A 115,343-nucleotide genomic window follows, 5' to 3' on the forward strand; every position below is an offset into this window, starting at 1 on the left:
TCAACCTGGGTACAGGTAACGATACACTGGTCACTTACGGTGCGATCAATCTGGCTGGTGCAACTTTGTCTGGTATTGAAAACATTGTCAGCAATTCTGCAGTCGTCATTACTGCGAGCCAGTATGCTGCTTTGATCGCTGCGCGTGCTGCATTGAATCTGTCTGGTCCGGTACTGACCTTTGCTGGCGTTGGTCCGCATCAATTGACGATTGTGGATGATGTGGCGGGTGTGAATAATATTGATCTGTCCTACATCTCCATTACCGGTGGCATATTGGTCTACGACGTGACATCAGCTTCCAACGCGACGGGTGGTGGTATCAATAACACGACGACTTCCGGTGCGGTGACGGTAACTGGCAGCGGTGCAGCCATTGCCGGCACCATAGGCACCAGCCCATCGAATGGCGGTGGTCAGGCCGCCAATGGTACTGCCCTGACTGCAGGCGGTACATTCAATGGCGCAGCTGGCCTCAATGAAAATTTCACCGGCAATGTCGCGTCTCTGGTCGGCACTACCGTCAATGGTAACAGCGGTGACTCTGACACTATCACCATCTCTGGTGGTGGCACGGTGAATATTGGTAGTGGCAATACCATCACCAATATCAAGACACTGACGATGGACAGTAGCGCTGCCAATGTTGTTTTCTTCACGGTTGCAAATTCTGGCATTACCACCGTCAATGGCGGCTCAGGCAATGATTATGTTGATCTGGCGAATAGTGGCAACTCCATGCTCGCTGGCAATATCAATCTGGGGACAGGCACCAATACCCTGGTCATGGAAGGCAAGACTTATACAGGCACCTTTGTGGCTGGTTCGGGGACGTCGGATACCTTGTACCTGTTCAATGGCAGCAATATCAGCGCGGCCAATGTCAGTGGTTTTGAAACCGTCAATATTAACAATAACGCGTCTGTCACCATGACAGCGGCACAATTTGCCGGTTTTACCACCTTCACTGCCGCAGGGACAGAAACAGTCAACATCACGACTGCCGGCAGTATTACTGGCAATAGCAATGTAGAAAATTATGTACTGGCAAATGGCGGCAATACCTTTACCGCGGCGACAGGCCTGGTTTCTGTAACGGGTGGCACGGGTAATGACACCATCACTGCGAGCTCAGCCATTATCGCTGCTGCCGCAACCATCAATGGCGGTGCTGGTACAGATACCCTCAATGTTGGTGCTGTGGCAGCGGCTCTTGACCTGTCTGCCAAAGTCAGCAATGTAGAAGTCATCAATGTCACTGGCGGTACTACGCCAACCTGGACAGTGACAAACGAGAATGGCGCAGGCGTGACCCTGAACTTCACCAAGTCTGCTGCTACTGCCATCAATAACATCACGCTCGGTTCTGGTGGCCAGACCCTCAATATTCTGGGCACAGGAACAGGTGCAAGCACTATCACTGGCGGTTCTGGTGCGGATACCATCAATTTGTCTACCACTGCAACTGGTGCAGATGTCATCGCGCTTGGCTCAAACATCGCTGCCATTGATACAGTTAATAATTTCAAGGCGGCAGGTGCAGACATTTTTGCTACCGGTGTTTTGCCAACTTCATTGTTTAATCTGACTATTGCCAATGCTGACAGCAGCAGCCTGGCCGCAGCCATCGCAACAGCGGCAACTGCAGCGGGCTCCAGCCTGGCAATTACAGGTCAGGCTTATACCATCACCGTTAACAGCGGTACTGCGGCGGGCGTTTATGCCTTCCAGAATATTGGCGGCAGTGTCGGGACAGTTGATGCCAGCGATTTCATCGTCAAACTGGGTGGCACAACAGGTACTATCTTTGTCAGTGATTTTGGCATTGCCAATGCGGTTTCAGTTACTACGGGCGGTACTTACAACGGTACGGCGACGACCAACGACATCTTCATGTCTACCATCCCTGGTCTCAATGGTACGACCATCGCCGGTAATGCTGCAGACACTGACATACTGACCCTGACCACGGCAGGCACAGTCAGCATCAACAATGGCAGCACGGGCGGCACGCTCAGCAACCTCAAGGTATTGAATCTGGCGAATGGTACCAATACCATCACCTACAATACGTCTGCTGGCTTCACTACCATCAACGGTGGCTCAGGCAATGACACCTTCATCCCTAACACTGCCTTGTTGCCTATCGTGATCAATGGCGGCCTGGGTACTGACACCATCGTGCTGTCAGCAGCCTATGCTGCTGTTGCCTCTGGTTCGGGTACTTTCGCCGGCAATGTGACAGGTTTTGAAAAATTGCGTCTGACCAGCGGCACCACCCAGACCGTTGATGTACAAACCCTGGGTAACTATACCGACATCACTCTGGGCGCTGGTGCCAACGGGCTGACCTTGAGCAACCTGGCCAGCAATAGCACGGTGACACTGACGGGTTCCAGTACCGCCATGACCTTTTCCAATGCGGCATTTGCCGGTGGTGTTAACGATATCGTCAACCTGGTACTGACAGATGCCAGTACTACTGCCGTTGCCTTTGCCACCACGGGTATTACGGCATCCGGCGTCGAGACTTTCAACATCACCACCGTCGATGGCCAGGCCACACCGACAGGTCTTTTCAATGACACGCTGACCATACTCGGTAGCTCGGTCAAGAACATCTATGTCAGCGGTAATGCAGGCCTGACCATGCCAGCCACCAGCACCTCGCTGATTAATGTCGATGCCAGCGGCATTACCCTCGGTGGCTTTACCTGGACAGCCAATGCCCTGACAAGTACTGCAACTGTCAAAGGCAGCGCCACCGGTACCAATACCGTCAACATGAACTCTGCCACTGCGGGCGTTGACTATACGGGCGGTACAGGTAACGACAATATCACGATCAATGCCACGGTTTCCAGCACAGCGGCATTGGGCAATGGTAACAATAGCCTGGCCCTGAATGGCGTGACCATCCTCGGTACTTATACCGCTGGGAATACTGGTACAGACAGTCTGGCGTTCTTCTCGTCCATACCAGATATCAGCAATGCCACTGTCACGGGCTTTGAAAACCTGACCGTGACCAATAATGCCAACATCACCATGACCGCAGCGCAGATGGCGCAATTTACCGGCACCGTCAATGCTTCAGGAACCGAGACCATCAACCTGACGACTGCTGGTACGGTTAACGCCTTTAGCAGCGTAGAAAAGTACAACCTGGCCAACGGCACCAATAACTTCACCTCAGCCAACGTGGCTGTCAGTGTCATTGGCGGTACCGGTACGGATGTGTTTAATTTCACTGCCAACCAGGTCATCAACTTCCTGACCACGATAGATGGCGGCAATGGTATAGACATTCTCAATGTCGGCACCACCAACACCCAGAACCTGGACTTCACCACCAAGATCGCAGGTATCGAAACCATCAGCGTGGCGGGCAGTACAGGTACAAGCAGCATCACCAACCAGGATGGTGCGGGCGTGACCCTGAACTATACGAAGAGCACAGGCGATAACACCATTATCCTGGGTACTGGCGGCCAGACCCTGAACCTGCTGGGTTCCAGCTCCTCTTCCACGACCATCACAGGTGGTGCGGCGGTGGATACCATCAACCTGCAGTTCTCCGGCGCAGGTTCTGAAACGCTGATAGAAACCGGTGCCAATATGTCGAACAGGACACAGGTAGACATCGTCGGCAACTTCAACTCGACAGGCACTGACTACTTCAAGACTGGTGTCAATGCGTCGATTGTGGGTTCCTACATCATTGGTAATGCCGATACGGGCAACTACCTGACCACGATTGCCGCAGGTCTTGCTGTCGTTTTTAACAGTACTAGCCAGGCTTACCTGATCACGATACAAACAGGTACAGCAGCGGGTACTTATCTGGTCCAGAACACTGGTACAGATGTCACCCATTTTGATGATACTGACTTCTTTGTGCAATTGACGGGTACGATAGGTACTATCTCGACTGGCAATCTGATTGCATAAAGAAAAACATCATCAGGGCGGGCATCAATTCTGATTCCTGCCCGCAGCATCGCAGTATTTGGACAACTTGACTATTAAGACGCCAGCTTTGCTGGCGTTTTTTTTGCGCCTGTTTTTTGCCGCGGCGTGCTTGTCATTACTATTTCCCCCTTCATTCCATTTCAAAAAAAACGCTTGAAATTAAAAAACCACTGTATTACTATATTAATACACGTGGTGATGCTGTATTAGTCGGTAATAGATAAGAAATATGGCTACGTCAATTGAATGTAATGAAAGCCAGACAATGAAAGGCTAGACCATGGAACATGCATCATGAGTGCGCCAGCCAGCCCGCGCCAGTTGGGGGCAGAGATATTCCAGGTGGTGACAGGGAGTAGTGAACCTATCTATCGCCAGTTGATAGAGCAATTGCGACGCCTGCAGGCGGGTGGGCAAATTGCTGCGGGTGATGCCATGCCCTCGGTGCGTGATGTCGCCACCGGGCTTGGTGTCAATCCCATGACGGTATCCAAGGCTTACAGCATGCTCGAAGCAGAAGGTTTGCTGGTACGCCGCCGTGGGCTGGGCATGGAAGTCGCGGCACAGGCCAGCGGCCATTCTGATCTTGCATCGAGGCTGGAATTATTGCGCCCCAGCCTTGAGCGTATCGCACTTGAAGCCAGCCAGCTCGAACTTGACTCCAGCGCAGTCATCACACTCTTGACCAGTATTCTTAAAGGAAAATAAGCATGCAAGCTCAGTTAATTGCACCCGTGCATATCCAGCGTCTGAATAAATCCTTCAGCGGGCAAGCTGTGTTGAAAAATCTCGACTGGCAGATTACACCCGGTAGTATTGTCGGCCTGCTGGGCCGCAATGGTGCAGGCAAATCGACATTGATAGAATGTCTGCTGGGTTTGCGTGATATCGATGGCGGCAAGTCCAGTCTGTATGGTGAAGCAGCAGGGCAACTCAGTGCAGAGACCAGGGCCAGGATAGCCTATGTACCACAGCGCAGTGACCTGTTTGAATGGCTGACGGCAAGGCAGATGCTGGCCTACTTCCAGCTGCTATACCCACGCTGGAACGACAACAAGGTTCAGTCACTGATGCAAGCCTGGGAGCTGCCTTATGACAAGGCCATCAACAAACTCTCGGTAGGTCAAAAGCAGCGCCTGTCCATCATCCGCGCACTGGCCCATGATCCTGAGTTGCTTATCCTGGATGAGCCAGTGTCCAGCCTTGACCCGGCAGGCCGCCGTGAATTTTTGCGCGAACTCATAGACCGCGTCATTGAAAAGCAGACCACCATCGTGTTCTCTACCCATATTCTTTCTGATCTTGAAAGGGTGGCGATGGATGTCGCTTTTCTCAGCGACGGGCAAATTGTTCATCAACAATCACTTGATGACATGATGGACAATACAGTGCGTATCAATGGGCCATCTAACGTATTGCGGCAACTGCAGCCTGTAAAAGTATTGCGTCAGACTGGAAATGCAAGCGGTGAGGGCAAGCTGCTGGCGCAATTCAGCCATGAACAATTGCATGCACTGGAAGCACGTCAGGATGTCCGTATCGATAAGCTCAGCCTGGAAGACTTGTTCATAGAAATGACATGCTGAAATTCTCGGTGAATAAGCGCCTGTACCACCATGCCTGGCACATTCCCATTCACTGGTTGATGAGAACTGAGAAAGAATAATATGAAGGCCATTATTTCAATATGGATGCAACCCGTCTATGGACGCATCAATGCAGGCAGTCTTAAATCTGCCTACTTCATCCTGGCATTGATTTGTTTGATTCCATTCGTTGAGCTGCTTTCTGTCACCGGATACGAACCCAGTGCGACGGCCATCATAAAGACATGCGTCAACGGACTAGGGTCAGTGTTGCTGACGATTTTATTTTTTTGGTTTATTTTCCTGATACCCAGTATCGCCACGCAATATACGCCCACTTGCGCCAACTTGGTTCCGCACATGAAACGGCGTATGCAGACTGCGCTTGCACTGCCTATTTTACTCATTCCATTGTTGTTTCCTTGGGTATTGCGCATGCATGGGAAGTTTTTCCAGGGATGGTTCTTTGGCGTTATCGCCATGCTGGTGTACGTTGCTACTCTTCGCAATAAGCTGGTAATCATACTGCTCATAGTGCTTACACAGCTTCCAGCTTGGTTATTTCGAAATAGCAGTACCTTGCCCATGCAGCTAGACTGGAATCAGCCTGTGTTGCTGGTGATCGCTGGATTTTCGCTGACCGCGCTGATTCTACGCTGGGTGTTTTCTGTGCGTGGTGATGAGCTTTTCAAAGTAGCCGATAGCATTCCTACGATGATAATGTACATGCGTGGTGAAGAAGCAGGCATGAGTGCGTATTCCTTGAAGTTCCTCAATCCCTATCACTTCTTCTTACGCCGAAGTATGGAGAAGGTGCGTGCTGCACCAGAAAAAGTCGGGCAATTGATAGCATTCTCCATTGGTTCACAGGCTTTTTGGTTGAGCAGTTTTATCCCGGTAGTAGTAATGAGTGCAGGTTTGAGCATCTACTTCGTGTTTTACTTTCACGATGCCTCGAAGAATCAAGCGCTTGATCATTCGGTGGCATATTTGGCTGCCTTGGTCTCTTTTATCATGCTACCGCCTATCTACGCCGCTGTTGTGCGCAGCTGCGTTTCTCAACGCCGGGAAGAGCAAGGTTTGCTATTACTAGCACCAAATTTACCCAACCAGCGCGGGCAGGGCAAGACGATACTAGGTTTTATATTGGGCCAATATTTGGGTCTTTGGTTGGTGTCAACTGTATTTGCCTTGAGTGCGGCCTATTTATGCTCGACCTCAGACTATATGCACGAAGTAATCTGGCTAATTTCATTCAGCCTGTTGCCGGTGAGTTTCTTGAGCCTGACCAATTATGCGCATATCCCATCCAGCTATCAATCTTCATTGCTGGCAGCATTGACTATACTGATTTTCCTAGGCCTCGCCGTGCTTGGTCTGCATGAGCTTGTTCCTCGCTTGCCGGTTTGGCTGATCTGCAGCCTGATTGCAGGTGCTACTGCTGCAATATTACGTCGGCGTTGGCAGACGCTGATGCAGGCTGAGGCTTTGTTTCCGGTTTGCCGTGCTGTATGAAGGGTACATCATGCGTATCCTGATCATCATAGGCGTACTTGCTTTGCTCTTCTTTATCTTGCTGGCACCGCCAGAACTGACACAGCCAGCCGGGCGGGTCGCCTTGTTGTCTTGCAAGCAAGATCAAACAGGGGAAGATATCTGGGAATGCCTCGGTATCAAGCTAGGGAAAATCGCCCTGGAAGCGCTGTATTCATACTTTAGTATAGGGCACATAAAGCTGTAAATCGCCTATATTCACTGCATCTCTTCGTTGAATAGTCAACATTAAGGATCTCAGTATGAATATGCCACTGCCCATGCAAGTATTTGCACCTGCCGCCAAAAAAGAAGATGCCAGAAGTCTGAGTGCGCTGGAGCAATATGAACGACGCCGCCAGGTCATACGCGCCCATCAGCGCGGCGCGAGAAAAGTCCAGATCGCACGTGAACTGGGGCTTAGCTATACTGCAGTCTGCCTGATTATTGCCCGTTACCAGGAGCAGGGTGCCGATGCCATTCTGCCGCACCGCCGTGGCCGCCGTTCAGGCGAAGGCCGTGCCATGAGTACCGAGCAAGAAGAGCAAGTACAACAACTGATACGTGACAACAAGCCACGTCAGTTGCAGATGGACTTTGCTGAATGGACACGTCCTGCCGTTGCTGAGCTCATCAGCAAACATCTGGGCGTCAAAATTCATATACGCTCAGTGACCAACTATCTGAAGCGCTGGAACATCGTAGTAGAAAGGGCAGTACCCAGCCCTTACCTGCGCACGCAAAAGCTGATGATGCTTGACATAGCAGAACAGGTGAAGTCACCAGTTCCATCCATGCCTATGATGCCGTCCATTTATGACCCGCTGACCCAGGCTGTATCCCATTCGTATTGATGGAAGGAATGGGATAGAAGAGCTGGAGCTGGAGCCAAGGCTTAGCCCAGCCATTTCAGCAAATCGAGCAGGCGCTGTTCATTATTGCCGGTATCAAACTCCTTGATACCGATTTGCTTCAGCGTGGGTTTGCCTGCTTCGGTATCATCGAGCAGCCCCAGTTCTTTTTTCAAGGCCTGGATTTGCGCTGCCGTGATCTTGGGGTGGGCAATCAGAGGCTGGTAAGGTTGTGGCTGGCTGGTATGGATGACGCGGTGGCCGGTTTTTTCCAGGTTCTTGGCTACACCTGAGTAAGAGGCAATGCCACCGACATCGGCCAGCAGATTGTCCAGGTAAAACAGCACGGCTCCCTGTTCTTTTGCATACTGGATTTTTTCTGTCGCCAGGTTGAAACCATTGTGCGTCAATTCCGCCGAACAGAATTTCGACATATAAGAAATCTTCTCAGGCAAGGCTATGCGTTTGCCTTTCACATCAGCGATACTCTTCAATGGTGATGCCTTGGGTACGATGAGCAGACATTGGCCATCAGGCTTGGACGTTGAGACCAGTTGATATTTGTAGTCACGTATGCCACGCGCCGGATAATCACTGGGCCGGGCAATCACAAAATCCATCTTGCCGGCTTTCATACCTTCCTCAAGCTGAGAGAATTCACGTGCCACCACCACCGTCACTTTTTTACCCAGAGCCTTGCCCATGACTTCTGCCAGGCCGGTATATTTTTCTATGACCTGGGCCGCATCAAGCCCGCCAGATGTACCTTCACTGACGTACAGACTATAGTTGTTTTGCGCTTGTACCTGAGTAGTAAACCCAGCCAGACAGCAAGCCGCAATCGAGAGAACTTTTTTCATATCCGTCATCCTGGAAAACTGTTAATCATTCAGGCCTTGTATTCCAGCCTAAGACGCATGCACCAGATAGGTAGCTGATAGGTGGCTGATTACGCCGACACAATTGCGGAAAGACCAACTTTAATCCAGATAAGCTTATGCAAGCAATCATTTTTAACATTTTCGTTTTGATAAAATGCTTTTTTGCAACCTGTTAAACTGGAAAGTAATTGCCAAATTAGTCATGCATCAAGTCAGAAAATTTCATGATCAGTTTGCCTATAAATCTGCTATTGTTGCTTCAGTAGCTGCTTAAAGCGGCACTCGTTCAAATAGCGGAGTGAATATGAGACAGTTTTCCCACTATGCCTGTACTTTGGGTGCAGCTCTAAGCCTGTTAATCAGCGGCCTGGGCCCGGCCAGCGTCATGGCGCAAACATCAGCGCCTGCCAAAGCGCAGGCAACACAAAAATCCAAAGTGGTTTTTCAGGTCAGTGATGGTGAAAGCCGCAAGTGGGAACTGGCATTGAATAACGTGAAGAATGTCATCAAAGACCTGGGCAAAGATAATGTTGAGGTAGAAATCGTCGCCTATGGCCCCGGCATAGACATGTTCAAGTTTGAGACACCCGTTGCCAGCCGCATTGATGAAGTCATGAAGCTCGGTGCCCATGTCGTGATCTGCGAGAACACCATGCGCGCACAAAAAATCAGCAAGTCAGACATGCTCGACAATCTCGATTATGTTGAGGCAGGTGTGTCGCAACTGATCAAGCGGCAACAGCAAGGTTATGCTTACATCAGGCCGTGATGTGCAACAGGGCGGTAGCTAAGCTATAATTTGCACCTGGCATCATTGGGCTAAGCCGCCCATTCAAGCGAATCCACACGGATTCCATCAGGAGGAACGACCTTCCCCAGTTTGGGAATGAATGTCCGGGACGGCCCGGCTCTTTGAAAGGAGAGCTGTCATGGCTTGGATATTATTGATACTGGCTGGTCTGTTTGAAGTAGTTTGGGCTTTCGCCATGAAGCAGTCTGAAGGTTTCACGAAAGTTGTCCCCTCTGTAGTCACCATCGCAGGCATGATAGTCAGCTTTGCCTTGCTGGCCTTATCCATGCGTACCCTGCCATTAGGCACAGCCTATACCATGTGGACAGGCATAGGTGCCGTTGGTGCCTTTATTCTGGGCATCGTCTTCTTTGGTGAGCAACTGAATTTCATGCGTATCTGTGCATTGCTGCTCATCATCTGTGGCCTGGTCTTCATGAAAATGTCTTCACCGCACTAGATCGTAATTTATGTGGCAAAGCCCTTGATCTGGCTTGGTATGCCAAGGGCTTTGAAGACTAAATGCTCAAGCCAGCTTCAAGGCTTCCAGCGTGCTTTGCGTCGCCTTGCAATCAAAATCAATAATCTGGTAATCCGCGACATCTGCCTGTACATAAGAATCTTCCGCCATTATTTGCAAGAGCTTTTCCTTGCTGATGCTCTGTACGGCGATGATGCCGCCGAGGCCACTTTTTTTGGGGCCAGCGAACAGGAATATACCTTCCTTCAGGTAGCGGCTTACCCATTCGCCATGGGCTTTGATTTGCGGTTCTACTTCAGCAGGGTTTTTACTATAGCTGGCAATGAGTATGAACATGGTGTTTTCCTGAGTTTTTCTTGAATGTAAAGTGAGAGGCAAAAACTTGAATAGCTGCTGATTGCTGTTCAATGTTTTTATTTCTGTTCCAAACCAGCCGGACAGCTGATGCCAGTATATTTAGTGGTAATACTTTGATAAAGTAGCAACAGGTTTGTAGATAGCTAAGCGCTGGTGTTGAATCCGGCAGGTGCTTCGATTAGACCGCGAGTACTCTTCAATTCGAAAGTCCACATTCATTCGAAAGTTCACGTCATGATGTTAAGCCTGATCAGGAAAATTTCTTCGCTTCTTTTATTGCTTTGTTTTGTATTGCCCCTGTCTACATGCGAATCCAAAATGAAGCCGCAACAGGAGGCGAAACCGCAGTCTCAATCTCAATCGGCAAACAGCCAGCCGAATCAACAAGAGGCAGTGAAAGCGAATGTGGAAAAGAACGTGGAAGAGCGCGCGGTAAATGCAGCGAAAGACAATTCCCTGTATGGCTATGCCTTATTAATGGATGGCTGGGAGGACGTGCGCAAAAACAAAACGATGGCAAGCAGCTTGACCATGCTCGCAGTATTTGCCGTCTTTTTTCTGCCCTGCGGACTGCTGGTTTTGAAGGAAAAGCTGCAAGTTATTATTATCTTGCTGGCCAGTGTGCTTGCTGGTCCTGCCTTGTTCTTTTGGGTGCTTGTGTGGGGTAAGCCTCAAGTCGGCGGCGTGCTGGCGATTCTCTGCTGGATCAGTTTATTGCTAGTCAGCCTGATCTATTGCTGGCGCTGGGCTTTGCATTGGTGGCGGCAAAGAAAAGTACAGGGATGAATAATCCCGTTGAACCAGAATTTGGAAAGAATGCACTGTGATCAAAAGTGTAAGCACTGGTGACAAAGTTAAATGACAGACACTGTGAGCGATATTTTTTCATCGTGAATTGCTTACAAACATTTAGCCGCATGTTGTCCTTGAAACTTAGAATGCAAAACTCTTCAAGACATTCCAGGTTTTAATCTCACAAGGACATAAGGACATAAGCATGAAAATTTCCAGACTCGCCGCCATCTCCAGCATCGCCTTGCTTTTGCCACTGACTGCATTTGCAGGCAAGGCAGAACGCGACTTCATGAGTAATGAAGTTGAGCCTGCAGTCAAGGCCGCCACCAGCAGCCTGAAAACATCCTGCGGTTGCGACGTCAAATTCGACATCAAGGCCGACAGTTTTCAAAGCACTGACGACATGTTCAAGATCAAGTATTTTGCCGCTACCATCAAGGACAATGTTGCTTCCTATTGCGCTGATGCCGCGACAAAAAAAGCCATGTGCAAGATGAAGTCCATAGAATTCAGCAAGGCTGCGACGACTTACCTCAAGTTTGCTGGCGGTAAAGTCTCGGCAACGACTGATGGCACTTCCCAGCCTTCATGGGAAATGCTGACGAGGGAAGTAGATAAATAAAACGACAGCGGCATGTGCAGGTAAGGGCCGCGACCGAACAGGATCGCTTTATCTGCGCACAGATCTGCGCTAAACTGCTTTGCTTTAAACAAGCTTGCGCACAACCTGTATGAGCGAACAACAACCTGATAGTGACGATGTAATTAATTTTGCCAGCGAGTCTGTGCCTGGTATCCAAGGTAACGCAAAGGGGCTGGAGGACTCAGCGCCGGTAGTGTTGATGTTCATACTCGCACATCTCGTGCTGACAGGGATTAACTTGCCCTATTATTTCGAGCTGTTGCGCACAGGTGTTGTGGCGATGACGACGGTAGTGCTGACCTTGCTGGGCTGGATATTTTTGTATCTGGGCGGCATACAGAATGCCAGGAAATCAAAAAGCAGTGGCACTTTATGGATGAGCGCTACTGTCTTTCTTGCACTGTCTTTACCAGGCTGGCGCATGATGTACATTCCAGGTGGCCTGGTTCTGTTTGGCTGTTTGATGGCATTGGCTGGCTGGTGGTCAGTGCGGCAGTCCAAAAAATCAGACTAGCTGACTGACAAGTCAGACATATTGCAGGACATTTGCCCGGTTGCTGACCGGGCATGCAAAAAACAGGGATAGACCAAATGGGCTATCCCTGTTTTTTATTGCCTGCATTTTCTGCTGTATTAAAAATTTCCTGCACATTTCCCGATTATGTACTATCATAAGTTACATGAGACAAGACAGCAAACTTTCCTCCATCCTCCACGTGCTATTGCACATGGCGCATGGTCAACGGGCCATGACTTCTGAAGAACTGGCGCAATACCTGACCACCAATCCGGTGCTGGTCAGACGCGTGCTGGCGGGCTTGCGCAGCCGTGGTTATGTAAGTTCAGACAAGGGCCATGGCGGCGGCTGGGTGATTTCTTGCGATTTGCAAACGGTGACCTTGCGTGACATCTATGATGCCCTCGGCGCACCTACCGTCTTTGCCATGGGCAACCGCAATGACAATCCAGAGTGCCTGGTCGAGCAAGTCGTCAACGAAGCACTCGCAACTGCCTTTGATGAAGCAGAGGCCTTGCTCATCGCCCGTCTGGGTGACGTGACACTGGCTGACCTGGCGAAAGAATTCAGCCGCAAATTTAATGCACACAGCAAGAACAAGGGAAAAAGCCATGACCACCATGACAACCATCACTAAGGGCATGATGTTTGATGCCATCATCATCGGTGGCAGCTATGCAGGTCTCTCTGCCGCCATGCAATTGGCACGCGCCAGGCGGCAGGTGCTGGTCATCGATGGCGGCCAGCGCCGTAACCGCTTTGTTGAATACTCACACGGCTTTCTGGGGCAAGATGGCAAGAAAGCCAGCGCCATTGCCAGTGAAGGCAAGGCACAGTTGATGGCCTATAAAACCGTTACCTGGGTAGAAGGGCAGGCCACCTCGGCCAATCGTTTGGACGATGGTTTTGTCGTAACCGTTGAGGTGCAGGGCAATTACCAGGCACGCAGGCTGATACTCGCCACCGGCGTCACCGATGACTTGCCCGCAATAGTAGGTCTGGCAGAACGCTGGGGCCGCAGCATCTTCCACTGCCCATATTGTCACGGCTATGAAATTGATAATGGCCGCATTGGCGTACTGGCTACCAGCCCGCTGTCGTATCACCATGCGATGATGCTGCCAGACTGGGGTCAAGTCACGCTGTTCACCAATCTATGCTTTGAGCCAGATGCTGAGCAATTGGCGGCTTTGCAAAAACGTGGCGTCACAATAGAAGCTGCGCCTGTAAGCAAGATCAGCGGCCTTGCCACGGTAGAACTGCAAAACGGCCAGCAACATGATATGGATGGCCTGTTCACCATGGGCACGATCCGCATCAACAGTCCTTTCGCCACACAGTTGGCTTGTGAAATGACAGAAGGCCCCATGGGCACGGTTATCCGTACCAACGAGATCAAAGCCACCAGTGTACCCGGCGTATTTGCCTGCGGTGACGCCGCACGCATGGCAGGTAATGTGGCAATGGCCGTGGCTGACGGCGCAATGGCAGGAGTGGCAGCTCACCAGTCCATGATCTTTGAGGCCAAGGCTGCCTGATAGCTTGACGGTTTCACGGAGAGAGTGGAGGGACGGCGAAGTATATTCTGGTCATGTTCATGACATAAATCTGGAATAAATTTCTGTCTGCTGTTTTGACAGAAATTTCCTCCACCTGACCTGATCATTGATGCCATGAACCCATCTGAAAACCGTCGCCACCAACGCGTGCAATTCTTCTTAGTTCCTCTGGGCACCCACGAGATACGCCCGGTCTGGGTATTCAACTCCCCCGAGCATGCCGATGCCCTGCCAGCCCTGCTGGTCAACCTCAGCACAGGCGGCCTGCAGGTGCTGACCGAACTCGAATCCGAAATGCCATCCGGCCAGTACCAGCTCAGTTTTTTACCAGATGAAGCGCAACCCGACATGACACTGGGCGATTGCCACATACAATTGCTTTGGTCAGAGCGTGAAGCGGGAATGCATACCAGATCAGGCTTTGCCTTTACCGGACAGATACCAGCAGACTTGCAGAATTTACTCACGCATGAAGATGCCGCGAAGCTGTTTTTGCGGTGCGTGATTATGCCGGTGAGTGAGGTCGTGAACAGGGATCTGGAAACGGCCTGATTATGCCGGTGAGTGAGGTCGTGAACAGGGATCTGGAAACGGCCTGATTTCAGTAGCTATCCGTTGTGATGTCAGTCCGGTGGATAGCTGCAAAAAATCAAGCGGCTTCATCTTTCAAAACCTCTTCCCGCTTTTTCTTTGTCAAGCCCGACAAAGCCTTTTGATAAGAATACTCCAGCAATTCCCGCAAATAGTCTTCAGGAAATTGCTCGACAGCGACGATGGTCACCCAATGAAAGCGTCCCATATACCGTGCCGGTTTTACGCCCGGCATATCAGTCAGTTCAAGAAAGCGTGCAGGTGTTACCCGTATGCTGAAACGCCAGCGCTCAGGTTCGCTGGTCTTGAAGTAGGCAAAGGATTTTTCTCCTACGCTATAGGCCAGCACATTGCTGGGAGCTGCGTATAGTCTTTCGCGGGCACCAGCATAACTGGCACATAGTTTTTTGAGAATAGCTAGTTTCATTGCAGGCTTAAGGTCAATAGCAAAATGGAATACGTAAGTATTTCAGTGTATTGCAATTCCGGCAATCTTGCTTGAGCAGTAAGAGGCAAGCCAGGCTTGCCCCTCAGTACCAAGCACGAGGGCCTTAATTGCGTAGCCCACGATATTCCAGCACACTGAAAGCCAGTACCACCAGTGCCTGTACGCTGACAAAAACAAATCCCAATATACTGGGTTCAAACCAGACTTCCATCGTCAATATGCTGGCGATGACCCAGCCTAGATTGCCGAGTATGACGATCCATACCAGTGGTGCAGGCTGCTTTGTTTCGCCACCAGCACGACTGGTAAAACCCACCAGCGCAGCAACAGGGAACAGGCTGGCACCTGCCATGAACAAAAAATCCTTGGGCAAGCCCAGCAAGCCAGACAAAAGGCCAGACGCGGCAACCAGCAGCAAGCCCATGGCAAGACCGGTCAACGCATCCAGTGCGAGAATGGTGCGCAGGGACAGGGCAGGGGCATGCAATTTGACTGCGGCAGATGTATTAGAAGCTGTGGACATGATGTATCTCCAAAAACAGTTGAGGGGATTGCAGTTTCGCTCTACATTTGCAGCGAGTCGATTACCTGACAGGTAATGGCGCTTATGCAACAGGGCAGAGATAATGCATCAGGTATCCATATTTCTTAAGGGAAGCGCAATGGCTCATCTCACATTGGCGACAGCGGAACAGGCAGAGGCACCAGTCGGTACCCTGATACGTGAATGGCGCACGCAACGCAAAATAAGCCAGATGGAACTGGCGCTGGACATCGATATTTCGCCACGTCACCTGAGCTTTGTAGAAACTGGACGCTCCCGCCCCAGCGCAGAACTCTTGATGAGCATCGCCAGCCAGCTCGATGTGCCCCTGCGCGCCCGCAATACCTGGCTGCTGGCGGCAGGCTATGCGCCACGCTATAGCGAACAGGGCCTCGATACTGCCCGCATGGCGCAGGCCAAAGCCGCAGTGCAGCGCCTGCTCGATACCCATTACCCTTATCCCGGTGTCGCGCTGGACAGGCACTGGAATGTGGTCTTGCATAACAGTGCGGCTGCCAAACTCATGAGCCTGTTGCCGCCAGAATTGCTGACACCAGAAATCAATATCTTCAGAGCCAGTCTGCATCCGCAAGGATTTGCGGCTTTTACCAAAAACTTTGCAGAATGGGGCAGCTATCTTTTGCAAGTCCTGCAAAGGCTGATGCTGAGTGCCCGTGATGAGGCCATCATCGCGCTGGTAGAAGAAGTGCATGCCTATCCCAATGTAATCGCCCTCAAACAGCAAACACCCGTCACGCAAGCGACAGAACCCTCTTTGCTGATACCCTGCATCATGGAGTTGCATGGTCATGAACTTTCGCTCTTCACGACCCTGACCACCTTTGGCAGCCCGCGCGACATCACCCTGCATGAGTTGTGCGTGGAATTGTTTTATCCGGCAGATACACCAACCGAAGTCTTTTTGAAGGCTATGGCAGGGTGACCGTGGTGATTATGCACAATCGATAAATCTTGGTAAGATGCCTGTTCACTTTCCACCCAAGGACAAGCATCATGTACAAACTGCATAGCCTCTGCCAGTCAGGTAACTCTTTTAAGGTCGCTTTCCTGCTGCGCGCACTGAACCAGCCTTTCGAGAACGCTTTTGTCGATATGTTCACGGGCATGACGCGTGACAATGACTGGCGCGAACAAGCCAACCAGATGGGGGAAGTGCCTATTCTCGAAGATGGCGATCGCAGGTTGACACAATCAGGCGTTATCCTTACCTACCTCGCCAACAAGCATGGCGCTTTTGGTGGCAAGAATGAAGATGAAAAACTCGAAGTCTTGCGCTGGCTTTTATTTGATAACCACAAATTCACCAGCTATTTTGCCAGCTACCGCTTCAATAAATCCTTTGGCCCTGCGGCACCTGACCCTGCCGTGCAAGCCTGGTTGCTGGGTCGCATAGACAATGCCTTCACCATCGTCAACAAGCATCTGGCCAATCGTGAATACCTGGTCGGTGATGCACCGACGATTGCCGATTTTTCTCTCAGTGCCTACCTGTTTTATCCTGAAGAAGAGAGTGGTTACAAGCTGACAGACCGCTACCCGCACATCGTCGCCTGGCTCGACCGCCTGCGTGCCTTGCCGGGCTGGGCCCATCCTTATGAAGTCTTGCCAGGTGAGCGGATTACGCCTAAGTGGTGACTCAGTTTTGGTAAAGACTATATTGGAAACAGCATGAAATCAGCATGGAAGCAGCATGACAGTCAAAGTAAAGCACAGCATCAATATTGCAGAATTACGCAGTATCATTAACTCCATATTGTCGCATGTGGAAGATGATCTGCAGTTGAAAGAGGTTGAACTGACCGAAGACTACTACTGGGCCATGCCGGATGATTCTTTACACGCAATACTTGAAGACGCTAAGGAACCGAATATAGGCAGCCTGTGTGAAGATCTGGAATTCAGCAAACACATACTAAATGACAAGACACATGCATTTCCATTGATGCTGACTCATGTCGCACCTTTACTGCAATATCTGGCATTGAATATAAAAAAAGTTTAAGGCTGCCCTGTAATGTTAAACAAGACCTTCGCTTTCGTAGTTTTCTGCGTGACCAGTTTATTTTTGAATTTATTATTGGTGGGTGACGCCCATGCAGATTCTCCTTTGCAGCCACCGCATAAAATCACACGTACCAACCAGAATCAACAATATCAGATCATTTCTGATCCACTCCTTGGTACGCAAGTTCTGGATAAGAATAACAAGTTGCTCTGGAAAATGTCTGGCTGGTTTCGTGCGCCCTCTATCAGCAATGATGGCGAATATTGTGTGACTGAGTATGATGGCCTGAACCTGATTCCCCAGGATTATAGTCACGACATGGTTATGCTGACCTTCTGGAAGCATGGCAAGGTATTGCGCAAGGTGAGATTGAAGGAGATCATTCCCGACAAGCGCATCTTGAAAGAAACTGTTTCGCATTATTACTGGGGTTATGGGGCGGGCATAGATGAGCATGGAAAATTCATAGTCCAGACAGCTGACGAAAAGCGCCTGTTTTTTGATATACGCACAGGCAAGCTTGCCACACCCTGAACGGCTCGCGTGAAATGTGGCTGCGGCGGACGGGGTGGCGTTGTTGATGGCAGGGAAATCTGTTACTTGAATGCTTGCTAATTTGCATGCTAAATTAGCAGCATGTCCAGATAATCAAGCCAGCTTTTTCATGGAGACAATATGAACCCCAAAGTCGATGCCTACGTCAGCAAAGCCAAGACCTGGAAAGAAGAAATCGGGCAATTGCGCAGCATAGTCCTGGAATGCCCGTTGACTGAAGAATTCAAGTGGGGCAACCCCTGCTATACGCATGAGGATACAAATATCGTCCTCATTCACGTCTTCAAGGAATATGCCGCCCTGCTGTTTTTCAAGGGAGCACTGCTAAAAGACAGCAAGGGTTTGCTGGTACAGCAGACCGAGAATACCCAGGCGGCGAGGCAACTCCGTTTCACCAGCGTTGAAGAAATCAGCAAGAAAAAAACTGCGATCAAAGCTTATATCAAGGATGCGATTGCGGTAGAAAAAGCCGGTTTGAAGGTGGAATTCAAAAAGACGACGGAATTCAATTTGCCTGATGAATTCCAGATCAAGCTTGACAGCATGCCCGCTTTGAAAAAAGCGTTTGAAGCCCTGACCCCTGGGCGACAAAGAGCATACCTGCTGCATTTCTCTGCCGCCAAGCAATCCAAGACCCGCGAATCAAGAGTGGAAAAAGCGATTCCGCAGATCCTGGATGGCAAGGGGCTGGATGATGAATGAACCCTTTTCAGCTGTCAGCGCACGCTCAACTGAGCAGATCGCTGGCAGCCAAATTGCCTGTGATGGCTGCAGGTTTCAGGGCAAAGATGGCACTGCCTTCGGGCAAGGGCAGGTCACCTTCATACAGGGCGGCAAAAATGCTGCGTTCAAAGTGCAATGCATCTGCTGGTAAATGCTGACCAGAATCACGTCGCAAGCGCGCCAGAAATGCCGCATTGGTTTCATTCTCTGCACGCATAAAACGCTGCAAGTCCTTGCCGCGCAACAGCACTTCCTGGCCACGCGCGGCAGCATGCAGAAGACATAGTTCATACATCGATGGACGCGTGCCGCTGGCAAAGTAGGCGATCAATTCGGGGCAAATGGTGGTGATGGCATTGTTTGAGCTGGCGACATTATTCATGGCGAACATGCCTGTGGAATACATGTCCAGCCAGTGCAGGCGTGCATCCTGCAGGTCGATGACCATGGGCAGGAAGATACCGTTGCCACCTTGCAGATTGAACCTGAGCTCGACAGTACGCGGGTCAAAATGATGTCCTTGAACATCGTCCCTGAACATGATGCCAGCATAGGCACGTTCCAGGTCTTCAAAGGCCATACCTGAATAATTATTCAGGACCACCACTGCATAGCGTATACCTTGCAGTTGGGCTGCTTCAAGATCAATATCGACAAATTCACTGGCGCCATCAGGGAAGGGGGCACTGGTGATATCGCCAGAACTGCTGGCGATATGCTGACCATTTTTGCTATGCAACTGCAATTGGTAATAGGAGCAAACTCCCTGATACTGCCAGTCGGTGTCATAAAAGCCGACTGACAAATCCAGGTCAGTACGGCTGGCATTGTTCTCAGGCTGACACCAGTGTAAAAACAGGCGTGCTGTTTTTTCTGGTGTGACAGCAATGCTGGAGCCGCGCGGCAGGCTGATCGCCGATTTGCTCGCAGTTCTCTCATTGAACGGCACGATAATGTCTTGTAATGCACGGTCTATGATGAATTGATCATAGAGGGGTTTTGCAGCAAAGCGCTGCATGAGTTGTTCTTCCAACGCGGCGACTATTTCTACTATGGTATTTGCGTCCAGGTTTGCTCTGGTCTCAGGTGCAAACACAGCTTTGGCAACCTGGCCCTTGGGCCAATATATCCTGGTTTTGACAGCCTGCGTCCTGACTGGCAGGTGAGCCAGTAAAGTGAGTAGCACTGGTGTGGCAAATTGCGGCAGTGCCTTCTGAAAAGCAGACTTGACCTGGGCAAGTGCTGTTTCATCGGTACCCGCAGTTCGCAATAATAAATCCAGGCGACGTGCCAGTTCCCCCGGCCTTTGCGCCAACAAGCCAGCCATGGCACCCGCATCGCCCAGGCGCAGGCTGGCTTCAAGCTTGCCATAATAAGTCTGGAAGGCAGGCGCTGGCGTGCCATCAGCAGATTTTTTGCGGATGATGGTAAACGCGGCTGCTACCTGAGGGTAACGGTTTTTGTATTCATGAGGATGCAGGAATTCGCCCATCCACACCCAATACGACCTGTGCCTGAGCATGTCTTCAGTCAGCAAATCAGGACGCAGGCTTTCCATGAAGCCTAGAAGCGACTTACGTAGTGGGCGGCTCAGTTTGGCAACTTTAAAGCGTTTGACCAGTCTGGTGACTTGCGTATGGGTGTGGCGTTTGGCCCAGGCGAGCCAGTGGCTGGATTCAAACCATGGCCGGTATTTTTTGACGCCACGCATTTCTGCAATGGCGAGTTGCCGGTAAACAGTCTGGCCCTGCAAGGCGGGGTCAGCGCCCGAATAGGCTGCGATCAGGCGCAGCACATCAGTGGCAGTGCCGATATACGATTTTGCCGCATCCATGACCAGGGCCGGCTCACATTGCTTCAACAAGTTGCCAAACAAAAGGGCAATGTTTTCACGCACGGGGATAACTTGCGGCAACCATGGTATGACTGCCATCCCATACTCTTGCACGATGGCGATGAAGTCGTCCTTGTCCACGGGTGACATGGCTTGCTTGCGTTCGCACAGGTTGTGCAAGAGTTCTTTTGCTACGGCATCTACATCCTGGCCCAGATCCAGCAACTTGAAAATAATGTTTTCTTTTGGTTGTTGGCGTACTTGGGCTGGCTTGAAGAATGCTGATGACTCTGTTTGCTGGCCGCAGACCGGGCAAGCAGAATAATTGCTGCCGTCATAGCAATGACTGCAGACCACATGCTCACATGGCGCCAATACATGTGTGCTGCCAGTTCGTGAACAGAACAGACAGGGTTGATCAGCTAGTTGCAGGAAGTGACTGAGCACACGCTGACGCCACAGTGCATGCGTATCTGCGGGCACATCTTCAGGGAAACGACGAAATTGCGGCATCAACTGCTGGTTGCCGCCGACCTTGCCCAGTAAAACTTTCCATACATGTTTTTGGGTTTGCGTCAGCGCATTTGCACTCTGACCTTGCAAGGCCAGACGCAGACGGGTGGAGATGGCATAACCCAGTTTCGCCAGATTGATTTCAAAAGCTTGCAGATGGGACTCTGGCAGCAGGCCGGCGCCTGTGCCTGCTTCTACAAAAACCAGATGTTTTCTTCTGAGCAGTAAAGCCTGTGTCGCAGAAAATGGCAAAGTCATGCACGCTTCCAACAAAAAACGGAAGAGGGCCCGAGCCAACTTCCGCTGATGATCAAAGTATCCCTGATATAAAATCAGGTGAAGAAATAAGTTGCGAAGGAAATCGACCGGGCTGTTTCAGGTTGTAGAAGGAAGCCCAGTCTGAGCCTTCGCAATACAGATGCTAGCGCAAATACTGTCAGAAGATCAAGGATTTTGGAAAAGTATAAGTGTGAAAGCGATGCGCTAAAACCCCGGCTCTTCATACCGCATTTCACGCGATACGATGAGGCCGATGTCATCACTCAGTAAGTCTGTTGCCAGGGTAAGGGTGTTTGCTGGGGTGCTGTTCTTCATGGTAATTCGGCGCACGGGTTTGCATGGTGAGGTCGTTGCCCAGCACCGTGGTCGTTATCAGTGCTGCCTTGTCGCTACCCCAGCAAGCGAGGGCAGAATTGCGGTTGCCGTGCAGGTCTATGATGATGCGCCTCGCCTGTTCTTCTGACAGTTGCCCTTCGGGTGGCGCTGGCCTGGTCTTGGGCGGCAGGACGATGGCATCACCCGGTGCCACCCACAAGTCTGCGAGCGAGATTTCTTGCACATAGGGGCGCCACCGTGCCACGCTGATGACCAGCGGCAAGTCATCCTGCGAAAAGAAAATGTGAGGAAAGTCGTGGAACTCGAGGTCGGTGGGATTATGGGTCAGCAACTCGCGCCGTCGGCGGCCACCTATGTAGGGCGACTGATGACCGGCCCATTTGCCATACGTGTATTGGGCCATGATCATGCCCTCATATTCAAAGCGCAGGCATTCACCGCTTTTGAGTAGCGTCATGCCAAAGGCCTGCACGCTTTCTCTGGTGGCGGTGATGGCTTCGTAATGGACTTCTGCCACCTTGAAATTGAACTCTGTAATCTGGTAAGGGTGACCATCATTCGGTATGGTCTTGGGCTGGTGGCTGATGCCCTTGTATTTTGTGCCCAGCTCAAGATCGGGATTAGCTTTGGCGATGCTGATCTCGGTGCCAAAAGCCTGGCGCAATTGCCTGCAATGACCGCGCTCGTTATACAGATAGGGATATACGCCGGGCAGCAAGTCTATGTAGGGGCCATCTTCTATGAAGATAGGGGCATCAAAGTTTTCATTACTCAAGGTAGCACTCCCGGTCGCATGGATGATGGCCGCTGGCAGGCTTTGCTGCCAGCGGCATTGCAGATCCATGCTAACTGGTAATCGCTGTTTTGTGCTATTTTTTTGATAAGTCCTGCCTGCCCAATGCACGGCATAAACCTGCCTAGCGCACAGCGTAAACCTGCCCGGTTTGCGCGCCTTCCACGCTCCTCGCATAAGCCAGACCCACGCGTTTTGCGGATACTGCTTCAAAGCCAGGGAAGAAACTGCCCAGTGCCGCGACCGAGGCTTCCAGCAAGCCGGGGCTGACAACATTGATGCGCAAGCCGCGTGGTAATTCTATCGCTGCGCCACGCACAAAACCTTCGATAGCACCATTGACCATGGCGGCGCTCGCGCCAGCACGTATTTGTATGTCGCCGACGAAGCCGCTAGTCAGCGTGATAGAACCGCCATCGTGCAGATAGTCCTGGGCAATGCGCGCAACATTCACCTGGCCCATGAGCTTATTGTTGAGGCCTATATGGTAATGCTGCTCTTCGATTTCACCCAGAGGGGCAAAATGCACATGGCCTGCCGCAACCACTACGCCATCGACCTTGCCAGTGCGGGCAAACAGTGCCTGTATCTGTTCGCTATTGCTGATGTCCAGCTGTATCTCACCGCTGCTCTTGCCGACGCGGATAAGTTCATGACGGGCACCGAGTTCATTGCTGATGGCGCTGCCTACTGTGCCGTTGGCACCGATGATGATGAGTTTCATGATTTGTTCCTCTCGTTGGTGATTGCATTCGTTTTGAATAATCCTGAAGCTTTGAAGCTCAGGATTAAGTATCTTCCAATTTTTAATGTAGATAAATGTCACAGAAACGCATATATTACTAACCATTGGTTAGTAATTGAGGTGAGTAATGGATAAGTTGCGCAGCATGGAAGTATTCGTTGCCGTTGTCGATGCAGGCAGTTTTACGGCTGCGGCTGTTCAGTGCGAAATCTCACCTGTCATGGTCGGCAAGCACATACAGTTTTTGGAAGAACTGCTCGCTGCACGCCTGCTGACACGCACTACGCGCCGCCAGAGCCTGACCGAGCTGGGTTTGCAATACGCTGAGCAATGCCGGGCCATACTGGCGCAGATCAGCGAGGCAGAGTCGGGTGCCGCCAGGATGCGCGGCGGTGCCCGTGGCGTGTTGAAGATCACTTCACCCGTGACCTTTGGCAGTGAGTTGCTGGCCCCGGCCATGGTTGATTACCTCGCACAGTATCCAGAGATGCGCGCCGACCTGCACATGAATGACAGACTGGTGGATGTGGTCGAAGATGGCTATGATGCCGCCATACGCATAGGCAGGCTGGAAGACTCCACCCTGATTGCCCGTCCGCTGCGGCCTTACCGCATGATGATCTGCGCCGCGCCTGCCTACCTGCAACGCAAGGGCACGCCTTTGACTCCTGCCGATCTGGTCACGCATGAATGCCTGGATTTTTTACATTGGAACAAGCATGTGCGCTGGCGCCTGAGCGAAGAGGTCACCGACATCCCCGTCAGCCGCCTGCGCTCGAATAATGGCCAGGCCTTGAAGAGTGCTGCCGTGGCTGGCTTTGGCATTGTCATGCAATCGGAGCTGCTGCTCGCCAGTGAGGTTGCCGCAGGCAGACTGGTGCCCCTGATGGAAGATTACCTGCCTGCATCACGCCCCATGCATCTGCTGTATCCACGTGACAGGCAGCCTACGCCAAAGCTTTCTACGTTTATAGAATTTATGGTGGGCAGGTTTGGTTTGCCAGCAAAGACACATGCGGCCTCATCATAAAGCTGCCTTCTCTTTTGCAAGCTGATTTTTTTGTCGCAGCGCAATCAGCATACTGACCAATAATCCTGCGATAAATCCAAACAGATGCCCGGCCTTGATAGCTGCTATCGCATGCACATCCAGCGCTATCTGTATGCGACTACCAGGCCAGCAAACCAGGTCACTTTGCTGCGTGGCTGCAAGACCAGCATGCCGGCACACAAGGCCATCAGTGCCTGTGAGGCACCGTCGGTGACGAGTGCAGGGTAGTACCAGACACTGGCGATCTGTCCGGTTGTTCCGCCAATGAAATAAATCGCCAGCAGGACCAGCCAGCCCCTTGCCTTTTCCAGGCTGCTGGCAATGATGAGTATGGACAAGGCATTGAACAGCATGTGCAGGAAATGCACATGCAGGAATTGCGAGACCAGCAGACGCCACCATTCATGGCTTTCCCACAGTGCACCTGTTGCTGCCCCTAGTTCTGGCAGGCACAGGGATTTATTGGATGCAACAAGAGAATGGCCGAAATACAGCGCAGAGCAAGTCCAGCCCGCCAATATCAGGACAAAGAGAAGAATTGCCGCTGGCGATACAGGTAAAAGTTTTTTCAGGTTCATCTTGCTGATTTTGCATGTTTATGCGAGACAAGAATTTATCACAAATGCAGTTTGCCTGACCCAAAGCATCGATATTTTGTGCATTGCATCAAAGAAAGTATTTGCTTATTACATTTTCTTATTTAATTATATGCGCAAATAGTATAATTTGAGCTTGATCAAAAACAGATCGTGAAAACTGTGCTTGGAGCATAAACTACTCGGCTAATGATGGTGGTAGCTTAAAGGTGCAGTTTGAACCAGTATCTCATTGGAAAGTTTCAGTCTCATGTCTATCCAGATAAAAAAGTCCGGCCTTTTACGCAAAGCACCCGAGAATTTTTTGGATGCTCCTTTGCGCCAGGCCATTACTGAGCAAGGCCTGAATGATGAGCGGCGAGGCTTCTTGCGCAAGAGCTTTGCTGCGGCCACTGCGGCATTGGCGTCAGGCGCTGTGCTTGCCAAACCCTCCGCACCGGTGGAAGGTGATGGCGACCCGCTGATATTGAATCTGCAAGATCATGCCAAAAGCCTGGGCAACCCGGTTGTCATGCAAGGTTATGGCCAGCCATCCAAGTTTGAAAGTAACCTGCAACGCCGCCAGTCACCAGGTCTCACACGGGTGCCTCAGGCATCGGTGTCGTTCGCACCCCTGCAGGGCTTCTTTGGCATCATTACACCGAATGGCCTGCATTTTGAACGTCACCATCAGGGCTGGATAGATATAGACCCGGCACAGCATCGCTTCATGATCAACGGCCTGGTGCGCGAAGCCAAGGTGTATACCATGGACGACCTCATGCGCCTGCCATCGGTCTCGCGCATGCATTTCATCGAATGCGGCGCGAATAGCGCAACTGAATGGGGCAATGTCGCCGTACCTACCGTGCAATACACCCATGGCATGCTGAGTTGCTGTGAATACACAGGCGTGCCCTTGTCCGTCCTGCTTGATGATTGCGGCATAGACCGCAAGAAAGCCAAATTTGTGCTGGCCGAAGGTGGTGATGGCTCTGCCATGACGCGCACCATCGACATCGCCCGCGCCATGGATGACGTCATCGTTGCCTATGCCATGAATGGCGAAATGCTGCGGCCAGAAAACGGTTACCCGCTGCGTCTGGTCGTACCTGGCGTGCAGGGCGTGTCCTGGGTCAAGTGGTTGCGCCGTATCGAAGTCGGTGACCAGCCATGGGCCACCAAGGACGAAGCCGTTCACTATATAGACCTGCAACCCAGCGGCCTGCACAGGCAATACACCTCGGTGCAAGAATGCAAGTCCGTCATCACCACACCTTCTGGCGGGCAGATGTTGCTGGAAAAAGGTTTTCACAATGTCACTGGCCTTGCCTGGTCTGGCCGTGGCAAGGTCAAGCGCGTGGATGTGTCTGCCGACGGTGGCCGCAGCTGGCGCACCGCCAGGCTTGAAGGGCCAGTACTCGGCAAATGCCTGACCCGCTTCAACATAGACTGGAGCTGGGATGGCGGACCAGCGATTTTGCAATCACGGGCGATCGATGAAACCGGCTATGTGCAACCCAAAATCAACCAGTTGCGCGAAGTGCGCGGCACCAAATCGATTTATCATAATAATGCTATCCAGTCCTGGAAAATCAATGAAGATGGTGAGGTCAGCAATGTACAAGTGGCCTGAGTTACGCAAGTCTTTATCTGTTCTTGTGCTGGCTGGTTTCAGTCTTGCCGCCAGTGCTGCAGACTATAGCAATATAGGCCGCGCTGCGACCCCCAAGGAAGTTGCAGCTTGGGACATCGATGTGCGTCCCGACTTCAGGGGGTTGCCAAAAGGGCGCGGCAGTGTCGATCAGGGTCAGCAGGTGTGGGATGGCAAATGCGCCTCCTGCCACGGCACCTTTGGTGAGTCGAACCAGGTTTTCACTCCCATCGTCGGTGGCACGACAAAAGACGATGTCAAGAATGGCCGCGTCGCTGCGCTGACGGGCAATAGCCAGCCGCAACGCACCACCCTGATGAAGGTAGCGACGGTTTCCACGCTGTGGGATTACATCAACCGTGCCATGCCCTGGAATGCACCCAAGACTCTGACCACCGATGAAGTGTATGCAGTCACCGCTTATATCCTAAATCTTGGCGGGGTGGTTGCCGACGACTTTACCATGTCGGACGAGAACATCGCCGAAGTGCAAAAGCGCATGCCCAACCGCAATGGCATGATAGAGAAACATGGCCTGTGGCAAACCAGTGGCAAGCCAGATGTGAAGAACACTGCCTGCATGAAAGACTGCCTGAAAGAAGTCAAGATCACTTCTGAACTGCCAGCCTTTGCCCGCAGTGCGAACGGCAACCCGGTAGAGCAGAACCGCACTGTCGGTGCCGTGCGCGGCGTCGATCTGAACAAGGCTACCGTTGTCAAAGTCAGTGCTCCAGCCGCAGATGAAGGTTTGAAACTGGCCAAACAATATGCCTGCACGGCCTGCCATGGCGTCAAGGACAAAGTAGTCGGCCCCGGCTTTGCCCAGATCGCGGCAAAATACAAGGGTGACGCCAATGCAGACACGAACTTGATCAAAAAAATCAAGGCGGGCGGCAGTGGTGCCTGGGGTGATATCCCCATGCCACCACAGGGCCATATCAAGGATGCAGACATCAAGACCATGCTGGACTGGGTCATGCGTCAGTAAGATTTAGCAGACAGCCGGGATTTTTTCAGGAATGTCATATAGATGGAACGATTTCGCGTTAAGCTTATCAAACTTTTTTAGTTCGCAATATAGCGGCAGTACGCTTACTCAGGAGACAGTAATGAAGCAGGCATTCAAGATCAACGATGACGGCCAGCAACGCCGTGATTTTTTACGCATATCCACAGTGTTTGGCCTGGCCTTTGCCGCAGGCTTGCTGAAACCGTCTGATGTGTTTGCTGCAGAATGGCAAGGCAAGGCCTTTGAAGCCAAGAGCCTGCAAGATGCGTTTACTGCGCTGGGTGCTGGCAGCCCTGCCGTCAGTGCTGATGTCATCATTGGCGCACCGGATATTGCAGAAAATGGTGCCGTGGTTCAGGTTAACGTCAGCAGCAAGGCCGCCAATACAGAATACATTGCGATCTTGATTGAAAAAAATCCAAATGCCATGTCGGCAGCATTTACCATACCCGAAGGTACTGAACCCCAGGTAGGAACACGTGTCAAGGTCGGCGAAACGTCGAATGTGCATGCCCTGGTGAAGGCCGATGGTAAATGGCTGGTGGCATCAAAAGAGATCAAGGTTACTCTGGGTGGTTGCGGCGGTTAATTTTTAGAATTTCAGGTCAGGTGCTACTGTGATGCATCGTAAGCCTGGAGAAGCAGATACAAGCGGGTTTCTCTGTGCACCTCTGTGTCTCCGTGCCTCTGTGGTGAGCTTTCAGGTCTTGACCTGTCTTAATCAAGTATCTATTTAAAATTAGCAAAAAAAAGGAGACATCATGGGAGATCCTATGCGTATTCGGGCGGCAGTTGTAGGCGAAGCTGTCGAGGTAAAAGTATTGATACGTCACGATATGGAAACAGGTCAGCGCAAGGACCTTGAAGGCAAAGTCGTACCTGCCCATTTCATCAAGACACTGCAGGCCAAATGGAAAGACAAGCTGGTGCTGGACGCGCAATTTGGCCCCTCTGTATCCAAAGACCCGTTTTTGTCCTTCAAGTTCAAAGGCGGTGTTAAAGGGGAAAAAGTATCGGTTACCTGGACAGACAACAAGGGTGATCAGCGTAGTGATGAAGCCGTCATCGCCTGAATAGGATAAAACTATGTCACATGCTGTCTTTAAACTTGCGCAAGCCGTGCCGCTAGCGGCCTGTGTAGCGTTGTGCGCAATGTCTGGTTCTGCGAAGGCACAAGCTGCTTCTCAAACTTCTGCAACTGAAGAAATTGCCAAATACCGCCAGATGCTGGCCGATGGCAACCCGGCAGAGTTATGGGAAATGCGCGGCCAGGAACTCTGGCAAAAAAAGCTGGGCACCAATCAGACGTCGCTGGAGCAATGTGATCTGGGCAAGGGCCCAGGCGTGACCAAGGGCGCGTATGCAGAATTACCGCGCTATTTTAAAGACACCAACAAGGTCATGGACCTGGAACAGCGCCTCATGCACTGCCGCATGAACCTGCAAGGCCTGACACGTGAGCAAGCGGTGAAAACACCTTTTGGTTCTGCCGGTAACCCGTCTGATATCGAAGCACTGGTGTCTTTTTTGACGGCAGAATCACGCGGCATGAAACTAGCGATCAGCACCAAACATCCGGCAGAAAAACAGGCCTATGAAATCGGCAAGAAGATATTCTATTACCGCGCCGGTTCCCATGATTTTGCCTGCGCATCCTGCCACTCTGCAGATGGTCAGCGCATACGCCTGCAAGACTTGCCTAATCTGAACAACAAGGAAAACGCCCAGGCTGCCTACTCGACCTGGCCCGCTTACCGCGTTTCGCAAGGTGAGGTCAGGACCATGCAGCACAGGCTCAATGACTGTTTCCGCCAGCAACGTTTCCCCGTGCCTGATTATGCGTCAGACACCATCACTGCACTGACCATGTTCCTGGCAAAATCTGCCGATGGCGCGGTCATGAATGCACCTGCATTGAAACGCTAAAAGGGGATATACATGAAAAATTTACGTATAGGCCATATAAGTGTTTTGCTGGCTAGCATTTGCAGTACGGTTGTAGTGTCTGCCGCTGAGCCTGACTACGCCAAAGCTGCACTGGAAATGATGAAAGCTGATTTCAAAGCCAAAGGCCCTGCCACCATGGAACGCATGGTGCAACAAGATGAAGCCCAGGCCCTGTGCAGCGCCAATCCGCAAGGCTTGAAAGCCAAGCCAGCCAAGAAGCTCGAACAGGCACAACTCGCCACTGTCAAATATCCGGCGGATGGCCAGTATATGGGCGACTGGAAGAATGGCGAAAAAATCGCCCAGAATGGCCGTGGCATGCAGTCTTCGGACGCAGTCGGCTCAGTCAATGGCGGCAATTGCTATGCCTGCCACCAGATGAGCAAGACAGAAATCTCGTTCGGCAATATCGGTCCTTCGCTCTATCAATACGGCAAGCTGCGCGGTACCAGCCCGGAGATTGTGAAATATACCTGGGGTAAGCTGTATAACGCGCAAGCCTATAACGCGTGTTCCCGTATGCCGAGGTTTGGGCATAACGGGGTATTGACTGAGGCGCAGTTGAAGGATGTGATGGCGCTGTTGTTGGACGGTGAGTCGCCGGTGAATAAGTAGTGGCTCGGCTTTGTTGTTCTAACGCAGCTATCGTCGGAGCATGTGTAAGTTACTGTCTCTGACTTTAATTGCGTCGCTCCAGCGCAGGCTGGAGCCCAGTGGCGTTCTTTGCACAACCGTGTGCCTTGATTAAAACGATTGCCCTTCGCGGACACAAGCCGGGTCTCGGCCCGGCGGCCGAATTCCTTTCTTTGCTTCGCCAAAGAAAGGAATCAAAGAAAGGCGACCGCAGACTTGCCCTTCGGGTGCTTACGCTGCGCTCCAGCACAATTTGTGCATCACAAAAAATGGGAAAGCTTCGAAACTCGCTGCGCTCAAACAACGAAGCTTTCTGATCCATTTTCTGTGACGCACAAATTGCTACGTCCCAAGCGGATTAAAGTCAAAAACAACGACAACTTCAGAATCAACAGCAACGTCAAAATCAACAGCAACGTCAAAATCAACAGCAACGTCAAAATCAACGACAAAGCAACACCAAAATCAGAAAGCAAATCACCATGGGTCTGAATCGTCGGGATTTTTTACAAGTAATGGCCATCGCCGCCGCAGGTGGCATGCAGATAGATGCGCAGGCTGCCATCGCTAATCCTGTTGCAGATAAACTCTACGACCTGCCACGCTTTGGTAATGTCCACCTCATGCATTTCACCGATTGTCATGCGCAGTTGTTGCCGCTGTATTTTCGCGAACCCAGTGTCAATCTGGGCATAGGTGCGGCATTTGGTAAAAGCCCGCATCTGGTGGGGGAACATTTGCTCAGGCAATTCGGTATCAAGCCCAATACGCCAGAAGCCCATGCCTTTAGCTGCCTGAACTTTGAACAGGCCGCAGCGACCTATGGCAAGGTCGGTGGCTTTGCGCATCTGACGACGCTGGTCAAGCGCATCAAGGGCAACCGACCCGGTGCGCTCTTGCTGGATGGTGGTGATACCTGGCAAGGCTCAGCCACGGCCTTGTGGACGAAAGGGCAGGACATGGTCGATGCCTGTTTGCAGATGGGCGTGAATGTCATGACAGCGCATTGGGAAATGACGCTCGGTGACAAACGCGTCAAGCAGATTGTCGACAATGATTTCAAGGGCAAGGTCGATTTTGTCGCACAAAATATCCAGACTACCGATTTTGGTGACCCGGTTTTCGAAGCCTTTGTCATGAAAGAAATGAATGGTGTGCCAGTCGCCATCATCGGGCAGGCCTTCCCTTATACCCCCATTGCCAATCCGCGCTACTTGGTGCCCGAATGGAGCTTTGGCATACAGGAAGAGAATATGCAAAAGACCGTCGATGCGGCGCGTGCCAAGGGTGCGAAGGTGGTCGTCGTCCTATCGCACAATGGCATGGATGTCGATCTCAAGATGGCCTCGCGCGTGCGCGGCATTGATGCCATACTCGGTGGGCATACCCACGACGGCATGCCTGCACCTGTCATCGTAGAAAATGGCGGCGGCAAGACCCTGGTAACGAATGCAGGCAGCAATAGCAAGTTCCTCGGTGTACTCGATTTTGATGTGAAAGAAGGTCGCATACAGGGCTTCCAGTACAAGCTAATGCCGGTGTTTGCCAACTTTCTGCCAGCAGATGCTGACATGCAGTCGCTCATACAAAAGATCCGTGCACCTTACACTACAAAGCTGGCTGAAAAACTGGCGATGACAGAAGGAGCCTTGTACCGTCGTGGTAATTTCAATGGCAGCTTTGATCAACTGATTGTCGATGCCCTGATGGAAGTCAAAGGTGCAGAAATCGCTTTTTCACCCGGTTTCCGCTGGGGTACATCCCTGCTGCCGAATAGCGCCATCACCATGGAACATGTAATGGACCAGACCGCCACGACCTATTCGTATACCACCGTTACAGAAATGACAGGTGCAGCCATCAAGACCGTGCTCGAAGATGTGGCCGACAATCTGTTCAACCCCGATCCCTACTACCAGCAAGGTGGCGACATGGTGCGCGTCGGTGGCTTGAGTTATGCGATAGAACCGGCAGCCGCCATGGGCAAGCGCATAAAGGACATGCGCCTGAACGGTCAGCCACTGGCTGACAACAAGACGTATAAGGTCGCTGGCTGGGCACCCGTGGCAGAAGGTGCCACGGGCGAGCCGGTGTGGGACGTGGTGGCGCAATGGCTGCGCACGCATAAAAAGATCACGCCACGCAAATTGAATACACCACGCCTGATCGGCGTGGCTGGCAACCCTGGCATGCTGGGTTGAGATTTTCATCAGAGGGATGGTGACTCGTTCCTCTGCTTTTCTGCATCTCTATTTTTTCAAACCCGGTAAAGACCGGGCTGCATAGTTCATATGCTTGCCTCCAGGAAGTTCTTTCAAAAAGCCGTATTTCCGCATTCAAAAAATGGTATTTAAATATATTCAAATCTATATTTATTTTCCCATTGATTAAAAAAAATATTAGCCTAATATGCAACGGCAATATGCGTTAACTTTGCATTTCTATCCCTGAAGCATGTACTTCCACTGGAGCAAATCTCCGCCTTTTACTCCATTTTCACGCTGTTTTTATGGCAGGCAGCCTGACCTGCGCCTGCCTTGCATATTTGCAGGTCACTACCAAGCGTATTCCATCCCATTAATGAAGTGAGTTCTAGCCATTCGCAAGGAGGTCACATGACAAGCACAACAGGTAGCCACGGTGTAGCGGGACAAAGAGAGGCTGCATTTACAAGATTATTTCCAAAGCGCATTACCGGCTTTAATCCGCAAGATTTGCAAACACTGGCTCAGGCCATGATAGGTAATCAGGGCGATAAACCCTCGAACGAACCTGATGGGGAGGAAAATTTGCTGGTCCCCGCTGGTTATACTTACCTCGGTCAGTTTATTGACCATGACCTGACGTTTGACACCACATCTTCATTGCTTGATGTCAGGGCGGCGGCCAGCAATTTACGTACACCGAGACTGGATCTCGACTGTGTCTATGGTTCTGGCCCAGATGATCAACCTTATTTATATGCGACAAGAGATGATTTGAATGCCGGAGTCAGGAAAGGCGCAAGCCTGGTGTTGGGGCGGGTTCTGGTTGGCGTATCAAACCGCCACGACTTGTTAAGACTCGACGACAGCGAGGAAGCGCGGGCCGTAATAGGTGACCCAAGAAATGATGAAAATTCCATCGTTTGCAATATCCAGGCGGCCTTTATACAATTTCATAATACTGTCGTTGCCAAGCTTTCCAGAGAGCAGCCACAATTGTCAACAGGCCAACTGTTTCATAAAGCCAGAAAACTGGTACGCTGGACTTATCAGCGCATAGTCGCCGAGGATTATCTTCCCAGGATAATCGAACCCGCCACCTATCAGACTTTCAGACACAGGCTCGACACGCAAGGTGAGGGGGCATTCAAATTATTCACTGCCAACCTCAGGACCGGTATTCCCATCGAGTTTGCAGGTGCGGCCTATCGCTATGGACATTCCATGGTCAGGACTGGTTACAAACTCAATGAAGGACATGAGCCACAATTCATCTTTACGCCAGGAAAAGGCATTAATAGCTTGGTAGGATTTGGGAAATTGTCTGATAAGCACTGGATAGAATGGAAGCGGTTTTTCCCGGAAGGTAATTTCTTCAAAGCCGGACAAAGACCGGATCACAACAATAATGTTGCAGATGACAGGTTGCAATGGGCTTACCGTATTGATACCGCTCTGGTCGATCCACTTAGCGTTTTGCCGCAAGCCATATCCGAAGGTAATTCTTTGGCTGACCTGAATTTGCGGCGTGGCGAAATCTTTGGTCTGGTAAGTGGGCAGGTGATAGCGAATGCACTCGGACTTGCTCCACTGGATAAAAAATATCTCGTGGTCAGGGATAAGAAGGATGGTGATTACGGCTACACCAGCATACCTGCATCTCTGGTCAGAGACACGCCACTATGGTATTACGTGCTGGCAGAAGCGCAAAGGGAACTGGTTGATAGCTGGTATGCAAAAAATGGCGGTAAAACCGGAGCGCAGGCACTCGATGAAGATGATCTTTTGAGTGGAGTGCCAGATGCAGAAGGCGCAAGAAAATGCGCACCAGCAGCACAACTTGGCCCAGTTGGCGGCATGATCTTGCTTGAGACTTTTTTCGGCCTCTTGCTGGCTGATAAAGATTCCTATCTCAGCATTTCCAGCGATACTGATCGTGACGACTACACTACATGGTTTTCCAGTTTTACCAACAATGGTGCAGTTGATGTCAGCGCTTGGCAACTGTTAGCCTTTGCCAAACTCATTTAAATCACCTTCAGGGCAGCTTGCTCGCTCTCTTGCATCCATGTGTCGTGCCAGTCACATGGATGCAGCAGCAATCCTGATCGCAAAGGCTGGAGCCGTTGCTGAATCTTCGCTTTCTTCATTTCCCGACTTTCTCTATCACCTCCGGAGTCAAACGCATTGGTTTTGAATATCATTTTTTGATCGCCCTGAAATTTTTTTTTCTGCAAAGCGCAAAAATTAACAATTTTGGTTTATGTTATGACACTTTATTCGATTTGAGCGTGGTATCAGCGCGGGAGTAGTGTCGGCATGATCATCGGTATTGATTTAGGAACAACAAATAGCCTGGTAGCTGTCTGGAAAGACGGTAAATCGCAACTGGTGCCCAATGGTCTTGGCGAGACGCTTACACCTTCCTGCGTCAGCCTGGATGAGGACGGTACTGTTCTCGTCGGCAAGGCCGCCAGGGAACGTTTGCAGACCCATCCAGAGCGCACGGCTTCGGTATTCAAGCGCTATATGGGTAGCGACAAGAAAGTCAGGCTGGGGCAAAAAGATTTTCGTGCCGAAGAGTTGTCTGCCCTGGTATTGAAGTCACTCAAGGCCGATGCTGAAGCTTTTCTGGGGGAAGCGGTGACCGAAGCCGTCATCACCGTGCCCGCCTATTTTTCTGACGCCCAGCGCAAGGCGACCCGCACTGCGGGTTTGCTGGCTGGCCTGAAAGTCGAGAGATTGCTCAATGAACCCAGTGCGGCAGCACTGGCCTACGGCATGCACCAGCTTGATAGTGAAAGCCGCTTCCTCGTATTTGATCTCGGCGGCGGCACCTTTGACGTGTCCATCCTGGAATTGTTTGAAGGGGTCATGGAAGTGCGCGCCTCTGCCGGTGACAACTTTCTGGGTGGTGAAGATGTCACGAATGCGATTGTAGATTTGTTCTTCCAGCGCAATAGCCTCTCCAGCAGCCTGCGCAATAATCCCATGTTCATGCAAAGACTGGGTGCATCTGCCGAGGCCGCCAAACGTGCCTTGTCGACTGACCAGCAAGCTGCTGTGCAAATCCAGCTTGATGGCAATGATCTCAGCATGGATATCGATGAAGAGGCCCTGGACAAACTCTGCGCTCCTTTGCTCAAGCGCATGCGCGAACCGGTAGAGCGCGCCCTGCGCGATACCAATATCCGCGCCAATGAACTCGACAGTATCGTGCTGGCCGGTGGGGCAACCCGCATGCCCGTCATCAAACGCCTGGTGACACTGATGTTTGGCCGCTTCCCTACCAGTGAGATTAACCCGGACGAAGTCGTGGCCATGGGCGCAGCCGTCCAGGCTGGCCTGAAGATGAAAGATGCCGCGTTGGAAGAAGTGGTCATGACAGACGTGGCACCTTATTCACTCGGGGTAGAGGTTTGCATGCGCCTGGCTGACGGCAAGTCGTCTGATGGCCATTTTTCGCCTGTCATCGAGCGCAATACGGCGGTACCGGTCAGCCGTGTCGGCCATTACCGTGCTGTTGATGCGCGTCAATCCAGTGTGGTGCTGCGCATTTTTCAGGGAGAGTCCCGCCTGGTCAAAGACAATATCCTGCTCGGCCAGCTTGATGTTCCCCTGCAGCCGGACGGCAACGAAGAGAAGGCCGTCGATGTGCGTTTTACCTATGATGTCAATGGCTTGCTTGAGGTCAGGGCCAATGTCAACAATAGCACTGAAAGCCATGTGCTTATCATTGAGGGTAATCCTGGCATGCTTACTGATGAAGAGATCAGGCAGCGTTTTGTCGAGCTTGAAAAAATCAAAATGCATCCGCGTGATACGCTGGAAATGCGCACCCTGCTGGCCAGGGCCGACCGCATATACCAGCAGGTGCGGGGAGAGTTGCGCTCGTGGTTGAGCGTACAGATAGCCGAGTTTGAAGGCGTGTTGGAAACGCAGAATCCGCGCCACATCAATCCGGCCAAGAAGAAATTTTCCGACATGCTTAATTCCATAGAAAGCGATAGCCACCTGCATTCTGATTTTGACCCGCAACTGAATTAAAGTGGGCATGCAGATGCTGGTGAATTGAATCATGGAATATACCCCGTCGTTTTTTCGTTTGTACGGCTTGCCTGACGATGCTGACGAACGTTCCATCAAGCGTGTTTATGCAAAGCACCTGAAAAAAATAGACCAGGAAACGGATCTTCCTGGCTTTCAGGCATTGCGCGAAGCCTATGAAGAAGCCCAGGCCTGGATCAAGCACAGGGACAGTGGCAGGTTGAGGCAAGCTAACGTGCAAGTACAGCAGGCGACTGATGAAGTCAGCCAGAATCAGACAGCGTCTGTGCAACCTAAGGCAGTACTTCAAGAGCAAGCTGCCAGAAATAATGCTGAGCCGGTGCGTCCACTGACACCAAAAGAGCAAGCACGTGACACGCACACGACAGAGGCAAAGCCAGTTGCTGTTGTAGCAGAACAGACAGAAATGGTAACACCGGACAGTGCCGCACCAGCCGTGCAGGAAAGTGACAAGCAACTGGCTGCCAGCAAGGCTGAGCGTGTTTTTGCTGAAATGCTCATGGCCATGCTCAAGTGTGCTGATGAAGAAGCGTATGCAGAAAAACATCTGCGGCTTGCCATGGGAGACCCGCGCCTGGCGGGCAATTATGCGCGCTACGTCTTTGAAACACTGTTGGCCGCCTATCTGTCCAGAGGCTGGCGACGTGGTAACGGCGAGCTGTTTGATGCTGCCTTTGAGATATTTGGCTGGGACAAGGACAGGCGTCGCCTGTTAAGCCTGGGCCGGCGTGGCCATTTACTGGAACGTGCCTATAAAGAAAAGCAGGCATTTTTTCAAAGACCTCTTAATCTACGCAAGGCGCAATGGGACTTGTTGAAAAAACTGAGGCAGGATAAAAATCCGGGCGAGGACTATCTCGTCGCCAATTTTAAAAAACTACTGGTGCTTGATGAGTTGTATCCGGTCTGGTTATGGATGGTGACCAGCAAGGATAATTTCAATATCTGGAAAGCGCAATTTGAGGCAATACAGGAAGTCGCCAGGGCAAAGGCACTCAAGGAAGCCGCAGAAATCGAGGCGCGCAACAAGGTGGCCGAAGGGACTGGCGGTGCGTTTTCAGTGCCTGGCGAAGATGGTGGGGCCACAGCGAAAACCAGGTTTTATACTGCCATGCGCAGGCCCCTGAGGCGCTACTTCCTACCTGCATTTTTGTGTATCGTCGCACTCCTCATCGTGCAATTGATCGCACAAGATGCCAGGACAGTGACACCGCCACCGGTAGTCAGGCAAGCTGTGCCAACAACTCCCGCAGCCAGATTTGATGCTGCCAGCCGTGCATTAAGCCGTGCAGGTAACCGTGCAGAAATGCTGCAAAAAGCTGTGCAGGAACTGGCGCAATTGTCCAGCGAGGGCAATGTCAAAGCCTCCTATCAACTAGGTTGGTTGTACCGTGATGGCAAGCAGGTAGCGCAAGATGATGCTGAGGCTCTTAAGTGGTTCACCAAGGCGGCGGAGCAAGGCCATCTGGATGCTGTCGTCATTGTGGCTGATTGTTATTTTGAAGGACGTGGTACCAACAAGAACATGGACGAAGCCATACGCTGGTACAGCAAGGCTGCTGAACAGGGGCAAAGCCTGGCACAGATCAAGCTCGCGCATTTGTACCTGGATGGTACTGGCGTCAAAAAAGACCGGAAGCGTGCACTGGAATTGATGACTGCTGCAGCAGAAAAAGGCCAGGCCGTGGCACAAAGTGAGTTGGGCCTGATATACATGAACGGTTTGTACGGTGCATATGCCAATACTGAGAAGGCCGCCTACTGGTTCATGCTGAGTGCCCGCCAGAATGATGCAATTGGCCAGCGCATGTTTGGGCTCATCAATGAAAAAGGCCTGGGTGGTTACAACCAGGACCGTCTCGCAGCATCACAATGGTATGGCAGGGCAGCCAGGCAAGGGGATGCAGAAGCCGGCAAGAGATTAAAGAGCCTGTGTCAGTCCGGTTTTTATATGGATTGCAGGGAGAGGTAATCTTGCCAACTATCGCCCTGCTACCTGAGCGTCTCTTTGACACAAAAATGACGATGCAACTCCTGCCAGGGCAATAACAAATACCAGCAGCACCAGTTTGACCGACACTATATTCTCATGCGTAATCCACCACTATTCTTTATTGAAAATCAGTTAAACGCCGATGCTGACGAGCGCGCAGTCAAGCGTGCCTATGCACGAAAACTGAAACAGATAGACCAGGAAAAAGACCTCCAGGGTTTTCAGGATTTGCGTGATTCATATGAAGCTGCACTGTCCTGGTTGCGCTACAGGGATCAGTTTCAAGGGCAATTCCAGTTGCACGCAATGTCGCAGGTACTGTCGCAGGCGGAAGACGATGGCATTGCAAGTGTGGCCGATAATAAGGAAACTACTCCTGCATTACAGGATACGCCAGTCGCTGATGAGATGTCGTCGCAAGAGAACGCTGATGTCGCTCAGGACGCTCAGGACGCTCAGGTCGCTGGCGGTCAAGATGAAAATCCTGCCCCTGATGCCGCCATAGCGGGTCAGGCAGAAGATGCAATTCTTGCTGCACAAATGCAGCAAGAAACCGTCGTCGTTGGAAAAACAGAAATTGTCAGCCCGGAAGCAGCCGCAAAGAAAATCTTCAATGAAATGCTGGAGGCAATGCGCCTCCATTGCGAGAGTGGAAATGATGGTGCTAATAGTGAGGCAAGTGAAACCAGTGATGACAGTGAAGATGATTTCGCCGGACAAAACCTGACAGCCTTGCTGGACGATATGCGCCTGTTTCACATGGAAACACGCTTGATCTTTGAAGGCTTGCTGGCAGATTATTTGTTACAGGGCTGGCAACCCGGCAATGGTGAATTGTTTGATGTAGCGGTAGAAAATTTTGGCTGGCAAAAAGACCGTCAGCGTTTGCTGCAACTCGGCAGGCCAGGCCGTGTCATTAACCGCGCGCTGACCGATGCTGCTGAGTTTTATCGAAAAGATAAAAGGACCCGCGCAAAACTATGGGCCCTGATCACAAAAATCAGAAAAGAAAAATTTCCTCATCTACATTACCTGAAAGCGAATCTAAGCTTGTTGCGGCATATGCAGGCTAGCTATCTTTCCTGGTTGCTGCTGGTGACAAGCAGAGAAAATCTTGCACAATGGTCCGCAGTAGCCGAAGAGATTGATTCCCAGGAACCCATCGGTGACCAACGGGTATATGTTCCAAAAGAGGACAACACCGGGCATCCAGCTTATTGGATATTCATTGCTGTTTTTGTGTTTTTTGGCATGTTTTCTGGCAGGGACAGACCAACACCAAAGTATGACCCTGGTCAATTTACTTCAGCAGGCCGGATGCCGTTCGATCTCGATAAGCCTGATTCCAGGTTGACGCTGGAGCAGCGAATTGAGAAAGCAGAAGTCTTGCTGGCGCTGAGCAAGGAAGACAAGAGCAATCTCAAGACGGCTGTACGGTCTCTGGAAACTCTGGCGGGAGAAGATAGCAGCAAAGCTGCTTATCGCCTGGGCTGGCTATACCGTGACGGCAAATTTGCGCCTGCCGACAAGCAGCGGCAATATGCGTGGTTTTTGAGAGCAGCTGAACTCGGCAATACGCAAGCCAGCATCATCGTCGGCGATCTTTTGATGGATGGCATGGGTGACAAACCCAATCACCAGGAAGCCTTTTCACATTACAAAAAAGCCGCAGACCAGGGCGATGCACTCGGCCAGTTCAAGCTGGCTTATATGATAGATCATGGATATGGAATAAAGCCAGACAGGGCAGTAGCTGCGCGCCTTATCAAGTCGTCCGCCGAGAAGGGCTTTGCCTATTCCGAATCCCTGATGGGGCAGTTTCATTTGCGTGGGGAGTATGGGTTTCCCAGGGATGAAGTCAAGTCCGCCAACTGGTTTTCATTAAGCGCCACACATGGTGACGCCAGCGGTGAACGCTACTTTGGTCTGGTACATGAGCAGGGACTGGGGGCCTACAAGATCAATCTTGCTGAAGCTGCCAAGTGGTATGGCAAGGCCAGGGATCATGGTGATAAGGAAGCTGAAAAAAGTTTGCAGCGCTTATGCAAAAAACAGGAGTTTTCAGAGTGCAAACCTGCGTCAGTAAGCGTCAGTACCGTATCTGTTGTGACCAAGGCACAATAAGTATCCATGAATAAGCTGCCTGATTTCTTTGTTCAATATGATTTGCCTGCAGATGCGGATGAACGTGCCATTAAACGCGTCTACGCACGCCAATTGAAACTCATCAATCTGGAAACTGATCTTGAAGGATTTCAGGCTCTGCGTCTTGCGTTTGAAGCGGCACTGACATGGATGCAGAACCAGGCGCAACAAACTGAGCCTGTTCCTGTTGATATGCAGGTCAATTGTGATAGCACTCTGGCAGTGGCAGTGCCAGTAGGAACGCTTGATTTCAGCAACCAGCAACCGGTAATCCAGGATGCCGGAGCCGCACTTGCTGACGCTAGCGATCCTACTATGATTGCTGGCCAGCTTATCGCCGACATGTTGGAAGACATGCGCAAACATAGTCACGAGCACGCATATGTCGACAGGCGTTTTTTACAGGCACTTGATGATCCACGCCTTATCCATATGGAAACAAGCCTCGCATTTGAACTAGCACTGGCGCAATATCTTGTACAAGGCTGGCAACCTGGAAATGGTGAACTGTTTGAAATTGTGAGCGAGCATTTTGGATGGGATAGTGACAAGAAGCGTTTACTGAATTTTGGTGAGCTTGGTCATATATTGAGTGTCGCACTGCTTGAGCAGTCTGAATTCAATAAAAATGACCATGGCGTCCGTTCCCGCTATTGGTCCTTGTTATTGAAGGCAAGGTATGAGCGTGAGCCAGGTCATGAATACTTGACAGATTATCTTCCGACGATATCGCGCATACATGAGATGTATCCGGTGTGGACTATGATGGTCAGCAGCAGGGAAAATATAAAAGCTTGGTATGCCAGCCATGAAGCTGCACAAAGGGAAGCAGTTTCTGCGCAAGAAACTGTTTCGGCAAACGCAGCGATCAATAAGAAGGAATCTCCTTATTTGAGGTTTATGTTCTTCCTGTATGTTTTATTCTGTCTATTCATCGTATTCTCAATTGCGATGATGATCAAGCGTGAGCCCTTACATACTGCTCATCATAATCAGGAGGATACGCGCCTTAGCGTCATTGAATTGATGAAGGCTGGAGATGGGTATTTCAGCGGGAAAGGAAGTTATACCAGGGACGTGAATGAAGCTATCTACTACTGGGGCCTGGCATCAAATAAAGGTAGTGGAGAGGCATCTTATCAACTGGCATGGATTTTTGATCCTGCTAATGGCGTTAATGCCAACCTGATGCGTGCGTTGGAGATGTATGCCAAAGCAGCCGATCAAGGACATCTTAAATCACAATTAATGATGGGGAATTACTATGCCAGCGGTGATGCTGCGAATATCAGTAAAGCCCTATATTTTTATGAATTAGCAGCCCGGCAAGGGAATCATGAAGCACAGCTCAAGCTTGCGCGACTATATGAAAAAGCGCAAGGCATCCTTGATAGCGAAAAAAAGTCAGTCGATTGGTTGCAGGCAGCTGCTGACGGTAAAGAGCCTGGTGCAGAAAGCAGTCTGGCTGACCTGTATTTGCACGGCGGGCGGGGCATTCGTAAAGATGAAGAAAAGGCTTATTATTGGGCCGCCAGAAGCGCTGCTCAAAATGATCCTGCCGGACTGAGTTTGTTGGCGCAAATCTATGAGCAAGGTTTGGCACAACAAGCAGTGGATCTGGATCGGGCCAGCAAGCTATATGCTGCAGCCAGTGATACCGTCAAGTTTGCACGTGAACGGCTTGCTGTCATTTGCAAGACGACAAAGTATGCTGGATGCCGGGCATGAGCTCAGGGGGGCTGCGAAAGTCAACCAGACCAGTCAACGCTCAGCCCTGATACCCTGTTGTTCACGCCATTCTTTCAACAAAGCCTGGCGTGAACGTGGGTAAGTTTGATTTGCCACCTGCAAGGCCTGTATGCGGTCAGTGCGAAAGTGTCGGAAGTCATTGCGTAATTCGCACCAGGCGACGATGATGCGCAGATTATCAAAGAAGGACAGGGCGCAGGGCCAGATGATGCGTTCACTGGCCTTGCCTGTTTCATCCTGATATTCAAGTACCAGTTTGTGTTGCTTGCGTATGGCCAGGCGTATCTCGCGCAACTGCTCATCATTGCCCGCGTTCTTGCTGCTGGGGCCTATCAACAGGCCGCTGGTCTCCAGTTCCAGCCTGGCTTCTGCTGGCAAGACTGAGGCAATTTTTGCCAGCGCATCGCGTGCTGCCAGTGCCAGTTTATGGTCTGCCTGCTGCGCCACCCAGCGCGAACCCAGGGCGATGGCGGCAATCTCTTCTTCAGTGAACATCAAGGGTGGCAGGGTAAAACCTGGCTGCAAGACATAGCCTACGCCAGCTTCACCGGCAATTTTTGCGCCCTGATTTTGCAGGGTAGCGATATCGCGGTACAGGCTACGTAAACTAATCCCCAACTCTTGAGACAGCGCCGCTCCGCTGACAGGGTAGCGATGCCGGCGCAGTATTTGCATCAGTTGTAGCAGGCGTTCAGTGCGCGACATGTGTATATCCGTGAGAGTGGTCAGACACGATGGTCAGTGTCTATAAATCATGCAATTTTAACCTGATCAACAGCAGCAGGCAGCATGGAAAATTATTCACACTGCATTACAGCAACTTCGTCAGCATAGTCTTACGCAACTATCGTCTTAGTCCGATTTTGTTCTTGACAGCGGGGGACTATTATTCAACTCATGGATGCAGGGCGAACAAAGCGGCTTAATTAAGGAAATAAAGTAAAAAAATAAAGGAGCGATCATGCCAAGAACTACATGGAGCGCAAAAAGAGAGCGTCAGTTCAAGCATATCAAAGACAACTTAATTAACAGTGGCCGCAAGCCCGGCCTGGCTACAGAAATTGCTGCACGCACCGTTAACAAAGAAAGAGCACAGCATGGCGAGAGTAAGCAAGCGAGCAAGACCTCCCTGCAGGATATGCCCGCAGGGAGGCGCGGCGGGCTTCATTCACATAGTGGTGTAGCTGGTCGTACCTTCGCACAGTTATATCAGGAAGCACGCAGGAAAAATATCCGGGGCCGCTCGGGCATGAACAAGGCTGAACTGGAGCAGGCAGTTGACAGGCCAAGGGGGCACAGGCAGGCGAATACAAGTGCAGGATAAATCGCAAAAAGAAGTACAGAAATAAGTGCGGAATAGATAATAAATAAGAAATAAGAAATAAGAAATAAGAAATAAGAAATAAGAAATAATAGATAAGAAAATAATTAAAACTAGATAAATCATTCTTTGCATGGGTGAAATCATGATTGTCATCGGCATCAATAAGGCACCGGCACAACAATGGCTGCTCGTTGCATTACGGACCGCGAAGGCTGCGGCAGAAGCGAATGAAGTTGAATGGGAATATGCCCATATCAGAATAGAATTGCCGCAAGGTCGTTCTTACTCCAAGTTGCCAGGTCATTTGAACCTGGTGGAAAATTAACCACAGCAGTCACGCAGGCATAGGGGAAGATCATGAATACGCCGCAACTCGTTTTGTATGGAGTCCTGGCCATGGTCTTGCTGACTTCATTGTTTGTGAAGAGATAATCATGAGCGCTCATTATTTAAGCCTGACCTTATGCAGTCTCTTGATGTACGCACAATATGCCTGCGCTCAAGAAGCAAGGTTGTCGGTCAGCAGAGAAAGCGCAGGGCAACAAATGAGCCGCGCCACAGGAGCGGTTAAAGAACAGGCTAAAGAACAGGCTGTTACCAAAGAGCAGGCAATTGCTGAGCGCGATGCTGGTGCAGTGCAAGAGCTTGCAGCATCACGGACAGCAGTGCTCGAATCTGGACAATCCGGACAGCCCGACTTGAATGGCCCACCTGTTCCTCCCGTCGCTGACGCGCAGCTTGCTGGCAGAAGCGGCAATGCGGGCAATGCGCAACCGGCGAATGGATCTGACTTATATACCCGTGTGACAAGAGAGTATTACAGCCAGTCTGCAACTCCTGCCAGACAAGAAAAGCCAGGCACTTTGTCCAAGTTTGGTTTGCGCTATTCTCAGGCTGGCAGTGATCATCTATGGCTGGAATACCGGTTCAGTGATAAAGGCGCATTGCGCTTGCGCGGTGCAGCCCACAGAGGCGTCAGAGTGCTGGCAGTGTTTGAATATTGGTAGATCAGTGGGCATATCACTAACTGCATGCACTAATTTGTCAGGCAATTTCTGCATTATTCTTGCACCACAAATCCACCGCTAATTCATGATTAATTTATCATCAATGCACCACTGCAAGCGAATAAACATCCTTGTCCGCATGCAGTGTCCGGCCCAGTTGCCTGGTTCAATCAAACGCGGCTTCCCGTTTTTCAGGCACAGGGCACACTATCAGGAGCAATCATGAACAGCAGACTTCATACCACCCTAGAGCGAACGCCAAGCATGCATTACAAGAATTATGATATTTTTGTAATCGCCTTCCCCCGGCCTGACGGCCACTGGTCTGCCAGTGGCGAAGTACAAAAGTATGGCGCGCAAGGACTGGAAATTGCCCAGCAGTTCAGCGGCCCCTTCAAGGCAAATAGCGAAACCGAAGCCAGGCTTGCCGTTATCCGCGATGCGAAAATGAAAATAGATGCGATACTGGCTGAGCTGGATTAGGGCAAGGTTCATTTTTTCATTATCCGTGCCATCAGCACAAAGTATGGCTGCTGGCCTGCAGAGTACTACAAACTGCATGCCCCAATCCTGAGCCAGTCACAACTGCTCAGGCACAAATGCACGCTGTGAGACAATCTACGAAGATGACCAGCACATCACCGCGACCCCGGCTGGCTGAACTTTGTTATGATCTTTAACCAATATTGATCATCCATCAAATCCATGTCAAACATACTGCTGGAAGGCTACACCACCAACGAAATCCTGAACCTTTCTGCTGAACTGATGCAATCCATCATACTCAGTGACGAAGCTCTGGTCTTCAAGGCCGGCTCAGCTAACATGCTGGGCCGCTTTTGTGTGTCTGGCGACACCCTCATTCTGGAACTTGCGCATGTCGATGGCGGCGGCGAAGGTGCATTACCCGCGCTGGCATCATTGGCCAGCCGCTATGCGCAACGCGAAGGTTTACAGTTTCTGGAATGGCGTGTGCACGCCGTACACTGTGCCAGACCCAACCTGAAATTACGCCGTGTACTGGAAAGATGCGGCTTTGTCGTTCGTGAATTACCAGACGTGGGGGAATGTTTTTGGTTGAGGAGTGCAATCGATACCGAGCCCGAGTAGTTACCATTAACGCTGCGAAATCGCTTGCTGGATTGGAAATGTATGGATGTCAGACCTTATCCCTACTTTCTGGAAACTACTACATCAAAATTCTTTCTCTAATCTCTTCATAAGTAAGTATATCTTCGCCAACGTCTTGAAATACCGATGGCCAATTTTTGCAAAAATCAGAAGCTATTCGATAGTATTCTGACGGTTCAGCGTCTCCAGATACATCAATTTCAAGAAGCATTTTAGCCACTGCACCCAGCTTTTTTGTAATCAGATCCCATTCATTTTGATCAAATTCGTCAAATATTTTGGGGACATAATTAGGTTCTGCATATATGATTAAATATCCCTCTTTAAGTGGTACAAAGAATTCATAAACATCTTTAGCTATTGCTCGAACCTCCTCTCCTCCACGCTCAAGCATAAACGCTCTTAGCTCTTCATATGGAACAGACTCAGCTACTATTAAGTATGCAGTTGAACTCATAGAAATTCCTTAATCGCCAGCTAATCGTAATTGCGCACAGGAAAGGATGAGCAGAACATAATCGCTCGCCAAGTTGGCAATGCATCAATATCAGACCTGTGAAGCAGCAATTGCTGTAATTCAAGCAATTTTTCCAATCCTTCCTTTTTGCTTTTACACCCTTTTGCCTTATGCATTTCCAGCGCTCGAATATGACGGGCATTAAAGCCGATATCCGCTTTTTTCAACATCTCCTTTCTCAACAGCGAAACAAATCCAGTCATCGGATACCGGGCAAGTATGGCTGCATACCAAAGCCGTAATTCAGAAAATCTTTCAACAGAAAAACAAAGAGCAATTACTTTTTGTAGCAACTCTTTGTCTTTTACGCCTCTTCGAACTACTCGCAAGCCTAATGCCCACGTTGTTGCTCGCGGGCTAATAAGTAATGCATTGATGAGTTCCCATGCATCCCCCATTTCCAATTTGGACAAAAAACTGACCACCGAATTTTCGAAAGAAGAGTCCATCCTACCAGAAGGTATCTGTGCCAATATATCGGGCAAGAACGTAAAAGAATTAATGGATGTAGCCATGATCTGCTAGCTTAAATTTTGGTACGATTAGAAGAGCGTATTTTCCCGTGGGATTGATAATGTATGAATGCCAGATTTAACCTCACCCTTTCAGAAATAATTCATCTCTCTTGCTTTTTAAATGAGGTTATTGTAGTCATAAAAGTATTCCTCCATCTCCTCAGCAGTCCAAATGTGACCATCAAGGCGATCGACTGTTATGCTGCCACCAGTTGAATCACTCTGGTTCGACTCGTTGTTTAGATAGTAACTAAGAAACATTGGATAATGAATATCCCCAATACGCTGCCTGGAGGTTACATTCATACCCAAAGGAGTTGCGTACTGCTGTGCGAGCGCATTCACTTCCTCAAAGCTCAGTAAATCCTGGTCCCGATATTTAACAGGTATATTCCAAGAACGAACTCTATTGTTTCTTAAATGAGTAACAATTGCCACTCCGGTTAATCGTCGAATATTCATATGTAAATACCCAACGTATGTTGAATTTACATCGAAGACTAAGTCGCTTTGGAAAATTTTTAACTGGTTTAAATAGAATGAATCTCCAGCAATTTTATCCAGCAAATAAATATCACAATTTTTCATATGACTAGCTTCTTAAGTCGTTCAAATCAACATACTTTGACTCATGGAGAATCAATGCCCTCTTAATCCCGTGGCATCAAGTTTAAGGTAAATTCGAGTTGTTGTACTGCCTGTGACCCAACCAGCGTCTTCTTTGAAAATGTATGAGTGAAGACTGAAAAGATTTACTGAATTTCCCTCTGAATTGACACTGTCGCAGAGGGATAAGCCGGGCGCTGTCGTTACCCGCGCAGCTCTTCTATCAACTCAATAATCTCTTTGCCATAACTCTCTAGCTTCTTGTCACCGACACCGGAGATGGCCCGCAAAGCGGGCAGGGTGGCGGGTTGCTGGCGGGCGATTTCGCGCAGGGTGGCGTCGGGGAAGATGACATAGGCGGGCACATTGTGGGTGCGAGCAGTTTCTACGCGCCACCAGCGCAGTTTGTCAAAGACGGTCTGTGCTGTGCTGTCTAGGTCAGACTCAGCAAAGTCCTTGGCGGACTGGCGTTTGTGTTTGACGGCTTTTTCAGCTTTTTTGTACTGGCGTAGCTGGACCTTGATCTCGCCGCGTAATACGGCGCGGGATGCTTCGGTCAGTTTTAGCGAGCTATAGTTTTCATAATCGACGGCAACCAGGCCGAGGGCGATCAACTGGCGCAACAAGGCACGCCATTCAGCTTCGCTCTTGTCCGAGCCTATGCCGTAGGTAGAGAGTTTTTCATGCCGCCATTGCTGCACACGCTCGGTATCAATGCCGCGCAGGATGTCGATGACATGGCCAGCGGCGAAACGCTGATCTACACGATAGACTGTGGACAGGATTTTTTGCGCAGCCACACTGCCATCAAATGAACTGGGCGGGCTGATGCAGGTATCGCAATTGCCGCAGGGCTGTGCGGCCTGGCCGAAATATTCCAGTATATGGGTGCGGCGGCAGTTCAGGGTTTCGCACAGGGCCAGCATGGCTTCGAGCTTGACGCTTTGCACACGCTTGAAGGTTTCATTGGCTTCTGACTCGTCGATCATGCGGCGCTGCTGTACCACATCCTGCAAGCCATACGCCATCCAGGCATTGGCGCTGGCACCATCGCGGCCAGCACGGCCAGTTTCCTGGTAATAGCCTTCTATGCTTTTTGGTAAATCCAGATGGGCGACAAAGCGCACGTCGGGTTTGTCTATGCCCATGCCAAAGGCAATGGTGGCGCACATGACGATGCCATCTTCGCGCAGGAAGCGCGCCTGGTTGCGGCTGCGGTCAGTCAACTCCATACCGGCATGATAGGGCAAGGAGTTAATACCGTTTTCGTTCAAAAATTCAGCCGTTTCTTCGACCTTTTTGCGCGACAGGCAATACACGATGCCCGCATCACCACTGTGCTGGGCCGTGATGAAGTCCAGCAATTGCTTGCGGCCATTGGCTTTTTCAACGATCTGGTAGCGGATATTCGGGCGGTCGAAAGACGACACGAACTGCATCGCGTTTTCGAGTTGCAACCTGTGGATGATTTCATCGCGGGTTTGCTGGTCAGCCGTTGCTGTCAGGGCAATTCGCGGGACGTTAGGGAAACGCTCATGCAGTGCTGATAGCTTGATGTATTCAGGGCGGAAATCATGACCCCATTGCGAAACGCAATGCGCCTCGTCAATCGCAAACAGGGCGATGTTGACAACTTGCAGAAGTTCCAGGCAGCGTTGGGTCAGCAGGCGTTCTGGGGCGATATACACCAGATCGATATCGCCTTCGCGCATTTTCTTTTCTACTGCCAGGATTTCATCAAAGCTTTGAGTGGAATTCAAAAAGGCAGCACGTACACCTACCTCGGCCAGAGCATCAACCTGGTCTTGCATGAGAGCGATCAGGGGCGACACGACGATGCCCACGCCACTGCGCAGCAGGGCCGGTATCTGGTAGCACAGAGATTTACCGCCGCCCGTAGGCATCAGCACCAGGGCATCGCCGCCATTGACAACGTGTTCAACGATTTGCCCTTGCTGGGAGCGGAAAGCCGGGTAGCCAAATACGGTCTGCAATACGTGCAGGGCCTGATCTACCGTATTACTGCCGGTATTTGTATGCGTATAGCCCGCGGTCACTGCTGTAGTTACTGCTGTCGTCACTGCGGTACTTACCTCTGTCGTCACTTCAGTTGTCACCAATCAGTCTGCCCAGGTAATCACGCCAGTGTAGGCGGTAATCAGGATCATGATACCAAAGGCGATACGGTACCAGGCAAACACATTGAAATTATGCGAGCTGATATAACGCAGCAACCAGCGCACGCAAAAGAATGCCGAGATAAAGGCGGCAACCGTACCCAGGCTGAACATGGGCAAGTCTGCCATCGACAAATCTTCACGCGCCTTGTACAGCGAATACACGGTGGCACCCAGCAGCGTAGGTATCGCCAGGAAGAACGAAAATTCAGTGGCCGCCTTGCGCGACAGGCCAAACAGCATGCCGCCTATGATGGTCGCACCAGAACGGCTGGTCCCGGGGATCAGGGCCAGCGATTGCGCCAGGCCTATCTTCAAAGCATCGAGCAGGCTCATGTCATCAACAGTTTGTATGCGCGCATGGCTGCTGTCGTGAGCGTCAGCACCTGCCTGCCTGCGTTCCACCAGCAGGATGATGACGCCGCCTATGATAAACGCAAGAGCAACCGGCACCGGTGCAAACAGGACAGCCTTGATTTTTTTGGAGAACAGCAAGCCCAGTACGGCTGCTGGCAAGAAGGCGACGATGAGGTTTAGCGCAAACTTGCGGGCTTTGGGATCATTGCCCAGGCCGCCTACGACACTGGCTATCTTGGCACGGTATTCCCAGCACACTGCAAAAATTGCACCGGCCTGTATGACGATCTCAAATACTTTTTGTTTCTCGCCGGTGAAATTCAGCAAACTGCCTGTCAGTATCAGGTGGCCGGTGGAGGAGATGGGCAAGAATTCCGTCAAGCCTTCGACGATACCCATGATGATGACTTTGACGGCGAGTAGTAGATCCATAAAAACACAAAAATAAGGAAGTTTTAGTCGGGACGAAGCTTAGCATGTCGCCTGTCACACCTGCTTGAAAATTTACTCCTGAGTGCCAATGCTCAAGTGCAATTGTTTGCAGTATGACTATGCCTGAGCATTTGCCAGATGGCAGCAGCCTGCACCAAAAGTACCGTATTTTAGTACTTTGCCTAATTTCATTGTCACTAAAATGAAGCATCGCGATACTTCGACTTGTTTAATGATGATGGCTTGATACCGCATGTCCCTGCAACCCAAACGATATACCACATTTTGCCAGTATGGCCGCGCTGCCAGCCTGCACGCGCTTGTGGTGTTGAGTTTGATTCTTGGCCTGAGTGCCTGTAGCACAACGACCATGCCAGCCCCGCCAGCCCAGGCCACGGCAGGTCTGGACGGCGGCGCAGATACTGTATTGACGGAATACCGCAGTAACCAGGTTGAAGTCACGCTGGTGCGGCAACAGTATGTCTGGCGCTTGCCAGACGCCAACCAGCATCTGGCGCAGTTTGCTCACCACATCCAGGTAGATGGCACTGTGCCCACCCGTTTGCAGGAATTTATCGTCACCTATAGCAAAGCCCAGCATCTGCCGCGCAACGCGCCTGCGGACAGTGCCCTAATGAGCGCGAGCCTGCGTGACCAGGTGCAGATCAGCAGGAATGGCAGCTTCATGGTGAGCGAAAGCATATCGCCGGTGTTTACTGGTGAGCAAAGTTACCGCCGCCTGGAAGCGGCCAGTCTCAAGGTTGGTAATGAAACCTATGTGCTGACCGTGGCCAATGGCTTTTTACACAAGCCCATGTGGCTGGCGATATTCGCGGCAGATGGCAACCCCGTCTATCGCATAGGTCTGCCTCACGGGCACTGGCAATTGACGGAGCATGCCGACGGTATTTCCATTGTCGATACCTCGGGTTCTGGCAGGCGTTTGCTGATCAGGCCTGAGCATTAATGAAGAGCAAGCCAGGTGCGGCACGCATGCGTTTTGCCCTGTTTGTTTGCTTATGTATGAATTTGAGTGGCTGTTTTATTGCGCTACCTGTCGTTGGCGGAGGAATTGCCGGGGCTGGACAGGACAGGGCAGGACAGCGATGCAGTCAAGGCAGAAGCCTGGAATTACCCTGAATTTAAGGAGAAAGATGTGCAAACCGAAATCACCCAGCAAGTAAATAACAAGACACGCACTGACCGCAATAATTATTTTGCCGACTTTGCCGACTATGTGCATGTGCGCCGCAATACACCTACCAGAATGGGTTCGTTTGAATTCAATTTTGTACGCTCTGGCACTGACAATGGCGTACTGATACAGGTTTATCATGATGGCCTGCGCATTATGCTGGAACGCATACCTTCCGCCTTTTACATGGGTGAGTTGCAAGCCAGCGAAGTACAGATAGGCGGGCGCGACTACCTTTTGCTCGCGGCCAATTCCCGCACCAGTACCCAGCGCATGTGGTTTGGCATCTACCGGCCGGATGGCAGCAAGCTGTATGCCGCCAGCCTGGAGCAGTCAGTCGTGCGCGTTAATCAAAATGATGACGGCATCTCACTGTTCTTTTTGAGTGGAGACTCCATGCGCATCAAGATTTGATCGCAAGGATAGAGGGGTTTGCAAAAAAACTGGTAGCAAGAAATTTAATTTCCCAGACCAGGCCAGCAAATTTGCTGAAGTCGCAATTTGCTGGACTGGATATTCTGTAATTAAAACTCTTCCCAATCCTGTTCAGCGGCTTTTGCTTTTCTTTGCGGTATCTGGCGGATTTGTGCTCTGGCTGCATTTGCCGCATTACCAGGTTTGACTGCGGCCCTGGCAATGACTGGCTTGCGTCCTGCATTCACGGGGCGGCCAGTTTGCACGGCAGGATTTTGCGCCTGCTCCATGATGTGGAACTGTGACACCAGCTCAGACAATTTGCCTGACTGCTCGCGCATGCTCTCTGCTGCTGCGGCGGCTTCTTCCACCAGGGCGGCATTTTGCTGGGTCATCTCGTCCATCTGCGTGACGGCCAGGTTCACTTGTTCGATACCGGCACTTTGTTCCTGGCTGGCCGCGGTGATTTCACTCATGATGTCGGCCACATGCTGGACGCTGGAGACGATGTCTGTCATGGTCTGGCCAGCAGTATCAACCAGCCTGCTGCCATGTTCGACCTTACCCACCGAGTCATCAATAAGGTGTTTGATTTCTTTGGCGGCAGATGCGCTGCGTTGCGCAAGGTTACGCACCTCGGTCGCCACCACCGCAAAACCACGGCCTTGTTCACCGGCGCGGGCTGCTTCAACGGCGGCGTTCAGGGCCAGGATATTGGTCTGGAAGGCGATGCCGTCAATGACAGAAATAATATCGACAATCTTGCGTGAGCTTTCTTTGATCGAGCCCATGGTCTCTACCACCTGACCAACTACTTCACCACCCTTGACAGCCACGCCGGATGCCGAGATCACCAGTTGATTGGCCTGGCGCGCATTGTCGGCATTTTGTCTGACGGTGGATGTCAGCTCTTCCATCGATGAAGCGGTTTCTTCGAGTGAGCTGGCTTGTGATTCTGTGCGGGATGACAGGTCAGCATTGCCAGAAGCAATTTCTGCCGCTGCCACATTGATGGTCTCGGTGCCATGGCGCACATTACCGATAACACTGCTGAGGCCAGTGTTGATGCCATTGATGGCATGCATCATCTTGCCGATCTCATCATTCAGTTTGATCTCCAGGGTTTCACTCAAATCACCCTGAGCCATTTTCTCAGCAACTGCCGTGGCCCTGGACAGCGGCCTGGTAATCGAAATCGTCATCAGCCAGGCGCAGGCGACTGACAGCATCGCGGCAACCACAGAAAGCACGATCAGCAGTATGCGGCTGGTTTGATAGGTTTGCTGGATTTCAGCCGACATTTCGTCTATCTGCTTGCGTTGCAGACTCAGCATTTCTTCTATTTTTTTGACATATAGTGCCGCCGCAGGAATGAAGCCTTTTTCCAGCGCCTCATTGGCCTCATCGACCTTGCCATCTTTTTTAAGGGTAACCACGGTATTGCGGGTGCTCAGGTAGGCCTGGCGTTGCTCGCCGATTTCTTTAAAGAGGGCGACTTCGTCAGCGCTTTTCATATGCTCGGCAATACCTTTTTGCAGCAAGCCAGAGACACGGGTAGATTCTTCCTGTTCTGCTGCAAAGAAGGTCGCCAGTGAGGGGTCGCTGCTTCTCGCAATGGCTGTCGTGCGGCGTACGCCCGTGTGGATATTGCGGTACCAGTCACTGACCAGACGCTCGGTTGCCAGCGGGTCTTTCAATAAATCGTCTGCCGCGGCGGCCACGGTATTTAGCTTGATGATGGCAACCAGGGTCGTTACAAAGAACAGGGCGAGTATGAGGGTAAAACCGATACCTAAGCGCTTGCCCACCGAGAGGTGTTTAAAAAGAGAGATCATAGATTTTCAATTTGTTGTCATAAGACAAATGGAAAATGCAGACCTCTATGCGAACGCATATTGCGATGCCTGGCCTGCATCAGGAAGACAGGAAATTGACTTTCCATATGGCAATTATACTTGGAAGTAATAAGCTAATTGTATAAAGCTTGTACAATTTTAATGCAAATTTCTATAACAATTGTTGCATCTGCCATAGCCAAATCTTATGTCCGGGCATTGGCAAGTATGTAGATGGCAGCGCATTTGTTAAGTGCAGTCTAGATCAAAATTTACAAATAAGCATCCCGGATTTTGCTTACTGTGGCTTTTTATGACTTAGCAAATAAACCAGTATGGCCTTTTGTACTGGCAGGAGCAGGTTCTTTTGCCGGTAGCCAGTAAAGCCTGCATAACTGACGGGGTCAAAGGCAATTTCCCTGCCTATGGAAAATGGTGGCGTTGGCAACAAATGCGGCATGCCCATCTGTTCAAGATGCCCGGTAGTTAATGACCAGTCTGCATTTGCATAGCTCTCAGGCCAGCCATCGGTGATGACGATATCAAAGCTGGATTCAATCGATGAGGCATAGCTGACGTTTGGTTTTGCTTCATGAAAGGCAGCCTCACACAACTGCGTGACCTGAAAGCCCATGACCACCGCCAACTCATGCCAGGACCGCATGACATTGGTAGGCGGGCCCCACAGGCATATTCTCGCCTGCTGTATCGGTGCAATTGCCTGATTTACATAATAAGCATCTGTCAATACCTCGCATGGGTGACCCTGGCTGGACAGCGCATTGACGACAGGGCGGCAGCTATTGTTTGCAAAGTCCGCCAGGCGCTCATGATTGCGTTCGCGTATGACATAGATGTCGTAAAAGTCATCGAGATAGGCGGCCAGGTCTGTGGTTCTCTCTGCTGTCTTCAGCACATTGGGCAATTCAACAAAGCGCAGGCCCAGTTCCTGGAAAGCCTGTATGAAGCTGGTGCGGGTGCGTATGCCATTGCCCTCAAACGACCATGCAACCCGCCCCTGGATATGCATGTCCTGGCGTTCTGCCAGCTCCCAGATGCTGGCAATCTCTTTAGCAGTTAAGTCAGATATGTGAATGATGCTCATACTTCTTTGTTTTATGAAATGGACGGAGCAGTTGCAAGTTCAAGCTGTGTCAGAAAAAACATGGCTTGTTCACGTCTGTCCCCACACATTTCCACCGAAGCCCGCAAGCCTGAGCAAACTGCAGGGCGGCTGGCCAGACCAAAAATTTTGCATCCCCAATTTTCATCCAGTTGTATGCAGGGCACGCCCGCGGGTTTGCCGTCCGGCATGCCAGGTATAGGGCTGGTGATGGATGGCGCGATACAGCAGGCGGCGCAATGGGGGCGGCAGGAAAAAGAAGTACTCATGCGCGCATTGTAAAGTATGCGGGCAGTTACTCGCGATAAGTATGTAATTTCAGTATTTCTGCCACACGCGGTCTGGTGTGTTTTTCTATTGGACTTTCATGAGGAAGGTCATGCGGATGATGGTATTCACCTGAATCGAAAGCAAGAAAAATAGAAAATGCAGGCTCTGGGGTATTGATTTCAGTATCGAAAAAAGGCGCAGTTGTCATGATGTTGAACAGATGATTCATCACGGCATCGCAGTCTTCATAAGCATAGCGCTGCTCATGAAATCCCCGGGCTACCTCGAGAGAAAACTGATTAAAAAACAATTCATGACTGATTCTTGCTTTACTGCAATGTAAAAGTATTTCGTCTGCTGTTGGCTTATCTTCTTGTGTGGTCGAAGATTCGACCAAAGCTTTGATACTCATATCGATTTGGTGTTTAAAAATTGCCTGATTTGGAATTGACAGGCGATGTCAATAGTCGGTAATTGAGGCGCTGATTATGTTCCAGTATATGTTGTTATCTGAATCACAGTCAAAATATGTTCCTGTGGTTTGCCTTGAACCGTGTTGAGTTCTGGACTGGAGGTGGTGTTCCCTGCACCCCCAGTCAATTTACTGCATCAGTATTTCAAATCAGTGTTTTAAACCAGTATTTAAACATCACCCACTGATATTCACGCGCTGCGTATGCGTCCATTGATGATCATAGTCGGACACGGCAGAGCCATAAGTCCGGTAGGTTTTGCCTTCGCCTGGCCATGGGTTCATGATGTAGATATAGTTGGTGCCGTTATACACCTCATAGCCGGTACCAACCATGATATGGCCGCCGCCATTGGTCCAGCCATAGCGGATCACGAAAGGGCGGTTGGCATTGATGTCGTTGACTACCGTGTTCCATGACGATGCATAGTTATAGGCAGTATTTGGCACACCCCAATGCGCCAGGATGTTTTGCACGCTGCCGCCACTGCCATACATGGAGTTGGGCTGGTTGGCGTTGCTGTTCCAGTTAAAGTTGGTATTGCCGCAGGCGTAATTCAGGCCATAAGCCCAGTTCACGATCTGGCACTGGCTGGGATTTTGATTATAAAAACTCAGCAAGGCCTTGCTGCTGCCTGCCCAGCACCACTGGCTGTGTTCTTGCGTGACCAGCGGTACATTCAATGCACGGTATTGCGCGTAAGCGCTGGGTATGCCCAGCATTGCTCCCAAGACGAATATGAGCTTTAACATATTTTTTTTCATGATATCTCCGTATTTATTGTAGGTATATTCAGTTGGATTCTGGCTTAGCGAAAGCTGTCAATATTGCGCTTGACGCTGATGCGCAAAGGCTCAAGGATGTCGCTTTGCTCCAGCAAACCATTGTTGGCAGATTGTGTGCCGAGTTTTTCGCTGCGCTGTTGCAGCAGCAAATTCTGGCGGGCGGCTTGCAAGGGTGCAAAGCGGGCACGGGCATCGGTAGGCGAGACTACTTCCAGAAAATCTGACATGGCCTGATATACTCGGATGAAGCGCAGGTTGGAACGTGTGCTGTTGCCATGCACTGCAATCGCCGCATCGACATCCTTGGCCAGTACTGCGCCACCATATGAAGTCACACCCCAGCGCCCGTTGTTTTGCCGCAGGGTTGCCAGGCCTATTGGCGTGTCGTTGAGGGTGATCACAAAGCGCCATTCGCCAGTCGCTTTTGCCATGCTGCGCAAATCACCACGGCCTGTCATGACGTCTTGCGGCGGCAGGCTATAGACTGGAAAGCCATAGCCTATCTTCGCATCCTTGAGGTCTTGCACATCATTGACTTCAAGCGGGAATTCAGACGGCAGGGTGCCGCCGCGACGCTGTACATTGAATTGCACAAACTCGGCAAAATCGCGTTGTGCGGCAGCGCTGACCAGACGTGCCTGATCAGTTGTCCCGCCAATATCGCTGGCCAGATTTTGTGCCAATAATGCAGGGCTGGCGACAGCGCAACTGATGCTGACAATCAAAGCAGCCAGAGTGGACTTTTTGAATCTTGAAACAGGGTGAAAATGCATGATGATTTACTCCTTGGTTGGTTTGTGACTTGGTTAAGACAATAGCTCGCCCATTCAAGCGGACTGGGCAGCTTGAAACATGGCATGGTTGACATGCCGGACAACATTCCCGCGCAAACGGGAATAGGGGATCCGCTTATAGAGCAGCTCAGAACTCTATAACCAGAATTTTTATGAAAAAGAAATTGCGCTGGTCAGCGTCAACAATGAATATGACTACACTGCGGTCGTATATCGTGAGAGTGCAAAAGGCCTGTGGTGATTGAGGTGATTGTGATGATACTGAGATCATCTTTGTAGCAAGGGCCGTCAAGGCTGGCGGCTTGCTGAGTGTCGCTCATGTTTTTGAACTCGGTTTTGCAATCAGTGTAAAACCCGGTTTTATAGATGGACAGCGCGCAGGCGGCCGCCATCGCGGTGACAGTGTCACCGTTCAAATGGATGAATTTCATGGTAAGCAGACTCCAGACGTCAAAGGGATTTCCGTGCGCAGTTACGCAACGGATACCCCCTCTGTCCTGGACCTGAGAGATTTCGCCTGCGGCCATTGGTAAGGCTGCAATGCTTGCTCCTTCGGTGTGCTGGGTGACGCAATCCAGCCGCTCTTCAGAGTTTGACAACAATAACGGTCCTTTTGCCTGAGAGTTTCCGGGGTGGTTGCTCCTTCGGCGCTGTCACTATCTTTCTTTGACAGTCTCTCCCGATATTGTTTTGAGTGTTGTGCTCAACCTGTTGTACAAGTTGTAGAAATGAGCATAGTGCACACCTTACTCTTTTGCAAATTGTTTTTATGAAATTCAAGTATTTATTTTCTGATGTTGCGCAATTCAAAAAAGGCGGTGTTTAGCACGCAAAAAAATCTCTGTTCATGACAGCACTACGCTGGCGGCAGTGATCAGTTAAAATCTGTATTGCTCCTTCAAGAAAAATTTCCACAGTGCAATTGTCCCGGTATCTGATTCAAATTATTGTCCCTTACTCACTCATGGCCAGTCTGTGCATGCTGGGAGCGTGCGCCCGTAATGAGTCAGTGCAAACGCTGGAGCAGCGTGATCTCATGCGCCTGGTCTTCAAGGGCTGGGACATCAATGACGACAAAGACATCATCAGGACACCGCAGTTAAAGGCCGAATTGCCGGCGTCTATTCCCACGACGACCCAACTGGCATTGCGCATGCATGCCCTGCACGTGCAAAAGCTTGATGCAGATACGGCTGTCCTGCTGGTCAAGGGTGAGCCTCTGGCATCGGGTTTGCCCAACCTGATTTCCGCCTACTGGTTCAAACGCCGTGGCGAAGCCTGGTCACTGACCAACCGTCAGGACGTGGTTGAATGGCTGGCTGCCAACGGTCGCATCAGCAAGACCAGTGTGGTGGAATTATTCCCCGGTGACTTTGCCATGGCAATAGAACATAGTCATGTAGAGAAAAACGAAGTGCATGTGTGGCTGCGTTTGTTGCGCATAGAAGCAGACAAGATCACCCCATTGTTTGATAAAGACCAGGATGTCGATCTGGTCAAGCATGTAGAGAGTGGCCCTGAATGTGAAAGCATGATGCGCCCCGGCAAGGGCAAGCACCCACGCCTGCACCTGCATGAAAATGAACAAGACCCATCACATTGCTATGACTATCTTGCGAAGTGGGAACTAGCCCCCGGCATTGCCACACCCGGCCCGCTCATCGTCGAATTTGCAGGTAAAACTTACGGGTACCGCCAGATCAGCCGGATGACCGACAGTGCGGGCGAGCGCACCAACACCTATGACTTCGTCATCACCGCACAAAAGGGCAAGAAGAAGCTGGTGTTTGATGCCGATACGCAGAAGTATGTCGTGGCAAATGACAAGCCGGTCAAAGCCAAATAAGCGCAGTGAATCTCAGTGAAATTTAAGGGCGACCTGCTGCCACCCATGTAATCAATTCATCCAACGCAGCCTTCGCCTTGACGGCTTCATCATGATTGATCATCGCCGCTACTATCCATTGCTGGTCATTGATATCCCTGACATAACCTGCAATCGCCACCACATCTTTCAAGGTACCGGTCTTGATGCGCGCGCGCAATTCTGCTGGCCCACCTTTGAGGCGACGGCGCATGGTGCCATCCATGGAGGCAACCGGCAGGCTGCTGGCAAATTCGGCATACCAGTTGCTGCGAGCAGCCGCCTGCAATAAACCAGCCATTTGTTGTGGGCTGATACGTTCAATTCGTGAAAGGCCGGAACCATTTTCCAGCACCAGCCCGGCATCATTGATACCCTGCCTGAACAACCATTGCCTGATACGTGCGTCTGCTGCCTGCAGGTTGGTCATGCCCTGCTTGTTGGCGGATTCTGCGCCCAGAGTCAGGTACAGCATACGCGCCATGACATTGTCAGACTGCTTGTTGATGATGCGCAGGATGTCTGCCAGGGGCTCTGACTGGCGCTCTGCCAGCACGGTGGCTGAGGCGGGTGTTTTGCCATCGCGCACTTCACCCTGCCAGGTACCACCCATTTCCTGCCACAGCGCGCGTATCAGATGCGCGAGATACTGGTTACGGTCAAGTATGTTGATATTGTTCGTGATCTTGCAGCGCTTGGGGAAGCCGCCACTGAGTGTGATCTCCAGGCCCGCTTTGGTGGTCTGACGTAGCGGCTTTTTACTGGCTGGCGCGTTTGGATTATCTACCTCTGGATCATCCGCCATATTATTGACAGTGTCTATCACAGGTGGCTGCCATTCAGTCTCCCAGGCAGAGCAGGACAGTTCATTGAAGTGCAGGTGATTGACAAGTTTGACCTTGTCCAGCGGGGTGTTCAGGCGTGCCTCTATCTTGTCAGTCGTTGATTCCAGGGAGATGCTGCTGAGGTTGCTGTTGACCAGCAGTGCATCAGGTATGACATTGTAATAAGCATCGGGGAACTCATCGAATTGCGCTGCACCTATGTCTGGCCGCTCAGGCTGGAAATAACTGCGGTCAAGAATAATATCTCCACGCAGGCGGCGCAAGCCCTGATTGCGCAGGCTACGCAACATGCTGCCCAGTTTTTCTATCGTCAGGCTGGGTTCACCACCACCGCGTATGTACAAGTTGCCAGTGTAGATATCTTTCTTGTTGCTCTTATTATCAGCGAGTATCTGTGTCTTCCAGCGAAAGGTCGGTCCCAGTTCTTCCAGCCCTACGATAGTCGTCACCAGCTTCATCGCCGATGCCGGGTTCATGGGCCGGTCTGCCGCTTGCATCAACACTGGTTGGCCGCCACTGGCAGGCATGACAATTGCGCTGAATGCCTGGATTGGCACATTGGTCCTGTTGATTGCAGCCTCTACCGAGGGAGGCAGTATGGCCTGTGCGAAAGCAAAAGCAGGTAGCAGGGGCAAAACTAAGAACAGACCGGCAGGAGATAGGCGCATAAATACGGTAGTGATGACATTAGGCCATATTGTAGAGCAGGCAAGAAAGGGAAACAGTAAAGCGTTCTTTTTACGCAATGAAAATTTGTTTGCGCCACATATCTTCTGGTTATTTGCCGACCTTGATCTACACTGCTAAAGACAAAAACCAGGCATTAATGTTGATTGAAACCCAAGAAAGCAGCTTTGCCAGCGTAATATTGCTTAATCAACATTCAATTAATACTGGGTTACAGCAGCAAATACGACATAAGCCCTTGATTTCCTTTATAATTTCGCCCTTTCCCTGTCACTGGCCATCACCATGAGCTTGCTTGTCAACCAGACCGAACTTTTATCGCCCGCCAAAACTGTAGAGATAGGCCGCGAAGCGATCTTGCATGGTGCTGATGCTGTGTATATCGGTGGCCCTTCGTTTGGTGCGCGTCACAATGCCAGTAATGAGATCAGCGAGATCGCCAGCCTGGTCGAATTTGCCCATCGCTATCATGCGCGCATCTTCGTGACCATGAATACCATCCTGCATGATTCAGAACTGGAACCTGCACGCAAGCAAATACGCCAACTGTACGATGCAGGTGTCGATGCCCTCATCGTGCAAGACATGGGCATACTCGAACTTGATATCCCGCCTATCCAGCTGCATGCCAGCACACAGTGCGATATCCGTGGTGTGGAAAAAGCCAAGTTCCTGGGCGATGTAGGTTTCTCGCAATTGGTGCTTGCGCGTGAACTGACGATCAAACAGATACAGGCGATCAAGGCACAGGTTGCCACGCCGCTTGAATACTTTGTCCATGGCGCATTGTGCGTGGCTTTCTCTGGCCAGTGCTATATCTCACATGCCGACAATGGCCGCAGTGCCAACCGTGGCGATTGTTCACAAGCCTGCCGCCTGCCTTATACCCTCAGCGATGGTGAGGGCAGGGTAGTCGCCTATGAAAAGCATTTGCTGTCGATGAAAGACAATGACCAGAGCCGCAATCTTGAAGCACTGCTCGATGCAGGCGTACAGTCATTGAAGATAGAAGGACGCTACAAGGACATGGGCTATGTCAAGAACATCACCGCCCATTACCGTTTGCTGCTGGATGAAATTCTGGAACGCAGGCCAGAATTCACGCGTGCTTCCAGTGGCCATAGCCAGGTTGCCTTCACACCCAATGTCGATAAAAACTTCCACCGTGGCCATACCGATTATTTTGCCAATGGCCGTCTTGAAGACATAGGTGCGTTCGATTCCCCCAAATATGTAGGTTTGCATTTGGGTTATGTCACACGCTTGGCTGCGAACTTCTTTGAGATAGAAGCCAATGAACCCATGTCCAATGGTGACGGCCTCAACTACATGGTCAAGCGTGAAGTCGCAGGCATCCAGGCCAACACGGTAGAACGTGTAGGTGCCTCAGAAAACGGTGAAATCTGGCGTGTCTTCCCGAATGAAAAAATGGCCGAGCTGGTCAGTCTCAAAGTCGGCACCCTGATCAACCGCAACCGTGACCATCGCTGGGAACATGCGCTGACCAAAAAATCCGCCGAGCGCCGCATCCCTGTCTATATGACTCTGACAGAACAGGCAGAAGGTTTGAGCCTGAAGATCACCGATGAAGATGGCGTGACTTCTGAAGTCAGTACACAACTGGCGCTGGAACCAGCACAAAACCGCGACAAGGCAGAAGCAGGTCTGCGCGATAACCTCGCCAAGCTTGGCAACACCATGTTTGAGGCTGCGCAAGTCAATCTCGATTTGCTACAGCCCTGGTTCGTGCCATCCTCCGTCATCAACGCCCTGCGTCGCGATGCGGTGGCTGCGCATGAAATTGCACGCAGCGCTGCTTGGCAACGCCCAGAACGCACGCCCGCAGTCGAGCCACCAGTCGCCTATCCAGAAACAACACTGAGCTACCTCGCCAACGTGTACAACCACAAGGCCCGCAGCTTTTATGAAAAGCATGCAGTACAACTGATCGCCGCCGCCTACGAGTCGCATGAAGAGCCGGGCGAAGTTTCGCTGATGATCACCAAGCACTGCCTGCGCTTCTCCTTCAACCTCTGCCCCAAACAGGCCAAGGGCGTGCAAGGTGTACAAGGCCAGGTTAAGGCCGAACCCATGACCCTGGTTACAGGTGAAGAAAAATACACCCTCAAATTTGATTGCAAGCCGTGTGAGATGCACATCATAGGCGCAATGAAAAAGCACATCCTGCAGGCACCACCGCCATCATCGGTGCAATACAATACGGTGACGTTTCATAAGAACAGACCGCAGACTGTGTGATGGTTTAATGAATGGAAATTGCAGGCCCAAAAAGTGAAAATGCTTTTTGGGCCTTTCTTGTATTGTAAGTCAGGGTTTGTGAAAATTCTGGCGAGTGGCACGTCGCATCGATGTGATAAGCTGGAGCAAGCTTTTTGCCACTTTTTTGTTACTTAAGATGGAGATACTGTGCGTATTAATTTCAAGTTGAAAAGCCTCGTTTGCGCATGTCTGACACTCAGCATGCTACAGCCAGCATTTTCTGCAGAGATTTGCCCACGTCGGGACGCGTCATTTCCGGTCTCGGTTACCGTCTTCGACGGTACACCAGAAGAGCTTGCCAGTCTGGTACCAGAAGAGAGCGGCAAGAATTCAGGTTATTGGTTATTGGATTCTGTCTATGATCAAAAACGTTCTGTTACGGTGGTATGCAAATACGCTGACGGACATGTTGAGCGGGTTGATCTCAAACAAAGGGTCAGCAAATGCAACTATCAAATCAATAAAAAAAATCAGTTTAGTATTCAATGTAAGTAAATGCTGTCATCACTGGTGATTTTTCGCAAGATCAGGCAACAGGCTGTGTGATGATTTAGTGTACGTAAATTGAAGGCCCAAAAAAGTGGAAATACTTTTTTAGGTTTTTAATTGAACTGAGAAATATATTCTTTATATGCAAAAACTGCATATCTATCCAATGACAAAAAAGATTTTCAACGCATGCTGCATTTTGTTAATTTCACTTAACTTTGTAAGCGCGCCAAGTTACGCCGATATTAACAAAGGTGCTAGTGCGTATGCCCGCGGGAATTATGCGGGAGCATATGCAGAGTGGCTGAGTGCGGCAAATAAAGGCGAAATGATTGCCCAATATAATATGGGGACATTGTATTTGAGCGGCAAAGGGGTTGCGAAAGATATGAGCAAAGCGCGTGAATGGTTTACTAAAGCAGCAAAGCAAGGTCACGCAAAATCTCAATACAATCTTGCAGAGGCTCTCAGGATAGGCGTAGGCGGTCCCGCACTTCCAGGAGAGGCATTCTCATGGTATCTGAAAGCTGCGCAGCAGGGACTGGGCATCGCACAGTGTTATGTCGGTATTGGCTATGAAGCTGGTGAGTTAATAAAAGCCGATATGGCTGAGGCTGTGGCGTGGTACCAGAAGTCAGCAGCGCAAAATGATGCTTGTGGTGAATATCACTTGAGCAGTTTACATTTTTCCGGCAAGGGAATAGAAAAATCAGAAGAAAAAGCCATCGTATTATTAACGGATGCCGCTAGTAAAGAATGGCCCGCGGCGCAGTCTGATCTGGGATATTTGTACATGTCTGGGAGAACTGTGAAACAGGATTTCTCCCAAGCTTTAAGCTGGCTTGAAAAAGCAGCCCTGCGAGGCGATGCTGTCGCTTTCGCAAATTTATCGACCATGTATGCAAATGGCACTGGGGTTGAGAGAAATTTTGTTACCGCATACGTCAATATTTTGATTGCATACAGACTGGCCGAGCAAGACAAAGAACGCAAGGCCTATGCTGCGGGACGTGACGATCTTGCCATTAGTATGTCAACAAAAATGATAGCGCAAGCAGATAGTCTGGCAAATAACTGGCATGAAGGCGACCAGTTGCCAAAGGCTGCAGCCGTGATTCCGTTGGATAAATAGTTGTCTGGTAAATATAAAAAATCAATACTGAAACAGGAAAAGACCGTACTGCCACATAGTCAAAAAAGATGACCATGTCAGCTTACTTGCCATTCGTCCTTTTATCATAAAACGGCTGGCTGGCTTTGAGTTAGTCGATGTAGATTGTGTGTTATCGTACAACATAGATTTTTGTAAATAAGGAAAATAATTATCCCCTCAAGTTCAAGGCGGCGATTTTTTACTATGAATCGTGCAAGTAATTCCAGCTGTAAGTGTTGAATTTTTCTGAGAACAATATTCGTTACAATCCATAGTTGTAGGACGTCCTATAACAATGTATAGTTTTAGATATATTTAATCCGGCATTGGCATTGTTCCATTTCTATGGCAGCAAGCGATATCGAAAAACTATACAAATGGGGACAGGATGGACGCGCAAGCATTAGCAGCAGGCAGGCAGAACAGCCAGACACGCACAGGAACCCGCTGGGGTATCTTGTTGATTTTATTTATCGTAACGACCATCAACTATGCTGACCGCGCATCCATCTCCATCGCCGGGCCGGAATTAAGCAAGAGCCTGGGTCTGTCATCTGTGCAGATGGGCTTTATTTTTTCAGCGTTTGCCTGGTCTTATGTGCTGGCGCAAATCCCTGGTGGGTGGCTGCTCGACAGATATGGTTCCAAGGGGACTTATTTTTGCAGTATCTTCCTGTGGTCATTGTTTACGATGCTCATGGGTCTGGTGGGCTTTTTGTCTGGCGCGGCGGCGATTGCCGTGCTGTTTGCGCTGCGCCTGCTGGTTGGTGCGGCAGAGGCGCCATCGTTTCCTGGTAACAGCCGTATTGCTTCTGCCTGGTTCCCTGTCAGTGAGCGCGGGCTGGCGGCAGCGATATTTAATTCTGCCCAATATTTTGCGACAGTGATTTTTGCGCCCTTCATGGGCTGGATCGTTCATCAATGGGGATGGCCCAGTGTGTTTTATGTCATGGGTTCGCTGGGCATCATGATGTCTGTGGTCTGGAAGTTCAAACTGCACGACCCGCAAACGCACCCGCGCATCAATGCCGCAGAACTCCAGTACTTAAAAGATGGCGGGGCCTTGATTGATCTTGAGACTGCGCACCAGACTAAAAAAACAGAGCAGCTTGATACTGCTTCTATCATCAAACAATTGCTGTCCAACCGCATGCTGCTGGGGGTGTATATCGGCCAGTATTGCATCAATACGCTGACGTATTTTTTCCTGACCTGGTTCCCTGTCTATCTGGTAACAGAGCGGCACATGACTATTCTCAAAGCAGGTTTTGTCGCAGCCATACCCGCCATCGCAGGTTTTATTGGCGGGGTACTTGGCGGTATCATTTCTGACCGCATGATCAAGGCCGGTGTGTCTTTGTCGAAGGCCAGAAAAACACCTATCGTCATCGGCCTGCTATTGGCGATGAGCATGATCTTCTGCAATTACATCAGCACAGATGCAATCGTCATTGCGACCATGTCGCTGGCATTCTTTGGTAAAGGAATAGGCGCTCTCGGTTGGGCGGTAGTTTCTGATACCGCGCCAAAAGAAGCGGGTGGCCTCAGTGGTGCATTGTTCAATACTTTTGGTAACGTTGCCGGTATTACTAAGCCCATCGTGATTGGTTATATCCTGCAAGCGACGGGTTCATTTGCCGGTGCCCTGGTTTTTGTCGCTGCCAATGCTGCCATTGCCATTTTTTGCTATGTGTTTATTGTCGGTGATATCAAGCGCATGGAATTCAAGCCAGCCTAAGGATAAAAAAGAGGGTAGCGAATTCGCCAGAAGCTGCCCTCAAAATTCCTTGTAAGGCTCGCGCTTTTTGAGCGGCATATAGTTGTGCTTGTGTTCAAAGGCGAAGAGCTTGTCCTCGGACATCTTCTTCATTTTCCTTGCCAGATATTCCTGTACGGACTTTGGCAAGGAAAAGAAATTCTCGCTCGCCGTGGTGAATGCATCACCATGATATGGCCCGGTGCTTGCCCTTATCACGACTTTTTCTCCCTTGTACAGCATGATGATTTTCAGGTGACCAAAGTAGGGGTCGTAATTTATCTTGGCATCGTCATCAAGATAGAAGCGATAAACCAGGATGGGCTCTATGCGGCCATCGCCATCTATGTCGGCAAATTCGATCAGCTTTTGCCTGAATGCGACCCCGGTATCATTCCTGGCGGCCTTGTCGCGGATGATGATGGGATTTGTAAGAGACTGGTCATCTTCTATCCTGAACTGATATGCGGCAATGTTGTTTGACAGGTTTTCACTTTGGTATTCGACATCCTGTTCTTCCGCCAGGTACAGCACATAATTACCAGTTTGATCGCTGTAGCAATAGTGCTGGCTCACCGGTAATTGTATGTTCAGTTTTTTGAGGGTGGCCGGGTGCATGAGCATGGCGTCGTTTTTGCAAATGGTATTGGCACCTTTGCTCTGTGCCCAGGCGAAAGGGCTGGAACATGCCAGCAAGAGCAGGAATAAACCTGGTTTCATAAAAATTTTATGGATGGCCATTATTTTATTTTTGCTTTTATGGATTTGCTCACAGGCTTGAATTGATAGCTGTTATCAAAGCCGTACTGATCATCCCTGTACATCGCCGCCATCTTTTGCACCAGGTGTTTTTGCAATGTAGCAGGCAAGGCAAAGAAATTATCTGTCGACGTAGTTTCACGTTCGCCATCAAGGTCGCCAGTGACTGCGCGTATGACGACCTTGCTGCCCTTGTATAGCATCACGATCTTGATGCGGCCAGAGTAGGCGCTACGATCTGCCAGTCCGTCATCGCCCTTGTTATAAAAGCGATAGACGATGATGGATTCGATGTTGCCATCTTTGTCTATGTCGCCGATTTCTGTCAGCTTGCTCCAGAATTCCATGCCCGCTTCATCAGCATTCGCCTTGTCGCGTATGCTTGCAATACTGCTCAGGGACTTGTCGGCTTCTATCTTCAGCAGGTGCGCTTCTACGGCGCGGGACAGTTTTTCTTCACCTTGCTTTATATTCTGCTTTATATCCTGCTTTTCAGCCAGATAAAGCACGTAGTTGCCAGACTGGTCGCTATAGCAGTAATGCTTGAACACCGGCAGGACGATGCCGGATTTTTTCAATGTCTCAGCCTGTAGCAGGCGCTCATCAGTGCAGGTGATTTTGCTGTCCTTGCCCTGGCCAAAAGCGAGCACAGGTAACAGGAAAAACAGAGGGAGCAGATATTTCATGGCAGCAGTTGACGCTATTCGCGCCTTATTGATTCTTTGATCAGGGCGATTAGCTTAGCAAGAAAACTCTGTAACACCTGTATTACTTTGTTGCAGCGACAGTTTTTGCGGGTGCTTTGCTTCCCGGCATTGCTGTTCACCAGAGCAGGGTGTGGGCATGACAAATGTCATGCAATACTGCTTACAGCCGCTACTTATGCACCTGACTTTACTTCCCTATACTGGAGTCTCCATCAACCAAGCAAGGAAAAACATCATGTCCGATATACTGTCTTATTCCCAAATCGTTCCCCTCGGTGCATTTGCTGTTGCCATCGCTTACTCGGTCTGCCATGCCTGGATCAAGACCAGCCAGCACGAAACTGACTTGCAACAGCGTACTATGGAACATCAGGAAAAGATGAAAGCCATGGAACTCGAAATCGCCCGCAACCAGGCCGTAGCGGCAGACAGAAAAAATCAGTTGGCCTGAACCAGTTTTTCATGGAAGCGATCAAGCGCGTGCGATATGGACGTAAACACAAACATCAGCGTCGCACGCTATTTGAACTTCAAATTCACCTTTGCCGCCTTATCTTGTTCATTATTTACTATTCTGTATGCAGTGTACAGTTTGGGTAACAACACCAAAATCCGGTTCAATTTGAGGAACTGCATTCAGTTCATTCTCAAGCCAGACCAAGCTGCATGCCAGCCATCGAGTCCCCTCTAGACAAGCAATGATGCTGATTTTGCATCTCCAGTGCCCATGGTCATATTTTCAATTTTGAAAAATGACTAAAATTGACTATTAGTCGCGAATGTCGGAACAGTTCACCAACTCTCATATCCCTTTATTGCTCAAGCGTGAAATCTTGTGTCGTGAGATTGCATGATGGCAATTGTCCGCTACTATAGTTTTAACTTTGCCTGATAACTCGATTGTCACGGCAGCATGAGTCTGTTGTGCAGGCCAGATTCAACTCGAAATCAATGTTGTACTGAGGTATTCAATGAAAAATTTCTCGATCTCTTCCCGCCTGATTGCCACTTTTGGTTTGGTGCTGGCTTTGCTCCTGCTTATCTCTGGGGTATCTTATTTCAAGATGTCTTCAATGAGCGAGGCGACAAATGAAATCACCACCGACTGGTTACCCAGTGTTGAAGTAGCCAATCGCATTGACACTCAAATCGCTAATTTCCGCATGCTTGAATTCAGGCACGTCCTCAATACGGACGATGCTGCTCTTGATGCTCTGGACAAGCGCATGGCTGCGATGTTGGCAGTACTGGACAAAGAGAATCAGTCTTACGTAAAACTGATCAGCAGTGAAGCAGAAAAAAAGTTATACACCGGTTTTGCAGAAAATTGGGCTAGATATGCGAAAGTTCACGAGCAAGTAGTTGCCCATTCAAGAAAAAAAGAAAATGATGAAGCCAAGGTATTGCTGGAAGGTGAGGGCAAGAAATTTTTTGATGCCGCCAGCGAATCACTCGATAAATTAGTTGAGCTTAATCACGTTGGCGCAATGGAGTCTGGCAAATTAGCAGAGGCATCATTTTTTGCCGCAAGATTGACACTGTCAGTCGTCACTTTGTTCGCTATTTTACTCACTGTAATTAGTGGGTACATGATCATCCGTGCTATTACTCAACCCTTGTTGGTTGCAAGACGGGCGGCAGAAAGACTCGCTATTGGGGATTTGAGCGAGAAGATCATTGTCGATTCCAATAATGAAATTGGCCGGGTTTTGCAAGCCATGCAAAGCATGCAGGACAGCCTGGCCACCATCGTCAGTCAGGTGCGTACTGGTGCCGACACCATTGCCGGTGCATCGACAGAAATCGCCACCGGTAATCTTGATCTGTCTTCGCGTACCGAGCAACAGGCGGGCTCGCTGGAAGAAACTGCATCGTCCATGGAAGAACTGACTTCCACCGTCAAGCACAATGGCGACAATGCCCGCCAGGCCAATCAACTCGCTGTGTCAGCAGCAGATGTTGCCACCAAAGGTGGGCAGGTGGTGTCGCAAGTGGTGGACACCATGGGCAAGATCAATGATTCATCCAAAAAAATTGTGGACATCATCAGCGTCATTGATGGCATCGCCTTTCAAACCAATATTCTGGCGCTGAATGCGGCCGTGGAAGCTGCCCGCGCAGGTGAACAGGGACGCGGGTTTGCCGTGGTCGCATCAGAGGTGCGTAACCTTGCACAACGTTCTGCCAGCGCCGCCAAAGAAATTAAGGATCTGATCAATGACTCGGTAGAAAAAGTCGGTATCGGCAGCCGCCTGGTTGATGAGGCTGGGGCCACCATGGCCCAGGTCGTTTCCAGCATCAACAGCGTGACCGACATCATGGGTGAATTGACTGCAGCAGGGCGCGAACAGGAAGCCGGCATTGAGCAAATCAACCGCGCCGTAACCGAGATGGACGCCGTCACCCAACAAAATGCAGCGCTGGTTGAAGAGGCGGCGGCGGCAGCAGAATCACTACGCGATCAGGCAGGTGGCCTGGTGCAACTCGTCAGCACCTTCAAGCTCGATAGTGCACATACAGCCGCCGTGACCACAGTGCGTAAAGCGGTTGGCAATGCAATGTCCGCCAGCAACAACAAAAGCGCACGTGCCTTGCCTAACGCTAAAAACCAGATGGCTGTAAAAAGGGCTGACCCAGCACCAGTGAAACAGAAAGTACCTTCAGCAAGCAAAGACGATTGGGAAGAATTCTGATTCACTGATGTTTTGAATTGTTGTTTTCTTTTATTGCAGCAAATCTTGCAACGTGCGTGCAATCACCTTGGTTGCTCGCCTCAAGTCTTCCAGATTCAAACGCTCGTCTGCCCGTTTGGCATGGGACTCCAGCACGGTACGAGGCCCTGCACCATAGATAACACCAGGGATGCCTGCCTCCGAGAACAGACGCACATCGGTATAGAGCGGCGTGCCCAGCGCAGGAATCGCTTCACCAAACACAGTTCCACCATGCTTTTGTATTGCCTCTACCAGAGGCGTATTGCCTGACAATGGACGCATGGAATTCGCCAGCAAGATGCGTTTGACATCCACGCTGATGCCAGGCAACTCAGCCGCGGTATCGCTGATGACTTTGCGCAAAGTCGCTTCAACTTCTGCCGGGTTTTCTTCCGGTATCATGCGGCGATCGAGTTTGAATGTGACGCGGCCTGGGATGACATTGGTATTGGTGCCACCCTCTATCGTCCCCACATTCAGATAAGGATGGGTAATGCCTTCTACTTTCGAGGTAACCTGTTTGTACAGGGTATTTTGCGCATACAGGGCATTCAAAATCTTGACTGCTGCCTGCAAGGCATCGATGCCTGAGTCAGGGATTGCTGCATGGGCCATCTTGCCATGCACTGTCACTTCCATCTGTAAACAACCGTTATGTGCCGTGATGACCTGGTAAGAGAAACCAGCAGCTATCATCAGGTCAGGCTTGATGAGATTGTGCTTGAGCATCCAGCCCGGGCCGACTTCACCACCGAATTCTTCATCATACGTAAATAACAATTCCAGTGTGCCTGCTTTGGGTTTTGCAACCGCCTCCAGTGCACGCAGGGCAAAGGTGTAAGTCGAGAAATCACATTTACTGACAGCAGTGGCGCGGCCATAGATATTGCCGTTTTCTATTTCACCGCCGTAAGGGTCCTTGGTCCAGCCTTCGCCTGGTGGCACCACGTCACCATGGGCATTCAGCAATACCGTCTTGCCTGGGCCGTATTGGCGGCGCACCAGCAGATTCGTGATGCTTTGCAGACCTGCATCTTTTACTTCATTGTCTGGTACTGCATGTTTTTCTGCGCTGATACCCATGTCTTGCAGCAGATCAGCAGTGCGCTCTGCATGCGGCGTGTTGTTACCGGGCGGTGTATCAGTCGGTACGCGTACCAGTTCCTGCAGGAATTTGACCTGCTCGTCAAAATGGCTGTCTATCCAGGCGTCGAGTTGTTCGTAATTATTCATGGTGGAGAGCTTTCATGGTGAGTGTTGAGTGTGATTGGGCGTCTTATGCTTGACGCCTCGATTGAAAGTGTTCAACAAAATGTGCAAAGGCTTGTGTGGCTAGTGCGGCATCTTCTGCCGTCATGATTTCATCGGGATGATGGCTGATGCCACCATTGCCGCAACGTACAAACAGCATGGCAACGTCGCAGATGGCGGCCATTGCCATCGCATCATGTCCTGCGCCTGAGGGCAGGTGGCGCAGCGGTACATCGCAAGCAATGATGGAGTCAGCCAGTTGCTGTTGCAACCATGGTGCACAGGGCACGCTGGCAGCTTCATGGGTTTTGCGCAGATTGAATTGTACCTTGCGGCGTGCGACGATGCGCTTGATCTGTGCCAGCACATCGGCCACTGCCTGCTCGCGTACTGCATCCTGCTCAGCACGTATGTCTATCCAAAATACCGCTTTGCCAGGCACGACATTGGTCGCGCCATTTGGCACATTGAATTGCCCCACCGTGCCAACCAGACCGGGTATGCCCTGGCAGCGCTGCTCTATATGCAGACCGGTTTCTGCTGCGGCCATGGCGGCATCGCGGCGCATGCCCATGGGGGATGTGCCTGCGTGTCCTGCCAAACCTTCTACCTCCACCATATAGCGGGTGGCACCGGATATGGCCGTGACCACGCCCAGCGCCAGACCTTCATTGAGCAAGACCGGTCCTTGTTCTATATGTACTTCGACAAAGCCCAGTACGCTGGCCGGATCATAGGCCGCCTTGGCCAGCCCGGCTGGATGAAAGCCTGAAGCCGTCATCACTTCGCGCATGCTCAGACCACTGTCATCCAGATTATCCAGCACGGCCATGTCGAAGGTGCCTGCGGCGGCGCGGCTGCCCAAGAGCGTGGCCTTGAAGCGCACACCTTCTTCTTCCGCAAAGCCGATGATCTCTATCGCGAACGGAAAACGCTTGCCTGCCGCATGCCATTGCTCTACACAGGCCAGCGGCAGCAAGATACCCAGGTTGCCGTCATATTTACCGGCATTGCGCACCGTATCAAAATGCGAGCCGGTCAGCAGGGCGGGGGAATTTGGTTCCAGGCCTTCATAGCGGCCTATGACATTGCCTGCCATATCGCGCCGCACGTTCATGCCGGCAGCACACATCCATTCAGCCAGTTGGGCGGCGGCGTTGTGGTGCTCGGGGGTCAGATAAGTGCGCGTCAACATGCCCGGGGTTTCGGTATGTTGCGCCAATACGTCAGCCCTGTTCATGATTTGCGAGCCACAACTCGCGTAGGAATGCATCTTGCTCGACATGCTGGTCTCCTCCTTTGTTAGGTATCTTGTACAGGCTTCATAGTGAGCTGTGGCTGTCCCGGCTTGTCTTGTTATGTATGCCGCATTTACCTGGTCGTAAGAGCTGCCGTTTTGCCTGTTTTTTTGGATTCTACTATTGAATTCATTTATTGCATACAAAAATTGGATGCAGTATATTTGATTTCAGATCGCTTCCTGAAAAGCTGGCTTGATGGTGAGGTCTGCAAGAATTTTCGTATATATATCAATGAGTTGGAGTTGAATTTCAGTAAGTAATAATAACCAGTCAATCAGGAGGTAATCGTGCAGCGTATCTACAAATCACTTTTTGGCCAGGTGCTTATCGCCCTGGCAGCCGGGATACTGATAGGGGTCTTGTATCCCAGCTTTGGCGTCAGCCTCAAACCCATAGGCGATGGCTTCATCAAACTGATCAAGATGATCATTCCCATGATCGTTTTTTGTGTTGTTGTCCATGGCATTTATGGTGCAGGTGAGCTCAAGAAAGTAGGGCGCGTCGGCCTCAAGGCGCTGATTTACTTTGAAGTGGTGACCACGATTGCACTGGTATTGGGCCTGGCACTGGCTTTCCTGTTCCACCCCGGTGAGGGCATGAACATTGTCCCCGCCTCGCTTGATGCCAGCACACTGGGCACCTATGTCGATAATGCCAACAAGGTCAAAAGCGCAGGCTTTGCCGAATTTGTCATGAAGATCATCCCGACTACTGTGGTGAGTGCGTTTACCTCGGGCGACGTGTTGCAGGTCTTGCTGTTTTCCCTGATCTTTGGTTGTGCCCTGTCACTGGTAGGTGAAAAAGCCCGCCCCATTGCCGACGCAATCAGCAGCCTGTCTGAAGTGTTTTTCAAGTGCATGTCCTTCATCATCAAGCTCGCACCTTTGGGCGTGTTTGGTGCCATTGCCTTCACCGTGGGCAAATATGGGGTGGGGTCTTTGAAGCAACTGGGTTTGCTGGTGATTTTGTTTTACGCCGCCGTCATCATCTTTGTGTTTGGCATACTCGGTGCGATATTGAAAGTCGCTGGTTTCAATATCTTCAAATTCATCAAATACCTGCGTGAAGAATTGCTGGTAGTGCTGGCAACAGCATCGTCCGACTCTGTTTTGCCACAGGTAATGAAAAAGCTGGAATACATGGGCATCAAGGACACCACCGTTGGCCTGGTGATACCAACCGGTTATTCCTTCAACCTCGACGCATTTTCTATCTACCTGACGCTGGCCGCCGTATTCATCGCCCAGGCTACCAATACCCCGCTGGCGTTTTCTGATTTGCTGGCGATACTGGCGATTGCCCTGGTCACCTCCAAGGGCGCGCATGGCGTACCTGGCTCGGCGATAGTCATTTTGGCTGCCACCTTATCTGCTATACCAGCTATACCAGTAGTGGGACTGGTGCTGGTCTTGTCAGTCGATTGGTTCATCGGCATCGCCCGCGCCCTCGGTAACCTGATCGGTAACTGTGTCGCTACCGTGGTTGTCGCCGCATGGGAGAAAGATATAGACAGAAGCCGTGCCCATGCAGTGTTGAATGGTGATACAGCAGCGATTGCCAGTTATGATCTGGCGAACAGCAAGACAGAATTGGCAGCAGGATGAATTGATGGAGTGAAAGCTGTGAGCATGTGATAAAAATAACGCCCAAGGATGGAAATCTTTGGGCGTTAAGTTTATCAGGTTACAATTTCGCCTTAGCTCATCATGCAGTACGCTAGTTCCACAGGTAAATAAGAATATGACCGCCACCACCAATACAGATCAGGCAGACAGCTCAGAAGCCATCGCCCTAGACATCACCACAGCCATCGCCGAGCAAAGGCTGCCGCCCGGCACCAAGCTCAGGGAAGAGGCACTGGCGCGCATGTATTCCGTCAGCCGCACCAAGATCCGCGCTGCCCTGGTGATGCTGGCCAAGGACAAACTCATTGACCTCGTGCCAGAAAAAGGCGCCTTCGTCAGCAAGCCCAGCGAGCAGGAAGCGCACGAGATATTCTTTGTCCGCCGCATACTCGAAGCTGCGCTGGTGCGCGAATTCATCGCCAAGGCGACAGCAGAAGATTACGACAGGATAGAACAACACCTGCTCCAGGAACGCCAGGCCATCAGCGACAACAACGTGCAGGAACGCTCAACCCTGCTCAGCGACTTTCACATCCTGCTCGCCAAAACCGCAGGCAATCAGGTACTGACCGACATCCTCATGAAGCTCGCAGGCCGCAGCTCCCTCATCACCATGCTCTACCAGTCCAGCCGCGACGCCAGTTGCTCTTCGGACGAACACGTGGAATTCATCAAGGCCGCAAAAGCCGGGGATGTAGAAAAAGCCGTAGAACTGATGGCCCATCACTTGCACCACGTTGAATCAGCGCTGCAATTCAAGGAAGTGGCGAAGAGTGACAAGAAGGATTTTATTTCGGCGCTGCTGGCTTGAGTGAATTGGGTGGCTTGGGTTTTAGTGTGAAAAAGCGATTTGGGAAAAACAGGGTAACAAGCAATGTTCGCGCGTTCTTAAGCGTATTTGCGATTATTTAGAGCCCATCGTTGGCTGGAGTCATTGAATGACAATTGACTGGGAATCATTTGGAATAGAAAAAAAATCATCTGTCGATTCACGGATTGTGTCTGCAGTACAGAAAAAACTAAATGTTATTTTCCCTGACTCGTATATAGATTTAGTGATGCATTCTGACAGTGCGTGTCCGTAGATTTCTACATTTGAATACCAGAAAGAAGAGACATGCATTAGTGAATTTTTTGAATTTACTGATGAAGTCAGGCAGTTTACTATTTTATGGTATGCACGACCCCACGGAGTTTTTAATCTACCGGAAAGATTTATTCCCATAGCGAGAGATGCCGGAGATTATTTGATTTGTTTGAACTTTAATAAAAGCTCGCCTACGGTTGAAATATTCGACCCAGCTTCGGGACAATCATTTTTCGTAGCCCATAGTTTCATTGAATTCGTGAGCTTGTGGCATGAATGACCGTATCTACACAACCCGAGCAACCTAATCATTGAACAACATGCGTAAAACAAAAATCTTATCCAAAGTCAGCATCGACAAAGAAAACAGCATCAAGTTGCAATTCCCATTTTTGCAGAATATAGAAGAGAGCATCGATCACGGCAATATGGGGCGCGTTGGCATGCTACAGAAAGAAATTAAGATGAATAGACATAAGGTGGTGAGGCTTTTGAGCCCTGTTTTACTAATGTCGGTATTCGCTACTGCTCAGGCTCAGTCCGGCGGATGCGTAATGACATACTCTCCACGAATGGGGGTTGAGACTTTAGATGAATGTGCAGCGACGGTTCTGGCAACTGATACGCAACAATTGACCGCGTTAGGGGATATATTTTTAAATCGCAGTTCTTCAAGATCAGATCGACAAAGAGCCATTTCTTACTACACATTAGCTGCTCAAGCAGGTGATGCAATAGCTCAGGTGAAACTGGGACGAGTGCTTAAGGAAGAAAACGCACCTTCAGAAATATGGCTGCCTTGGATTGAGAAATCGGTGATGGCTGGTAACCGTGACGCGCTTGAGATGTTAACCAGTCATGGCTGGCTCAACGTCAACAATGAGGATCCCAATGATAGAGCCAATAAACAATTCTATTTGCAGACAATAATCAGGCTCATGGCGCAAAGAAATTTTGACGACCAGAGCTATTGCGATCTTGCTATTCGCATAGGGTATATGTATTACCACGGAATCGGTACTACAGAGAATCACCGGGAGACAATAGTATGGTACGAGCGAGCAGGAAAACGGGGAGTTTATAAGCCACGATGGTCTGTCATTAAAATGTACCAAATCGGTGATGGCGTACCTGGTAATCCAAGAAAAGCAGAGCAGTTGCTGAAATTATTCCTCGAAGATCAAAAAAGTTTTTTTGTTGACCATCCTGCAGAATATGTAAACTGGTTGACTTCAGCCGCAAACATAGGAATTTCATCAGCGGCATTTCGCCTTGCGAATATATACGAAAAAGGAACTTATGGTGTAACGGCGAATAGTGCCACTGCCAAGCGCTGGAGGAGGCAGGGTCAGAAAATAGATGAATAATCACGATGGAAATTCCGTGCTGGCTTTAAGAGCGTTGCTCAAGTTTTGATAATTTGCATGCAATAGCCATGACATTATCTGATCGTTTTCCGACTTGAAGACCGCGATTGTCAGGTCGGTCCTGTAGATACGATCAGCTTTGCGTAATCGTACGCATGTTTACTCACTCAAGGCTCCTGGTTGGACGCACAGTACAAATTACGCAGGCATCAAGCTTGAGATCGTTATGGCTGTTTCAGCGGTTTATATACGTACGATTACGTTTCACTAATCGTACCCAAACGAGCTGATGTTGACCAGATTATTACTGGATCGTCACACTGTCTGTAAACCTGATTATTTCTGTCCTGATTGTGAGCCAATATGGCAAAAGGGCAGAATCAAATGAGTATATAGCTATCAGTCCTCCCTTGCGTTCAATATGGCTGGCACAACTGGATGGTCTTTGGTTATGAAGACTTGATGCACCGCCGACATGACAGCCTAGCAATATTTTTTCGCCGCCAGGCCCTTTGATATTTTTGTCCAAAGGAATATATAAATACCCGCTGATCTCTCCGTTGGCTGTGAGCAGCGTATATTCCCTTAATTTTAGCTCTGGTTTATCTTCGAAAGGACGAGCCAGAGCAATTGATTCTTTAAAATTGGCCTCTGCATATTCCGGTGTGGATCTGCCTCCGTGTGCAGAAAAATGTACGCCAATACCACCAAGCAGTTGATCCTCCTCCATGCTTTTTTTGGGTACAAGTTGCAAGTCCTTGGTCAATTCCAGCCCAATACGCGCATCATTTGCGTAGCCTTTTCTAATCAGGGTTGGCTGTTCCGGCGCATTCCAGCCTGTCGTTTCTACACCTACAGGAATCTCCGGAGGGAACCTTAACTTAGGTTGAAATTGATTGATGTCATTGAACAGGATAATTTCATTTGCCGTTTTTCCATTATTGACTATCCCATGCAATTCGTTATGAGCTTGCGTTCCAGAATGAGGCAATTGATTTCTTTTGCATCCCTGTAAATTCAGCGCGAGCAGCAGCCAGCCAATGTGCGTTAATAATTGGATTGATTTTCTCAAATCACTTACTCCCTATTCAAAGAGTCAAAATCAGCACGGGGTTGCCCTTGGGGGATCAGGCCAAATCTGTCACTCATGCGATGTTTCACTTTGAAGGCCGGTACATATAAGAAAATGCCAAAATAAGAAAACCAAAAATTGTCATGACGAGCCCCATTTTCACGTCTCTTTTTTCCCAAGGCCATCTGTTTTTTGTATAGTCATTCGCTAGATAAATGATCCTCATACTTCGTCCACCATGCAGGGTTTGCGAGGTAGCCTGATCAATGCTTTTCGTCACAGTATACTTTTCGCCTCGTTCTGTGACGAGTGTCAGGCGAACGTTGTTTTGATTGCTAGCTGGCCCAGAAATTTTCTCCAGTGGCTCAACCTGAGCGTTTCTTCCGAGGAGCTCGAAGTCGCGATTTTCGAGATAACCTCCCACTCCCTCATATAAACCCAGTGCAGAAAAACAGAAACCTAAAACACGAATTCTTCCAGCGAGTGACATGATTACTACATCCTTTTAAATATTTTTGAAATTTTATGAAGCTGCAAACCACCATGAGATGCGCAGGTTTGCATGCGTGCGATTACGTTTCACTAATCGCACCTAAGTCTGCTTAAGGCTTTAGGTTGTTGAAATTCCTAAGGGATGCAAAATTTTTTCAGCAACCCGCAAGTGTTTATCACATTCCAGAGCATTCATATTTAAACCACTGCAAGCTTCCACATAACTGTTGTCATCCAGAGGTCGGCTGACAATGCATATCGAACTGCCGCATACAGTACCGCATCTGCCTGTCTTAGCTTTCGCGCAGACAGTGCCAGAGCTTGTATAATAAATTGGACGTCAGAGGCCATTTCAGCAATAGTGAGAATTGATAAGCAGCCAGCCATGATAGCGTCATCATTGGCAACAAGCATTCGGTGCTGAAGTGCTTTTTCAAATGCTATGAAGTCTGAACTATTCTTTACTGCACTCCAACTATGTTTGCTTTTTTCTTGCTCAATGAATGAGTGAATTTCTGGAAATAAATTTTGTAACTCAATATCTGTACATGCTGGCATTAGTTTTGCAGTAGCTAAAAAATTTAGATTATCCATTAATAGTCACTGTAATAGAGAGTCAAAAACAGAGCTGCGCTGAAGCGCAACTGCTTCTGTTTTTTAGTGAGAGGCCTGTAATATGGTCAGCTTGATGTCACAGGCGCAGCAGGTGGTAATGCCGCCATGAGCTTTTGCATTTTCTCCAGATAAACACTGGCTTCTGCTGCCACGTCTGCATCAGGATAGCGTTGCAAGATCACCTTCACGATAGAAATTGCCTGCGCATATTTGCGGAAATGGTCGCCAGACAGGCGGGCGGCCAGCATGTATACAGCAGGGATATCTGCATGCTTGGGGTTCTTTTTGTCAAAGCCCTGTATCAAATTCATCGCACCCTTGAAATCATTGGTCGCAAAAGCACTGCTGGCAACCTGCAGGATATCGTCAGGTTGCACTTCAAAAGCCGGGTCGCGGTTTTTGAGTTCGCCCAGCATGTGCATGGCTTTTTCGTGATAGCCGGCTTTACCCAACACCAGCATATAACGCCGCGCCTGTTCGCAGATGCGCTTTTCATCGCCTTTGCGCAATAGCAGCTGATACAGCTTTTCATTCAGGGTCAGGTTGCCGCGCTCGTAGCGCATTTCATCTTCCAGTATGCGCAAGGCAGCATCGAGCTCACCCCGCATCAAGAGTGCGTCGATACGCTGTATGAACGGGTCAGAAGATGCAGGCGCTGGATTGTCCTGCGCCTTGGACTGCTCCCTGTGTGTATCAAAATCTACTGCAACCGGCAAACCGAGTTGCTGATGGTATTGATACAGCACATAGCCCATCATCGAATAGGTTGCCAGGATCAGGTAAAAATTCAAAAAAGTCATCAGCGGCACGCTCACGAAAGGTGACCAGGTAGCCGGTATCAGATGACGCAAGCCTTCTATGCTCAACAAAACTGCACCAAAGATTGCCCATACCACGAAATAGGAAGCACCCATACCACGTATGAAGAACAGCGCCGTCGCAGGGTTGAGAGCACGCCAGGCATTGTCTTCAATCGCCAGCACCATCACCGCAGCGGGTATGGGCAGGGCAAACAGGATGGCAAGCACATAAAACCATTTGGCAAAATGCACATCCGGCGCCATGAATTTATCCATCCTGCTGCGCGGCTGATTGCTGCTTTCTTCTACACTATTGTCTTGCGCGCCGTTTTGCTTACCATAGGTCAGCTCCGCCTCACGCATGGCAATGCGCCGGGCTGCTTCATCACTGCCATCGTTGCTGGCCTTGGGTGTAGCCATATCATATTGACTGAGGGCTTTAGGTTCATCCGGGTCGGCGCTGTCGTCATCCTCATCTGTTGGCGCAGGCCTGCGGGCAGGGGAGGCCTCATTGCCGGCTATTGCCGCCAGCGATGCTGCCGCAGGCATTTGCACACTTGCGGCACTGGTTTGGGATTTGGATGAGATCGCAGGCGCATTCGCATCCGGCTTCATGGCATAAGTGCCAACCACGACCATCAAGAGAAAATATAGCAGGAACACCAGGTTCTGCTTATAGGGGCGTTTATCTTTATTACCCCAGACAGTAATGTCATCCCATTTGGGGTTCAGTTGCCCCATCGACGCCATTTCCATGACCGCATACGCATAGCGCAAAAAGAACAGCATCAGCAAGCCGCGAAACATGCCAAAGGCAAACACCGTCACGACACTCAGGGCCGACAGGCCCGCAATCATGATCAGCGGCGCAGGCTTGAAAGGAAACAGCAAAAACGCAGGCAGGCGCTGCAAAAATGGCGTGATATCGTCTTGGTAAATCTTGATCTGGGGTTCTGCGGACATGGCAACTTTGAATTCTTGTTATGCGCGGTAAAAGCGCTGTATAGGTGCGAGCAACCCGGCAATATAAACGTAGTCAGGCTTGTGTGCAAGGCGGTTGCTGGTAGGAATGATTTTGTGGGGAAATATCAGTTGCCGTGGGTGAATTAATCGTCATGCGTAATCACACAGGTATTAGTCTTCACTACACATTGAAAATGCGGCGTTTCGTAGTAAAGCGAGTCGGATGATAATGCGGACTGCTACGGATTCCAATGTAACGATAATCCAATGTGCCTGATTTTCAAAGTTGATCCGCTAGACGTGTGCCGCGTACATTCAGACCAAAATACATGATCAGGATTTTCGCTGCAAGGAGCTATGTTTGCTGCGTACCCGTTATCAGATAAGTCTTTCTCTGTAAGATGTGTTCGCCACGAGGACATTACATGCATTGCGTCCTTACCTAAGATGTAAACAAGTAAGCCAGCGTGATTTGCGTTTGCTTTTCCAGTGACATAACGGTCAATCAATTGGCCGTAACCATCTATTAGATGTGAGTTGTTTACAGACTGAACTTTTTTCCCTTCGCCGATCCATGAATATCTGGCAAAGTTGACTGTTATATCTGCATGCCCTCTTTGGTTTTTATCGTGTACTGCTTCATAACCCAATCTTTTCAGTTGGCGACAAATGTCGGAGTTGTAGTTGTTTTCTGTGTAATGTTGAGATAAGTTGGCATCATCTTCCAAATCTTTAACAATCGTATCAATCTCTGTATAAAGCGTTTCCACGAATTGATCGTAGTTTGCTGCGGTCCAACGATGAATTGTTTGAGGAATTTGAGGATTTGCTTTTTCTAAGCGCCGCAAATCAGCAACGGTCATATCATCGCTAATCCTAAGCATTAGTGAAAAGCCGCATAGTTTGGACGGAAAAAAACATAGATTGAATTCGCACAATCTGCTACTGGGTACCCTGTGCGTGGATCGCAAAAGGATTCATCGGCAATAAATATGTCCGTCTCTTCTGTATTGAGCTCATGCTCAAAATCGTCGTCTACATATTCATAAACAATATGCAAAATTTTTGCACGTTCGCCTGTAAGGTAAGCGATCATTCTATGCAAAATTTCCCCTTGATTGCTTTCAAGTTTTGCTGCGTCACGCAGTATTCCAAAGGTCAAATAACGTAAGTTCTCGGTCGGATTGGATGCGATGTAACGAATGACATTATCAAGCGCAATACGAACAGGATCCCTTGCATCGAAATCAGTCGATGCAAAGTCCAATACCTGTAAATAATGTGCGCTAGGAGAAGTCATCTCAGAATTTGCATCATGTCATTAAACTGCGTTCCATCTATACAATCTTCAATTATTGCTGTTGTGACAGTTGGTACTGGCATACTTGTGTCGGCGGATTTGCCAGGGATTGATAAATACACGGTTGAAAGGTCGTTATAGTAAGAATAGGCTTTTTTAATCGAAAACTTTTCAATTGTAGTGGATGAAGCCATACTCGCTGTATGACTAGGATCTTGTTTCAGATCGCCAAGTGACGCTCGCATCCTGCTATTGTTGATGGAGCCAGCAGCAGTATTATGCCCTAGCTGCACTAATAAACCTTGGGCGCCATTATATACCTCGTGAATTTTTGGAAAAAAATTGATTAACGGGAATGCGATTATTCCCCATTGATCACTCGCTTGCTCAATCATTACTTCTCTGAAAATTGCTTTCAACTGTAGTAATGCTTCGTTCATCTTGTCTGTAGATGAAAGTCTGGTTGCATCCGCAAAGAATTCGATTCGGCAATCTTTTATATCAACATAGACTGAATCTATCCGCAAATAAATAATTTGCTTAATCGCCACAACTTCGTCAAATCCCTCAAACCGTCTAATTGAAATCGGATCACGCATTTGGTCAACTGGAAACTTTTCTTTGAAGGTTTCATATGCACGAGCATAAAAATACATCGTGAAACCTGTTCGCGTGCCGTTATATTCAACTCTTGCAAGTTTAGGTTGCAAGGTCAAATCTTTTAAATCAGGCAATGACAATTGCTCAGGGAAGGGCTTTGGTGGTGTGAATGCCATTTTGAACCTGACTTGCAGCAGCGATTTGAACAAATGTGACAGGTCATTGTGAAACTTGGCAATTTGAACCGCTTTATCACCGTATTCAATATTGTCTCGATAAATTTTTTGGAGTTTTGACGAGTAACTTGATGTTGTCGCCGCAGGAATATTTAGATCAGCATATTTTTTTTCTATTCCTCCCCAACCATTGCTTGTTGGCATCGAATTATGGGTTAAGGCAGTTTTTAACGTTGTGAATTTAACGTTTCTAGTTTGAAGCTGTTTCAATGCACTTGATAAACTCATTTGACATTCCGGTTATTTGTTATTTTCCAGATGAATGTTATCAAGTTTTCTTTGTAATGTACCATCGTATAGTTGATTTTTTTTCATTGCTTAAGCGACCTATTGATTTAACTCAATGATTTCGTCCAACAATATTGATGCATTTAAATCGTCATTTAATTGGACAAAATTTTAAATGGAGCAAAATGTGGCCAGCAGCTTTCAACAGCGAGAAACGTCTACCGCGTCACAATCCCAAACGTCCCCTGCGCCTTGTCGATGAGACCAAAAAAGCGTACCAAATCTATCTTGCTCCCATCTACCTTCAAATCATCACTGAACAGCGTGTCTTTGACACCCGCTGTTCCCGCCATCATCTTGATGAAGATAGGCTTGGTCAGTGTCAGCGTGGCATTCGCATCTTTTACCGGTTCTGCTTTTTTGTGATGCAGTACTGCGTTTTCTATCCATAGTACGTAAGACTCTTTGGTGTCGGTCAGCACCAGGTTGAGCTTGTAGTCTTTGCCTTCGGCATCGGGGCCGTTGAGGCCGGCGGCCATGGCTTCGAGGAAGCGTTCTATCGGGGTTTGGCTCAACATGTCTATCATGGCTGCGCGGTTCACGCCTTTGGCGGGTGGGCCGTTGCGTAGTTCGTTGGCGGCGGTGAGGTAGCTGTTGCGCCAGGTGGATGCTTCTGCTGCGTAGCCCATTTGCTCGTAGGTGCGTGCCAGTAATTCTTTAGCGTTTTTGTTTTTACTGTCGGCAAAGACGACATGGTTCAGCAGCTCGGCTGTCCAGCGGTATTCTCCCTTGTCGAACGATGTTTGTGCGGCGGCGATGGCTTTATCTGCTCCGCCCAACAACTCTACATAGTGTTTGGCAGATTCCTGTGGTGGCAGGCGGTTCAGGTTGGCGGGGTTGCCGTCATACGCGCCTATGTAGAACTGATACACGGCTTTGACATTGTGGCGCAGATCGCCGTAGTAGCCGCGTGCGCCGAAATAATTTTCCAGCGATTTGGGCAGCTTGATCTTGTCGGCGATTTCATAAGGTGTGTATCCAGCATTGATGAGGCGCACAGTCTGGTCATGGGTGTATTTGTAAACGTCGCGCTGTTTGGTGATGAATTCTGCAATACGTGGCTTGCCCCAGATGGGCCAGTTGTGCTGGCCAAAATAGACATCGGCATCGGCACTTTGTGCGAGTGCCTGTTCGAGGTAGCTGCTCCAGCGTTGTGCATCGCGTGCCTTGGCACCGCGTACGGGCAAGAGATTGTGCATGGTTTGGGCGAGTATCTCGGCACCGGCATAGGCTTTTTTATCGGGGATGCTGAAGGTCAGTTCTGACGGTGCTTCTGCACCTGGTACGTTGTGGAAGACAAAGTTCACGCCATCCAGTGTCAGTTCCTGCGTTTCTTTGGTGATGAGCTGGTTGGGTGCCAGCACGCCTATGCTGCCGTAGGCGACAGCTTTACCCAGGCCGGTATCAACCAGACCCTTGGGTGAGCGTTCGAGGTCTTTGCCAAACTGGTAGCCAGAGCGCCTGGCCATGGCGGTGCCGACGAGGATGTTTTCGCTGGTGGCTTCTTCCATGAAGCCATCAGGCGCGATGACGGGGATGTTTTTGCTTTTGATTTCTTCTGGTGTGATGACGCCGAGTGCGCCACCAAAATGGTCGGCATGGCTGTGGGTGAAGACGATGGCAATCACTGCTTTGTCACCGAGGTGCTTGCGGGCAAAGGCAAGGGCGGCGCTGGCGCTTTCTTTTGACGTCAGCGGATCGACGATGATCCAGCCTGTCTTGCCTTCGATGATGCTCATATTGGCGATATCAAAACCGCGCAACTGGTAAATGCCATCAGTGACTTTGAACAGGCCAATTTGGGCATTGAGTTTGGCATGCCGCCACAGACTGGGATTGACAGTGGTAGGGGCTGCGCCATCAATAAATTTCCAGGCATCGAAATCGATAAGTACTTCACCTGCCGGGCCGAGGATTTTGCCTTCTGGTTTGGCGATGAGACCGCGCTTGGCATCTTCAAAGTCTTGCTGGTCATCCAGCGCCAGGCCTTGCGCCATGTCGGCATTGGCTTTGACGGTAGTGGCCGTGGCGTCGCCCATGGGGGTGTTGCTGGCCTTTTTTCCGCAAGCGCTGAGGATGAGTCCGCTGGCAAGGCTGCCAATGAGCAGGGCGGCGAGAGGCGTTAACTTCAAATGATGCATGACAGTCTCCATTATTTATTTTATGGAAGAGCGTAGGGCAGCGAATTGTAGTTGTCCAATGCATTCTTAAGCTAAAATCAATGCGCTGCATGCATGAGCGTATTGAAATGACAATACTCAGGAACTGCGCACATTGCTGATCTTTTATGCTGTTTCTTCAGGCAAGGGCTATGGAACATAATGGAACTTAAGCGACTCAGGCACGTGGTTGCCCTGGCAGATGAAAAGAATTTCGCCCGCGCTGCCGAGCGTGTGCATCTGTCGCAGTCTGCCCTTAGCCGTAGCATACTGGCGGCAGAGGCTGAGTTACAGGTGCAATTGTTTGACCGGGGCACGACCGAGGTGTTGCCCACCCCGGCAGGCAGTTTTTTTATAGACCGGGCGCGCAAGCTGGTGTTTGACAGCAATTGCCTGCAAAGGGATATTGAGTTATATCGCAGCAAGCAGATAGGTGAACTGGCGATAGGCGTGGGGCCATTTCCGGCGGCGACCTTGCTGCCCATGCTGATGCCAGAATTGCGACAGAATTTTGCCAGCGTCAGCTTGCGGGTAGAAGTCAATAACTGGGAATACCTGGCCCAGCATCTGCGGGCTGAAGAGCTGGATTTTTTTGTGGCAGATACGCGTGACCTGCCGCCGGACCAGGACCTGGATATTGATTTGCTGGCGCGGCAGCGTGGCGGTTTTTTTGTGAGGGCCGGGCACCCGCTATTGAGCAAGGCAGAAAGGCTGCCTGCGGATATCCTTGATTATGGCCTGGCATCAGTGCGTTTGCCGCAAGCGATACGCAAGGCGCTGGCGCAATTGCTGGGTTTGCCAGCAGGCGCCGCCTTGCCAATTGCGCTTGAGTGCGATGACGTGCTGACGCTGAAGCGTGCGGCCCTGGAGTCTGACACCATATTGGCGGCCATCAATGCTGCGGTGGCAGATGAAATCCAGCGTGGCCTGATGCTGCCGCTGGTGATTGCGGGTATCCCGAATATGCATTCTGAGGTGGGCATCGTGTCACTGCGGGGACGCAGCCATTCGCCGGTGGCGCAGTTTGTCATAGGGCGCTTCAAGGAACTGGCTGAATTGCATGCGCGGCAGTAGTGGTAGCTACGATGGCCGCTTACTGCCTATACAGTTTCAATCTATCAATGTCTTCACCAGCGTGCGGCCATCCGGCATTGTGGCTTCTTGCCGCAACATGATTTGGCTTTGCTTGGCAAACCAGAATTTGGTGACCGTACCTGGCCGGTTGTAATCGGTGGTCACCAGCCAGCAATCGACATTGCCAGTTGGCCCAGCGATGCTTTCTTCACCTGCCACCTTGAAGCTGTAATAGGCTGGTGCACTGGTGCTGCCAGGGTGGTAGAAGTTGATCCTGGCTTCATAGCCTGCTACGAGGGGCAGGGTTTGCAGGAATTCGATGTCGGTTTCAAAATTGTAGGTGGCTACGGCAGATGGCATGACAAAATCTTTCTGGCTATTGTCGGCGAGATCTTTCATGCCCGTGATCTTGTCGGCGCTGAAGGTGAAGCCTTCTACCAGGTGTTTGCCGTCCTTGTCGGTGATGCGTTCATGGTTGATGGGGGTAAAGCTTGGGAATTGTGCCCATGAATCTAGGAGCTTGGTAGTCGCTGTTGTGTTGGCTTGGGTGGCCTGGGTGGGCACTGGGGCGTTGGACGGTATGGCTGCGCCATCCCAGCGCTGGCGTATGCGTATGCGCTTTTCGCCATTCTGTTCTGTGATCTGTACTTCGCGCGACCAGATATCAAGAGGGACATTGCTGTCGCCACTCTTGAAATAGCGCAGGTAGTGATGCGTGCCATCTTTCAGCAGGGCGATACGCGACAGGGTTTTGCCGGGGGACAGGGTCTCAGTGGCAGCCTGTGCATGGTTGACGCTGGCAAATAGCAGGGCCAGGGCAGGGAACACAATTGATCGCATTATTGTCTCGCGGTATGAGGATAGAGAAGATTTGAAATTTGCAGTGCTGAATTCTGGAATCAGACTGATGCTTTACCACTAAGTTCCTGCATAGATACAGGTGCGGGTATTTAAAAGTAAAAACTGCTGCACATACCGGACAAGAAAGTCGCTAAAATCTTGCTCTGAACAAATTTACCGGAGCCAGCCTTGTCCCTGCATCACCGCCATCGCAGCCAACATAGTCAACATAGTCAACACGACAGCAGTGTTCTTTCCAGCGTTCCCGGCATACGCTATGGCTTTGGCAATGCCCATGACTTTGTCCCCGCCAGTCTCAGCGGGTATTGGGATACTGTGCCCAACAAGCTGCAGGTACATGGCATACGCGTGGTGGAGGTGATGGAAAACCATCAGCAATGTGGTGATGCAGATGCTTTTTTCACGCGCCTGCCGGGCATACCCGTGACCGTGATCACTGCGGACTGCGTGCCGGTGTTAATGGCCAGACGTGATGGCAAGATGATCGCCGCTGCCCACGCAGGCTGGCGTGGCATCGTCGGCGGTGTGGTGCAAACCTTGTGGCAGGAGCTGGCCGCGCAGGGTGAGCAGCCGCAAGACTGGGTGGCGGCCATCGGTGCTCATATAGGTCCATGCTGTTTTGAAGTCAGCGAAGAGCTGGCGGCGGATTTTGTGCGGCAGTTCCCGGACCTGGATGCCACAGCGATTAACCCGCGTTACCGCCATGTAGATTTGAATGTACTGGCCAGGCGTGCCTTGCAGCAAATCGGTATCGGCGAGATAGACCATGCCGTGCCTTGCACCATGTGCAGCAAGACGGCAGAAGGCAAGTATGTTTATCGCAGTTATCGTCGTGGTGACCGTAATTCCTTTCAGCATTCAGGTCTGGTGATTTTGCCTTGATCTGATTTCTAAACCTTGTCTTGCGCGTGCTGGCTCAGGTAGCCAAGAAAATTGCTGGCAATGGGAGACAGGCGTTTGCCTTGCAGGTGAACGATATACCAGTTAGACATGATGGGAAAGTCCTGTACGTCCAGAACGCTCAGGTTTTGATCTGTCAAATGATCACCCAGCGCATGGCGTGACAGAATGGTGATCCCCATGTCGGCAGCAACTGCCTGTTTGATCGCCTCGTTGCTGCCGAGTTCCAGTCTGACCACGGGTGTGATCTTATTCTCACTAAAGTAGTGCTCACACGCCAGCCTGGTGCCAGAGCCCCGCTCACGCAGGATAAAGCGTTCATTTAATAACTGGGCAAATTGCAGCCGTTTTTTTCCTGCCAGAGGATGCTGCAAGGGCGCAACCACGACCAGTGGATTTGGCAAGAATACTTGTTTGACGACGTCGATGTCCTTAGGAGGTGTGGACATGATGTAGATATCGTCCAAATTGTTTCTCAGGCGCTCGACGACGCCGTCACGGTTTTGCACTTCAAGTGCGATATCAATTTCTGGATATTCCCTGCAAAAATCACCCAGCATACGCGGGATAAAGTATTTCGCGGTGCTGACCACGGCCACGCGCAGGCTGCCCTCGGTCAAACCTTTCATGGCTGCGATTTGCTGTTCAAAGCTGCCCCATTCATGCGCCAGACTGCGGGCGGTACTCGCCAACTCTTCGCCTGCCTTGGTCAGGTAGAGTTTTTTGCCTGTCACTTCGTACAAGGGCATACCTATGGTGTCTGTCATTTCTTTCAGTTGCATGGACACCGTGGGTTGTGTCACGTGACAGGCGCGTGCAACAGCACTGATGCTGCGCAGCTCTGCCAGGCGTATGAATATCTGCAATTGTCTAAATGTGATGTTCATAGGGTTTTATCTATGATTATACTTAAAAAAATTGATTTTACCTTATGGTAGCCTGCGTTTACCATGCCTGCCATCGATATACTTAAGGCAGATATGCAGAGCTTACTTGACCCCGCCATCCTCTTTTTTATCTTTGGCATCCTGGCTGGTTTGATGAAATCAAATCTGGAGATACCCTCGCAGATTGCCAAATTCCTGTCTTTGTATTTACTCATGGCCCTGGGGCTGAAGGGCGGCTTTGCGCTGGCGCATTCTGGCCTTAACCTGCAACTGGTAACCAGCCTGGGCTGCGCGGTTGCATTGGCGCTGATTGTTCCCGCATTGTCTTATCTGGCCTTGAAGCGAATTCTGCCAGCCCTTGATGCCGTTGCTGTGGCGGCGACTTATGGTTCTGTCAGTGCAGTCACGTTTATTACGGCGGTGCAGTACATGGATACACATGCTTTGCATTACGGTGGTCACATGGCGGCTGCGATGGCGCTGATGGAGTCGCCAGCGATACTGTTTGCCGTGATCGTGGCAAACACAGTGCGCAAGCGCCATGCGAATGCTGGTGCGCCCGGTGCTGTACCTACACTGGGCAAGATACTGCACGAGTCCTTGACGGATGGTGCGCAGTTGCTGTTGTTGGGGGCCATGCTCGTGGGCATACTTTCCGGTGAGGCAGGCAAGGCATCGATGCAGCCATTTTCTGGCGACCTGTTCAAAGGCATGCTGGCGTTCTTTCTGCTTGATATGGGCTTAAAGGCTGCACGCAACCTGGGACAATTGCGTGGAAAGTCGCCCTTGCTGATTGCCTATTCCTTGCTGGCGCCGCTGGCCCATGCCGGAATTGCGCTTATCCTTGCGGCCCTGTTCAGCGTGCCTGCAGGAGACGCTGCGCTGTTGATGGTCCTTGCTGCCAGTGCCTCCTATATCGCAGTACCGGCGGTTTTGCGCTTTGCTATTCCTGAGGCTTCACCAGCACTGTATTTGGGCATGTCACTGGGTATGACCTTCCCATTCAATATCTTGCTCGGTATCCCTTTGTACATGACAATCGCTCATCATGTATTGATTTGAAACTGCCTCACCTGATTTGCCTAAAAAGCATACAATCTTGCATGCCTGATTGGACTTGTTCAACTTTAGCGGACTCAGCATGAGCAAACATACCCTGAATATTAATGGCCAGTTGCAGGCCGTAGATGTCGCCCCCGATACCCCCTTATTATGGGCGCTGCGCGACAGCCTGAACCTGGTTGGCACCAAATATGGCTGTGGTGTGGGGCAGTGCGGTGCCTGTACCGTGCATATCAATGGCTCACCCACCCGCTCTTGCCTGGTGCCGGTATCTTCGCTAGGCAAACAAAAAATCACTACCATAGAAGGCCTGGACGCCAAGGCCACGCACCCGCTGCAAACTGCCTGGCAAGAGCTGGACGTGCCGCAATGCGGCTATTGCCAGGCTGGCCAGATCATGTCGGCTGCTGCCTTGCTCAAAGACAAGCCCCATCCTACTGATGCTGATATCGATGCGGCCATGGGCGGCAACCTGTGCCGCTGCGCGACCTATATACGCATACGGGCAGGCATACACAGGGTGGCAGAGCTGGCTAATGGCAATATTGGCAAGAGCGGCAAGAGTGGCAAGAAGAAGGTGGCGAAATGAATAAACCTGCAAATATTTCTGCTGAGCCAAAAGTCAATTCTCCGGCACGCCGTGACTTTTTACGCATGTCAGCATTTACTGGCGGTGGCCTGGTATTGGCCTACCTCGGTGCTGGCGACAGTGCGCTGGCGCAGATCAGCAAGCCTGCGGCTAATGCAACAGGTGGCGCAACAGACTTTGTCCCGCATGCCCTGATACGTATAGGCAGTGACGGCACGGTGACCCTGGTGTCCAAACAACCAGAGATAGGCCAGGGCATCAAGACTTCGCTGCCCATGGTGATAGCCGAAGAGCTGGAAGTGAACTGGAAAGATGTGCGCATCATCCAGGGTGATCTTAATCCCGCCTATGGCAGCCAGGGCGCTGGTGGTTCAACTTCCACACCGACAAACTACAATGAATTCCACAGGCTGGGCGCCACTGCACGCACCATGCTCGTCAGTGCCGCTGCACAGACCTGGAATGTGCCAGCCTCTGAATGCCATGCGGCGGACAGTGCCGTGCACCATGCAGCCAGCCAGCGGAAACTGACGTATGCGGCACTGGCCGCCAAGGCCGCTAGCCTGCCTGTGCCAGATGCCAAGGATGTCAAACTCAAGGACCCGGCGCAATTCAAGCTGCTGGGCACACGCATAGGTGGCGTTGATAATGCCGCCATCGTCACCGGCAAACCGCTGTTTGGCATAGACGTGAAATTACCCGGCATGCTGTATGCAGTCTATGAAAAATGTCCGGTATTCGGTGGCAAAGTTGTCAGTGCCAATCTCGATCATATCAAGGCACAGCCTGGCATCAAGGATGCTTTTGTGATTGAGGGTACAGATAACCTGCGTGGCCTCATGCCCGGCATTGCCATTATTGCCGAGACTACCTGGGCAGCCTTCAGCGCCCGCAAGCTGCTGGAAGTTAAATGGGACGAAGGCAAGGGTGCAACTGAAAGCTGGGCTGGCTTTGCCGAGCAAGCCAAAAAACTCTCTGGCCAGCCAGGCACCGCCACTTTGCGCAAGGATGGCGATGTTGCCGCAGCCATGGGTAAAGCCGCGAAGACGGTGGAAGCTGCCTACACCTACGCCTTCATCTCGCATGCTAGCATGGAGCCACAAAATTGCACGGCTGCGTATAACGCACAAGACAGCAGCCTTGAAATATGGGCTCCAACCCAATTGCCAGAATCTGGCCAGGCGCTGGTAGCCGATGTACTCGCCATGCCCAAGGAAAAAATCAAGCTGCACATTACCCGTAGCGGTGGTGGCTTTGGCCGTCGCCTGAGTTCTGACTTTATCGTCGAAGCGGCCGCGATTGCCAAACGCGTCAATGCACCCGTCAAGCTGACCTGGTCACGCGAAGATGATATGCGGCATGATCATTTTCGTGCAGGTGGTTTTCACTTCCTGCGTGGCGCCGTGGATGACAAGGGCAAGCTCAGCGCCTGGCATAATCATTTCGTCAGTTTTGGCAATAAAGTCATGCGGGATGGCAAGCCGCAATTGCAGGCGGGTAGTGGTGCCGGTTTGTCGGGGGATGAATTTCCTGGCCGCTGGCTAGACAATTGCCTGCTTGAACAGACACTGATGGAATGCAATATCCCCATGGGCCCCTGGCGTGCGCCGGGCAGCAATGTGTTTGCCTGGGTATTCCATAGTTTTATTGATGAGCTGGCGCATGCAGCAGGGCGTGACCCTGTGCAGTTCCGCCTCGATATCCTTGGTGATAAAGAAATCGTGCCAGGCACGGGTGAGCGCGGCCAGCCCTACCATGTGGGCCGCATGAAGCGTGTCTTGCAGGAAGTGGCAACCAGGGCAGACTGGGGTAAAAAGAAATTCCCGCGTGGCCAGGGGCAGGGCATCGCCTTCCATTTCAGCCATCGCGGCTATATTGCCGAGGTGGCCGAGGTTACCGTCAGCAAACAGGGTGAGCTCAAGGTCGACAGGGTAGTCGTGGTGACCGATATAGGCTCGCAGATAGTCAATCTTAGCGGTGCCGAGCATCAGGTATATGGCTCGGTGCTGGATGGTATCAGTACCCTGATGTATCCCGAGCTCGATATCCAACGTGGCCGTGTCGTGCAAGGTAATTTCAACGAATACCCTTTGCTGCGTATCAAGGACAGTTATACCAGGATTGAGGCACATTTCCTGAAGACGGATTTTCCTGTGACGGGTCTGGGTGAACCAGCTTTCCCACCGCTGGCTCCGGCAGTGTGTAATGCGATTTTTGCAGCGACAGGCAAGCGGGTCAGGCAGTTGCCTTTGACACATACGGATTTGAGTTGGAGTTGACGCTGGCAAAAATCTTGATGCATTGACGCATTGATGCGCTGATGAATTGATGCGTCAGTCGATTATTGTTTGCGGTTTTCGCAATACTCAGTGAACAAAGATAATGCGTCCTTGAATGACGCATTATCTTGTAGTGTCTGAACTTGTTTTTCAGTGTTTTTTTCTGAGTTTTTTAGGGATGTTGGCTTTTGGTTTGCCAGCGCGATCAGATGTTTTTCATCATATAGCCTGAGTAAAAATTCCCATTGCCTGACACTGCTGTTATCCGGTGTTTGCAATAAGCTGACCCTCGATACTGCATCCACACTGAAGACAAGTTTGCGTGCGTCTGCCGACAAGCCTTCACCAGTGGCTTTAAGATAAGCTTCTTTTAACACCCAGAATTCATAAAACTTCTGTCTCCTGGTTTTGTCGTCAGCCAGGTTGATTTCTGCAATTTCTTCCTTGCTACAAACCACACCCATCAAATCATCCAGATTGACATCATGGTTAAATAATTCGACATCCACGCCCAGCTCTGCGCCGTATTGCAAAGCCACCACGACCAGTTGACCAGCGTGAGAAATGCTGATGGCAGGAACCACACTATTGTCATTGACGAAGCTGATTGATGGTTTGCCGGTAGCCGCGGTGATGATAGATATTTCTTCAGGCGGGACGCCAGTCATTTTTCCTGCTGCCAGTTTCACTAATACACGGCCACCGAGGTATCTGTCCCTGTCATCCTGTTGCAGATAGCGTTGGACACGTATTTGTTCTGCGCTGGTTAACAGGGTGTGCAATCCGGTCCTGTATGTGCGCAGGTGATCGAGTCTGGCTATCCATATTTCTGCTGCCGGGCTTGGGTACATATTCTTTGCGTGGGTAGTCATAGGCAGGTTATATTCATCTGTGCTGCATTATATTGAGAACGCCGATAAAGGAATAGTATATTGAAAATCATCGCCTACCCATTTGCAGGTGGCAGCAGCTATAGCTATGCAAAACTGTCGCGCGAGCATGCGCATGAATGGCTGGTACTCGACCCGCCGGGACATGGCAGCAATATGCGTATGCCCTTGATGCATAGCATACCCGAGATGGTAACGGCCTTGCTGGGGCCTACTTTGCGCGCAAGTGCTGGCAAGCCCTATGTCCTGTTTGGACATAGCATGGGGGCTTATATCGCGCTGGCCATGCTGGACAGGCTGTTGGAACTGGGCGCCAGCCTGCCACAAAGACTGGTGTTGTCAGGTGCTGCCGCACCGCATAGCCGCGCTTCAGAACATCATGCAGAACTGCCGCACAAGGAATTTCTGAAATGGGTGGCAAACATGGGTGGCATTTCAGCAGAAGTGCTGGCAGAGCCACAATTGATGGAATTATTTGAGCCTATCCTGCGCGCTGACATAGGTGCAGCAGAGGCTTATGTTGATGGCAGCCAGCGCCAGCATGATGTACCTGTACGGGTGTTGCTGGGGCAAGATGACAGGATAGCGCTGGCCGATGGCATGGCCTGGGCTGAATGTTTTGTAAATGCGCCTGAAGTACATAGCTTTGCAGGCGGGCATTTCTTTTTGTTTGATGAAGTCGAAAAAGTGCAAAGCCTGATCGCCTGAATGAAAAAAGCGTGGTCCTGATCAGAACCACGCTTGATTATCACTACAGACCAGTTTTAGACCGGTTTTAGAAGCGATACAGCACAGACGCCTCAATCGCACGGCCAAAGATAGGGCGGGCAAAGACCACGCTGCTGCCACTGCCGATGACGCGGGAATTACCTTCCGTCAGACCGAGTTGATTGCTCAGGTTGGTGCCAGCCAGGCGGAATTCCAGATTGTCACCCAGGCCCACCAGGATGCCTGCATCCAGCGTGTAATACTTGGGCAGGGATTGCTGGTTTTCTGCATCGGCAAAGCGCGCATCGACATGGGTGTAAGTGCCATACAGCTTGATATCGCCATTGTCGAACGGGATGCGGTAGCTGGGTGACAGACGGAACTGCAACTTAGGCTGGCGCTTCACTTCATTGCCAGTATTGGTGCCATAGTTTTCATACTTCGATTTCTGATAAGCACCGCTCAGGGAAATCTGGAAATTCTTGATCGGGCGTGCAGCCACTTCAAATTCCAGGCCTGAACCGCTGGAGCCACCTATCGCATTCACATTGCGGCCATCCGCCAAAAACTGCTGGAAGGGCAGGCCAGTGAAGGTATTGTGGAAGAAGGTCAGGTAAGCACTGAAATATTCCGACACGCTCTTCAAGCCTATCTCATATTGCTTGACCTTGGTCACAGGTGCATTCACGCCATTGTCGCGTATGGTATCGAACTGTGGCAGGGAAAAACCAGAATTCAGACGTGCAAATACACTGAAATTTTCTGACACCTTGTAATTGCCACCGAGGGTATAAGACACCTCATTGTCAGAACGATCGACCGGTGTATTGCTGCCGCTCAGTACCGATGCGCTGTTGTTGTACAGGGTCAGCGGGTTATTATCCAGATCTACTGATTTTGGATTCGAGATAACGCCATTCAAACGGCGGTTCTCGGTACGTACGCCAGCATCAACGCGGATACGCTCATTGATCTTCCATTCATCCGCCAAGTAAAACGCCGTGTTCTGTGCCGAGAAATTTTCATTCAAGGTATAGAAAGATGCGCCATCATGGCCATTGCCGCTGACGATCACGCCATTATTCAACTGCACATTGATAGGGCGGGCATTTGGTGTTGCTGTCATCAGCACGCTATTACCCAGATACCACATGTCCTTGGATGAATAGTCAGCGTAATACAGGCCAGCGGTAAAGGTATGGTCTTTGATGATCTCTTTGCTGATACGCAGTTCATCAGTGAAAGAACTCAGTTTCTTTTCTACCGACCAGATACCGGCAGACATTACTTGCTGGTCACCGGCCACTGCAGCGCCACCATTCAGATAAGTTGCCGTACCCGACACAGCCTGCTTGCCACCCGCTGCAGCCACCACATTGGCCTGGCCATTGGCAGACTGGATAGCGCTATTGATATAGCTGGACATGCTCACAGGGCTGTTGCCAGTGAAGATCGCCAGAGTAGGTGCGTCACCAGAAAAATGATTGAGCTTGTTGCTGATATTCCAGCCATTGATGGTCTGCGAGAAATCCACACCAAACAGATTGGCTTGCAAGCCACGGCCATTTGCCAGGTCTTTATTGATGACCTGGCCAGGGCCGACTTCCAGCGCGACATTGCGCAATTCATTGCTGTACAGCGAACCGGTCAAAGGATCAAAGCCAGGGAAAGCCGTTGGCTTGCCGCCCGCAGAGCTGGCAGAGATCAGCGGTACACCGGTATAGAAAGTGTTTTTGTCGTTGACGGTGCGCGCATAAAAAGTCAGCTCGCCCTGGTCCAGCTTTCTGGTGACGCTGGCAGTGATTTGCCCGCCGTCGTCTGCCGGGTATTGCCCGTCACGCACGCCTTGTGCTACGCGGTAAAAGCCACCTATGGTGCCATACCAGCCATCGGCAATCTTGCCGCCATAATAACCATCAATACGGCGCAGATTGCCCGTGCCCACGGTAGCACGCAAACTGCCTTCTGCCACATCACGGCCTTTCTTGAGCAAAAAGTTCATCGTTGCACCAGGCTGACCGTTCGAGAAAATAGGGCTGGGTCCACCGCGCAAGACTTCTACCCGTTCTATAGTGTCATCAATACGGAACAGCGATGAACCTTCCAGGAAAGACAGGGTAGGTGGCGGGAACAAAGGTGAGCCATTCATTTGTATCGTCACAAACGGCGCATCACCATCAATGGGGAAACCACGCACACCTATATTTGCACCGGCATTACCGCCGCTGGATTCGGCATAAATGCCGGGTACGATTTTCAGCAGATCGGCGGTGCTGCTCGGAGCGGCCTGTTTCAGTTGTTCTTCATTCGCGGTGGTGATGGAATAAGACGCATCAATCTTGCGCTGGCCACCGTTGCGGGCATTACCGGTCACGACGATTTGCTGGACTTCATCTGCCTTGGCTGGGGCAGTGGCATTAGCAGTATTGGCCGTTGCCGCTGTGTTGGTTTCTGGATTGCTGGCGACCTGGGCTTGCGCCTGGCTCAATAATGTCATCATGGCGATAGTGATCGCCGACAAGCGGAAAGGCTTGTTGCAGTTCATGTTGTGCTCCTGAATATTATTAAAGTTTGTCGTCCCTAACATCCGTTCAAGGGCAATACGTCCATTTTCCATGATACGCATTGTTGCCTCTTGCCACTTCCTAAATGAGCCTGGCCTGGTTTTTTGTGTGGCCTGTTTCCCTGGTACTCAAGTGACGAGATGTAAAAACAAGCTCATTGAAACAATAAATGTTATCGATGTCAATTGAAATGTTATCGATGTCATTTATTCGACACAGATAAATTTATTGATTAAAAATACAATAGTTCCTCTGGGAAATGAAACCTTGCTTAAACTCGCTTGCACAGATGCTGGCATGAGAGCCACAAAATTTCTGACGTGTTTTTGCCTGATTTGCCCCTGTGTTGTGCGGCAGCCATACGGGAGGAGGTGGTGTTCACTTTGCGCAGCATTGGTGGTGGATATATCGCAGCCAAACAAGCTCTGTCATAATGCGCGGGAAATAATCAGTTTCACAGGGGCTAAGCCAGACATAGTGCTGAGTTTGCCCGAAGCTGAAATCACCGCACCCGAAATTTCTACATCTGGCAATTGTTAATAAGGTCTTTGCATGTCGGCAAAAAAACGCAGCACACCTCATCCCGAATCCGGGGTAACGATGGAACACCTGGCAGCCATTGCCGGGGTTTCGACCATTACGGTGTCGCGTGCCCTGCGTAACAGCCCGCTAGTGACGGTAGAGACGCGTGAAAAAATCCGCAAGATTGCAGAAGAGCAAGGCTATCGTTTCAACGTCAGCGCCCGCAATTTGCGTTTGGGCCGCAGCCATTCTGTCGCCGTTGTAGTGGAAATGACACCAGCCAATGACAGGCCCATGTCTGACCCTTATCCGCTGGAATTATTGGGCGGCATCACGCAAGAGTTGACGACCGCAGGTTATAGCGTGGTGCTGACTTCCATGCAGCTCATCGACACGCCACCCGTACAAGGGGCTGATGGCATGATCTTGCTGGGACAAGGTTCTCACGGTGAAGCCGTACACCGCTTGCAACGTTCGGGCTTGCCACTGGTGATCTGGGGCGCACCAGATGCCAATCAACCAGGAATCGTCGTCGGCAGTGATAACCGCAAGGGCGGTGCCAGCGTGGCTGAACGCTTTATCCAGCAAGGACGGCGCAAGCTCTTGTTCATAGGCGACATCGATCATGCCGAAGTGCAGGAACGTTGCGCCGGTTTTATGGAAGCGCTGGGTGACCAGCAGCACGCAGTCACCATCCTGCGCCCCAAGGCATTTACCTTTGAAGCAGGGTTTGACTGCATGTCTACCTACCTGGATAAAAAAGACAAAACTTTCGACGCCGTATTTGCCGCCAGCGACTTGCTGGCCATGGGCGCGATACGTGCAATTACCGAAGCAGACATGACCGTGCCCGGCCAGGTATCTGTCATCGGCTATGACGACACCCCAGGTGCTGCCAGCTTTATCCCGGCACTGACCAGCGTCCACCAATACTTGCGCGACGGCGGCATCCTGCTCGCCAAGAAAATCCTTGGCCTCATCAATGAAGAAGCCGTGGAGTCTGAGGTTTTGCAGACTATGCTGGTGGTCAGGCAGACGTGAAGCCGATGAGGTTTAGTCGCTTCACCACTGTTAGCCCGTAACTGTCATTGATCTGTGTAGCTGTTTTAGATAAGATAATGGCAGCGCTGCTATCTGGTGCCATTCAATAAGCAGCCCCCACTACAGCCAGCATTTTCCTGTTTCCCCAAGAATAGCCAGCCATTTTTTTTCAGCCTGGATATTCACGATGTTTATCTGCAATCCCCAGTTTCACAGGATCTCAAATGGTCGCTATTTCAGGACTGCTTATGTTGCCTAAGTCAGTGCGCACGGTATTGCTGCGTTTGCATTTGTGGCTGGCACTCACGTTTGGCAGTGTATTCGTGCTATTGGGGCTCACTGGCAGCATCATCTGCTGGATGCATGAGCTTGATCATGTACTCAATCCTGGCCTGTTCAGCACTGCACATCAAACTCATACTGCTGAACCGATCAAACCAGAAATGGTACAGGCTGCGCTGGATAGCCTGACGGCCAATCCCGCTTATGGCAAGCCCAGGCAATTGATGCTGCCTACCACTACGGCAGATGTCATTACCGTCTGGTATCCTGCCAGACCAGCTACGGGCAAGTCTGCGTTTAGCCAGGACTGGTCACGCCAGGTCATGCTTGATCCGGCCACGCTGGAAGTGAAAGGCGAGCGTAACTGGGGGCAATACGGCATTTCAGGGAGTTTGCTCATGCCAAGCCTGTATCACTTGCACCGCTATGTCTTGTTGGGTGAGACCGGCAAGACCTTGATCGCAGTCAGCGGCATCATGCTCGTGCTGATGTCGTTTATTGGCCTGTTTTTATGGCTGCCCAGGCCTAACTGGAAAGCCTTGCGACAGGCACTGACAGTCAATCTGTCTGCAACCCCGGCGGCCATCAATTTTCGCCTGCACCGCATGCTGGGATTTTTTGCCTTGCCTGTGCTCCTGTTGCTCGGATTTTCTGGAGCCTACTTCAATCAGCCACAATGGATATTGCCCGTCATAGGCAAAGTATTGCCAGTCACACAGACACGCAAGCCGGGGGATGCACATGTGCTTCCCGGTCAGCACATCACTGCCGTACAAGCCATGCTGATAGCACAAGGCGTATTCCCGCATGCCAGAATTTCTCGCCTGGGTTTGCCATCGGCTTCTGCTGCCGTGTATGAAATCCGTCTGCACCAGCCCCAGGAAATGCATAGCGGCGATGGTGCCAGCAGGGTTAGTGTAGATGCTGGCAGTGGCCATATCATCAGGGTTGCCGATCCGCTACAGGGGCAGGCTGGCGACCGCTTTCTGGCCTGGCTGTTTCCTCTGCATAGCGGCATCGCTTTTGGCATGCCGGGCCGGATATTCATTTCTTGCTTTGGCCTGGTTCCGCTGGTGTTGATGCTGACGGGCTGGCGCATGTGGCGCAAGCGCAAGAGCAAATAAAAAAAAGCCGGATGCGCGATGTATCCGGCTTACCTTGCTATGGAGCTGTGTTCAAGTCCCTCGCACTTAGAAGCGTGTATTCAACACCAGATAGGCATTGAACGGTGCACCCGGCTGTATCTGCACATTGTTGTTGGCTGACTCCATGTAGCGGGTATTGCCGAGGTTATTGAGTTTCAGGGTAATGTCATAACGGGCCTGCATATAAGTCAGTGCCAGATCGACACGGGCGTAGCCTGGCAGACGTACCGTATTGTCAGTCAGGGCATACTGCTCGCTATGGGCAATGATGCCTGCACCGGCACTCCAGTTCTTGTTGAAACCTTGTTTTAACCACAGACTGGCATTGTGGGATGGCGTCATTTCTGCACGGTTGCCTATGCGTATATCATTCGATGCGACTATCTTGGCATCGTTATAGGTGTAGCTGGCATTGACCTGGGTAGCGCTGAAAAGTTGTCCCTGCAGTTCAAGCTCCAGCCCCTGGTTGCGCTGACGGCCAATTTGCAACTGACGCAAACCTGTCAGGTCAGTTGGATCAGCAGTCAATTGATTGCTTTGCTCCACCCTGAACAAGGCGACGCTGGTGTACAGGCGTTTATCCAGCCACTCTTGCTTAAAACCGATTTCCTGCAAGTCAGTTTTCAGAGGCTTGACCTGGCTCAAGGGATTGCTGCCGGTGTAAAGCAAGTCACCACCGGCAGGCTGATGTGAGCGACTGATAGTGGCATAGGCAGACTGTTGCGGCGTGATTTTATACACCAGTCCCATGCGTGGTGAGAACAGGTTATCGGTGCGCTCGCTGACGGCATTGTTGAGCAGCCTGTTGGTTTGTTTTTGTTTGAACTGGTCAAAACGGCCACCAAGCAGTATGTCCCATTCATTCGTCAAGACAATCTGATCCTGCAGGTACAGGGCCGTGGTATCGGCATTGAAGCGGCTGTCTATGGCCACAGGCAAAGCCCTGAAGTCAGGTGCTGTCAGCAATTGCTGGGGACGGTATAAATCCACAGGGTAAGCCGTGCCAGTTTGCCTGACCAGGGAATCGCGTTTTTGTTGGGATAACTCCAGGCCAGCCAGCAACAGGTGGTTGCCTATGGCGTACGTCAGTTCAGTCTGGTTGACCAGATTTTTTTGCTGTATGGGGAAGTAGGTAATCTGGCGTGATACGGTATTGTCAGCATTCACACGCCGGTTGCGCGTGTTGACGCCATCGAGATCAGTCTGGCTGTATTGCAGGTTGTTGATCAGGCGAAGTTGCTGATTGAATTTATGTTCCAGCCTGGCTTTAAAAAGATCACTATTGGTTTTGGTGAAGTCAAATTTTTCACCATAAAAAGTGCTGGCATCAACCGCCACGGCACGTCCATTCAGCGATGGTATGCCACGGTCAGGCGTGTGGTCTTCGCGCTGTATTTCCGTCTGCAGCAGCAAGCTGGTTTGCGGGCTGATATTCCATGACAGCGATGGGGCCAGCAGCGTGCGCTTATGATCAACAATATTGCGGTAACTATCACCCGCATCATAGGCTGCAATCAGGCGGGCATTGAGCTCATTACTCAAGGCACCACCTGCATCGACACTGAGCCTGCGCTGGCTGTTCGAACCCAGCGCCAGTGAAATTTCATTGTCCTGTTTGGCCTGCGGTTTTTTGGTAAGGCGGTTGATCAGGCCCCCGGCTGCGCCACGGCCATATAAAGCTGCCGTGGCACCCTTGATGACTTCGAGTTTGTCGGTGGTGGCAAGATCGCGAAAATACAGGCTGTCGTCACGCATGCCATCGAGCAGGGTTTCCCGTGGGGAGTAAAAACCACGTATATAAAATTCATCACGGCGGCCTTCGCCTTGCCCGGCGATAATGCCGGGCGTATAGGCCAGTGCGTCCTTGCTACTGTTGACGGCACGGTCGCGCAAGTCTTCATTATTGACGACGGATATCGATTGCGGGGTTTCAAGCAAAATGCCATTGGTTTTGCTGGCACCGCTTACCCGGCTAGCTGCTGGCCTGGACTGAGCCTTGACTTCAATTAACGGCAAGTCATTTTGTGTCGTGCTTTGCGCCATCACTGCATGGCTATAAGCCTGACCTAGCAAGGCCGGGAGTATCAGTGAAAAAGGTTTTACGTGCATAATTAATACATCATTTGGAGTTGAAAAAAATGGATACAGAGTGGTGACCACGTCACGAATCGCTAAGCTTCATTGACTACACCCAGCGGGTGATATAGCGGCAGATAGGCAGCCTTGCGGTCAGCCTGCTTTAAAAAACGGATCAGCAAATTACCCTTGACGGGCAGGGGCTCGCCGGACAGCAAGCCCTGTATGCGGCGTGCCGCCTCCGGGTTTGGGAAGTTGGCAAGATAACTTTGCAGGGTATTGCGCAGGCAAGCCCATAATTCGAGATAGAGTTCATGATTGCCATTCGCCAGCGTGGCGATGACTTCACAGATATTATTGACCAGCAGGCAGTAGCCTATGCGTGTCCAGCCCGCTTCGTCGCTGCAACAGATTTCTTTACGGGTATGCTCATCGAGCTGCATGGTGTTGATCAGTTCGTGAGCCTTGGGTGTCAGCCTGGTCAGCTCCAGATCACGGACAATGAAACGCACTGGAGTGCCATCTTCTGCGAGCCCGACGATGCTGTTTTGCATATGTGGTTCAAAGGCGATGCCTTTTTCAAACAACAGGTAGAACACCGGATAAATTGCCAGCTCGGCATAACGGCTGAACCACAGGCGCATGCCCTGGCGCAGGGATAAACTATGTCTGTGGGAAAACCGCTCTATCAATGCAGCCACCTGCAGGCGACCCGCCTGGCCGTTGCCAAACAAGGCTGCGCATATCATGGGTGTGATGCCTTGCGCCAGATGGCTTGCCAGACCTTCGCGCAAGACCAGGCCAAAGCCGTCTTCGATTTCCTTATGTTGCCTGTCACTCTGCTGCTGATCTTCCGGGAAGGCTACGCTCAGGTAAGCCTGTTCTTCCAGTGCATGAAAATGCGGGAACAGCGCCAGCATGTCTGCCTTCATGGGACGATACAGACGGCTGGCTGTCAATGCGGCAGCCAGTTCGTGTCGCGCATTATTGCGTATGCAATTGGTGATGCGCAGGTTCAGCGACAGTTTTAAAAAAGCACTGCCATCTTCAGCCAGCATAGTGCGTATGGATGCCGTAGGATAAAACTGTTTGCCACTACAACCCAGGTCGCGTATCTCGCCGGCGGCCATGGCGGCTTGAATGCGGGGCTGCTGCACGAGCCAGTCAGCTTGCCAGGGGTGCAGGGGGACGATGATGTATTCGCTATCGGCTTGCAGATCATGCCCAGTTAGTTGTTGCAAACTACTGGACAAGTCTTGCCCATCCAGGCTGTCGCTGATGATCCAGTTGCGCGGGATCTGGAAATAGCGTAATTGCAGCTGTGCGCCATGTTCTGGCGAATAGTTTTTTTCTTCTGTTCTTGTCCAGCCTGAACGGCTCTTGGGTGTAGGGTGGAAAGGGTGGCCCGTCAGCAAATGCTGTTCACTGCGTATGTATTGCTGTAAAGCTGAGTCTGTGTGGAGAGAACGTAATTTGCCTTGCTGCGCCTCCAGCAAATGCTGCATGGTAGCGATGCTTTCCTCGATTTGTTGCAGCAGGTCGGCATTAAAGTCAGTGCCTTCGCGCAGCGACAGGTCAGCGACGATGAGCTGGGCAATCTCGCGCCAACTAGCGACTGACCAGGTCTGTTGATGGTCTTGCAGATAGATGTCGGTGATGTAATCATAATTGCCGGTGACTGAGACATGTTGTACCCCCACGCAAAAACGGCTTTGCATGCGCGGTAACTGTATGTCCAGCACCTGGCCCTGATACTGTCGCAGTGCTGCAGGCGGCAATCTGGTATGGGCGATGGAACGGACGGCGAGCTTATGTTCCTGCATGGCGACTTCGCGCGCATAGCAGTTCAGCAGGACGCGCGCATGTTGTAACTGGGCGTATTCGCTGGCCTCGACAGGGACAGCATTGTTGGCTGCCTGCCTGGGATGTGGCAAAGCACGCGGCAAAGACGGCAGATGGAGTAAGGGCAGAGTGTCAGGCGCATGGTTCCAGGCGAACCGCGGTAAGCTAGCGTTCATAAGCGTTTACTTTCTATAAAAATGGAGAGGCCGGCCAACAGCGCACAAGCCAACCAGATGGGAGCGGTATAACTCATTGAAGTAGCCAGACCGCTTGCGAGAATTCCTGCCAGAACAGCGCCCCATTTATTTGCGCCTTCCAGCTTGCCAAAATGCTGGCCGGCACTGGCTTTTCTGGTCGTGGATGCCGCCAGAGCATTGATGGCCAGATAAGCGCCGGTCATTCCTACGCCCATGAGTATCCGGCCCGTGGCCAGCAGGGACAGATTATTGGCCAGCACCTGCAATAACAATCCAGCGCAGGTCAGCGCAGAGAAACGCGCCAGTGCAGTCTGTGCATTAGAAAAATTGACATGGCGACCGATAGGCCAGGCCAGCACCAGAAACAGTGCATGCGGCAAGCCAAACAGGGCACCTGCCCAGGCCGCAGACATATTCAGGCGTTGTGCCAGGTCAATGACAAAATACGGATAGGTCAGTACCGTGCCGATGGTGAATAGCGCCTGGTAGCGGTACAGACTGCTGGCACTCAGTGCGCCAGCCCCGGCAGGTGCTGTACCAGTGTTGTCTGTTACGGTATGCGCGGCAGGTGTACTGGTTTTTGCTGGCAACAGATAGAGTATCAACCCCGCCAGACCAGGGAATATGGCCAGATAAAAAAAGATATGCAGCAGATTTTGGCCGTCGCTGAACAGGCCTATGATGGCAGGCCCTGCGAACAGCGCGGTACGGGCCGAGCCTTGCATGACACTTAGCAATGTAGCGAGGCGCTTGCCAGGCAGGAAAGAAGCCAGAAAAGCATTTGATGCCGCAAAGGTGCCGCCCAGCAAACCTTGCAAAGTCAGGCCAAAGGCAAATTCCCAGGGAGTACGCGCCATGCCTGTGATGATAAAACTCAAGCACAAACCCCAGTGTGCACGTATCAGTGAAGCGCGTATGCCTATGCGGTCAGCCAGCTTGCCCCACAAAGGGTTGGAGATCGCCGCCGCCAGCGTAGGCAGGGTAAAGTACCAGCCTGCCATGACCAGGGCCTGACTGGAAAAATTCTGCTGCAATATATGCGCATAAAATGGTGGCATGCACAGCGCAGCAAAGGCGGCACCAAAATGCCCCAGTACCGTGATGAAAATGGTTTGCCGCATCACGCACCCTGCGACTGCATGAATTGATGCAGGGGGTTAGGGACAGTATGAAAAGCTTGCGCACTGGCGGCAGAAAGACGCCTGCTCGCCAGTTTTTCCATTTGCAGTTCTGGTGCAAACAAATTGAATTGCTGGAAACGTGCAGACAATTGCGACACTTGCGCCTGATAATCAAGCACGGTTTGCGCAGCGAGTTGCCAGAAGCGGCTTTCCTCAAAGCCGTGATGCTTATCCAATCTGTGTGCCAGTTCAGACAGATGGATAAACAAGAGCACTTCAAGCAGGTAATCCCTGGCTTCTTCTGTCGTGTCCATGGCAAAACCGTTGCTGGCATTGGCTGCATTGCGGTGTGCCGGCGCCTGGCGTAAATTCTGCAAGTGAGCTTCGTTGGTAGTTTGCCCGGCGATGTAATGCAGGCCACCTGGCAAGTCACGGATGGCTACCCCGGCAGGCAAGCCATCCTTGACGATGAGCAAGGTATTTTGTGCGTGCGCTTCCAGCAAAACACCATGCGCCAGCATCAGATGGATAAACGGTGGCAGCATGGCGTGCAATAGCGCCTTGATCCAGGTTTCAGTGCCATGTTGTTGCAACCAGATGGAAATATTCAGTTGCTGCTGATCATCGAGCGTAGTCAAGGCAGTGCACGGGAGTACCTGCTCGCCTTGCCTGAGTATGGCGGTAGGCGACTGCCTCCAGATCGCGCCCAGCAAACCATATCTGTCCTGACGTGACGCCGCAGGTGCCAGGGTGATGCCCATGGGTTCTGCCAGAACAGCCAGCCTGCAGTGCTGCTGTAAAAAAATATCTGCACTACACAAACTTTCCAGCCATTGCGATATCAGCGGCGCATTATGAACATGGTGATCAGACAGTATGCGGTCTGCCGAACTGTTGGCGATGGCGAGCGGCAGCTTCAGGTTGTGATTGTTATGGCTGGCAAGAGATGTCAGTGAGCGTATTGATTGCTGTGCCAGCCATACCGTTTCACCCATGCCAAGATAGAGCAGGTGGCCATCTGCCAGCCAGTCGGCATACTGGATTTGCAGACACTGATGCCAGTGCCAGGGATGGGTGGGCAGCAAATAATAATGGTCTGCCTCCTTACCTGAGAGTGTGATGGCCTGCTGCAAACGCAGCACTTCTGCCGCGCCAATTTCCGTTTGCAAAAACTCGATGTAGTCAACACCGGGCAAGCCATGGATATCAGCCAGTTGCTTGTCCAGTCCCAGCCAGACCAGGCCAAAGGCCTGTGCAAATTCTGGCCCATAACGCTGATGGTCGGCCAGGTTAAAACCTATGCGCGAGCGATAGCAAGGATGGTACAGATGGCCGTCACCCAATTGCGCTTCTTGCCAGGCATACGGCAAGTCAAGTGCGGCAGGGCCCTTTGCTGCCAGTGCCCTGGCTTGCAATGAGCAGGCCTGTTTGGCTGCAGTATGAATTAATTCATTGATGAAGCGTGGGCCATTCTGCGCCGCGTGTGATCTCAACAAATTGCCTGCAACGGTGGCAATATCAGTGGTGCTCATCCCACTGCTGACTTCGCATACTGGGCCGTGAAAACGGTTGCGCCCAAAGCTATTTGCCGGATGTGCAGCTATCCGGTATTCAATCGCCTGGCCCTGTTCATTGCTACCGCGTAAATACAAATCAGCCTTGCCATCAGTCTGTCGTTCCAGATGCCCATCCAGGGCTCCTTCAAACCAAAATGCATCGATAAACTGGCGCAGTGTGCGTTCGGCCGCTGCTGCATAAAATGACTTATTGCCAGTCGCCGGAATTTGATTGTTGCTGTCCATATTGTTTTTCCAAAAATGAGGGTGAGCAAATCCCTTGCGATTGCCGGGGCAATCACAGCTTGCTGCAAGATGTGAAATGAAAAGCGCTTATGGGCTGACGCTTAGCCGGGGCTGTCGTAGTGCTGCGTCATAAGAATATTTTTCAGGACAGAAGCGATGACGGACGACTGCGGCAATGGATATGACGATGGAGACGAATATGAAGATGGAGACGAATATGAAGATGGAGACGAATATGAAGATGGAGACGAATATGAAATAAGGATGGACATGATTTCCCCGCGAATATAACGCATGGTTTTTTCACTTGCCCACGTAGGGATGCTGGCGTACGTGTGTAGCTGGGGGCTGGCGCTTCAGAGGGTGTGAAATTGCTAAAGTGAAATCATTATAAATGAGAATCGTTGTCATTTGCGAGTTATTTAATAAATAACCTAGAAAACTTAGGGGCAATTTTCTGAGAGCGATGCCGGTTTTGCTCACCGTAACAGAGGGCAGCTTGCTTTACATGCCCCTATTTCGCATCGATAAACTGATCACTGGATAAACACCTCCGGGTAGCTATCTCCAAGGGAGCTTTTATACCCGGGCTAGTCTTGCTTCAAAAATAAAAATTTAGTTTGTTGACTTTTAAAACCGGTTTAAATAGAATTAATTTAGATGTCAAACCGGTTTGAATAAATTTATTAATATCAAACTCATCAAAATTAAACGCAATATTCAAGATCAAGAATAAAAATGAAGGACGACACCGTGCAAACAAGCGATGCCTTGCAACATCAATTTCCGCTGGAAGGCTGGGGGATTACTGAAAATCAGCTTGATGACGGGCATCACCTGCTCAGCGAAACCCTTTTCGCCCTGGGAAATGGCTACATAGGCTTGCGCGGCACGGCAGAAGAAGGCAATCAAAGAACTGCGGCAGACTCGCTGAACGGCAGTTACCTCAACGGCTTTTATGAATCCGAAGCCATACAGTATCCAGAAAATGCCTATGGCCTGGCGCGCACCAATCAATTCATGCTGAATGTGCCAAATGCCAAATGCCTGACTTTGATGCTGGAAGATGAGACTTTCGATTTGCAGCAGGGCAGGGTAGACAGCTACCAGCGTCATCTGGATTTTCGCACTGGCTTGCTGACGCGCACCCTGCAATGGACATCTGATCAGGGGCGCAGCATACGCCTGCATAGCCAGCGCCTGGTCAGCTTTGACAACAAGCATGTGTATGCGATTTCGTATGAAGTCACGCCTCTGAATTTTTCTGGCGAGATCAAACTGGTTTCTGGGATTGATGCTGCAGTAAAAAATATTACGGCGGGTGATGACCCGCGTGTAGGTTCCGCCATCAGTGGCCCTGTGCTGCACAAACTTGAAGTGATGCAGGAAAATGATTTCTCTGCCTTACTGCACCGCACCCACAATAGCGGCCTGAGCCTGGCAACTGCGATGCAAAATCATTTGCAAACTGAGAGTGTCTACACCAGCAGCTTGCAGCAGAGCGATGACAAACTGGAGCAGCAATTTACCATCCGGGCAGTACAAGGGCGGATAATAAAGCTGGATAAATTTTGCAGCTATTTTTCATCTCGTGATTATCCTGCTGCATCTTTGCTCTCACTCAGCCAGAAGGCACTGGGCAAGGTGCTTGAACAAGGTTTTGCACAACTGGCAGCTGGCCAAAGAGCTTATCTGGATGACTTCTGGGCGCAGGCCGATGTGCACATCAGTGGTGACGCCGCTTTGCAGCAGGGCATACGCTTCAATATGTTCCATTTGCTGCAATCGGTAGGGCGTGACGGCAAGACCAATATTGCTGCCAAGGGCCTGACCGGTGAAGGCTATGAGGGCCATTATTTCTGGGATACAGAAATTTATATTTTCCCCTTCTTCCTCTACAACAAACCAGAGATCGCCAGAAAGCTGCTTGAATACCGCTATCAATACCTGCCACAAGCGAGAGAGCGTGCGCGTCAGATGTCGCACACCAGCGGTGCACTCTACCCATGGCGCACCATAGATGGGGAAGAATGCTCAGCCTACTTCCCCGCAGGCACAGCGCAATACCATATCAATGCTGACATTGCCTACTCCATCAAGTTGTATATGGAAGCAACGGCAGACATGGATTTCTTGCTCACACAAGGGGCAGAAATCGTGCTGGAAACTGCACGCTTGTGGATAGGCCTGGGCAATTACACCCGTCTCTCAGGACAAGATGCAGAATCATTTTGCATCAATGAAGTGACTGGTCCCGACGAATACACGGCACAAGTCAACAACAACTATTACACCAATGCGATGGCGCAAATGCATTTGCGTTTTGCTGCTGATATCGTCAATCAATTACCGACAGAACACGCAGAAAAATTTGCTGAACTTGCAGCAAAAATCCATCTGCAAGCAGATGAAGCAAACGCATGGCAACGCGCCGCCGATCTAATGGCTTTACCCTACAACAAAGAGCGCGGTATTCATGAGCAGGACGACAGCTTTCTCAATAAAAAGGTCTGGGATTTTGCCAATACACCCAAAGAAAATTATCCCCTACTGTTGAATTACCACCCGCTGGTTATCTATCGCCACCAGGTTTGCAAACAGGCAGATGTAGTGCTGGCCTTGCTCTTGCTCAGCGATCAGTTCAGCCTTGATGACAAGCGCCGTGACTTTGATTTTTATGAGAAGGTCACGACCCATGACTCATCCCTATCTACCTGCATCTTTAGCATTATCGCAGCAGAAGTCGGTTATCAGGACAAGGCTTATGACTACTTCATGCAAACAGCCAGGCTGGATCTGGATAATACCCATGGCAATACCCATTATGGTGTGCACACGGCAGCCATGGGCGGCACCTGGCTGGGTATTGCTTATGGCTTTGCGGGTATGCGTGTCAACAAGGGGCAACTGAGTTTTGCACCGGTTTTGCCTAAGCAATGGCAAGACTACCAGTTCCGCGTGCATTTCCACGGGCAATTGCTGGAGATCACCGTGAGCCAAACCCATGTCGAATACCGTCTCATGCGCGGCACGGCATTGCAATTCCAGCACAGAGGGCAAAGCCTGCAAGTCACTGAGCAACAAGCCACATGCCGCGTACCTTTGCATCAACCGGAGCTGGCTCATGCGTAAATATGAATATCGCGGCGTGATTTTTGATCTGGACGGCGTGCTGACAGACACTGCACATTATCACTATCTGGCCTGGAAAAACCTGGCTGAAAGCGTAGGTGCGAATTTTGATGAATCCTTCAATGAACAATTAAAAGGTGTGGACAGAATGGGTTCGCTGAACCTGATCCTGGCTGCATCTGGCAAAAACTTTAGCGATGCAGATAAACTGGCGCTGGCAGATCAAAAAAACCTGCATTACCAGAGCCTGATTGCGCAGTTGAGCCCCGCTGATTTATTGCCCGGGGCGGCTGAGTCCTTGCAACAGATACGCGCTGCAGGTTTAAAAACAGCCTTGGCATCGGTCAGCAAAAATGCCCAGGCGGTAATTGAGAGGCTGGGCATTGCAGATCAGTTTGATGTCGTTGTTGATGCCGCAAAAATAAAAAATAGCAAACCGGACCCAGAAATTTTCCTGACCGCAGCAGCAGGGCTGGATTTGACTTCTGACGAGTGTTTTGGAATCGAAGATTCCATCGCAGGCATACGCGCCATCAAATCTGCGAGCATGTTTGCGTTAGGTATAGGCAGCCCGGTAGTATTGACCGAGGCAGATGTCGTCATCGCAGGTTTGCATCAATTCAGTTTGCAGGATTATTTGAAGTAGGCAGTAAAGTAGTAAAAAGTAATACATAAAAATAAGTAGCACAAAATAAGCAGTAAAAATAAAAAAGGCAGGAGACAACATGACCGAGCAACACCCGCAGCCAGCCAGCAGGCGGCGCATTATTTTTGCGCTATTCCTGCTGTATTTTGTATTCGCCATCCTGCTCAACAGCGTGGGTACGGTGATACTGCAAGTCATCAAGACTTATGGCGTCAGCAAATCTGCTGCCAGTGTGCTGGAGGCTTTCAAGGATATCCCCATCAGCATAGTCTCATTTTGCGTGGCGTCTTTCCTGCCGCGTCTGGGTTATAAATATGCAATGCTCACTGGCATGGCGATAGTGACAGTAAGCACGGCAACCATACCCTTGTTGCCGGGCTTCCTGATGACCAAGCTCTTGTTCCTCAGTGTGGGTGTCGCCTTTGCCCTCATTAAGGTATCCGTCTATGCGACCATAGGTTTGATCAGTGCGGACCGCAAGCAGCATGCCAGCCTCATGAATACGCTGGAAGGATTTTTCATGGTCGGCGTGCTCAGTGGTTACTGGATATTTGGCTATTTTATCGATGCCAATGATCCCGCCTCGCCAGTCTGGCTGCATGTCTATTGGTTGCTGGCAGCCTTGTGTGCTGTGACCTTCCTGCTGGTTGCCACAACCAATTTCACCGAATTTGAAGCAAAGCTGACAGTCAGCAACAGCAGCCTGCTTACCGATTTTGCCGATATGCTTAAACTGATGGCGCGTCCCCTCGTCTGTGTTTATATAATTTCGGCGTTTTTATACGTACTGCTGGAACAGGGCATAGGCACCTGGCTGCCGACCTTCAATAATGAAATCCTCAAAATGCCAGTAGATATGAGTGTGCAGGCCACCAGTATCTTTGCGGCTTGCCTGGCGATAGGCAGGCTCGGGGCAGGTGCTGTCATGCGCAAGTTGAACTGGTATCTGGTATTGAATATCTGCCTCATCAGCATGGCGGCGCTGGTCTTGCTGACGCTGCCATTGACGCATAATATCGTCGCCAACCCTGATCTGCGCTGGAGCAATGCGCCGCTGGCGGCCTTCATCTTCCCCTTGATTGGCTTGTTCATGGCACCGATTTATCCTGGCATTAATTCTGTCATGCTGAGTTCTCTGCCGACCAACCAGCATGCCGCCATGACGGGTTTGCTGGTCTTGTTTTCTGCTTTGGGTGGTACCAGCGGTTCCATGATTACCGGGTATGTGTTCGGCGCGATGAATGGGCAAACGGCGTTCTATCTGTCCTTGCTGCCCTTGAGTGTCATCTTGCTGACGCTGTTTTTCTTCAAGCGGGCGATTGAGCGATTGGACTAATCATGGACGAACCGAGTGCGCCTGCACAAGTATATAATCCCAGCTTATTTCTAACTTAATCCATCTTTACCATTTGCCCTATGTCGATTACTTTAAAGGAGCTTGCTGCCAGCCTGGGTATGTCCAAGACCACGGTAAGTCGTGCCTTGAACGGCTACCCTGAAGTTGGTGAGCAGACGCGCAAAAAAGTATTGGCAGCAGCAGAGCAGCATGGTTATGAAGCCAACCCCATGGCGCGCAGCCTGGCCGTGGGCCGCACCAATGTATTTGGCCTGATCTACCCCTTGCTACCATCTGACTTGGGCGACCCCATGTTCCTGGGTGTAGTTGGTGGCATGGCCGAGGCGCTGGAAGCGCGCAAGATGAACCTGATGATTGCGCCTGTTTCGCCCGGCAATGAATTGCCCTCGTATGAGCAAATGGTCAAAGGCCGCCGTGTCGATGGTCTTATTGTCAGCCGCACCATGGTGCAAGATCCGCGTATCGCATATTTGTCCAGGCAAGGCTTCCCATTCATAGCCCACGGCCGCACCCAGACCGACAAGCCCTATGCCTGGTTTGACTATGACAATGCAAATGGCATACGGCTGGCTGTGCAACACTTGCTGGAACTTGGCCACCAGCGCATCAGCCTCATCAGCGCCCCGCTGGAATTGAATTTTGCGCGCCAGCGACGTACCAGCTTTATCGAAGCCATGAGCAGTGCCGGTCTCGATATTGATACCCGTTATTTAATACAGGATGCCCTCGACAGGCGCAGCGGCTACCTGGCAGTGCAGCAGCTATTGAATTGTTCACCCAGACCCAGCGCCATCATCGTCGATAACCATCTCTCCGGCGTCGGTGCTATGCGCGCCCTGATGGACGCAGGCATTGCGATAGGCCGTGACATCTCCGTCATCGTCTGGGGCAACATGGAAGACACCCTGGTCGGCGACCAGGTCACCACCATAGACCAGCCCGATCCCCGCGCCGCAGGCGTCAAGATGAGCGAAATGCTGCTGGCCCTGATGAGTGGCACACCCGCAGCAGACTTGCAGGTACTGTGGCAGCCGGTGCTGATCGCGGGATCAACCACCGGCCCACTTTAAATGCAGTGAAGATCATCACTGATCCTTCAAATACTCCAGCAAATCCAGTCTTTGCTCCTTCGTCAGCATAGGCAAGTCGCCTGGCCCTTTGGCTGGTTTGTTGCCATAATCATGACCTGTATTGCGGTTGCCATTGAGCCTGGTGTCAAAGACAAAACCTTCATAGCCTGTGCTCTTCATGCCGACCTTTTCTGCATCAAATTCGCGTGAGCCCACCATGAACTTCTCAGGCCTGCATTCTGTATCCTTCTGCTCGGCCTGACAGGCCGGTAACAGCAAATCATACAGGGTGGGTACAGAACCATTATGCAGATAAGGCCCGGTCGCCCAGATGCCATTCAGCGAACGCCCCTTGTAGGCTTGCAGTGAAGAATAGGGCGTCATCGTGGTATCAGGATTGTAATTGCCGTGCTTGTTTGAATCATGGATTTCATTGCTGAACAAAGCCTGGAAAATATTGTGCAACCACTCAGACCAGCGGCGTATGAAACCCTTGTCGGCATCCGGTGTCGTTACCACACCCAGAGTCGCCTTGGTCAGCAGGGCAGCGATAGGGGCTTTTTTATCCAGCAGCACATCACCGACACCCGCACCTACGTACTGATTGCGCAAGATGCCTGAATAGCCTTCGTACTTGATGCTGTTGTCAGCCATGGTCGGGTCTGTGCCCACTTCTTCCAGCTTCGACATATGTGCCACCACACGGCGTTGTGGCGAGCTGCGGTCTATCTCTGCATGACAGCTGACGCAATAATTGGCAAACAGTTTTTCGCCGCGCTTGATACGGGTCTGATCCAGCTTGCCCAGAATGTCTTGCGGCCATTTGGGTGACTGCAATTCAGTCAGCTGGTTTTCTATGCGGCGCAGGTTCTGGGTGTTGATGGAGCTGTCATACTCAACCACCTTCTTGGTCCAGCCCTGACCAGTCAGCAATGAAGTGATGGAGAAGCGCTTGCCCTCATGCCAATCCAGTGAACCAAACACACCGATGACTTCACCCGTATTGCGCCCCAATGGACCCAGGCCACCATTGCCACCCAGGCCATTCCACTGCACATAATCATGCTGGGCGATGTCCCACAAGAAAGGGTAACTGACAGGTGCATCTGCCTTGATAAATAATTCCTGCCTCAGCTTGACGATATTCTTGGCCGAGGTCGCCACTCTTTCTACGATCTTGTCGCGGTCGGCAGAGCTGATGTCCGGCCCTATGCCCGCCATTGCCGTACGCACTTCATCTTCAGTCAAGACCTTGCCGAGTACTTCTTCTATCTGCTGGCGGTTCAGCAAATGCTCAAGCGTGCGGTTGTAGATACGACCAAAGGCATCCAGCCGCGCATAACCATAATCGACAGGGCTATGGTTGATGATGTTATAGCTGGTCAGGCGCAGGGTATAAGTCTTGATGTCAGCAATCACATCTGCTTCGCTGCCATATGTCCCCAACTGCATGATGGCCTTCACAAAGCGTTTTTGCACTTCAGGCTTATCCCTGACGGCTATCATCGCTTCTGTCAGGCCTTTGAGAAAACCCGCCATGTCAGCACTGGCC

The 115,343-nt window shown here is 50.8% G+C and carries 107 protein-coding genes and 1 riboswitch (1 of these 108 running past the window's edge); of the genes, 63 read left to right on the top strand and 44 right to left on the bottom strand.

What is annotated here, in order from left to right; all coding sequences use genetic code 11:
* The 6 genes from ACO0LL_RS13940 to ACO0LL_RS13965 all read left to right on the top strand — a co-directional run.
* Positions 1-3,950, top strand: a 3,950-nt coding sequence (locus tag ACO0LL_RS13940; protein WP_422951455.1) for a beta strand repeat-containing protein, incomplete at its 5' end; no start/stop codon positions are given.
* A gap of 315 nt (positions 3,951-4,265) precedes the next feature.
* The gene (locus ACO0LL_RS13945; RefSeq protein ID WP_422951456.1) at positions 4,266-4,679 is read left to right on the top strand and encodes a GntR family transcriptional regulator; all 414 of its coding nucleotides are present in this window, start codon (positions 4,266-4,268) and stop codon (positions 4,677-4,679) included.
* Positions 4,680-4,681: 2 nt separating this feature from the next.
* On the top strand, positions 4,682-5,557 hold the full coding sequence (locus ACO0LL_RS13950) for an ABC transporter ATP-binding protein (RefSeq protein ID WP_422951457.1): 876 nt from the start codon (positions 4,682-4,684) through the stop codon (positions 5,555-5,557).
* A gap of 81 nt (positions 5,558-5,638) precedes the next feature.
* On the top strand, positions 5,639-7,072 hold the full coding sequence (locus tag ACO0LL_RS13955; RefSeq protein ID WP_422951458.1) for a hypothetical protein: 1,434 nt from the start codon (positions 5,639-5,641) through the stop codon (positions 7,070-7,072).
* Positions 7,073-7,082: 10 nt separating this feature from the next.
* Positions 7,083-7,298 (top strand): hypothetical protein, encoded by a 216-nt coding sequence (locus ACO0LL_RS13960; protein ID WP_422951459.1) that lies wholly within the window; start codon positions 7,083-7,085, stop codon positions 7,296-7,298.
* Positions 7,299-7,353: 55 nt separating this feature from the next.
* A complete protein-coding gene (locus tag ACO0LL_RS13965; RefSeq protein ID WP_422951460.1) occupies positions 7,354-7,944 on the top strand; it encodes a helix-turn-helix domain-containing protein in 591 nt (196 codons plus the stop codon).
* A gap of 41 nt (positions 7,945-7,985) precedes the next feature.
* Here the strand turns inward: ACO0LL_RS13965 and ACO0LL_RS13970 are convergent, their stop codons facing one another.
* The gene (locus tag ACO0LL_RS13970; protein ID WP_422951461.1) at positions 7,986-8,801 is read right to left on the bottom strand and encodes a phosphate/phosphite/phosphonate ABC transporter substrate-binding protein; all 816 of its coding nucleotides are present in this window, start codon (positions 8,799-8,801) and stop codon (positions 7,986-7,988) included.
* 325 nt (positions 8,802-9,126) lie between these two features.
* Between ACO0LL_RS13970 and ACO0LL_RS13975 the strand changes: the two genes are divergently transcribed.
* Entirely contained in the window at positions 9,127-9,591 is a 465-nt protein-coding gene (locus ACO0LL_RS13975) for a DsrE family protein (protein ID WP_422951462.1), read from the top strand.
* Between the two features lie 160 nt (positions 9,592-9,751).
* Positions 9,752-10,072, top strand: coding sequence for a quaternary ammonium compound efflux SMR transporter SugE (gene sugE / locus ACO0LL_RS13980; protein WP_422951463.1), 321 nt, complete (start codon positions 9,752-9,754; stop codon positions 10,070-10,072).
* Positions 10,073-10,138: 66 nt separating this feature from the next.
* Here sugE and ACO0LL_RS13985 read toward each other — a convergent pair whose 3' ends face one another.
* On the bottom strand, positions 10,139-10,429 hold the full coding sequence (locus ACO0LL_RS13985) for a YciI family protein (RefSeq protein ID WP_422951464.1): 291 nt from the start codon (positions 10,427-10,429) through the stop codon (positions 10,139-10,141).
* 255 nt (positions 10,430-10,684) lie between these two features.
* On the opposite strand from ACO0LL_RS13985, the gene ACO0LL_RS13990 reads away from it, so the two are divergent.
* The 6 genes from ACO0LL_RS13990 to ACO0LL_RS14015 all read left to right on the top strand — a co-directional run bounded on the left by ACO0LL_RS13990 (position 10,685) and on the right by ACO0LL_RS14015 (position 14,516).
* Positions 10,685-11,236, top strand: coding sequence for a hypothetical protein (locus tag ACO0LL_RS13990; RefSeq protein ID WP_422951465.1), 552 nt, complete (start codon positions 10,685-10,687; stop codon positions 11,234-11,236).
* 211 nt (positions 11,237-11,447) lie between these two features.
* Complete coding sequence (locus ACO0LL_RS13995) at positions 11,448-11,867, top strand: hypothetical protein (RefSeq protein ID WP_422951466.1); 420 nt, start codon at positions 11,448-11,450, stop codon at positions 11,865-11,867.
* Positions 11,868-11,976: 109 nt separating this feature from the next.
* Positions 11,977-12,402 (top strand): hypothetical protein, encoded by a 426-nt coding sequence (locus ACO0LL_RS14000; RefSeq protein ID WP_422951467.1) that lies wholly within the window; start codon positions 11,977-11,979, stop codon positions 12,400-12,402.
* 166 nt (positions 12,403-12,568) lie between these two features.
* Complete coding sequence (locus ACO0LL_RS14005; RefSeq protein ID WP_422951468.1) at positions 12,569-13,042, top strand: Rrf2 family transcriptional regulator; 474 nt, start codon at positions 12,569-12,571, stop codon at positions 13,040-13,042.
* Entirely contained in the window at positions 13,026-13,943 is a 918-nt protein-coding gene (locus ACO0LL_RS14010; RefSeq protein ID WP_422951613.1) for an NAD(P)/FAD-dependent oxidoreductase, read from the top strand. The genes ACO0LL_RS14005 and ACO0LL_RS14010 overlap by 17 nt, the downstream gene beginning before the upstream one ends.
* A gap of 135 nt (positions 13,944-14,078) precedes the next feature.
* Positions 14,079-14,516 (top strand): hypothetical protein, encoded by a 438-nt coding sequence (locus ACO0LL_RS14015; RefSeq protein ID WP_422951469.1) that lies wholly within the window; start codon positions 14,079-14,081, stop codon positions 14,514-14,516.
* A 97-nt stretch (positions 14,517-14,613) separates the two neighbouring features.
* On the opposite strand, the gene ACO0LL_RS14020 is transcribed toward ACO0LL_RS14015, so the two are convergent.
* Positions 14,614-14,982 carry an MmcQ/YjbR family DNA-binding protein gene (locus tag ACO0LL_RS14020; RefSeq protein WP_422951470.1) on the bottom strand — a complete coding sequence of 123 codons (369 nt, stop codon included), beginning with the start codon at positions 14,980-14,982 and terminating at the stop codon, positions 14,614-14,616.
* A 124-nt stretch (positions 14,983-15,106) separates the two neighbouring features.
* A complete protein-coding gene (locus ACO0LL_RS14025; protein ID WP_422951471.1) occupies positions 15,107-15,526 on the bottom strand; it encodes a hypothetical protein in 420 nt (139 codons plus the stop codon).
* Positions 15,527-15,665: 139 nt separating this feature from the next.
* Here ACO0LL_RS14025 and ACO0LL_RS14030 point away from each other — a divergent pair, with 139 nt between their 5' ends.
* From ACO0LL_RS14030 to ACO0LL_RS14050, 5 genes are all read left to right on the top strand, one after another.
* Positions 15,666-16,490: a helix-turn-helix domain-containing protein gene (locus ACO0LL_RS14030; protein WP_422951472.1), complete on the top strand. Its 825-nt coding sequence runs from the start codon at positions 15,666-15,668 to the stop codon at positions 16,488-16,490.
* A 71-nt stretch (positions 16,491-16,561) separates the two neighbouring features.
* Positions 16,562-17,203, top strand: coding sequence for a glutathione S-transferase family protein (locus tag ACO0LL_RS14035; RefSeq protein WP_422951473.1), 642 nt, complete (start codon positions 16,562-16,564; stop codon positions 17,201-17,203).
* Between the two features lie 55 nt (positions 17,204-17,258).
* A complete protein-coding gene (locus ACO0LL_RS14040; RefSeq protein ID WP_422951474.1) occupies positions 17,259-17,570 on the top strand; it encodes a hypothetical protein in 312 nt (103 codons plus the stop codon).
* Between the two features lie 12 nt (positions 17,571-17,582).
* The gene (locus ACO0LL_RS14045) at positions 17,583-18,107 is read left to right on the top strand and encodes a hypothetical protein (RefSeq protein WP_422951475.1); all 525 of its coding nucleotides are present in this window, start codon (positions 17,583-17,585) and stop codon (positions 18,105-18,107) included.
* 141 nt (positions 18,108-18,248) lie between these two features.
* Positions 18,249-18,830, top strand: a complete 582-nt coding sequence (locus tag ACO0LL_RS14050; protein WP_422951476.1) for a YdeI/OmpD-associated family protein — start codon at positions 18,249-18,251, stop codon at positions 18,828-18,830.
* 25 nt (positions 18,831-18,855) lie between these two features.
* Here the strand turns inward: ACO0LL_RS14050 and ACO0LL_RS14055 are convergent, their stop codons facing one another.
* The 3 genes from ACO0LL_RS14055 to ACO0LL_RS14065 form a co-directional block, all read right to left on the bottom strand.
* Positions 18,856-21,456: an MXAN_6230/SCO0854 family RING domain-containing protein gene (locus tag ACO0LL_RS14055; RefSeq protein WP_422951477.1), complete on the bottom strand. Its 2,601-nt coding sequence runs from the start codon at positions 21,454-21,456 to the stop codon at positions 18,856-18,858.
* A gap of 280 nt (positions 21,457-21,736) precedes the next feature.
* Entirely contained in the window at positions 21,737-22,657 is a 921-nt protein-coding gene (locus tag ACO0LL_RS14060) for a hypothetical protein (RefSeq protein ID WP_422951478.1), read from the bottom strand.
* Positions 22,658-22,730: 73 nt separating this feature from the next.
* On the bottom strand, positions 22,731-23,330 hold the full coding sequence (locus ACO0LL_RS14065) for a short chain dehydrogenase (RefSeq protein ID WP_422951479.1): 600 nt from the start codon (positions 23,328-23,330) through the stop codon (positions 22,731-22,733).
* 148 nt (positions 23,331-23,478) lie between these two features.
* Between ACO0LL_RS14065 and ACO0LL_RS14070 the strand changes: the two genes are divergently transcribed.
* A complete protein-coding gene (locus ACO0LL_RS14070; protein ID WP_422951480.1) occupies positions 23,479-24,381 on the top strand; it encodes a LysR family transcriptional regulator in 903 nt (300 codons plus the stop codon).
* Between the two features lie 125 nt (positions 24,382-24,506).
* On the opposite strand, the gene ACO0LL_RS14075 is transcribed toward ACO0LL_RS14070, so the two are convergent.
* Positions 24,507-24,980 carry a rhomboid family intramembrane serine protease gene (locus ACO0LL_RS14075; protein WP_422951481.1) on the bottom strand — a complete coding sequence of 158 codons (474 nt, stop codon included), beginning with the start codon at positions 24,978-24,980 and terminating at the stop codon, positions 24,507-24,509.
* A gap of 268 nt (positions 24,981-25,248) precedes the next feature.
* On the opposite strand from ACO0LL_RS14075, the gene soxC reads away from it, so the two are divergent.
* From soxC to ACO0LL_RS14120, 9 genes are all read left to right on the top strand, one after another.
* Positions 25,249-26,613: a sulfite dehydrogenase gene (soxC, locus tag ACO0LL_RS14080; protein ID WP_422951482.1), complete on the top strand. Its 1,365-nt coding sequence runs from the start codon at positions 25,249-25,251 to the stop codon at positions 26,611-26,613.
* Complete coding sequence (locus ACO0LL_RS14085) at positions 26,597-27,619, top strand: c-type cytochrome (protein ID WP_422951483.1); 1,023 nt, start codon at positions 26,597-26,599, stop codon at positions 27,617-27,619. The genes soxC and ACO0LL_RS14085 overlap by 17 nt, the downstream gene beginning before the upstream one ends.
* A 121-nt stretch (positions 27,620-27,740) precedes the next feature.
* Positions 27,741-28,229 carry a thiosulfate oxidation carrier protein SoxY gene (gene soxY, locus ACO0LL_RS14090; RefSeq protein ID WP_422951484.1) on the top strand — a complete coding sequence of 163 codons (489 nt, stop codon included), beginning with the start codon at positions 27,741-27,743 and terminating at the stop codon, positions 28,227-28,229.
* A 172-nt stretch (positions 28,230-28,401) separates the two neighbouring features.
* Positions 28,402-28,713, top strand: coding sequence for a thiosulfate oxidation carrier complex protein SoxZ (gene soxZ, locus ACO0LL_RS14095; RefSeq protein ID WP_162042322.1), 312 nt, complete (start codon positions 28,402-28,404; stop codon positions 28,711-28,713).
* A gap of 13 nt (positions 28,714-28,726) precedes the next feature.
* Entirely contained in the window at positions 28,727-29,566 is an 840-nt protein-coding gene (gene soxA, locus ACO0LL_RS14100) for a sulfur oxidation c-type cytochrome SoxA (RefSeq protein WP_422951485.1), read from the top strand.
* A gap of 12 nt (positions 29,567-29,578) precedes the next feature.
* Entirely contained in the window at positions 29,579-30,202 is a 624-nt protein-coding gene (gene soxX / locus ACO0LL_RS14105; protein ID WP_422951486.1) for a sulfur oxidation c-type cytochrome SoxX, read from the top strand.
* A 273-nt stretch (positions 30,203-30,475) separates the two neighbouring features.
* Positions 30,476-30,712, top strand: coding sequence for a hypothetical protein (locus ACO0LL_RS14110; protein WP_422951487.1), 237 nt, complete (start codon positions 30,476-30,478; stop codon positions 30,710-30,712).
* On the top strand, positions 30,709-32,421 hold the full coding sequence (gene soxB / locus ACO0LL_RS14115; RefSeq protein WP_422951614.1) for a thiosulfohydrolase SoxB: 1,713 nt from the start codon (positions 30,709-30,711) through the stop codon (positions 32,419-32,421). The genes ACO0LL_RS14110 and soxB overlap by 4 nt, the downstream gene beginning before the upstream one ends.
* Before the next feature lie 414 nt (positions 32,422-32,835).
* Positions 32,836-34,455 (top strand): peroxidase family protein, encoded by a 1,620-nt coding sequence (locus ACO0LL_RS14120; RefSeq protein WP_422951488.1) that lies wholly within the window; start codon positions 32,836-32,838, stop codon positions 34,453-34,455.
* On the opposite strand, the gene ACO0LL_RS14125 is transcribed toward ACO0LL_RS14120, so the two are convergent.
* Complete coding sequence (locus ACO0LL_RS14125) at positions 34,452-34,628, bottom strand: hypothetical protein (RefSeq protein WP_422951489.1); 177 nt, start codon at positions 34,626-34,628, stop codon at positions 34,452-34,454. The genes ACO0LL_RS14120 and ACO0LL_RS14125 overlap by 4 nt on opposite strands.
* Positions 34,629-34,743: 115 nt before the next feature.
* On the opposite strand from ACO0LL_RS14125, the gene ACO0LL_RS14130 reads away from it, so the two are divergent.
* The 4 genes from ACO0LL_RS14130 (at position 34,744) to ACO0LL_RS14145 (ending at position 42,358) form a co-directional block, all read left to right on the top strand.
* Positions 34,744-36,471, top strand: coding sequence for a molecular chaperone HscC (locus ACO0LL_RS14130; RefSeq protein ID WP_422951490.1), 1,728 nt, complete (start codon positions 34,744-34,746; stop codon positions 36,469-36,471).
* Between the two features lie 31 nt (positions 36,472-36,502).
* The gene (locus tag ACO0LL_RS14135) at positions 36,503-38,464 is read left to right on the top strand and encodes a tetratricopeptide repeat protein (RefSeq protein WP_422951491.1); all 1,962 of its coding nucleotides are present in this window, start codon (positions 36,503-36,505) and stop codon (positions 38,462-38,464) included.
* Positions 38,465-38,581: 117 nt separating this feature from the next.
* Positions 38,582-40,609 carry a tetratricopeptide repeat protein gene (locus ACO0LL_RS14140; protein WP_422951492.1) on the top strand — a complete coding sequence of 676 codons (2,028 nt, stop codon included), beginning with the start codon at positions 38,582-38,584 and terminating at the stop codon, positions 40,607-40,609.
* 6 nt (positions 40,610-40,615) lie between these two features.
* Positions 40,616-42,358 (top strand): tetratricopeptide repeat protein, encoded by a 1,743-nt coding sequence (locus ACO0LL_RS14145; protein WP_422951493.1) that lies wholly within the window; start codon positions 40,616-40,618, stop codon positions 42,356-42,358.
* A 33-nt stretch (positions 42,359-42,391) separates the two neighbouring features.
* Here the strand turns inward: ACO0LL_RS14145 and ACO0LL_RS14150 are convergent, their stop codons facing one another.
* Positions 42,392-43,084 carry a helix-turn-helix transcriptional regulator gene (locus tag ACO0LL_RS14150; protein ID WP_422951494.1) on the bottom strand — a complete coding sequence of 231 codons (693 nt, stop codon included), beginning with the start codon at positions 43,082-43,084 and terminating at the stop codon, positions 42,392-42,394.
* Between the two features lie 256 nt (positions 43,085-43,340).
* Between ACO0LL_RS14150 and ACO0LL_RS14155 the strand changes: the two genes are divergently transcribed.
* The 5 genes from ACO0LL_RS14155 to ACO0LL_RS14175 all read left to right on the top strand — a co-directional run bounded on the left by ACO0LL_RS14155 (position 43,341) and on the right by ACO0LL_RS14175 (position 45,820).
* Positions 43,341-43,703, top strand: a complete 363-nt coding sequence (locus tag ACO0LL_RS14155) for a plasmid stabilization protein (protein ID WP_422951495.1) — start codon at positions 43,341-43,343, stop codon at positions 43,701-43,703.
* Between the two features lie 142 nt (positions 43,704-43,845).
* Positions 43,846-44,028 (top strand): hypothetical protein, encoded by a 183-nt coding sequence (locus ACO0LL_RS14160; protein WP_422951496.1) that lies wholly within the window; start codon positions 43,846-43,848, stop codon positions 44,026-44,028.
* Between the two features lie 109 nt (positions 44,029-44,137).
* Positions 44,138-44,710 (top strand): hypothetical protein, encoded by a 573-nt coding sequence (locus ACO0LL_RS14165; RefSeq protein WP_422951497.1) that lies wholly within the window; start codon positions 44,138-44,140, stop codon positions 44,708-44,710.
* A gap of 222 nt (positions 44,711-44,932) precedes the next feature.
* Positions 44,933-45,193: a hypothetical protein gene (locus ACO0LL_RS14170; protein ID WP_422951498.1), complete on the top strand. Its 261-nt coding sequence runs from the start codon at positions 44,933-44,935 to the stop codon at positions 45,191-45,193.
* Positions 45,194-45,415: 222 nt separating this feature from the next.
* Positions 45,416-45,820, top strand: a complete 405-nt coding sequence (locus ACO0LL_RS14175; RefSeq protein WP_422951499.1) for a hypothetical protein — start codon at positions 45,416-45,418, stop codon at positions 45,818-45,820.
* A 79-nt stretch (positions 45,821-45,899) separates the two neighbouring features.
* On the opposite strand, the gene ACO0LL_RS14180 is transcribed toward ACO0LL_RS14175, so the two are convergent.
* The 5 genes from ACO0LL_RS14180 to ACO0LL_RS14200 all read right to left on the bottom strand — a co-directional run bounded on the left by ACO0LL_RS14180 (position 45,900) and on the right by ACO0LL_RS14200 (position 50,445).
* Positions 45,900-46,298, bottom strand: a complete 399-nt coding sequence (locus ACO0LL_RS14180) for a hypothetical protein (RefSeq protein ID WP_422951500.1) — start codon at positions 46,296-46,298, stop codon at positions 45,900-45,902.
* 20 nt (positions 46,299-46,318) lie between these two features.
* Positions 46,319-46,873 (bottom strand): hypothetical protein, encoded by a 555-nt coding sequence (locus ACO0LL_RS14185; protein ID WP_422951501.1) that lies wholly within the window; start codon positions 46,871-46,873, stop codon positions 46,319-46,321.
* Between the two features lie 117 nt (positions 46,874-46,990).
* Complete coding sequence (locus tag ACO0LL_RS14190; RefSeq protein ID WP_422951502.1) at positions 46,991-47,461, bottom strand: hypothetical protein; 471 nt, start codon at positions 47,459-47,461, stop codon at positions 46,991-46,993.
* 221 nt (positions 47,462-47,682) lie between these two features.
* Complete coding sequence (gene recQ / locus ACO0LL_RS14195) at positions 47,683-49,536, bottom strand: DNA helicase RecQ (protein ID WP_422951615.1); 1,854 nt, start codon at positions 49,534-49,536, stop codon at positions 47,683-47,685.
* Positions 49,537-49,599: 63 nt separating this feature from the next.
* Positions 49,600-50,445, bottom strand: coding sequence for an undecaprenyl-diphosphate phosphatase (locus ACO0LL_RS14200; protein ID WP_422951503.1), 846 nt, complete (start codon positions 50,443-50,445; stop codon positions 49,600-49,602).
* Positions 50,446-50,698: 253 nt separating this feature from the next.
* Here ACO0LL_RS14200 and ACO0LL_RS14205 point away from each other — a divergent pair, with 253 nt between their 5' ends.
* Both ACO0LL_RS14205 and ACO0LL_RS14210 read left to right on the top strand, forming a co-directional pair.
* Complete coding sequence (locus ACO0LL_RS14205) at positions 50,699-51,412, top strand: hypothetical protein (RefSeq protein ID WP_422951504.1); 714 nt, start codon at positions 50,699-50,701, stop codon at positions 51,410-51,412.
* A gap of 66 nt (positions 51,413-51,478) precedes the next feature.
* Positions 51,479-52,054, top strand: a complete 576-nt coding sequence (locus tag ACO0LL_RS14210; protein ID WP_422951505.1) for a hypothetical protein — start codon at positions 51,479-51,481, stop codon at positions 52,052-52,054.
* 110 nt (positions 52,055-52,164) lie between these two features.
* Here ACO0LL_RS14210 and ACO0LL_RS14215 read toward each other — a convergent pair whose 3' ends face one another.
* The 7 genes from ACO0LL_RS14215 to ACO0LL_RS14245 form a co-directional block, all read right to left on the bottom strand.
* Positions 52,165-53,889 (bottom strand): methyl-accepting chemotaxis protein, encoded by a 1,725-nt coding sequence (locus ACO0LL_RS14215; RefSeq protein ID WP_422951506.1) that lies wholly within the window; start codon positions 53,887-53,889, stop codon positions 52,165-52,167.
* A gap of 298 nt (positions 53,890-54,187) precedes the next feature.
* Entirely contained in the window at positions 54,188-54,994 is an 807-nt protein-coding gene (locus tag ACO0LL_RS14220) for an ornithine carbamoyltransferase (RefSeq protein ID WP_422951507.1), read from the bottom strand.
* An 11-nt stretch (positions 54,995-55,005) separates the two neighbouring features.
* Complete coding sequence (locus ACO0LL_RS14225) at positions 55,006-55,281, bottom strand: YkgJ family cysteine cluster protein (RefSeq protein WP_422951508.1); 276 nt, start codon at positions 55,279-55,281, stop codon at positions 55,006-55,008.
* Positions 55,282-55,307: 26 nt separating this feature from the next.
* On the bottom strand, positions 55,308-55,694 hold the full coding sequence (locus ACO0LL_RS14230) for a hypothetical protein (RefSeq protein WP_422951509.1): 387 nt from the start codon (positions 55,692-55,694) through the stop codon (positions 55,308-55,310).
* Positions 55,695-55,931: 237 nt separating this feature from the next.
* Positions 55,932-56,519 (bottom strand): C39 family peptidase, encoded by a 588-nt coding sequence (locus tag ACO0LL_RS14235; protein WP_422951510.1) that lies wholly within the window; start codon positions 56,517-56,519, stop codon positions 55,932-55,934.
* Positions 56,520-56,563: 44 nt separating this feature from the next.
* The gene (locus tag ACO0LL_RS14240; protein WP_422951511.1) at positions 56,564-57,313 is read right to left on the bottom strand and encodes a hypothetical protein; all 750 of its coding nucleotides are present in this window, start codon (positions 57,311-57,313) and stop codon (positions 56,564-56,566) included.
* Between the two features lie 200 nt (positions 57,314-57,513).
* A complete protein-coding gene (locus tag ACO0LL_RS14245) occupies positions 57,514-57,765 on the bottom strand; it encodes a hypothetical protein (RefSeq protein WP_422951512.1) in 252 nt (83 codons plus the stop codon).
* Positions 57,766-57,929: 164 nt separating this feature from the next.
* Positions 57,930-58,026: riboswitch (glycine riboswitch) on the bottom strand.
* Positions 58,027-58,298: 272 nt separating this feature from the next.
* Here ACO0LL_RS14245 and ACO0LL_RS14250 point away from each other — a divergent pair.
* Complete coding sequence (locus ACO0LL_RS14250; protein WP_422951513.1) at positions 58,299-59,180, top strand: hypothetical protein; 882 nt, start codon at positions 58,299-58,301, stop codon at positions 59,178-59,180.
* Positions 59,181-59,202: 22 nt separating this feature from the next.
* On the opposite strand, the gene dacB is transcribed toward ACO0LL_RS14250, so the two are convergent.
* Positions 59,203-60,600: a D-alanyl-D-alanine carboxypeptidase/D-alanyl-D-alanine endopeptidase gene (gene dacB / locus ACO0LL_RS14255; RefSeq protein WP_422951514.1), complete on the bottom strand. Its 1,398-nt coding sequence runs from the start codon at positions 60,598-60,600 to the stop codon at positions 59,203-59,205.
* Between the two features lie 415 nt (positions 60,601-61,015).
* On the opposite strand from dacB, the gene ACO0LL_RS14260 reads away from it, so the two are divergent.
* The 4 genes from ACO0LL_RS14260 (at position 61,016) to ACO0LL_RS14275 (ending at position 66,390) form a co-directional block, all read left to right on the top strand.
* Positions 61,016-62,989 (top strand): peptidase U32 family protein, encoded by a 1,974-nt coding sequence (locus ACO0LL_RS14260; RefSeq protein WP_422951515.1) that lies wholly within the window; start codon positions 61,016-61,018, stop codon positions 62,987-62,989.
* 168 nt (positions 62,990-63,157) lie between these two features.
* Positions 63,158-63,505: an STY0301 family protein gene (locus ACO0LL_RS14265; protein ID WP_422951516.1), complete on the top strand. Its 348-nt coding sequence runs from the start codon at positions 63,158-63,160 to the stop codon at positions 63,503-63,505.
* 136 nt (positions 63,506-63,641) lie between these two features.
* Positions 63,642-64,631 (top strand): tetratricopeptide repeat protein, encoded by a 990-nt coding sequence (locus tag ACO0LL_RS14270; protein ID WP_422951517.1) that lies wholly within the window; start codon positions 63,642-63,644, stop codon positions 64,629-64,631.
* Positions 64,632-65,040: 409 nt separating this feature from the next.
* The gene (locus ACO0LL_RS14275) at positions 65,041-66,390 is read left to right on the top strand and encodes an MFS transporter (RefSeq protein ID WP_422951518.1); all 1,350 of its coding nucleotides are present in this window, start codon (positions 65,041-65,043) and stop codon (positions 66,388-66,390) included.
* A 39-nt stretch (positions 66,391-66,429) separates the two neighbouring features.
* Here the strand turns inward: ACO0LL_RS14275 and ACO0LL_RS14280 are convergent, their stop codons facing one another.
* Together ACO0LL_RS14280 and ACO0LL_RS14285 are read right to left on the bottom strand one after the other, a co-directional pair.
* Positions 66,430-67,128, bottom strand: a complete 699-nt coding sequence (locus ACO0LL_RS14280; protein ID WP_422951519.1) for a M949_RS01915 family surface polysaccharide biosynthesis protein — start codon at positions 67,126-67,128, stop codon at positions 66,430-66,432.
* Between the two features lie 20 nt (positions 67,129-67,148).
* Complete coding sequence (locus tag ACO0LL_RS14285; protein WP_422951520.1) at positions 67,149-67,853, bottom strand: M949_RS01915 family surface polysaccharide biosynthesis protein; 705 nt, start codon at positions 67,851-67,853, stop codon at positions 67,149-67,151.
* Positions 67,854-68,109: 256 nt separating this feature from the next.
* Between ACO0LL_RS14285 and ACO0LL_RS14290 the strand changes: the two genes are divergently transcribed.
* Positions 68,110-68,325: a hypothetical protein gene (locus ACO0LL_RS14290; RefSeq protein WP_422951521.1), complete on the top strand. Its 216-nt coding sequence runs from the start codon at positions 68,110-68,112 to the stop codon at positions 68,323-68,325.
* 520 nt (positions 68,326-68,845) lie between these two features.
* A complete protein-coding gene (locus ACO0LL_RS14295; protein ID WP_422951522.1) occupies positions 68,846-70,567 on the top strand; it encodes a methyl-accepting chemotaxis protein in 1,722 nt (573 codons plus the stop codon).
* A gap of 30 nt (positions 70,568-70,597) precedes the next feature.
* Here the strand turns inward: ACO0LL_RS14295 and ACO0LL_RS14300 are convergent, their stop codons facing one another.
* The gene (locus ACO0LL_RS14300) at positions 70,598-71,821 is read right to left on the bottom strand and encodes a M20 family metallopeptidase (RefSeq protein WP_422951523.1); all 1,224 of its coding nucleotides are present in this window, start codon (positions 71,819-71,821) and stop codon (positions 70,598-70,600) included.
* A 43-nt stretch (positions 71,822-71,864) separates the two neighbouring features.
* The gene (locus ACO0LL_RS14305; protein ID WP_422951524.1) at positions 71,865-73,124 is read right to left on the bottom strand and encodes an allantoate amidohydrolase; all 1,260 of its coding nucleotides are present in this window, start codon (positions 73,122-73,124) and stop codon (positions 71,865-71,867) included.
* Between the two features lie 303 nt (positions 73,125-73,427).
* On the opposite strand from ACO0LL_RS14305, the gene ACO0LL_RS14310 reads away from it, so the two are divergent.
* From ACO0LL_RS14310 to ACO0LL_RS14325, 4 genes are all read left to right on the top strand, one after another.
* Complete coding sequence (locus ACO0LL_RS14310; RefSeq protein WP_422951525.1) at positions 73,428-74,744, top strand: C4-dicarboxylate transporter DctA; 1,317 nt, start codon at positions 73,428-73,430, stop codon at positions 74,742-74,744.
* 136 nt (positions 74,745-74,880) lie between these two features.
* A complete protein-coding gene (locus tag ACO0LL_RS14315; protein WP_422951526.1) occupies positions 74,881-75,576 on the top strand; it encodes a GntR family transcriptional regulator in 696 nt (231 codons plus the stop codon).
* 310 nt (positions 75,577-75,886) lie between these two features.
* Positions 75,887-76,132 carry an SMI1/KNR4 family protein gene (locus ACO0LL_RS14320; RefSeq protein WP_422951616.1) on the top strand — a complete coding sequence of 82 codons (246 nt, stop codon included), beginning with the start codon at positions 75,887-75,889 and terminating at the stop codon, positions 76,130-76,132.
* Between the two features lie 40 nt (positions 76,133-76,172).
* Positions 76,173-77,219, top strand: coding sequence for a tetratricopeptide repeat protein (locus ACO0LL_RS14325; protein ID WP_422951527.1), 1,047 nt, complete (start codon positions 76,173-76,175; stop codon positions 77,217-77,219).
* Positions 77,220-77,523: 304 nt separating this feature from the next.
* Here ACO0LL_RS14325 and ACO0LL_RS14330 read toward each other — a convergent pair whose 3' ends face one another.
* From ACO0LL_RS14330 to ACO0LL_RS14365, 8 genes are all read right to left on the bottom strand, one after another.
* Positions 77,524-78,291, bottom strand: coding sequence for a hypothetical protein (locus ACO0LL_RS14330; RefSeq protein WP_422951528.1), 768 nt, complete (start codon positions 78,289-78,291; stop codon positions 77,524-77,526).
* Between the two features lie 85 nt (positions 78,292-78,376).
* Positions 78,377-78,781: a hypothetical protein gene (locus tag ACO0LL_RS14335; RefSeq protein ID WP_422951529.1), complete on the bottom strand. Its 405-nt coding sequence runs from the start codon at positions 78,779-78,781 to the stop codon at positions 78,377-78,379.
* A gap of 200 nt (positions 78,782-78,981) precedes the next feature.
* Positions 78,982-79,377, bottom strand: a complete 396-nt coding sequence (locus tag ACO0LL_RS14340; protein ID WP_422951530.1) for a hypothetical protein — start codon at positions 79,375-79,377, stop codon at positions 78,982-78,984.
* A gap of 86 nt (positions 79,378-79,463) precedes the next feature.
* Positions 79,464-81,161, bottom strand: a complete 1,698-nt coding sequence (locus tag ACO0LL_RS14345) for a tetratricopeptide repeat protein (protein ID WP_422951531.1) — start codon at positions 81,159-81,161, stop codon at positions 79,464-79,466.
* Between the two features lie 239 nt (positions 81,162-81,400).
* Entirely contained in the window at positions 81,401-82,024 is a 624-nt protein-coding gene (locus ACO0LL_RS14350) for a hypothetical protein (protein WP_422951532.1), read from the bottom strand.
* Between the two features lie 20 nt (positions 82,025-82,044).
* A complete protein-coding gene (locus ACO0LL_RS14355; RefSeq protein ID WP_422951533.1) occupies positions 82,045-82,461 on the bottom strand; it encodes a hypothetical protein in 417 nt (138 codons plus the stop codon).
* On the bottom strand, positions 82,458-83,525 hold the full coding sequence (locus ACO0LL_RS14360; RefSeq protein WP_422951534.1) for a hypothetical protein: 1,068 nt from the start codon (positions 83,523-83,525) through the stop codon (positions 82,458-82,460). The genes ACO0LL_RS14355 and ACO0LL_RS14360 overlap by 4 nt, the downstream gene beginning before the upstream one ends.
* 218 nt (positions 83,526-83,743) lie before the next feature.
* Positions 83,744-85,726, bottom strand: coding sequence for an alkyl/aryl-sulfatase (locus ACO0LL_RS14365; RefSeq protein ID WP_422951535.1), 1,983 nt, complete (start codon positions 85,724-85,726; stop codon positions 83,744-83,746).
* 180 nt (positions 85,727-85,906) lie between these two features.
* Between ACO0LL_RS14365 and ACO0LL_RS14370 the strand changes: the two genes are divergently transcribed.
* On the top strand, positions 85,907-86,818 hold the full coding sequence (locus tag ACO0LL_RS14370) for a LysR family transcriptional regulator (RefSeq protein WP_422951536.1): 912 nt from the start codon (positions 85,907-85,909) through the stop codon (positions 86,816-86,818).
* Positions 86,819-86,854: 36 nt separating this feature from the next.
* Here the strand turns inward: ACO0LL_RS14370 and ACO0LL_RS14375 are convergent, their stop codons facing one another.
* Complete coding sequence (locus ACO0LL_RS14375; RefSeq protein ID WP_422951537.1) at positions 86,855-87,658, bottom strand: hypothetical protein; 804 nt, start codon at positions 87,656-87,658, stop codon at positions 86,855-86,857.
* Positions 87,659-87,847: 189 nt separating this feature from the next.
* Between ACO0LL_RS14375 and ACO0LL_RS14380 the strand changes: the two genes are divergently transcribed.
* Positions 87,848-88,561, top strand: a complete 714-nt coding sequence (locus tag ACO0LL_RS14380; protein WP_422951538.1) for a polyphenol oxidase family protein — start codon at positions 87,848-87,850, stop codon at positions 88,559-88,561.
* Positions 88,562-88,569: 8 nt separating this feature from the next.
* On the opposite strand, the gene ACO0LL_RS14385 is transcribed toward ACO0LL_RS14380, so the two are convergent.
* The gene (locus tag ACO0LL_RS14385; RefSeq protein WP_422951539.1) at positions 88,570-89,466 is read right to left on the bottom strand and encodes a LysR family transcriptional regulator; all 897 of its coding nucleotides are present in this window, start codon (positions 89,464-89,466) and stop codon (positions 88,570-88,572) included.
* A 93-nt stretch (positions 89,467-89,559) separates the two neighbouring features.
* Between ACO0LL_RS14385 and ACO0LL_RS14390 the strand changes: the two genes are divergently transcribed.
* The 3 genes from ACO0LL_RS14390 to ACO0LL_RS14400 all read left to right on the top strand — a co-directional run bounded on the left by ACO0LL_RS14390 (position 89,560) and on the right by ACO0LL_RS14400 (position 93,396).
* On the top strand, positions 89,560-90,528 hold the full coding sequence (locus ACO0LL_RS14390; RefSeq protein ID WP_422951540.1) for a sodium-dependent bicarbonate transport family permease: 969 nt from the start codon (positions 89,560-89,562) through the stop codon (positions 90,526-90,528).
* Positions 90,529-90,607: 79 nt separating this feature from the next.
* Positions 90,608-91,117 (top strand): (2Fe-2S)-binding protein, encoded by a 510-nt coding sequence (locus ACO0LL_RS14395; protein ID WP_422951541.1) that lies wholly within the window; start codon positions 90,608-90,610, stop codon positions 91,115-91,117.
* On the top strand, positions 91,114-93,396 hold the full coding sequence (locus tag ACO0LL_RS14400) for a molybdopterin cofactor-binding domain-containing protein (RefSeq protein WP_422951542.1): 2,283 nt from the start codon (positions 91,114-91,116) through the stop codon (positions 93,394-93,396). Before ACO0LL_RS14395 ends, ACO0LL_RS14400 begins: the two co-directional genes overlap by 4 nt.
* Before the next feature lie 62 nt (positions 93,397-93,458).
* Here ACO0LL_RS14400 and ACO0LL_RS14405 read toward each other — a convergent pair whose 3' ends face one another.
* Positions 93,459-94,268, bottom strand: a complete 810-nt coding sequence (locus ACO0LL_RS14405) for a 4'-phosphopantetheinyl transferase family protein (RefSeq protein WP_422951543.1) — start codon at positions 94,266-94,268, stop codon at positions 93,459-93,461.
* A 60-nt stretch (positions 94,269-94,328) separates the two neighbouring features.
* On the opposite strand from ACO0LL_RS14405, the gene ACO0LL_RS14410 reads away from it, so the two are divergent.
* Positions 94,329-94,994 carry a thioesterase II family protein gene (locus ACO0LL_RS14410; protein WP_422951544.1) on the top strand — a complete coding sequence of 222 codons (666 nt, stop codon included), beginning with the start codon at positions 94,329-94,331 and terminating at the stop codon, positions 94,992-94,994.
* Between the two features lie 67 nt (positions 94,995-95,061).
* Here the strand turns inward: ACO0LL_RS14410 and ACO0LL_RS14415 are convergent, their stop codons facing one another.
* On the bottom strand, positions 95,062-97,539 hold the full coding sequence (locus ACO0LL_RS14415) for a TonB-dependent receptor (protein ID WP_422951545.1): 2,478 nt from the start codon (positions 97,537-97,539) through the stop codon (positions 95,062-95,064).
* Between the two features lie 571 nt (positions 97,540-98,110).
* Between ACO0LL_RS14415 and ACO0LL_RS14420 the strand changes: the two genes are divergently transcribed.
* Entirely contained in the window at positions 98,111-99,121 is a 1,011-nt protein-coding gene (locus tag ACO0LL_RS14420; RefSeq protein ID WP_422951546.1) for a LacI family DNA-binding transcriptional regulator, read from the top strand.
* A gap of 248 nt (positions 99,122-99,369) precedes the next feature.
* A complete protein-coding gene (locus tag ACO0LL_RS14425) occupies positions 99,370-100,527 on the top strand; it encodes a PepSY-associated TM helix domain-containing protein (RefSeq protein ID WP_422951547.1) in 1,158 nt (385 codons plus the stop codon).
* Between the two features lie 66 nt (positions 100,528-100,593).
* Here ACO0LL_RS14425 and ACO0LL_RS14430 read toward each other — a convergent pair whose 3' ends face one another.
* The 4 genes from ACO0LL_RS14430 to ACO0LL_RS14445 form a co-directional block, all read right to left on the bottom strand.
* Entirely contained in the window at positions 100,594-102,657 is a 2,064-nt protein-coding gene (locus ACO0LL_RS14430) for a TonB-dependent receptor (RefSeq protein WP_422951548.1), read from the bottom strand.
* A gap of 62 nt (positions 102,658-102,719) precedes the next feature.
* Positions 102,720-104,642 carry an IucA/IucC family protein gene (locus ACO0LL_RS14435; RefSeq protein WP_422951549.1) on the bottom strand — a complete coding sequence of 641 codons (1,923 nt, stop codon included), beginning with the start codon at positions 104,640-104,642 and terminating at the stop codon, positions 102,720-102,722.
* Positions 104,639-105,784: an MFS transporter gene (locus ACO0LL_RS14440; protein ID WP_422951550.1), complete on the bottom strand. Its 1,146-nt coding sequence runs from the start codon at positions 105,782-105,784 to the stop codon at positions 104,639-104,641. Before ACO0LL_RS14440 ends, ACO0LL_RS14435 begins: the two co-directional genes overlap by 4 nt.
* The gene (locus tag ACO0LL_RS14445) at positions 105,784-107,586 is read right to left on the bottom strand and encodes an IucA/IucC family protein (protein ID WP_422951551.1); all 1,803 of its coding nucleotides are present in this window, start codon (positions 107,584-107,586) and stop codon (positions 105,784-105,786) included. Before ACO0LL_RS14445 ends, ACO0LL_RS14440 begins: the two co-directional genes overlap by 1 nt.
* Positions 107,587-108,339: 753 nt before the next feature.
* Between ACO0LL_RS14445 and ACO0LL_RS14450 the strand changes: the two genes are divergently transcribed.
* The 4 genes from ACO0LL_RS14450 to ACO0LL_RS14465 all read left to right on the top strand — a co-directional run bounded on the left by ACO0LL_RS14450 (position 108,340) and on the right by ACO0LL_RS14465 (position 113,791).
* Positions 108,340-110,718, top strand: a complete 2,379-nt coding sequence (locus ACO0LL_RS14450; RefSeq protein ID WP_422951552.1) for a glycoside hydrolase family 65 protein — start codon at positions 108,340-108,342, stop codon at positions 110,716-110,718.
* A complete protein-coding gene (gene pgmB, locus ACO0LL_RS14455; RefSeq protein WP_422951553.1) occupies positions 110,711-111,364 on the top strand; it encodes a beta-phosphoglucomutase in 654 nt (217 codons plus the stop codon). Before ACO0LL_RS14450 ends, pgmB begins: the two co-directional genes overlap by 8 nt.
* 79 nt (positions 111,365-111,443) lie before the next feature.
* Positions 111,444-112,700 carry an MFS transporter gene (locus ACO0LL_RS14460; protein WP_422951554.1) on the top strand — a complete coding sequence of 419 codons (1,257 nt, stop codon included), beginning with the start codon at positions 111,444-111,446 and terminating at the stop codon, positions 112,698-112,700.
* A gap of 86 nt (positions 112,701-112,786) precedes the next feature.
* On the top strand, positions 112,787-113,791 hold the full coding sequence (locus ACO0LL_RS14465; protein ID WP_422951617.1) for a substrate-binding domain-containing protein: 1,005 nt from the start codon (positions 112,787-112,789) through the stop codon (positions 113,789-113,791).
* A 15-nt stretch (positions 113,792-113,806) separates the two neighbouring features.
* Here ACO0LL_RS14465 and ACO0LL_RS14470 read toward each other — a convergent pair whose 3' ends face one another.
* A protein-coding gene (locus tag ACO0LL_RS14470; RefSeq protein ID WP_422951555.1) for a di-heme-cytochrome C peroxidase crosses the window boundary here: on the bottom strand, positions 113,807-115,343 show its 3' portion. Its footprint extends 497 nt past the window's final position; 1,537 of the gene's 2,034 nt are visible here — the last part of the coding sequence; the start codon falls outside the window, past its right edge — the gene reads right to left on this strand; its stop codon occupies positions 113,807-113,809.

Origin of the sequence: Undibacterium sp. TC4M20W (assembly GCF_049340245.1) — a bacterium.
Lineage (GTDB): Bacteria > Pseudomonadota > Gammaproteobacteria > Burkholderiales > Burkholderiaceae_D > Undibacterium.

What these genes read in the sequence shown, in the direction of transcription:
- ACO0LL_RS14400 (WP_422951542.1), top strand. Translation starts at nt 91,114, where the DNA reads ATGAATAAACCTGCAAATATTTCTGCTGAGCCAAAAGTCAATTCTCCG.
- ACO0LL_RS13970 (WP_422951461.1), bottom strand. Translation starts at nt 8,801, where the DNA reads ATGAAAAAAGTTCTCTCGATTGCGGCTTGCTGTCTGGCTGGGTTTACT.
- ACO0LL_RS14415 (WP_422951545.1), bottom strand. Translation starts at nt 97,539, where the DNA reads ATGAACTGCAACAAGCCTTTCCGCTTGTCGGCGATCACTATCGCCATG.
- ACO0LL_RS14375 (WP_422951537.1), bottom strand. Translation starts at nt 87,658, where the DNA reads ATGCGATCAATTGTGTTCCCTGCCCTGGCCCTGCTATTTGCCAGCGTC.
- ACO0LL_RS14135 (WP_422951491.1), top strand. Translation starts at nt 36,503, where the DNA reads ATGGAATATACCCCGTCGTTTTTTCGTTTGTACGGCTTGCCTGACGAT.
- ACO0LL_RS14235 (WP_422951510.1), bottom strand. Translation starts at nt 56,519, where the DNA reads ATGAAAAAAAATATGTTAAAGCTCATATTCGTCTTGGGAGCAATGCTG.
- ACO0LL_RS14405 (WP_422951543.1), bottom strand. Translation starts at nt 94,268, where the DNA reads ATGACTACCCACGCAAAGAATATGTACCCAAGCCCGGCAGCAGAAATA.
- ACO0LL_RS14350 (WP_422951532.1), bottom strand. Translation starts at nt 82,024, where the DNA reads ATGACCGTTGCTGATTTGCGGCGCTTAGAAAAAGCAAATCCTCAAATT.
- ACO0LL_RS14180 (WP_422951500.1), bottom strand. Translation starts at nt 46,298, where the DNA reads ATGAGTTCAACTGCATACTTAATAGTAGCTGAGTCTGTTCCATATGAA.
- ACO0LL_RS14290 (WP_422951521.1), top strand. Translation starts at nt 68,110, where the DNA reads ATGTCCGATATACTGTCTTATTCCCAAATCGTTCCCCTCGGTGCATTT.
- ACO0LL_RS14385 (WP_422951539.1), bottom strand. Translation starts at nt 89,466, where the DNA reads ATGAACATCACATTTAGACAATTGCAGATATTCATACGCCTGGCAGAG.
- soxC (WP_422951482.1), top strand. Translation starts at nt 25,249, where the DNA reads ATGTCTATCCAGATAAAAAAGTCCGGCCTTTTACGCAAAGCACCCGAG.
- ACO0LL_RS14295 (WP_422951522.1), top strand. Translation starts at nt 68,846, where the DNA reads ATGAAAAATTTCTCGATCTCTTCCCGCCTGATTGCCACTTTTGGTTTG.
- ACO0LL_RS14030 (WP_422951472.1), top strand. Translation starts at nt 15,666, where the DNA reads ATGGCTCATCTCACATTGGCGACAGCGGAACAGGCAGAGGCACCAGTC.
- ACO0LL_RS14250 (WP_422951513.1), top strand. Translation starts at nt 58,299, where the DNA reads ATGGCCAGTCTGTGCATGCTGGGAGCGTGCGCCCGTAATGAGTCAGTG.
- ACO0LL_RS14420 (WP_422951546.1), top strand. Translation starts at nt 98,111, where the DNA reads ATGTCGGCAAAAAAACGCAGCACACCTCATCCCGAATCCGGGGTAACG.
- ACO0LL_RS14285 (WP_422951520.1), bottom strand. Translation starts at nt 67,853, where the DNA reads ATGAAATATCTGCTCCCTCTGTTTTTCCTGTTACCTGTGCTCGCTTTT.
- ACO0LL_RS14185 (WP_422951501.1), bottom strand. Translation starts at nt 46,873, where the DNA reads ATGGCTACATCCATTAATTCTTTTACGTTCTTGCCCGATATATTGGCA.
- ACO0LL_RS13965 (WP_422951460.1), top strand. Translation starts at nt 7,354, where the DNA reads ATGAATATGCCACTGCCCATGCAAGTATTTGCACCTGCCGCCAAAAAA.
- ACO0LL_RS14010 (WP_422951613.1), top strand. Translation starts at nt 13,026, where the DNA reads ATGACAACCATCACTAAGGGCATGATGTTTGATGCCATCATCATCGGT.
- ACO0LL_RS14150 (WP_422951494.1), bottom strand. Translation starts at nt 43,084, where the DNA reads ATGTCGCGCACTGAACGCCTGCTACAACTGATGCAAATACTGCGCCGG.
- ACO0LL_RS14425 (WP_422951547.1), top strand. Translation starts at nt 99,370, where the DNA reads ATGTTGCCTAAGTCAGTGCGCACGGTATTGCTGCGTTTGCATTTGTGG.
- ACO0LL_RS14070 (WP_422951480.1), top strand. Translation starts at nt 23,479, where the DNA reads ATGGATAAGTTGCGCAGCATGGAAGTATTCGTTGCCGTTGTCGATGCA.
- ACO0LL_RS14430 (WP_422951548.1), bottom strand. Translation starts at nt 102,657, where the DNA reads ATGCACGTAAAACCTTTTTCACTGATACTCCCGGCCTTGCTAGGTCAG.
- soxX (WP_422951486.1), top strand. Translation starts at nt 29,579, where the DNA reads ATGAAAAATTTACGTATAGGCCATATAAGTGTTTTGCTGGCTAGCATT.
- ACO0LL_RS14245 (WP_422951512.1), bottom strand. Translation starts at nt 57,765, where the DNA reads ATGAAATTCATCCATTTGAACGGTGACACTGTCACCGCGATGGCGGCC.
- ACO0LL_RS14200 (WP_422951503.1), bottom strand. Translation starts at nt 50,445, where the DNA reads ATGGATCTACTACTCGCCGTCAAAGTCATCATCATGGGTATCGTCGAA.
- soxY (WP_422951484.1), top strand. Translation starts at nt 27,741, where the DNA reads ATGAAGCAGGCATTCAAGATCAACGATGACGGCCAGCAACGCCGTGAT.
- ACO0LL_RS14015 (WP_422951469.1), top strand. Translation starts at nt 14,079, where the DNA reads ATGAACCCATCTGAAAACCGTCGCCACCAACGCGTGCAATTCTTCTTA.
- ACO0LL_RS14360 (WP_422951534.1), bottom strand. Translation starts at nt 83,525, where the DNA reads ATGAGTTTATCAAGTGCATTGAAACAGCTTCAAACTAGAAACGTTAAA.
- ACO0LL_RS14145 (WP_422951493.1), top strand. Translation starts at nt 40,616, where the DNA reads ATGAATAAGCTGCCTGATTTCTTTGTTCAATATGATTTGCCTGCAGAT.
- ACO0LL_RS14125 (WP_422951489.1), bottom strand. Translation starts at nt 34,628, where the DNA reads ATGATATTCAAAACCAATGCGTTTGACTCCGGAGGTGATAGAGAAAGT.
- ACO0LL_RS13990 (WP_422951465.1), top strand. Translation starts at nt 10,685, where the DNA reads ATGATGTTAAGCCTGATCAGGAAAATTTCTTCGCTTCTTTTATTGCTT.
- ACO0LL_RS14335 (WP_422951529.1), bottom strand. Translation starts at nt 78,781, where the DNA reads ATGTCACTCGCTGGAAGAATTCGTGTTTTAGGTTTCTGTTTTTCTGCA.
- ACO0LL_RS14270 (WP_422951517.1), top strand. Translation starts at nt 63,642, where the DNA reads ATGCAAAAACTGCATATCTATCCAATGACAAAAAAGATTTTCAACGCA.
- ACO0LL_RS14300 (WP_422951523.1), bottom strand. Translation starts at nt 71,821, where the DNA reads ATGAATAATTACGAACAACTCGACGCCTGGATAGACAGCCATTTTGAC.
- ACO0LL_RS14275 (WP_422951518.1), top strand. Translation starts at nt 65,041, where the DNA reads ATGGACGCGCAAGCATTAGCAGCAGGCAGGCAGAACAGCCAGACACGC.
- ACO0LL_RS14205 (WP_422951504.1), top strand. Translation starts at nt 50,699, where the DNA reads ATGTCCCTGCAACCCAAACGATATACCACATTTTGCCAGTATGGCCGC.
- ACO0LL_RS14065 (WP_422951479.1), bottom strand. Translation starts at nt 23,330, where the DNA reads ATGAAACTCATCATCATCGGTGCCAACGGCACAGTAGGCAGCGCCATC.
- ACO0LL_RS14215 (WP_422951506.1), bottom strand. Translation starts at nt 53,889, where the DNA reads ATGATCTCTCTTTTTAAACACCTCTCGGTGGGCAAGCGCTTAGGTATC.
- ACO0LL_RS13960 (WP_422951459.1), top strand. Translation starts at nt 7,083, where the DNA reads ATGCGTATCCTGATCATCATAGGCGTACTTGCTTTGCTCTTCTTTATC.
- ACO0LL_RS14075 (WP_422951481.1), bottom strand. Translation starts at nt 24,980, where the DNA reads ATGAACCTGAAAAAACTTTTACCTGTATCGCCAGCGGCAATTCTTCTC.
- ACO0LL_RS14165 (WP_422951497.1), top strand. Translation starts at nt 44,138, where the DNA reads ATGAGCGCTCATTATTTAAGCCTGACCTTATGCAGTCTCTTGATGTAC.
- ACO0LL_RS14045 (WP_422951475.1), top strand. Translation starts at nt 17,583, where the DNA reads ATGTTAAACAAGACCTTCGCTTTCGTAGTTTTCTGCGTGACCAGTTTA.
- ACO0LL_RS14225 (WP_422951508.1), bottom strand. Translation starts at nt 55,281, where the DNA reads ATGAGTACTTCTTTTTCCTGCCGCCCCCATTGCGCCGCCTGCTGTATC.
- ACO0LL_RS14220 (WP_422951507.1), bottom strand. Translation starts at nt 54,994, where the DNA reads ATGAGCATCATTCACATATCTGACTTAACTGCTAAAGAGATTGCCAGC.
- ACO0LL_RS14000 (WP_422951467.1), top strand. Translation starts at nt 11,977, where the DNA reads ATGAGCGAACAACAACCTGATAGTGACGATGTAATTAATTTTGCCAGC.
- ACO0LL_RS14435 (WP_422951549.1), bottom strand. Translation starts at nt 104,642, where the DNA reads ATGAACGCTAGCTTACCGCGGTTCGCCTGGAACCATGCGCCTGACACT.
- ACO0LL_RS14460 (WP_422951554.1), top strand. Translation starts at nt 111,444, where the DNA reads ATGACCGAGCAACACCCGCAGCCAGCCAGCAGGCGGCGCATTATTTTT.
- ACO0LL_RS14190 (WP_422951502.1), bottom strand. Translation starts at nt 47,461, where the DNA reads ATGAAAAATTGTGATATTTATTTGCTGGATAAAATTGCTGGAGATTCA.
- sugE (WP_422951463.1), top strand. Translation starts at nt 9,752, where the DNA reads ATGGCTTGGATATTATTGATACTGGCTGGTCTGTTTGAAGTAGTTTGG.
- ACO0LL_RS14160 (WP_422951496.1), top strand. Translation starts at nt 43,846, where the DNA reads ATGATTGTCATCGGCATCAATAAGGCACCGGCACAACAATGGCTGCTC.
- ACO0LL_RS14355 (WP_422951533.1), bottom strand. Translation starts at nt 82,461, where the DNA reads ATGACTTCTCCTAGCGCACATTATTTACAGGTATTGGACTTTGCATCG.
- ACO0LL_RS14230 (WP_422951509.1), bottom strand. Translation starts at nt 55,694, where the DNA reads ATGAGTATCAAAGCTTTGGTCGAATCTTCGACCACACAAGAAGATAAG.
- ACO0LL_RS14155 (WP_422951495.1), top strand. Translation starts at nt 43,341, where the DNA reads ATGCCAAGAACTACATGGAGCGCAAAAAGAGAGCGTCAGTTCAAGCAT.
- ACO0LL_RS14005 (WP_422951468.1), top strand. Translation starts at nt 12,569, where the DNA reads ATGAGACAAGACAGCAAACTTTCCTCCATCCTCCACGTGCTATTGCAC.
- ACO0LL_RS14395 (WP_422951541.1), top strand. Translation starts at nt 90,608, where the DNA reads ATGAGCAAACATACCCTGAATATTAATGGCCAGTTGCAGGCCGTAGAT.
- ACO0LL_RS14370 (WP_422951536.1), top strand. Translation starts at nt 85,907, where the DNA reads ATGGAACTTAAGCGACTCAGGCACGTGGTTGCCCTGGCAGATGAAAAG.
- ACO0LL_RS13955 (WP_422951458.1), top strand. Translation starts at nt 5,639, where the DNA reads ATGAAGGCCATTATTTCAATATGGATGCAACCCGTCTATGGACGCATC.
- ACO0LL_RS14440 (WP_422951550.1), bottom strand. Translation starts at nt 105,784, where the DNA reads ATGCGGCAAACCATTTTCATCACGGTACTGGGGCATTTTGGTGCCGCC.
- ACO0LL_RS14305 (WP_422951524.1), bottom strand. Translation starts at nt 73,124, where the DNA reads ATGTCGAGCAAGATGCATTCCTACGCGAGTTGTGGCTCGCAAATCATG.
- ACO0LL_RS14260 (WP_422951515.1), top strand. Translation starts at nt 61,016, where the DNA reads ATGAGCTTGCTTGTCAACCAGACCGAACTTTTATCGCCCGCCAAAACT.
- ACO0LL_RS14345 (WP_422951531.1), bottom strand. Translation starts at nt 81,161, where the DNA reads ATGTCCGCAGAACCCCAGATCAAGATTTACCAAGACGATATCACGCCA.
- ACO0LL_RS14280 (WP_422951519.1), bottom strand. Translation starts at nt 67,128, where the DNA reads ATGAAACCAGGTTTATTCCTGCTCTTGCTGGCATGTTCCAGCCCTTTC.
- ACO0LL_RS14315 (WP_422951526.1), top strand. Translation starts at nt 74,881, where the DNA reads ATGACCGCCACCACCAATACAGATCAGGCAGACAGCTCAGAAGCCATC.
- ACO0LL_RS14040 (WP_422951474.1), top strand. Translation starts at nt 17,259, where the DNA reads ATGACAGTCAAAGTAAAGCACAGCATCAATATTGCAGAATTACGCAGT.
- ACO0LL_RS14025 (WP_422951471.1), bottom strand. Translation starts at nt 15,526, where the DNA reads ATGTCCACAGCTTCTAATACATCTGCCGCAGTCAAATTGCATGCCCCT.
- ACO0LL_RS14020 (WP_422951470.1), bottom strand. Translation starts at nt 14,982, where the DNA reads ATGAAACTAGCTATTCTCAAAAAACTATGTGCCAGTTATGCTGGTGCC.
- ACO0LL_RS14130 (WP_422951490.1), top strand. Translation starts at nt 34,744, where the DNA reads ATGATCATCGGTATTGATTTAGGAACAACAAATAGCCTGGTAGCTGTC.
- ACO0LL_RS14170 (WP_422951498.1), top strand. Translation starts at nt 44,933, where the DNA reads ATGAACAGCAGACTTCATACCACCCTAGAGCGAACGCCAAGCATGCAT.
- ACO0LL_RS14120 (WP_422951488.1), top strand. Translation starts at nt 32,836, where the DNA reads ATGACAAGCACAACAGGTAGCCACGGTGTAGCGGGACAAAGAGAGGCT.
- soxA (WP_422951485.1), top strand. Translation starts at nt 28,727, where the DNA reads ATGTCACATGCTGTCTTTAAACTTGCGCAAGCCGTGCCGCTAGCGGCC.
- ACO0LL_RS14085 (WP_422951483.1), top strand. Translation starts at nt 26,597, where the DNA reads ATGTACAAGTGGCCTGAGTTACGCAAGTCTTTATCTGTTCTTGTGCTG.
- ACO0LL_RS13995 (WP_422951466.1), top strand. Translation starts at nt 11,448, where the DNA reads ATGAAAATTTCCAGACTCGCCGCCATCTCCAGCATCGCCTTGCTTTTG.
- ACO0LL_RS14175 (WP_422951499.1), top strand. Translation starts at nt 45,416, where the DNA reads ATGTCAAACATACTGCTGGAAGGCTACACCACCAACGAAATCCTGAAC.
- ACO0LL_RS14035 (WP_422951473.1), top strand. Translation starts at nt 16,562, where the DNA reads ATGTACAAACTGCATAGCCTCTGCCAGTCAGGTAACTCTTTTAAGGTC.
- ACO0LL_RS14060 (WP_422951478.1), bottom strand. Translation starts at nt 22,657, where the DNA reads ATGGATCTGCAATGCCGCTGGCAGCAAAGCCTGCCAGCGGCCATCATC.
- soxZ (WP_162042322.1), top strand. Translation starts at nt 28,402, where the DNA reads ATGGGAGATCCTATGCGTATTCGGGCGGCAGTTGTAGGCGAAGCTGTC.
- ACO0LL_RS14240 (WP_422951511.1), bottom strand. Translation starts at nt 57,313, where the DNA reads ATGCATTTTCACCCTGTTTCAAGATTCAAAAAGTCCACTCTGGCTGCT.
- ACO0LL_RS14365 (WP_422951535.1), bottom strand. Translation starts at nt 85,726, where the DNA reads ATGCATCATTTGAAGTTAACGCCTCTCGCCGCCCTGCTCATTGGCAGC.
- pgmB (WP_422951553.1), top strand. Translation starts at nt 110,711, where the DNA reads ATGCGTAAATATGAATATCGCGGCGTGATTTTTGATCTGGACGGCGTG.
- ACO0LL_RS14390 (WP_422951540.1), top strand. Translation starts at nt 89,560, where the DNA reads ATGCAGAGCTTACTTGACCCCGCCATCCTCTTTTTTATCTTTGGCATC.
- ACO0LL_RS13950 (WP_422951457.1), top strand. Translation starts at nt 4,682, where the DNA reads ATGCAAGCTCAGTTAATTGCACCCGTGCATATCCAGCGTCTGAATAAA.
- ACO0LL_RS14055 (WP_422951477.1), bottom strand. Translation starts at nt 21,456, where the DNA reads ATGACTTTGCCATTTTCTGCGACACAGGCTTTACTGCTCAGAAGAAAA.
- ACO0LL_RS14140 (WP_422951492.1), top strand. Translation starts at nt 38,582, where the DNA reads ATGCGTAATCCACCACTATTCTTTATTGAAAATCAGTTAAACGCCGAT.
- ACO0LL_RS13985 (WP_422951464.1), bottom strand. Translation starts at nt 10,429, where the DNA reads ATGTTCATACTCATTGCCAGCTATAGTAAAAACCCTGCTGAAGTAGAA.
- ACO0LL_RS13945 (WP_422951456.1), top strand. Translation starts at nt 4,266, where the DNA reads ATGAGTGCGCCAGCCAGCCCGCGCCAGTTGGGGGCAGAGATATTCCAG.
- ACO0LL_RS14325 (WP_422951527.1), top strand. Translation starts at nt 76,173, where the DNA reads ATGCGTAAAACAAAAATCTTATCCAAAGTCAGCATCGACAAAGAAAAC.
- ACO0LL_RS14340 (WP_422951530.1), bottom strand. Translation starts at nt 79,377, where the DNA reads ATGGATAATCTAAATTTTTTAGCTACTGCAAAACTAATGCCAGCATGT.
- ACO0LL_RS14445 (WP_422951551.1), bottom strand. Translation starts at nt 107,586, where the DNA reads ATGGACAGCAACAATCAAATTCCGGCGACTGGCAATAAGTCATTTTAT.
- ACO0LL_RS14050 (WP_422951476.1), top strand. Translation starts at nt 18,249, where the DNA reads ATGAACCCCAAAGTCGATGCCTACGTCAGCAAAGCCAAGACCTGGAAA.
- ACO0LL_RS13975 (WP_422951462.1), top strand. Translation starts at nt 9,127, where the DNA reads ATGAGACAGTTTTCCCACTATGCCTGTACTTTGGGTGCAGCTCTAAGC.